The organism is Pseudomonas sp. UBA1879, from assembly GCF_002338065.1.
GTDB lineage: Bacteria > Pseudomonadota > Gammaproteobacteria > Pseudomonadales > Pseudomonadaceae > Aquipseudomonas.
In genome coordinates this window covers 107,903-211,086 of record NZ_DDHJ01000021.1, presented here as the reverse complement: position 1 = coordinate 211,086, position 103,184 = coordinate 107,903, and the positions used below count along the sequence as shown (strand labels likewise).

General features: G+C 58.2%; 117 protein-coding genes, 2 tRNA genes and 1 pseudogene (1 of these 120 cut by a window edge). 45 read left to right on the top strand and 75 right to left on the bottom strand.

What is annotated here, in order from left to right:
* Positions 1–167: 167 nt before the first annotated feature.
* Both B3N48_RS24480 and B3N48_RS24475 read right to left on the bottom strand, forming a co-directional pair.
* The gene (locus tag B3N48_RS24480) at positions 168–5,768 is read right to left on the bottom strand and encodes a dermonecrotic toxin domain-containing protein (protein WP_296188039.1); all 5,601 of its coding nucleotides are present in this window, start codon (positions 5,766–5,768) and stop codon (positions 168–170) included.
* 461 nt (positions 5,769–6,229) lie between these two features.
* The gene (locus B3N48_RS24475) at positions 6,230–6,670 is read right to left on the bottom strand and encodes a hypothetical protein (protein ID WP_296188037.1); all 441 of its coding nucleotides are present in this window, start codon (positions 6,668–6,670) and stop codon (positions 6,230–6,232) included.
* Between B3N48_RS24475 and trmL the strand changes: the two genes are divergently transcribed.
* Positions 6,669–7,124, top strand: a complete 456-nt coding sequence (gene trmL, locus B3N48_RS24470; protein ID WP_296188035.1) for a tRNA (uridine(34)/cytosine(34)/5-carboxymethylaminomethyluridine(34)-2'-O)-methyltransferase TrmL — start codon at positions 6,669–6,671, stop codon at positions 7,122–7,124. The genes B3N48_RS24475 and trmL overlap by 2 nt on opposite strands.
* A gap of 323 nt (positions 7,125–7,447) precedes the next feature.
* On the opposite strand, the gene secB is transcribed toward trmL, so the two are convergent.
* From secB to B3N48_RS24455, 3 genes are read right to left on the bottom strand one after another with little or no spacing between them, the layout of a single operon-like run.
* Positions 7,448–7,933, bottom strand: coding sequence for a protein-export chaperone SecB (secB, locus tag B3N48_RS24465; RefSeq protein ID WP_296188033.1), 486 nt, complete (start codon positions 7,931–7,933; stop codon positions 7,448–7,450).
* A gap of 37 nt (positions 7,934–7,970) precedes the next feature.
* Complete coding sequence (grxC, locus tag B3N48_RS24460; RefSeq protein ID WP_296188030.1) at positions 7,971–8,225, bottom strand: glutaredoxin 3; 255 nt, start codon at positions 8,223–8,225, stop codon at positions 7,971–7,973.
* A gap of 1 nt (position 8,226) precedes the next feature.
* Positions 8,227–8,640 (bottom strand): rhodanese-like domain-containing protein, encoded by a 414-nt coding sequence (locus B3N48_RS24455; RefSeq protein WP_296188062.1) that lies wholly within the window; start codon positions 8,638–8,640, stop codon positions 8,227–8,229.
* Between the two features lie 145 nt (positions 8,641–8,785).
* Here B3N48_RS24455 and gpmI point away from each other — a divergent pair, with 145 nt between their 5' ends.
* From gpmI to B3N48_RS24435, 4 genes are all read left to right on the top strand, one after another.
* On the top strand, positions 8,786–10,333 hold the full coding sequence (gpmI, locus tag B3N48_RS24450; RefSeq protein WP_296188027.1) for a 2,3-bisphosphoglycerate-independent phosphoglycerate mutase: 1,548 nt from the start codon (positions 8,786–8,788) through the stop codon (positions 10,331–10,333).
* Between the two features lie 137 nt (positions 10,334–10,470).
* Positions 10,471–11,784: a murein hydrolase activator EnvC family protein gene (locus B3N48_RS24445; RefSeq protein ID WP_296188026.1), complete on the top strand. Its 1,314-nt coding sequence runs from the start codon at positions 10,471–10,473 to the stop codon at positions 11,782–11,784.
* A 30-nt stretch (positions 11,785–11,814) separates the two neighbouring features.
* Complete coding sequence (locus B3N48_RS24440) at positions 11,815–13,146, top strand: S41 family peptidase (RefSeq protein ID WP_296188024.1); 1,332 nt, start codon at positions 11,815–11,817, stop codon at positions 13,144–13,146.
* A gap of 1 nt (position 13,147) precedes the next feature.
* Positions 13,148–13,948, top strand: coding sequence for a divergent polysaccharide deacetylase family protein (locus tag B3N48_RS24435; RefSeq protein WP_296188022.1), 801 nt, complete (start codon positions 13,148–13,150; stop codon positions 13,946–13,948).
* Between the two features lie 164 nt (positions 13,949–14,112).
* Here the strand turns inward: B3N48_RS24435 and B3N48_RS24430 are convergent, their stop codons facing one another.
* The 7 genes from B3N48_RS24430 to B3N48_RS24400 form a co-directional block, all read right to left on the bottom strand.
* On the bottom strand, positions 14,113–14,868 hold the full coding sequence (locus B3N48_RS24430) for a substrate-binding periplasmic protein (RefSeq protein ID WP_296188020.1): 756 nt from the start codon (positions 14,866–14,868) through the stop codon (positions 14,113–14,115).
* A 289-nt stretch (positions 14,869–15,157) separates the two neighbouring features.
* Positions 15,158–15,928, bottom strand: coding sequence for an imidazole glycerol phosphate synthase subunit HisF (gene hisF / locus B3N48_RS24425; protein WP_166594222.1), 771 nt, complete (start codon positions 15,926–15,928; stop codon positions 15,158–15,160).
* A gap of 87 nt (positions 15,929–16,015) precedes the next feature.
* Positions 16,016–16,765 (bottom strand): 1-(5-phosphoribosyl)-5-[(5-phosphoribosylamino)methylideneamino]imidazole-4-carboxamide isomerase, encoded by a 750-nt coding sequence (gene hisA / locus B3N48_RS24420; protein WP_296188018.1) that lies wholly within the window; start codon positions 16,763–16,765, stop codon positions 16,016–16,018.
* Between the two features lie 104 nt (positions 16,766–16,869).
* The gene (locus B3N48_RS24415; RefSeq protein WP_296188015.1) at positions 16,870–17,127 is read right to left on the bottom strand and encodes a DUF2164 domain-containing protein; all 258 of its coding nucleotides are present in this window, start codon (positions 17,125–17,127) and stop codon (positions 16,870–16,872) included.
* On the bottom strand, positions 17,127–17,765 hold the full coding sequence (gene hisH / locus B3N48_RS24410; RefSeq protein ID WP_296188013.1) for an imidazole glycerol phosphate synthase subunit HisH: 639 nt from the start codon (positions 17,763–17,765) through the stop codon (positions 17,127–17,129). Before hisH ends, B3N48_RS24415 begins: the two co-directional genes overlap by 1 nt.
* A complete protein-coding gene (hisB, locus tag B3N48_RS24405) occupies positions 17,765–18,358 on the bottom strand; it encodes an imidazoleglycerol-phosphate dehydratase HisB (RefSeq protein ID WP_062379429.1) in 594 nt (197 codons plus the stop codon). The genes hisH and hisB overlap by 1 nt, the downstream gene beginning before the upstream one ends.
* Positions 18,359–18,626: 268 nt before the next feature.
* Positions 18,627–20,288, bottom strand: coding sequence for an OFA family MFS transporter (locus B3N48_RS24400; RefSeq protein ID WP_296188010.1), 1,662 nt, complete (start codon positions 20,286–20,288; stop codon positions 18,627–18,629).
* 390 nt (positions 20,289–20,678) lie between these two features.
* Between B3N48_RS24400 and B3N48_RS24395 the strand changes: the two genes are divergently transcribed.
* From B3N48_RS24395 to B3N48_RS24355, 9 genes are all read left to right on the top strand, one after another.
* Positions 20,679–22,913, top strand: coding sequence for an AsmA family protein (locus B3N48_RS24395; RefSeq protein WP_296188007.1), 2,235 nt, complete (start codon positions 20,679–20,681; stop codon positions 22,911–22,913).
* 178 nt (positions 22,914–23,091) lie between these two features.
* Complete coding sequence (mutY, locus tag B3N48_RS24390) at positions 23,092–24,159, top strand: A/G-specific adenine glycosylase (protein ID WP_296188005.1); 1,068 nt, start codon at positions 23,092–23,094, stop codon at positions 24,157–24,159.
* A complete protein-coding gene (locus tag B3N48_RS24385; RefSeq protein ID WP_296188003.1) occupies positions 24,156–24,428 on the top strand; it encodes an oxidative damage protection protein in 273 nt (90 codons plus the stop codon). The genes mutY and B3N48_RS24385 overlap by 4 nt, the downstream gene beginning before the upstream one ends.
* Positions 24,429–24,530: 102 nt before the next feature.
* Positions 24,531–24,606: transfer RNA gene (locus tag B3N48_RS24380), tRNA-Phe, on the top strand.
* Positions 24,607–25,098: 492 nt separating this feature from the next.
* Entirely contained in the window at positions 25,099–26,490 is a 1,392-nt protein-coding gene (locus tag B3N48_RS24375; protein ID WP_296188002.1) for a DUF3696 domain-containing protein, read from the top strand.
* The gene (locus B3N48_RS24370) at positions 26,487–27,020 is read left to right on the top strand and encodes a hypothetical protein (RefSeq protein ID WP_296188000.1); all 534 of its coding nucleotides are present in this window, start codon (positions 26,487–26,489) and stop codon (positions 27,018–27,020) included. The genes B3N48_RS24375 and B3N48_RS24370 overlap by 4 nt, the downstream gene beginning before the upstream one ends.
* Positions 27,013–27,699 carry an RNA ligase family protein gene (locus B3N48_RS24365; RefSeq protein ID WP_296187997.1) on the top strand — a complete coding sequence of 229 codons (687 nt, stop codon included), beginning with the start codon at positions 27,013–27,015 and terminating at the stop codon, positions 27,697–27,699. Before B3N48_RS24370 ends, B3N48_RS24365 begins: the two co-directional genes overlap by 8 nt.
* A 237-nt stretch (positions 27,700–27,936) precedes the next feature.
* Positions 27,937–28,428, top strand: coding sequence for a hypothetical protein (locus B3N48_RS24360; RefSeq protein ID WP_296187996.1), 492 nt, complete (start codon positions 27,937–27,939; stop codon positions 28,426–28,428).
* A 58-nt stretch (positions 28,429–28,486) separates the two neighbouring features.
* Positions 28,487–29,104, top strand: a complete 618-nt coding sequence (locus B3N48_RS24355; RefSeq protein WP_296187993.1) for a cytochrome b — start codon at positions 28,487–28,489, stop codon at positions 29,102–29,104.
* A gap of 70 nt (positions 29,105–29,174) precedes the next feature.
* Here B3N48_RS24355 and gabP read toward each other — a convergent pair whose 3' ends face one another.
* Positions 29,175–30,566 (bottom strand): GABA permease, encoded by a 1,392-nt coding sequence (gene gabP, locus B3N48_RS24350; RefSeq protein ID WP_296187991.1) that lies wholly within the window; start codon positions 30,564–30,566, stop codon positions 29,175–29,177.
* 414 nt (positions 30,567–30,980) lie between these two features.
* Between gabP and B3N48_RS24345 the strand changes: the two genes are divergently transcribed.
* From B3N48_RS24345 to B3N48_RS24315, 7 genes are all read left to right on the top strand, one after another.
* On the top strand, positions 30,981–31,754 hold the full coding sequence (locus B3N48_RS24345) for an ABC transporter ATP-binding protein (RefSeq protein ID WP_296187989.1): 774 nt from the start codon (positions 30,981–30,983) through the stop codon (positions 31,752–31,754).
* A 13-nt stretch (positions 31,755–31,767) separates the two neighbouring features.
* The gene (locus tag B3N48_RS24340; RefSeq protein ID WP_296187987.1) at positions 31,768–32,526 is read left to right on the top strand and encodes an ABC transporter substrate-binding protein; all 759 of its coding nucleotides are present in this window, start codon (positions 31,768–31,770) and stop codon (positions 32,524–32,526) included.
* A 63-nt stretch (positions 32,527–32,589) separates the two neighbouring features.
* Positions 32,590–33,285, top strand: coding sequence for an ABC transporter permease (locus tag B3N48_RS24335; protein ID WP_296187986.1), 696 nt, complete (start codon positions 32,590–32,592; stop codon positions 33,283–33,285).
* A complete protein-coding gene (locus B3N48_RS24330; protein WP_296187984.1) occupies positions 33,282–33,971 on the top strand; it encodes an ABC transporter permease in 690 nt (229 codons plus the stop codon). Before B3N48_RS24335 ends, B3N48_RS24330 begins: the two co-directional genes overlap by 4 nt.
* A gap of 195 nt (positions 33,972–34,166) precedes the next feature.
* Positions 34,167–35,372 carry a methyltransferase gene (locus tag B3N48_RS24325; protein WP_296187983.1) on the top strand — a complete coding sequence of 402 codons (1,206 nt, stop codon included), beginning with the start codon at positions 34,167–34,169 and terminating at the stop codon, positions 35,370–35,372.
* Between the two features lie 296 nt (positions 35,373–35,668).
* Positions 35,669–35,744 (top strand) — tRNA-Thr (locus B3N48_RS24320).
* Positions 35,745–36,843: 1,099 nt separating this feature from the next.
* Positions 36,844–37,083: a hypothetical protein gene (locus tag B3N48_RS24315; protein ID WP_296187981.1), complete on the top strand. Its 240-nt coding sequence runs from the start codon at positions 36,844–36,846 to the stop codon at positions 37,081–37,083.
* 973 nt (positions 37,084–38,056) lie between these two features.
* Here B3N48_RS24315 and B3N48_RS24310 read toward each other — a convergent pair.
* The 24 genes from B3N48_RS24310 to B3N48_RS24200 form a co-directional block, all read right to left on the bottom strand.
* Positions 38,057–39,031: a hypothetical protein gene (locus B3N48_RS24310; RefSeq protein WP_296187980.1), complete on the bottom strand. Its 975-nt coding sequence runs from the start codon at positions 39,029–39,031 to the stop codon at positions 38,057–38,059.
* A complete protein-coding gene (locus B3N48_RS24305; protein ID WP_296187978.1) occupies positions 39,004–39,714 on the bottom strand; it encodes a hypothetical protein in 711 nt (236 codons plus the stop codon). Before B3N48_RS24305 ends, B3N48_RS24310 begins: the two co-directional genes overlap by 28 nt.
* Entirely contained in the window at positions 39,711–40,244 is a 534-nt protein-coding gene (locus B3N48_RS24300) for a DNA-binding protein (RefSeq protein ID WP_296187976.1), read from the bottom strand. Before B3N48_RS24300 ends, B3N48_RS24305 begins: the two co-directional genes overlap by 4 nt.
* Positions 40,241–41,167, bottom strand: a complete 927-nt coding sequence (locus B3N48_RS24295) for a hypothetical protein (RefSeq protein WP_296187974.1) — start codon at positions 41,165–41,167, stop codon at positions 40,241–40,243. Before B3N48_RS24295 ends, B3N48_RS24300 begins: the two co-directional genes overlap by 4 nt.
* Positions 41,164–41,682, bottom strand: coding sequence for a DUF4376 domain-containing protein (locus B3N48_RS24290; protein ID WP_296187971.1), 519 nt, complete (start codon positions 41,680–41,682; stop codon positions 41,164–41,166). Before B3N48_RS24290 ends, B3N48_RS24295 begins: the two co-directional genes overlap by 4 nt.
* Complete coding sequence (locus tag B3N48_RS24285) at positions 41,682–43,949, bottom strand: Kelch repeat-containing protein (protein ID WP_296187969.1); 2,268 nt, start codon at positions 43,947–43,949, stop codon at positions 41,682–41,684. The genes B3N48_RS24290 and B3N48_RS24285 overlap by 1 nt, the downstream gene beginning before the upstream one ends.
* A 14-nt stretch (positions 43,950–43,963) precedes the next feature.
* Positions 43,964–44,563 carry a phage tail protein gene (locus tag B3N48_RS24280; protein WP_296187967.1) on the bottom strand — a complete coding sequence of 200 codons (600 nt, stop codon included), beginning with the start codon at positions 44,561–44,563 and terminating at the stop codon, positions 43,964–43,966.
* Positions 44,560–45,732 carry a baseplate J/gp47 family protein gene (locus B3N48_RS24275; RefSeq protein WP_296187965.1) on the bottom strand — a complete coding sequence of 391 codons (1,173 nt, stop codon included), beginning with the start codon at positions 45,730–45,732 and terminating at the stop codon, positions 44,560–44,562. Before B3N48_RS24275 ends, B3N48_RS24280 begins: the two co-directional genes overlap by 4 nt.
* Positions 45,729–46,046: a DUF2590 family protein gene (locus tag B3N48_RS24270; RefSeq protein ID WP_296187964.1), complete on the bottom strand. Its 318-nt coding sequence runs from the start codon at positions 46,044–46,046 to the stop codon at positions 45,729–45,731. Before B3N48_RS24270 ends, B3N48_RS24275 begins: the two co-directional genes overlap by 4 nt.
* Entirely contained in the window at positions 46,043–48,139 is a 2,097-nt protein-coding gene (locus B3N48_RS24265; RefSeq protein ID WP_296187962.1) for a phage tail tape measure protein, read from the bottom strand. The genes B3N48_RS24270 and B3N48_RS24265 overlap by 4 nt, the downstream gene beginning before the upstream one ends.
* A gap of 7 nt (positions 48,140–48,146) precedes the next feature.
* Positions 48,147–48,287 (bottom strand): DUF6890 family protein, encoded by a 141-nt coding sequence (locus B3N48_RS27005; RefSeq protein WP_414704280.1) that lies wholly within the window; start codon positions 48,285–48,287, stop codon positions 48,147–48,149.
* A 23-nt stretch (positions 48,288–48,310) separates the two neighbouring features.
* Positions 48,311–48,601 (bottom strand): putative phage tail assembly chaperone, encoded by a 291-nt coding sequence (locus B3N48_RS24260; protein ID WP_296187961.1) that lies wholly within the window; start codon positions 48,599–48,601, stop codon positions 48,311–48,313.
* Positions 48,598–49,113 carry a lysis system i-spanin subunit Rz gene (locus B3N48_RS24255; protein WP_296187960.1) on the bottom strand — a complete coding sequence of 172 codons (516 nt, stop codon included), beginning with the start codon at positions 49,111–49,113 and terminating at the stop codon, positions 48,598–48,600. The genes B3N48_RS24260 and B3N48_RS24255 overlap by 4 nt, the downstream gene beginning before the upstream one ends.
* Positions 49,110–49,634 carry a lysozyme gene (locus tag B3N48_RS24250; protein ID WP_296187957.1) on the bottom strand — a complete coding sequence of 175 codons (525 nt, stop codon included), beginning with the start codon at positions 49,632–49,634 and terminating at the stop codon, positions 49,110–49,112. The genes B3N48_RS24255 and B3N48_RS24250 overlap by 4 nt, the downstream gene beginning before the upstream one ends.
* A complete protein-coding gene (locus B3N48_RS24245) occupies positions 49,631–49,837 on the bottom strand; it encodes a hypothetical protein (RefSeq protein WP_296187955.1) in 207 nt (68 codons plus the stop codon). The genes B3N48_RS24250 and B3N48_RS24245 overlap by 4 nt, the downstream gene beginning before the upstream one ends.
* The gene (locus B3N48_RS24240; RefSeq protein WP_296187953.1) at positions 49,834–50,046 is read right to left on the bottom strand and encodes a TraR/DksA family transcriptional regulator; all 213 of its coding nucleotides are present in this window, start codon (positions 50,044–50,046) and stop codon (positions 49,834–49,836) included. The genes B3N48_RS24245 and B3N48_RS24240 overlap by 4 nt, the downstream gene beginning before the upstream one ends.
* Positions 50,046–50,498: a phage protein gene (locus B3N48_RS24235; RefSeq protein WP_296187951.1), complete on the bottom strand. Its 453-nt coding sequence runs from the start codon at positions 50,496–50,498 to the stop codon at positions 50,046–50,048. The genes B3N48_RS24240 and B3N48_RS24235 overlap by 1 nt, the downstream gene beginning before the upstream one ends.
* 3 nt (positions 50,499–50,501) lie before the next feature.
* Positions 50,502–51,620 carry a DUF2586 domain-containing protein gene (locus B3N48_RS24230; RefSeq protein ID WP_296187949.1) on the bottom strand — a complete coding sequence of 373 codons (1,119 nt, stop codon included), beginning with the start codon at positions 51,618–51,620 and terminating at the stop codon, positions 50,502–50,504.
* An 11-nt stretch (positions 51,621–51,631) separates the two neighbouring features.
* Entirely contained in the window at positions 51,632–52,312 is a 681-nt protein-coding gene (locus tag B3N48_RS24225; RefSeq protein WP_296187947.1) for a phage virion morphogenesis protein, read from the bottom strand.
* Positions 52,302–52,745, bottom strand: coding sequence for a phage tail protein (locus B3N48_RS24220; RefSeq protein ID WP_296187946.1), 444 nt, complete (start codon positions 52,743–52,745; stop codon positions 52,302–52,304). The genes B3N48_RS24225 and B3N48_RS24220 overlap by 11 nt, the downstream gene beginning before the upstream one ends.
* Positions 52,742–53,203 (bottom strand): head completion/stabilization protein, encoded by a 462-nt coding sequence (locus tag B3N48_RS24215; protein ID WP_296187945.1) that lies wholly within the window; start codon positions 53,201–53,203, stop codon positions 52,742–52,744. Before B3N48_RS24215 ends, B3N48_RS24220 begins: the two co-directional genes overlap by 4 nt.
* A gap of 99 nt (positions 53,204–53,302) precedes the next feature.
* A complete protein-coding gene (gene gpM, locus B3N48_RS24210; RefSeq protein WP_296187944.1) occupies positions 53,303–54,016 on the bottom strand; it encodes a phage terminase small subunit in 714 nt (237 codons plus the stop codon).
* Positions 54,013–55,062, bottom strand: a complete 1,050-nt coding sequence (locus tag B3N48_RS24205) for a phage major capsid protein, P2 family (RefSeq protein ID WP_296187942.1) — start codon at positions 55,060–55,062, stop codon at positions 54,013–54,015. Before B3N48_RS24205 ends, gpM begins: the two co-directional genes overlap by 4 nt.
* A 1-nt stretch (position 55,063) precedes the next feature.
* Positions 55,064–55,987 carry a GPO family capsid scaffolding protein gene (locus B3N48_RS24200; RefSeq protein ID WP_296187940.1) on the bottom strand — a complete coding sequence of 308 codons (924 nt, stop codon included), beginning with the start codon at positions 55,985–55,987 and terminating at the stop codon, positions 55,064–55,066.
* 163 nt (positions 55,988–56,150) lie between these two features.
* Between B3N48_RS24200 and B3N48_RS24195 the strand changes: the two genes are divergently transcribed.
* The 3 genes from B3N48_RS24195 (at position 56,151) to B3N48_RS24185 (ending at position 59,337) form a co-directional block, all read left to right on the top strand.
* Positions 56,151–58,220, top strand: a complete 2,070-nt coding sequence (locus B3N48_RS24195) for a terminase large subunit domain-containing protein (RefSeq protein WP_296187939.1) — start codon at positions 56,151–56,153, stop codon at positions 58,218–58,220.
* Positions 58,117–59,010 carry a phage portal protein gene (locus B3N48_RS24190; RefSeq protein WP_296188060.1) on the top strand — a complete coding sequence of 298 codons (894 nt, stop codon included), beginning with the start codon at positions 58,117–58,119 and terminating at the stop codon, positions 59,008–59,010. Before B3N48_RS24195 ends, B3N48_RS24190 begins: the two co-directional genes overlap by 104 nt.
* A 66-nt stretch (positions 59,011–59,076) precedes the next feature.
* A complete protein-coding gene (locus tag B3N48_RS24185) occupies positions 59,077–59,337 on the top strand; it encodes an ogr/Delta-like zinc finger family protein (RefSeq protein WP_296187938.1) in 261 nt (86 codons plus the stop codon).
* Positions 59,338–59,402: 65 nt separating this feature from the next.
* Here B3N48_RS24185 and B3N48_RS24180 read toward each other — a convergent pair whose 3' ends face one another.
* Positions 59,403–59,588: a hypothetical protein gene (locus tag B3N48_RS24180; protein ID WP_296187935.1), complete on the bottom strand. Its 186-nt coding sequence runs from the start codon at positions 59,586–59,588 to the stop codon at positions 59,403–59,405.
* 101 nt (positions 59,589–59,689) lie between these two features.
* Positions 59,690–60,040 carry a helix-turn-helix domain-containing protein gene (locus B3N48_RS24175; RefSeq protein ID WP_296187933.1) on the bottom strand — a complete coding sequence of 117 codons (351 nt, stop codon included), beginning with the start codon at positions 60,038–60,040 and terminating at the stop codon, positions 59,690–59,692.
* An 84-nt stretch (positions 60,041–60,124) separates the two neighbouring features.
* Here B3N48_RS24175 and B3N48_RS24170 point away from each other — a divergent pair, with 84 nt between their 5' ends.
* The 13 genes from B3N48_RS24170 (at position 60,125) to B3N48_RS24110 (ending at position 70,708) form a co-directional block, all read left to right on the top strand.
* Positions 60,125–60,337, top strand: coding sequence for a DNA-binding protein (locus tag B3N48_RS24170; RefSeq protein ID WP_296187930.1), 213 nt, complete (start codon positions 60,125–60,127; stop codon positions 60,335–60,337).
* Between the two features lie 29 nt (positions 60,338–60,366).
* On the top strand, positions 60,367–60,846 hold the full coding sequence (locus tag B3N48_RS24165; protein ID WP_296187928.1) for a YmfL family putative regulatory protein: 480 nt from the start codon (positions 60,367–60,369) through the stop codon (positions 60,844–60,846).
* A complete protein-coding gene (locus tag B3N48_RS24160) occupies positions 60,843–61,205 on the top strand; it encodes a hypothetical protein (RefSeq protein WP_296187927.1) in 363 nt (120 codons plus the stop codon). Before B3N48_RS24165 ends, B3N48_RS24160 begins: the two co-directional genes overlap by 4 nt.
* A gap of 72 nt (positions 61,206–61,277) precedes the next feature.
* Complete coding sequence (locus B3N48_RS24155; RefSeq protein ID WP_296187925.1) at positions 61,278–61,517, top strand: hypothetical protein; 240 nt, start codon at positions 61,278–61,280, stop codon at positions 61,515–61,517.
* Entirely contained in the window at positions 61,514–64,207 is a 2,694-nt protein-coding gene (locus tag B3N48_RS24150; protein ID WP_296187923.1) for a toprim domain-containing protein, read from the top strand. Before B3N48_RS24155 ends, B3N48_RS24150 begins: the two co-directional genes overlap by 4 nt.
* 10 nt (positions 64,208–64,217) lie before the next feature.
* On the top strand, positions 64,218–64,508 hold the full coding sequence (locus B3N48_RS24145) for a hypothetical protein (protein WP_296187920.1): 291 nt from the start codon (positions 64,218–64,220) through the stop codon (positions 64,506–64,508).
* A 93-nt stretch (positions 64,509–64,601) separates the two neighbouring features.
* Positions 64,602–64,865: a hypothetical protein gene (locus tag B3N48_RS24140; RefSeq protein ID WP_296187918.1), complete on the top strand. Its 264-nt coding sequence runs from the start codon at positions 64,602–64,604 to the stop codon at positions 64,863–64,865.
* Positions 64,862–65,461: a hypothetical protein gene (locus B3N48_RS24135; RefSeq protein WP_296187915.1), complete on the top strand. Its 600-nt coding sequence runs from the start codon at positions 64,862–64,864 to the stop codon at positions 65,459–65,461. Before B3N48_RS24140 ends, B3N48_RS24135 begins: the two co-directional genes overlap by 4 nt.
* A complete protein-coding gene (locus tag B3N48_RS24130; protein WP_296187914.1) occupies positions 65,454–65,669 on the top strand; it encodes a hypothetical protein in 216 nt (71 codons plus the stop codon). The genes B3N48_RS24135 and B3N48_RS24130 overlap by 8 nt, the downstream gene beginning before the upstream one ends.
* Positions 65,670–65,694: 25 nt before the next feature.
* Positions 65,695–66,642 carry a hypothetical protein gene (locus tag B3N48_RS24125; protein ID WP_296187912.1) on the top strand — a complete coding sequence of 316 codons (948 nt, stop codon included), beginning with the start codon at positions 65,695–65,697 and terminating at the stop codon, positions 66,640–66,642.
* A 114-nt stretch (positions 66,643–66,756) separates the two neighbouring features.
* Positions 66,757–66,969 carry a hypothetical protein gene (locus B3N48_RS24120; RefSeq protein ID WP_296187911.1) on the top strand — a complete coding sequence of 71 codons (213 nt, stop codon included), beginning with the start codon at positions 66,757–66,759 and terminating at the stop codon, positions 66,967–66,969.
* Entirely contained in the window at positions 66,966–68,114 is a 1,149-nt protein-coding gene (locus tag B3N48_RS24115) for a site-specific integrase (protein ID WP_296187910.1), read from the top strand. The genes B3N48_RS24120 and B3N48_RS24115 overlap by 4 nt, the downstream gene beginning before the upstream one ends.
* A 785-nt stretch (positions 68,115–68,899) precedes the next feature.
* On the top strand, positions 68,900–70,708 hold the full coding sequence (locus B3N48_RS24110) for a DUF4214 domain-containing protein (protein WP_296187908.1): 1,809 nt from the start codon (positions 68,900–68,902) through the stop codon (positions 70,706–70,708).
* A gap of 357 nt (positions 70,709–71,065) precedes the next feature.
* Here the strand turns inward: B3N48_RS24110 and B3N48_RS24105 are convergent, their stop codons facing one another.
* Both B3N48_RS24105 and B3N48_RS24100 read right to left on the bottom strand, forming a co-directional pair.
* On the bottom strand, positions 71,066–72,355 hold the full coding sequence (locus tag B3N48_RS24105; RefSeq protein WP_296187907.1) for a Y-family DNA polymerase: 1,290 nt from the start codon (positions 72,353–72,355) through the stop codon (positions 71,066–71,068).
* Complete coding sequence (locus B3N48_RS24100) at positions 72,342–72,773, bottom strand: LexA family protein (RefSeq protein WP_296187906.1); 432 nt, start codon at positions 72,771–72,773, stop codon at positions 72,342–72,344. Before B3N48_RS24100 ends, B3N48_RS24105 begins: the two co-directional genes overlap by 14 nt.
* Positions 72,774–72,873: 100 nt before the next feature.
* Here B3N48_RS24100 and B3N48_RS24095 point away from each other — a divergent pair, with 100 nt between their 5' ends.
* The gene (locus tag B3N48_RS24095; RefSeq protein ID WP_296187905.1) at positions 72,874–73,575 is read left to right on the top strand and encodes an SOS response-associated peptidase family protein; all 702 of its coding nucleotides are present in this window, start codon (positions 72,874–72,876) and stop codon (positions 73,573–73,575) included.
* Between the two features lie 1,017 nt (positions 73,576–74,592).
* On the opposite strand, the pseudogene B3N48_RS24090 reads toward B3N48_RS24095, so the two are convergent.
* The 27 genes and pseudogenes from B3N48_RS24090 to B3N48_RS23960 all read right to left on the bottom strand — a co-directional run.
* Positions 74,593–74,781 (bottom strand): annotated as a pseudogene (locus B3N48_RS24090) (cell wall hydrolase); the annotation flags it as partial.
* A 247-nt stretch (positions 74,782–75,028) separates the two neighbouring features.
* On the bottom strand, positions 75,029–76,321 hold the full coding sequence (locus B3N48_RS24085; protein WP_296187904.1) for a DUF4214 domain-containing protein: 1,293 nt from the start codon (positions 76,319–76,321) through the stop codon (positions 75,029–75,031).
* 272 nt (positions 76,322–76,593) lie between these two features.
* Complete coding sequence (locus tag B3N48_RS24080) at positions 76,594–77,019, bottom strand: cell wall hydrolase (RefSeq protein ID WP_296187903.1); 426 nt, start codon at positions 77,017–77,019, stop codon at positions 76,594–76,596.
* Positions 77,020–77,076: 57 nt separating this feature from the next.
* Positions 77,077–77,451 carry a hypothetical protein gene (locus B3N48_RS24075; protein WP_296187902.1) on the bottom strand — a complete coding sequence of 125 codons (375 nt, stop codon included), beginning with the start codon at positions 77,449–77,451 and terminating at the stop codon, positions 77,077–77,079.
* A 51-nt stretch (positions 77,452–77,502) separates the two neighbouring features.
* Complete coding sequence (locus B3N48_RS24070; RefSeq protein ID WP_296187901.1) at positions 77,503–78,009, bottom strand: DUF1353 domain-containing protein; 507 nt, start codon at positions 78,007–78,009, stop codon at positions 77,503–77,505.
* Positions 78,010–78,223: 214 nt separating this feature from the next.
* Entirely contained in the window at positions 78,224–78,688 is a 465-nt protein-coding gene (locus B3N48_RS24065; protein WP_296187900.1) for a hypothetical protein, read from the bottom strand.
* Positions 78,689–78,759: 71 nt separating this feature from the next.
* Positions 78,760–79,299, bottom strand: coding sequence for a DUF4376 domain-containing protein (locus tag B3N48_RS24060; RefSeq protein WP_296187899.1), 540 nt, complete (start codon positions 79,297–79,299; stop codon positions 78,760–78,762).
* On the bottom strand, positions 79,296–81,044 hold the full coding sequence (locus tag B3N48_RS24055) for a hypothetical protein (RefSeq protein ID WP_296187898.1): 1,749 nt from the start codon (positions 81,042–81,044) through the stop codon (positions 79,296–79,298). The genes B3N48_RS24060 and B3N48_RS24055 overlap by 4 nt, the downstream gene beginning before the upstream one ends.
* Positions 81,044–81,943 (bottom strand): hypothetical protein, encoded by a 900-nt coding sequence (locus tag B3N48_RS24050; protein ID WP_296187897.1) that lies wholly within the window; start codon positions 81,941–81,943, stop codon positions 81,044–81,046. Before B3N48_RS24050 ends, B3N48_RS24055 begins: the two co-directional genes overlap by 1 nt.
* A gap of 1 nt (position 81,944) precedes the next feature.
* Positions 81,945–87,485, bottom strand: a complete 5,541-nt coding sequence (locus B3N48_RS24045; protein ID WP_296187896.1) for a hypothetical protein — start codon at positions 87,483–87,485, stop codon at positions 81,945–81,947.
* 274 nt (positions 87,486–87,759) lie between these two features.
* The gene (locus B3N48_RS24040; RefSeq protein ID WP_296187895.1) at positions 87,760–88,143 is read right to left on the bottom strand and encodes a hypothetical protein; all 384 of its coding nucleotides are present in this window, start codon (positions 88,141–88,143) and stop codon (positions 87,760–87,762) included.
* A gap of 69 nt (positions 88,144–88,212) precedes the next feature.
* On the bottom strand, positions 88,213–88,683 hold the full coding sequence (locus B3N48_RS24035) for a phage tail tube protein (protein WP_296187894.1): 471 nt from the start codon (positions 88,681–88,683) through the stop codon (positions 88,213–88,215).
* Positions 88,684–88,737: 54 nt separating this feature from the next.
* The gene (locus B3N48_RS24030; protein ID WP_296187892.1) at positions 88,738–89,121 is read right to left on the bottom strand and encodes a DUF3168 domain-containing protein; all 384 of its coding nucleotides are present in this window, start codon (positions 89,119–89,121) and stop codon (positions 88,738–88,740) included.
* Positions 89,114–89,632: an HK97 gp10 family phage protein gene (locus B3N48_RS24025; RefSeq protein WP_296187890.1), complete on the bottom strand. Its 519-nt coding sequence runs from the start codon at positions 89,630–89,632 to the stop codon at positions 89,114–89,116. The genes B3N48_RS24030 and B3N48_RS24025 overlap by 8 nt, the downstream gene beginning before the upstream one ends.
* Positions 89,633–89,634: 2 nt before the next feature.
* Entirely contained in the window at positions 89,635–89,805 is a 171-nt protein-coding gene (locus B3N48_RS24020) for a hypothetical protein (RefSeq protein ID WP_296187889.1), read from the bottom strand.
* Positions 89,806–89,820: 15 nt separating this feature from the next.
* A complete protein-coding gene (locus B3N48_RS24015; protein WP_296187887.1) occupies positions 89,821–90,141 on the bottom strand; it encodes a phage head closure protein in 321 nt (106 codons plus the stop codon).
* Positions 90,142–90,483, bottom strand: a complete 342-nt coding sequence (locus B3N48_RS24010; protein WP_296187886.1) for a head-tail connector protein — start codon at positions 90,481–90,483, stop codon at positions 90,142–90,144.
* 1 nt (position 90,484) lies between these two features.
* A complete protein-coding gene (locus B3N48_RS24005; protein WP_296187885.1) occupies positions 90,485–90,730 on the bottom strand; it encodes a hypothetical protein in 246 nt (81 codons plus the stop codon).
* Positions 90,731–90,780: 50 nt separating this feature from the next.
* Entirely contained in the window at positions 90,781–91,980 is a 1,200-nt protein-coding gene (locus B3N48_RS24000) for a phage major capsid protein (RefSeq protein WP_296187883.1), read from the bottom strand.
* A gap of 69 nt (positions 91,981–92,049) precedes the next feature.
* Positions 92,050–92,913 (bottom strand): head maturation protease, ClpP-related, encoded by an 864-nt coding sequence (locus B3N48_RS23995; protein ID WP_296187882.1) that lies wholly within the window; start codon positions 92,911–92,913, stop codon positions 92,050–92,052.
* 2 nt (positions 92,914–92,915) lie between these two features.
* The gene (locus B3N48_RS23990; protein ID WP_296187881.1) at positions 92,916–94,217 is read right to left on the bottom strand and encodes a phage portal protein; all 1,302 of its coding nucleotides are present in this window, start codon (positions 94,215–94,217) and stop codon (positions 92,916–92,918) included.
* Positions 94,210–94,374 (bottom strand): hypothetical protein, encoded by a 165-nt coding sequence (locus B3N48_RS23985; protein ID WP_296187879.1) that lies wholly within the window; start codon positions 94,372–94,374, stop codon positions 94,210–94,212. Before B3N48_RS23985 ends, B3N48_RS23990 begins: the two co-directional genes overlap by 8 nt.
* Positions 94,371–96,098, bottom strand: a complete 1,728-nt coding sequence (locus tag B3N48_RS23980) for a terminase large subunit (protein ID WP_296187877.1) — start codon at positions 96,096–96,098, stop codon at positions 94,371–94,373. The genes B3N48_RS23985 and B3N48_RS23980 overlap by 4 nt, the downstream gene beginning before the upstream one ends.
* Positions 96,099–96,587, bottom strand: a complete 489-nt coding sequence (locus tag B3N48_RS23975) for a phage terminase small subunit P27 family (protein ID WP_296187876.1) — start codon at positions 96,585–96,587, stop codon at positions 96,099–96,101.
* 131 nt (positions 96,588–96,718) lie between these two features.
* Entirely contained in the window at positions 96,719–97,093 is a 375-nt protein-coding gene (locus B3N48_RS23970) for an HNH endonuclease (protein ID WP_296187875.1), read from the bottom strand.
* The gene (locus B3N48_RS23965) at positions 97,093–97,251 is read right to left on the bottom strand and encodes a hypothetical protein (protein WP_296187874.1); all 159 of its coding nucleotides are present in this window, start codon (positions 97,249–97,251) and stop codon (positions 97,093–97,095) included. Before B3N48_RS23965 ends, B3N48_RS23970 begins: the two co-directional genes overlap by 1 nt.
* A gap of 5 nt (positions 97,252–97,256) precedes the next feature.
* Positions 97,257–97,385 (bottom strand): hypothetical protein, encoded by a 129-nt coding sequence (locus B3N48_RS23960; RefSeq protein WP_296187873.1) that lies wholly within the window; start codon positions 97,383–97,385, stop codon positions 97,257–97,259.
* Between the two features lie 66 nt (positions 97,386–97,451).
* On the opposite strand from B3N48_RS23960, the gene B3N48_RS23955 reads away from it, so the two are divergent.
* On the top strand, positions 97,452–97,841 hold the full coding sequence (locus B3N48_RS23955) for a hypothetical protein (protein ID WP_296187871.1): 390 nt from the start codon (positions 97,452–97,454) through the stop codon (positions 97,839–97,841).
* A gap of 162 nt (positions 97,842–98,003) precedes the next feature.
* A complete protein-coding gene (locus B3N48_RS23950; RefSeq protein ID WP_296187870.1) occupies positions 98,004–98,246 on the top strand; it encodes a hypothetical protein in 243 nt (80 codons plus the stop codon).
* 6 nt (positions 98,247–98,252) lie between these two features.
* Here the strand turns inward: B3N48_RS23950 and B3N48_RS23945 are convergent, their stop codons facing one another.
* Genes B3N48_RS23945 through B3N48_RS23935 form a run of 3 tightly spaced genes read right to left on the bottom strand, consistent with a single transcriptional unit; the run spans position 98,253 to position 99,101 of the window.
* Entirely contained in the window at positions 98,253–98,468 is a 216-nt protein-coding gene (locus B3N48_RS23945; RefSeq protein ID WP_296188059.1) for a hypothetical protein, read from the bottom strand.
* Complete coding sequence (locus tag B3N48_RS23940; RefSeq protein ID WP_296187869.1) at positions 98,368–98,787, bottom strand: hypothetical protein; 420 nt, start codon at positions 98,785–98,787, stop codon at positions 98,368–98,370. The genes B3N48_RS23945 and B3N48_RS23940 overlap by 101 nt, the downstream gene beginning before the upstream one ends.
* Positions 98,784–99,101, bottom strand: a complete 318-nt coding sequence (locus B3N48_RS23935) for a phage holin, lambda family (protein ID WP_296187868.1) — start codon at positions 99,099–99,101, stop codon at positions 98,784–98,786. Before B3N48_RS23935 ends, B3N48_RS23940 begins: the two co-directional genes overlap by 4 nt.
* 152 nt (positions 99,102–99,253) lie before the next feature.
* Here B3N48_RS23935 and B3N48_RS23930 point away from each other — a divergent pair, with 152 nt between their 5' ends.
* From B3N48_RS23930 to B3N48_RS23910, 5 genes are all read left to right on the top strand, one after another.
* Entirely contained in the window at positions 99,254–99,508 is a 255-nt protein-coding gene (locus tag B3N48_RS23930) for a type II toxin-antitoxin system RelE family toxin (RefSeq protein ID WP_296187866.1), read from the top strand.
* A complete protein-coding gene (locus B3N48_RS23925; protein WP_296187865.1) occupies positions 99,492–99,818 on the top strand; it encodes a helix-turn-helix domain-containing protein in 327 nt (108 codons plus the stop codon). The genes B3N48_RS23930 and B3N48_RS23925 overlap by 17 nt, the downstream gene beginning before the upstream one ends.
* A 293-nt stretch (positions 99,819–100,111) precedes the next feature.
* Complete coding sequence (locus tag B3N48_RS23920) at positions 100,112–100,330, top strand: hypothetical protein (protein WP_296187863.1); 219 nt, start codon at positions 100,112–100,114, stop codon at positions 100,328–100,330.
* Between the two features lie 41 nt (positions 100,331–100,371).
* Positions 100,372–100,653 carry an XRE family transcriptional regulator gene (locus tag B3N48_RS23915; RefSeq protein ID WP_296187861.1) on the top strand — a complete coding sequence of 94 codons (282 nt, stop codon included), beginning with the start codon at positions 100,372–100,374 and terminating at the stop codon, positions 100,651–100,653.
* 157 nt (positions 100,654–100,810) lie between these two features.
* Positions 100,811–101,035 (top strand): DUF6555 family protein, encoded by a 225-nt coding sequence (locus B3N48_RS23910; RefSeq protein WP_296187860.1) that lies wholly within the window; start codon positions 100,811–100,813, stop codon positions 101,033–101,035.
* A gap of 181 nt (positions 101,036–101,216) precedes the next feature.
* Here the strand turns inward: B3N48_RS23910 and B3N48_RS23905 are convergent, their stop codons facing one another.
* The 4 genes in view from B3N48_RS23905 to B3N48_RS23890 are tightly spaced (at most 13 nt apart) and all read right to left on the bottom strand, a layout consistent with a single transcriptional unit that may run on beyond the window.
* The gene (locus B3N48_RS23905) at positions 101,217–101,600 is read right to left on the bottom strand and encodes an antiterminator Q family protein (RefSeq protein ID WP_296187859.1); all 384 of its coding nucleotides are present in this window, start codon (positions 101,598–101,600) and stop codon (positions 101,217–101,219) included.
* Between the two features lie 2 nt (positions 101,601–101,602).
* A complete protein-coding gene (locus B3N48_RS23900) occupies positions 101,603–101,917 on the bottom strand; it encodes a hypothetical protein (RefSeq protein WP_296187857.1) in 315 nt (104 codons plus the stop codon).
* Positions 101,914–102,126, bottom strand: a complete 213-nt coding sequence (locus B3N48_RS23895; protein WP_296187856.1) for a hypothetical protein — start codon at positions 102,124–102,126, stop codon at positions 101,914–101,916. Before B3N48_RS23895 ends, B3N48_RS23900 begins: the two co-directional genes overlap by 4 nt.
* Before the next feature lie 13 nt (positions 102,127–102,139).
* Positions 102,140–103,184, bottom strand: the 3' portion of a protein-coding gene (locus B3N48_RS23890; RefSeq protein WP_296187855.1) for a tyrosine-type recombinase/integrase. It continues 236 nt past the right edge of the window; the window shows 1,045 of its 1,281 coding nt (coding positions 237–1,281); its start codon lies beyond the right edge, outside the window; it ends in the stop codon at positions 102,140–102,142.

The window sequence follows — 103,184 nt, the reverse complement described above, 5'->3', positions numbered from 1 at the left end:
CGGCGTTGAAACAATCCCTGTTCCGATCTGGAGCCACGCGGCATCCCAGAATCGAGGCAACTCCCTGATCCCGCCGCAGACTGTAGGAGCCGCCGGAGGTACGACGGCCGCGAATGCGGTGGGTCAGTCGTCGAAAGCTCGGCTGGCCCACCGCAGCCCTGTGTTGATCAATCCTGCTGGAACCCTTCCTGATACGTCAGCTCACGAATCAGCGCCAGTTCGCGAGCCTCGTAGGCTTGTTTCAATGCCGCGAATTCTTCGCTCAGCTCGTCAATGGTTTGTCCGGGAAAGCGGTCCGGCAGGGCGATGACCTGGGCAAGGTAATCGTTTTTCAACGCCTCGAAGCGTTCCGCGTACGCCTCCCGCAGGTACTGCACCCAGAAGTCGCGCTGGGCGGCGTAGGCCATGAACGGTTCGCCCTGCTCCCCGTGCTGAACCCGCGCCAACGCGGCATCCAACTCACCCGGGCGGATGCTGGCGTGCACTTGATAAAGCATGCTGCTCGGCGGCAACGGCAGGTCCAGCACGGACGCCCAACGCAAACGATAAGCCAGACGCACCTCGGCCTCATCACGTCCCTGTGCCTGCTCACGCGCGACAGCGTCCAGTTCATTCAGACGGTACAGGCGCTGGGTCAGGCGATACAAAGAGGGGCCGCGTCCTTCAGCCGGAACATTGGCCAGAGACGTCTCGATGAACATCTGAATCTCGATCTGGTTGAACACCAGCCACGCCCCGTCATGACAGGTTTGAAACCCGGTTTCAGGCTGCAGCAGCGCCTCTTCGGCGATGCCGTTATACAAAAGGCGCTGTTCCTGATTCAGATCGGCCGCAGCCAGCACTCGCCACACTCGCTCGGAAAAACCCACCCGGCTCTGCGCGTTTCGGTAAGGCGCGGACTGCGTGAGACGACCGATCAGCGCCATCAGATTTTGGGCATCGCCATGTGCTTCGATACGCTGCCATAACCCTCGGTGGACTTCGTTCTCATCCACCGTCCCCAGCAGCCAGCGCTCGACCTCAGGTGCGTCTTCCGCAGGCGGAGTACCGGGGCTGTACGAGCCTTCGGAAGCGTCTGAATCGGACCCGAAGTCATCGGAATCCGAATCGGATTCATGGCGCTCCGGCGACAGTTCGAGGATGTCATCGGGGAAGTCCATCACGAAGCTGTAGGCGCCGAGGTAGCGCTCTGAAAGGTATGCCCTGCGCATCGTTTCATGGGTCAGCGGATTGCCCCGTACCGAGATTTCGGTCTGTCCGGTTTCATTCCGCGGGTTTCGCAGAATGTGCTCCGGCAGCTCGGTCAGTTGATTGTTGTCCAGCGTCAGCCCTTCCAGGGGCATCAAACCGTCGATCCAATCCGGCCATTGTGTGAGGCCCATGTTTTCCATCGACAGCCAGGTCAGGTGCCTCCGCAGGCCGGACACGTCGGATATCACCCCCAGTCGGTTGCCGCTCAAGTCCAGCGCGCGGAGATTGGGCAGCTGAGCGAGAAAGCCGATGCTCTGCTGTTCGATAAGACGCCCTTGGTCGCGCAGGCTCAGGGTGTTCAGTTGCCTGAGTTGCGGCAAGACGGAGGGCAGTGGCGCAAGGGGCTCGACCGGGCCGGTCAATTCCAGGCTGGTCAGCTGAGGGAAGCGCGTCAGGAACTGGTTCATCTGGGCGGCATCGGCGCTGACCCGGATCAACTGCAGACTGCGGACACGCAGGCAGAAGAACGCCGGCAGTTGGCGCGGGAAATCCTCCAGCGAAATGCCCTGCAGGGTCAGCACTGTCTGCGTCAGGCCTTCGCCATAAAGACGTGAGAATTCAAGCAGGGTTTCGCGAACGGCATGCCGGACCGCACGGGTTTCTTCGCTCAGCGGCCGGGTCGAGGTGGAAGCGTCCGTCCAACTGTCGAGGGCTTCCTGCAACTGGAGCCGTTCCTGCCTCAGCAACGAAATCTGCGCAGCCAAATGAGGGGGGATATCTACCTGGAACCGGAATCGACTATTTGGCTCTTCATTGAGCCGGATCCGCGTCAACACCAGACGCGAGAGCGGGTTGCCTTGCAGCGATATCGACGTCGATTGCCCGGTCGCGGAATGAAAACTCAGGAGGTCCCATGGCAGCTCGATCATCTGGTTATTGCGTAACGACAGCTCGGTGATCGACGAAGACGCCAGCCCATCGAGCCAGCCGGGCCAACGACCAAGCCCCACGTTGTCCAGCCCCAGATAGCGCAAACGCAGGCTCGTCAGCATCGTCGGGGCGATGAAGTTGATGGAATTGCCGCTCAGGTCCAACGACGTCAAATGTTCGAGTTGGCTGAGCGATTGCACGTCCAGCTGACTGATCGAGAGGCTCTGGTTGATCAATCGCAAGCTGCGCAGCGAGGGAAATGATTGCGCCACCAGATACGGTAACTGAAAGACCAAGGGTTCATTCACGCCCGGCGACACGTTACTGCGCGTGATATCCAGCGACGTGAGCTGGGGAAACAGCTTGAAAAACGACTCCAGCGCAAGACGCTGGTCCACGGCCCGTGACACCGGCTGCGGCGCTGTAGGGGTGGGCCTGTCGATCGCGACATCGACCAGCGCCAATCGAGTGACCCGCTGAGTGAAAAAGTCCGGCAGGGCGCGCGGAAAATCGCTCAAGACCGCTTGCTGCAAGCGTAATACCGAGGTGTTCGGCGCCACCTCTGGCAGCGCTGTCTCGGCCCAGTGTCGCCAGATCACCTGATGAATATGGGTGCGGTTGGCCTGATGTTCCAGGGCATCGGGCACACGCGCGACGCCACCATCCCAGGCGTTCAAACTGACATCCAGCGCGATGCGCTCATCCAGTACCTGAACCAGCCGTTGATGGATCTGCTGGCGATTCAGGCCGATGCTCTCCAGGGCCGTCAACAGCTGTTCAGCGGACACGTCGTCGCTCGGCAAGCCAATGGATCGAATCAGGTCGAGCAAGGTGTCCCGCGCAATGAAACCTTGCAGCGAACCCCTGCCACTCAAGGGATAACCCCATCGCCCATCGGCCAGCCCCATGGGGGATCTTGCTCCCGGCGAGACGGGTTTCATCTTGAGCAGCCTGCGCAGCAGTGGCCGAGGGAGCAGCGGACCGTCTTGAAGGGCGAGCTTGAGTTTCGGGCCATCCCATGTGCTGGGGAACCCTAACGCGATACGCTGCGCGTCGGGCAATGCATGCAGCACCGACACGTAGAGGTTATCGCGGCCATGCAGCTCCAACCCGCGCTCGTCATAAGGCTGAAAACCATCGGCGTACCGCACCAGCACTTTGCGCAACGGCGCGTCCGCAGGCCCCACGGCGTCGATTATCGGCCCCGCGAAGCGACCTTCACGCAGTTCCAGTCGCAAGTCGGGTGACCAACCGGGCAAGACCTCCAAGGCATGAAGGATCAGCACGTCGCTGTCGGGATTGCTTACCGACTCCAGGTAAAGCCCCTCGTAGGCCCGCGCCAGTCTGACCTGCTGTTGATAGACGCGGATCTCTTCGGCGACCCGCAACGGTACCTGACCGTGGGCCAACGCTGTGCGCTCCGAAGCCGACGCCGTGCGCACGATTTCATCGGCGATGGTCGATGGCAGTTCGGGATAACGGCGGGTGATCAGCCATGCGTCGGATTCCTGGGCCGATGACATCGCACGATAGCGAGAGGTGAACGTCGCGGCCTTGTCGGCGCGGGACGCCATGCCTTGCGAATCATTCTGGACGTCTTGATCCAGCTGGAAGCGCCGCATCGTGTCCTCAAGCAACGCGGGCGGGCGCTGATGCTCAGCCAGTACCCTGCGCAACACGGCTTCCTGGGTGTCGCTCACACGCAGGATGCGTCGCGCCGTGACGTCGGAAAACGCCTCAGCGGTGTGCCCCAAACGTCTGAAGAGTTTCAGGCCTTCCCACTCCAGCGGCCGATCAGCCGCGTGCAGCCAGGCACCCGCGCCGTTGCCATGCACCAGGGGCTGGTAGCCATTGACCTTTGTGGGGTGTTCGATCTGCAGCTGCCCTGAAGGCACGCGATTGACCGAGTACGTTTTGCCCTCCACCGAAATCCAGTGTTTACCCTGATAGCGATAAATCCCGAACTCATCGGGCTTCAACCCGGCCGGCAACACCGTGTCGTGGGCGAAGGGCGCAATGTCAGGTTTCCAGAGGCGGGTTTCCCCGCTGGGCAATTCGACTTCCTTGAGCTCCTCGATGAAAGAAGGCGTTTCAACGGTCATCGTCTCGACCGCAGGCGTGCCGCTGCCGTGAAGCGCGCCGAGCGCAGCCATGAGCGCCACGTTTTCTGCGACGTCCATCAGGCAACGCCAGCCCTGTTCCCATTCGCCGCGCGTCCAGTGTTCAACGCCTTCGAACACCTCCGAGCCGAGCTGCGCGGCGGCCACGGCCATCATTACCGCCCCCAGCGGCGGCACGACGAAACCGACGACGTTCAGTGTTTGCAATGCCAGGCTTTCGAAGTAGTGCACGCGCTCACTGAGGGTCTTCTGATCTTCGTCCGCCGTCGGCACGGCGTGAAACAGCGCATCGTCTTTAAGGACGACTGCTTTCTGCTCGGTCAGGGCGGTCAACAAGCCGCTTTCTATCTTTTGTTCGCGCAGATGCAGCGTTGCGTGGGGATCGACTTGCTGCTCATACCAACCTTTTTGTGCGTTCCAGACGCTGGGCCGCAGGCAGCCCTCGACTTTCGCGAACAACTGCGCCCGTTGACGCGCCGGCACAAAGCGCTGGAAAAACGCCGAATAGCCCTCGGTCAGCAGCCGGTCCCGCAACGCAGCAGTGAACGCGGCGCTGGACGGGTATTCCTTGAGGGGGCAGACCGGGTCATCCGGGATGTACACGACGACGCTTTGCACGGTGTCTGCGTCGTCTCGGTTTTTGCCGATGGCCACGATGCCGGTCAGTTCAATGTCCCACAGACGAAGGAAGCTGCAGGTCACAGACTCGCCCTCCAGTGTGGTGCGGATGCCGTTTCCGGCGACGTCCAGTAAGGGTGCGTAAATGCTCGGGCTGATCTCGCCCTGCAGTCGGGCAAGGTGCACCTGAATCAGGAACGCCGAGGCTTCCACCCGCTTGAGCAAGCCGCGTCGGTTGTAAGTCGCAGCATCGGGTGCGTCGCCAGGCTTGGAAACGGGATTCAGAAATGCGCTGAGTTTTTGCTGGTATTGGCCCCCCAGGTCCAACTCGCGACTCAGGGCCGCAAACGCTTCGGGAGCGATGGTCAGCACGTTTCCAGTCAGCCCTAAACCCTCGACCGGGTGACGGTCATAGATCGCGGCTTTCTGCCGCGCATCCAGATCCATCCCGCCGGGTTCGGCCTCCCAGGCTTCAAAGTTCTGCAACGCGGCGTGAAGAAGCGTTTGTGTGGCGGCCTTGAGCGATTTCTGCCATTCGACCAGCGGGTCCCTCGACGCCGCAGCGAACGAGTCGTCAACGCTGACTCGCCGAGCGTGAAACAGCCATGTGTTGCGAACGTCCACCTCCAGACCGAATCGTGCTTTCAGCGCTGCGACCAACAGCGGTTCGGCAAAAGCCTCGAGCGCAGGAAAATCTTTCAGCACCTCGTTGAGCTCGCGCTCTCTCGCAAGGTGCAGCACATAGTCGTTCCGCAATGCGTTGACGACCTCGGGCATGCTCTGCCGAGCCTGTTCGAACCAGGAGAGCCGGGCTGCGCCGGCGCGGCGCAGACGGTGATGTAGCGCCGAGGGGGCGTTGGCCAGCCAGTCGGGGATTTTGCTTTTGAGGGTATTCAAATGCTGAGACATCGATAAAGCCCTGAAACTTATATGGAATTTCTGAGCGTATTCAGAAATGGGTCCATAAAAAGCGCAAAAAGCAGATAGCAATCAGGGGGCTTCACCGAACATTTGGAATAGATAACAGCTTTAAATATTACCTCTGGCGCCTTTTTACTCAGGCCTATGATTCAGAGCCCTCATACGGAAGACCCACCCGGGCGTGCATCACTTTGGCTCTTCAACGTTCAAAAATGCGCGAATAACGTGCAAAAACGATCAAGAAATAACCAAATTCGAACCCGTTTTTAATCAGCGCCGGGCTATGGCGCCCAAGCGTATCGACGGCCGAAAGGCTTAGAAACAGGGGGTTTCCTGCGACTTGGATATTTTCCTACAGACATTTCGCAAAACTGGCACGCGCGCTGCAATAGGTTAAGCATCACCAGTTTTGGGGACCTTGGTACAGGCAGGCCGGGGAATCCCCTCTTTTATTCCTCCCGGAGACTGACCTCCAGTCTCCAGCGCCCGTCCTGAGTTGCGCCGTGCCACTCACCGCGCAACGGACGGGCCGCCAGCAGGTTCAGCAACAATCCCTTGTCACTCTTCTGAATTCTCCAACGCACGTCTCGCCCGTTGAGCTTCAACGTGCCCCGCTGCGCATCGCCTTTTGCGTTGAACAGCAACGCCACGGCGCCGTCGACCATTTCGCCATGCAGCTGCGGCTCGCGGTTGAACCACACCGCCACGCCCTGAGGTAAAACCTCGACACGTTGCAGCTCGATGGGGTCGGGCGTCATCAAGCGACCGATCATCAAACCGACCATCACGCCAAATATCGCGATAGACCCCAAAAACCGCCGCCATAGCTTCGGTCTCGGGTCTTCTTCGGGGGTAGAATGCACCCCGTCCTTTTGTTCGGAGCCGTGCATGTTTCACGTGATCCTTTTTCAACCAGAAATTCCGCCGAATACCGGCAACGTCATCAGGCTCTGCGCCAACAGTGGCTGCCACCTGCATTTGATCGAGCCGCTGGGCTTCGAGCTGGACGACAAGCGCCTGCGTCGGGCGGGCCTCGACTATCACGAATACGCTACGCTCCATCGTCATGCAGATCTGGCCAGTTGCCTCGAAAGCATCGGTCATCCGCGCCTGTTCGCTTTTACCACAAAGGGCTCGCGGCCTTTCCACGATGTGGCGTTCCAGGAGGGCGACGCCTTTCTATTCGGCCCGGAAAGCCGTGGCCTACCGCCCGAGGTACTCGACCCGTTGTCCACCGAGCAACGCCTGCGCCTGCCCATGCGCCCGGACAGCCGAAGCCTGAACCTGTCCAATACCGTGGCCATTGCCGTTTATGAAGGCTGGCGGCAGTTGGGGTTCAAGTAATCCGCTTTTGGCTTGGAATCGCGACTTCGATTCGCTGCGGGCCTGATTCGCCAGCAAGCCGGCTCCCGCGTCGTTTGCAACGTGCCGCATCCTGTTGAATCGCCTTCAGCCTTTAAAGCAGACAGCGAAATGGCTTGCCGGACACCAAGGCTACCAACACGGTCTATCAGGTCATGGTACGTTGCAAAAAATGTGGGAGCCGGCTTGCTGGCGAATAGGCCCAAAGGGCATCAGAGTAAGAATCTCAAGCCAAAACCAAAAGCCACCCCCACAAAAAAGCGCCCATCACAGGCGCTTTCTTTCACTCATTCAAACCGCGAGGCTTACTGAACGGTCGGGGTTTCGCCCGACTCCTGCATGCGCTGCAGCTCTTGCGCGTACAGGGCATCGAAGTTCACCGGCGCCAGCATCAGTGCCGGGAACGAACCGCGAACCACCAGGCTGTCGATGGTTTCACGCGCATACGGGAACAGGATGTTCGGGCAGAAGGCGCCGAGGGTGTGGCTCATGGAGCCTGCGTCCAGGCCCTTGATCAGGAAGATACCGGCTTGCTGGACTTCAGCGATGAACGCGATTTCCTCGCCGTTCTTCACTTCGACCGAAAGGGTCAGCACGACTTCGTAGAAATCGTTTTCCAGCTGCTTCTGACGGGTGTTCAGGTCCAGGCTGACGCTTGGGGTCCACTCCTGACGGAAGATGGCCGGGCTTTTCGGCGCTTCGAACGACAGGTCACGCACGTAAATACGTTGCAGGGAAAACTGTGGAGCTTCTTCGTTGGAAGTGGCGCCGTTGTTCGTTTGATCGCTCATTTCAGATCCTTCTTACTTAGGTCTTGTAGGTTCAAATTCAGGCGCTCAACAGGGCGTCGAGCTTGCCAGCGCGTTCCAGCGCGAACAGATCGTCGCAGCCGCCGACGTGGACCGAGCCGATCCAGATCTGCGGAACCGACGTGCGTCCGGCTTTTTTGGTCATTTCGGCGCGAATCTGCGGCTTGCCGTCGACTTTGATTTCCTCGAAATCGACGTGCTTGCTCGCCAGCAGGTACTTGGCGCGCGAGCAGTAAGGGCAATAGTCGCTGGAGTAGACGACGACGTTGGCCATCTCACTTCACCAGTGGCAGGTTGTCGCCGCGCCACGACGAGACGCCACCGGACAGCTTGGCGGCGTTGAAGCCGGCCTTGAGCAGTTCGCGCGCGACGTGACCGGCGTGCTGGCCGGCGGCATCGACGATGATCAGGGTCTTGGGCTTGTACTTCTCAAGCTCCGCCGTACGGGACATGACTTTGTCCTGCGGGAAGTTGAGGGCGCCGACGATATGGCCAGCGGCGTATTCTTTCTTGGCGCGTACATCGATGACCACCGCTTCGTCGCGGTTGACCAGCGCAGTCAATTCACCGGTGCTCAGACTCTTGCCGCCCTTGTTCAGCTCTGTCGCAATCAGCAGCGCCAGCAGGATGACAAAAGCGCCAGTGATCAAATAGTGGTTAGTGGCAAATGCAATCAGGTGATCAACCATCATCGGGTTCCAGGGCGTTAAAATGTCGGCCAGTATACACAGCCCCCAAGGTCGGCCAAAGCCCGTACGGCAGTGACTCGATTTGAACTTCAACCTAAACTGTCGATCTTTTTTCTACTTCACCTATTAGCCAAGAGTGGGATTCATGACTACCACGCCTAAACCATTGGTTCTGATCATCCTGGACGGCTTCGGTCACAGCGACAGCCACGACGGCAATGCGGTCTACGAAGCGACCGCCAGCAAGAAAACGCCGACCTTCGATCGCTTGTACAAGACCATGCCGAATGGGCTGATTTCCGGTTCCGGGATGGATGTCGGTCTGCCAGACGGCCAGATGGGCAACTCCGAAGTCGGCCATATGAATCTGGGCGCCGGACGCGTGGTGTATCAGGATTTCACGCGCGTGACCAAAGCGATCAAAGACGGCGAGTTTTTCGAGAACCCGGCTATTTGCAAGGCGGTGGACAAGGCGGTAGGCGCTGGCAAGGCCGTGCATATTCTCGGCTTGCTCTCCGACGGCGGGGTGCACAGTCATGAAGATCACCTGGTAGCGATGGTCGAGCTGGCAGTCAAACGCGGCGCCGATAAAGTCTATGTGCATGCCTTCCTCGACGGTCGCGACACGCCGCCGCGCAGCGCGCACCAATACCTCGACACAATGGAAGCAGCCTACAGCCGCTTGGGCAAAGGTCGCACGGCTACGATCATCGGCCGTTACTTCGCCATGGACCGCGATAACCGCTGGGACCGCGTCGCGTCGGCTTATAACCTGATCGTCGACGGCACATCCGAATTTCAGGCCGACACCGCCAAAGCCGGCCTGGACGCCGCTTATGCCCGTGATGAAAACGACGAGTTCGTCAAAGCCACCCGCATTGGCGAGACGGCAAAGGTCGAAGACGGCGACGCCGTTGTGTTCATGAATTTCCGCGCCGACCGCGCCCGCGAGCTGACCCGCGTGTTCGTCGAAGACGATTTCAAAGACTTCGCCCGCGCCCGCCAGCCGAAACTCGCCGACTTCGTGATGCTGACCCAATACGCGGCCTCCATTCACGCGCCTGCGGCATTCACCAAAGGCAGCTTGGACAACGTGTTGGGCGAATACCTCGCCAAAAACGGCAAGACCCAACTGCGCATCGCAGAAACCGAGAAGTACGCTCATGTGACGTTCTTCTTCTCCGGGGGCCGCGAAGAGCCGTTCGAAGGCGAACAGCGCATCCTGATTCCGTCGCCAAAAGTCGCCACCTACGACCTGCAGCCCGAAATGAGCGCACCGGAAGTCACCGACAAAATCGTCGATGCCATCAAAAACCAGCGTTTCGACGTGATCATCGTCAATTACGCCAACGGCGACATGGTGGGCCACAGCGGCATCATGGAAGCGGCCGTCAAAGCGGTTGAGTGCCTGGACGTCTGCGTCGGTCGCATCACCGAAGCGCTGGAGAAAGTGGGCGGCGAAGCGTTGATCACTGCGGACCACGGCAACGTCGAACAAATGACCGACGAGAAAACGCACCAGCCACATACTGCCCACACCTCCGAGCCCGTGCCGTTCGTCTACGTCGGCAAGCGTGACTTGAAAGTGCGCGAAGGTGGCGTGCTGGCAGACGTTGCGCCCACCATGCTGACGCTGCTTGGCCTCGACATCCCGAAAGAGATGACCGGTACGTCGATTCTGGTCGCCAAGTAAGCCCTAAACCGGCGTGTGACTCTCAAACACGCCGGTTTTTGTATGAAATGTCTGAAAGCCGCCCCTGATGAGCGTTTTTTTTGCAGCCTTCGGCGGGCATACTAAGCCCGTCTTCACTCCTGGTATCGCCCTACTCCATGCTCCGCGCCCTGATCGCCCTTGCTTTGATTTGTCTGCTCAATCCGGCCTTCGCCGACGATGAGCGCGCACAAACCCAAAAACAGCTGGATGCCACGCGTCAGGACATTGCCGAGCTGAAGAAGAACCTGAGCCAGCTTCAGCAAGAAAAATCCGGCGTGCAGAAAGACTTGCGGACAACCGAAACCCAAATGGGTCAGCTGGAAAAGCAGGTGGAGGCCCTGCAAAAGGAACTAAAAAAGAGCGAAACCGAGCTCCAACGGCTCGATGAAGAGAAAAAAAAACTCCAAAGCGCACGCGTTGAACAGCAACGCCTGATTGCGATTCAGGCCCGAGCCGCCTATCAAAGTGGTCGGCAGGAATACCTCAAGCTGCTGCTCAACCAGCAGAACCCCGAGAAATTCGCCCGCACCCTCACCTATTACGACTACGTCAGCCAGGCCCGTCTGGAGCAGCTGCGTAATTTCAATGAAACCCTGCGCCAACTGGCTGAAGTCGAGAAAGACATCGACCTTCAGCAAGCGCAGCTGCTGGTGCAGAAAAGCTCGCTGGATGACCAGAAGTCCCAGCTCGACACCGTTCGCCAGGAGCGACAGGTCGCGCTGGCCAAGCTGAATCAGGATTACAAGGCCCGCGACCAGAAGCTACAGGCCCGCCAGCAGGATCAGGCAGACCTGACGAAAGTCCTCAAGACGATCGAAGAAACCCTGGCGCGCCAAGCCCGGGAGGCCGAAGAAGCGCGTCAGAAGGCGCTGTTGGCCCAGCAGGAAGCCGAGAAGCGACAGCGTGAGCAACAGGAAGCGCTGGCGAAAAATCGTGGCAAAGATGACAGCGATGAAGCGCCCCGCAAGCCCGTCAGAGCCCCCGGCGCGATGGTATCCAGCGCAGGGCAGTCCTATGGCGGTCCTTTTGAACAAGCAAAGGGAAAACTTCCTTGGCCTGTCGATGGTCGATTGTTGGCGCGTTTCGGTGAAAGCCGCGGCGATGACGAACGAACCAAATGGGATGGCGTGATGATCAGCGCTGCCGCAGGCAGTCAGGTACGCGCCGTGCATGGCGGTCGTGTGGTCTTCGCCGACTGGCTGCGCGGGGCTGGCCTTCTGGTCATTCTCGATCACGGAAACGGCTATTTGAGCCTGTACGGTCACAACCAGAGCCTGTTGAAGGAAGCTGGGGACGTTGTCAAAGCCGGGGAAGCGATTGCCACTGTGGGCAACAGCGGTGGTGGTCAGGACACTCCGGCGCTTTATTTCGCTATTCGTCAGCAGGGTCGCCCTAGTGATCCGGCCCAATGGTGTCGCACTCAAGGATAAGTCGACACCTCACTCAGGAGTTCGTAAGACATGCTGTTTTCGTCCCGCCTCACCTCGCTGGCCCTGACTATCGCCGTGGTCATCGGCACTCCGCACGCACTGGCCGCAGGTGCTGCACCGGCTGCTGCGCCTGCTGCTTCCGCGCCGGCCAACGCCGCGAACATCAAGGCGCCGCTGCCGCTCGACGAGCTGCGGACCTTCGCCGAGGTGATGGATCGGATCAAGGCCGCTTACGTCGAACCTGTGGATGACAAGACCCTGCTGGAAAACGCCATCAAGGGCATGCTCAGCAACCTCGACCCGCACTCTGCCTACCTCGGCCCGGAAGATTTTCAGGAGCTGCAGGAAAGCACCAGTGGCGAATTCGGCGGTCTGGGTATCGAAGTCGGCGTCGAAGACGGCTTTATCAAGGTGGTGTCGCCCATCGACGATACCCCGGCGTCCAAGGCGGGCATCGAAGCAGGCGACTTGATCGTCAAGATCAACGGCGCCCCGACTCAGGGCCAGACCATGCAGGAAGCCGTCGACAAGATGCGCGGCAAGCTCGGCGAGAAAATCACCCTCACGCTGGTGCGCGACGGCGGCAACCCGTTCGACGTGACGCTCGCTCGCGCGACGATTCAGGTCAAGAGCGTAAAGGCGCAGATGCTGGAGCCTGGCTATGGCTACATCCGCATCACCCAGTTCCAGGTCAAGACCGGCGAAGAAGTCGGCAAGGCGCTGGCCAAACTGCGCAAGGACAACGGCAAGAAGATGAACGGCCTGATCCTCGACCTGCGCAACAACCCTGGCGGCGTGTTGCAGGCAGCGGTCGAGGTGGCGGACCACTTCCTGACCAAAGGCCTGATCGTTTACACCAAAGGCCGCATCGCCAATTCAGAGCTGCGGTTCTCCGCAGACCCGGCCGACGCCAGCGAAGGCGCGCCACTGGTGGTGCTGATCAACGGCGGCAGCGCCTCGGCGTCGGAAATCGTCGCTGGCGCACTGCAGGATCAGAAACGCGGCATCTTGATGGGTACGGACACCTTCGGCAAAGGCTCGGTGCAAACCGTGTTACCGCTGGCGAACGACCGCGCGTTGAAACTGACCACTGCGCTGTATTTCACGCCGAATGGCCGCTCGATTCAGGCGCAGGGCATCAACCCGGACATCGAAGTCAAACGCGCCAAGGTCACGACCGAAGCCGACGGCGAAAACTACAAAGAGGCCGATCTGCTCGGCCACCTGGGCAATGGGAATGGCGGCGCGGACAAACCGACCACCAAGTCCAAGGCTGGCAAAGCGCGTCCGCAGGACGACGATTACCAGTTGAACCAGGCCCTCAGTCTGCTCAAGGGATTGAGTGTCACACGCGGCAATTGATATGCGCTTTCGGTTGACCGGGCTCCTTGGAGCCCTTTGCCTCTTGATGGGTGCTGCCCACGCGGCACCCGCCGACGCTCCTGACTCCGACGCCAGTCCGGCGAAGGTTGCGTACCTCAGCCTGATCATCGACGACCTTGGCCAAAGCCCCGAGAGGGACAACCGCGCGCTGGCCCTCCCCGGTCCGGTGACGCTGGCGATCATGCCTGACACCCCACACGCCACGGACTTCGCGCGTCAGGCTCACAAAGCGGGCAAAACGGTGATGCTGCACATGCCGATGGACCCTGCGACCGGGCCTTATGCGTGGCGCCCCGACTTGCCGCTGCCCGAACTGGAAGCGCGACTCAACGCAGCGCTGCTGAAAGTGCCGTATGCGGCGGGCATCAACAACCACGAAGGCAGTCGGATGACCGCCGAGCCGGTGGCGATGAGTTGGTTGGTGGGCGAGTTGCAGCGCCGTCACCTGTTCTTCGTAGACAGCCGCACCAGCGCAAAAACCGTCGCCGCTGCCGAAGCGCAGAAAATTGGCCTGGCGAGTGTGTCCCGCGACGTGTTTCTGGATGACACCCGCACCGCCGAAGCGATCAGCACTCAGCTACAGACCGCGATCAAACTGGCGCACAAGCAAGGCTCCGCCGTCATGATCGGCCACCCTTACCCTGTGACCCTGGAGGTGCTGGAGCGCGAATTGCCCAAGCTGAAAGCCCAGGGCATCGAATGGGTCGAACTGCGCCACATGATCAGCATTAGAGGCAACCAGGCCATGGGCGGGCATGGGAAGAATGGGGTCTATCGGTAGATCTACCACGGGTTCTGTAGGAGCTGGCTTGCCCTGCGAACTGGCGCGAAGCGGCAGCAAATCCGGCGAATGCGGTACATCTGATCTACCGTATTCATAGATTTTACGACGGGTCCCCCGCCGATCGCGGGACAAGCCACGCTCCTACAAGAGGTCGTGTCGGGTCAGAGGTATTTGCCGAGAATGCTGTCGACCGTGCCTTCCTTGCGCAGTTGGTCCAGCGCGGTTTGTAACTTCTGAACCACTTCGTCCGGTGTGTCCTTGTTCAGCGCCAGAAACAGCTCGGCGCTGTTGAAGCGCAGTACGGTCTTCAGGCCGGTCACGCCCTCCTGCCGCGCCAGGTACCGCCCCGCCGGATCACCTGTCGCCCAAAGATCGATCTGGCCTTCCACCAGCTTGCGAGCGTTGTCCTTATCGCTGAGGACCGTGATCGGGTTCATGCCCTGTCGCGCCAGTTCTTCAGCAATGGCATCGCCTTTGTAGGCACCGATCCGGTATTGCCTGGCCTCTTCAAGGGTATTGAGCTGAATCGGACTGTCACCTTTGGCCAACATGATCCAGTCATCCGGGCCAATGGGGCCGACCCACTTGAACAGCTTTTCGCGCTCAGGCAAACGCGCGGTCACGAACACACCGTAGCCGGGCTTTTCCAACGCGAGTTTATAAATGCGATCCCATGGAAAACGCAGGGTCATGCTATAGCCGATCCCCGCACGCTTGAAGGTTTCGCGCACGATTTCCACGGCAATGCCCTGAATGTTGGCTTCCTGGGCGAAGTTTTTGCCATCGATGGCCATGTTGTAAGGCGGGAAATTCTCGGTAAGCAACACCATCGAATAAGTCGGCGCATCGTCTGCCCGGGCGGCGCCTGAGAGCAACGTCGCTACGCTGATCAGCGCAAGAAAAACACCTTTGAACATATCCCTGGCACCCGATCCTGACGACGGCAAAAGAGTGCCGTTAACGCTGGGTATTGTCCAGTTCAGTGAGGGCCGTGGTCGCTTTCAGAACAGACGTTTAGCGCCTGTAAACAATCTGTTTTAGGTCAAGCGCCATCTTGTGCGAGCCGGCTTGTTGGCGAATTTAGAGGGTCAGGCAACTCATCCGTGACTGCTCCACCGCATTCGCCAGCAAGCCGGCTCCCACACTAACTATTCACAGCTACAGACCTTCGACGCATACCGTGCGCCCACAGGTGTCGAGAAGTCTTCAGCGAACGACGATGCCCTGCTTCGCCATAAACGCCTTGGCCTCCGGCACGGTGTATTCACCAAAGTGGAAGATACTCGCCGCCAGCACCGCGCTGGCATGGCCTTCCAGAACGCCATCGGCCAAGTGTTGGAGGTTACCGACGCCTCCCGACGCAATCACCGGAATGCCCAGCGCATCGCTGATTGCGCGGGTCACGCCCAGGTCGAAACCGTTTTTCATGCCGTCCTGATCCATGCTGGTCAGCAAAATTTCCCCGGCGCCCAGGCCTTCCATCTTTTTGGCCCACTCGACCGCGTCCAGACCGGTCGGCTTGCGACCGCCATGGGTGAAGATTTCCCAGCGCGGGGTCTCGCCTGGGCCGGACACCTTCTTGGCGTCGATCGCTACCACGATGCACTGCGAACCGAAACGCGCCGCCGCCTCGCCGACGAACTCGGGGTTGAACACTGCCGCCGTGTTGATCGAGACCTTGTCCGCCCCGGCATTGAGCAGGTTGCGGATATCCATCACGGTGCGCACGCCCCCGCCCACGGTCAGGGGGATGAACACCTGACTGGCCATGCGCTCGACGGTATGCAACGTGGTGTCGCGGCCATCGACGCTGGCGGTGATGTCGAGAAAGGTGATCTCATCAGCACCCTGCTCATCGTAACGACGGGCGATTTCCACCGGGTCACCGGCATCGCGGATGTTCTCGAACTTCACGCCCTTGACCACGCGACCGTTGTCGACGTCTAGGCAAGGGATGATGCGCTTGGCTAACGCCATAAGACTTAATCTCCGATTAAGAAGCTTCAAGCTTCAAGCTGCAGGAAAGAGCGGATCGCGTCACGCTGCTAACTTGCAGCTCGCCGCTTACAACTTGGAGCTGGCCGCGTAGCCATCACACAATGCCTGAGCCTCTGTGACATCCAGAGTCCCCTCATAAATCGCGCGGCCTGTGATGGCACCGATGATCCCCGGGGCCTTGGCATCCAGCAGCGCCTTGATGTCACCCAGGTTGTGAATGCCGCCGGACGCGATGACCGGGATTTTCGTGGCCGCTGCCAACGCGGCAGTGAACGGCACGTTGCAGCCTTGCATCATGCCGTCTTTGGCGATATCGGTATAAACGATGGCCGAAACGCCGTCCGCCTCAAACCGCTTCGCCAGGTCGATCACCTGCACCGAGCTGACTTCCGCCCAGCCATCGGTAGCGACGAAGCCGTCCTTGGCGTCCAAGCCGACGATAACCTTGCCCGGAAACGCGCGGCAGGCCTCAGCGACGAACTCAGGCTCTTTGACGGCCTTGGTGCCGATGATGACGTAGCTCACGCCCGCTTTGACGTAGTGCTCGATGGTTTCCAGCGAACGAATGCCGCCGCCGATCTGGATCGGCAGGTTCGGGTAACGCTTGGCGATGGCCGTCACGACTTCGCCGTTGACCGGCTGGCCTTCGAACGCACCGTTCAGGTCGACCAGATGCAGACGGCGGCAGCCACCGTCGACCCACTTGGCCGCCATGCTGACCGGGTCATCGGAGAATACCGTGGAATCTTCCATTCGGCCTTGGCGCAAGCGCACGCAGGCGCCGTCTTTCAGGTCGATAGCGGGGATGATCAGCATCAGTTTTTCCTTCGTCACAGTGGCTGCACGTTGCGAGCGTCAAGCTGCAAGCAGGCATGCGGAAATCAATCTTGCAGCGGTCAGCATTTAGCTTGTCGCTGCCCTTAATTTTTTTCGAGCGACCACATATCGCTTTCGAGGCCCTCAAAGCGCTCTTTCAATAGCGCCTGAGCGTCGAAGATCGCTCGGTTGTAGTAGTGCGGGGCAATTTCGCGCGTGAACAATTCAAGGATTTCGGCCGCTTCGAACGAACCGAGGCTCAGTTCGAAACGATCTTCCATGAACCGCTTGAGGGTCTGACAAGCCTCACGCTCCTGCTCAGGCGTGAGGGTCAGGATCGGCGGCTTGTTCTTCTTGCTCATTACCAGCGGCCGTCCCACGCAGCGAAGTTCTGCAGCAATTGCAGGCCATGGGTATGGCTCTTCTCGGGGTGGAACTGCACGGCAAAGCGCGAACCGTCAGCCAGCGCGGCAGCGAAGTCGAGGCCGTAGTGGCCGCGCCCGACAATCTGCCGAGGGTTCGGCGAGTCGATGTAATAGCTGTGTACGAAGTAGAACCGCGCCATGTCCGGAATGCTGTGCCACAGCGGGTGATCCACCGACTGCGTGACTTCGTTCCAGCCCATGTGCGGGACTTTCAGGTGTTGGCCGTCTTCGTGAAGGTCTTTGCCGAAGAAGCGCACTTGGCCTGGGAACACGCCAATGCAGTCCACGCCATCGTTCTCTTCACTACGGTCCAGCAACGCCTGCATGCCGACGCAGATGCCGAGAAACGGACGGTCCTGGCTGACTTCACGCACCAGCGCGTCGAAGCCCAAACGGCGGATCTCAGCCATGCAGTCGCGAATCGCGCCCACTCCGGGGAACACGATGCGGTCAGCTTCGCGAATCACGTCGGCGTCGCTGGTGACCAATACCCGGCCCGCGCCAACGTGTTCGAGGGCCTTGGCCACCGAGTGCAGGTTGCCCATGCCATAGTCGATAACGGCAACGGTCTGCATTACAACACGCCCTTGGTCGAGGGCATTTGGCCGGCCATGCGGTCGTCCAGCTCAACGGCCATGCGCAGCGCACGGCCGAACGCCTTGAACACGGTTTCGATCTGGTGGTGGGTGTTGTGGCCGCGCAGGTTGTCGATGTGCAGCGTCACGTTGGCGTGGTTGACGAAGCCCTGGAAGAATTCCTGGAACAGGTCCACGTCGAAGCCGCCGACCGTCGCGCGGGTGTAAGGCACGTGCATTTGCAGGCCGGGGCGACCCGAGAAGTCGATGACCACACGCGACAGTGCTTCATCCAGCGGGACATAGGCGTGGCCGTAACGACGGATGCCCTTTTTGTCGCCGATGGCTTTGCTGAAGGCCTGACCCAAGGTGATGCCGACGTCTTCCACCGTGTGGTGGTCGTCGATATGCAGGTCGCCTTTGCTTTCGATATCCAGATCGATCAACCCATGACGGGCGATCTGGTCGAGCATGTGTTCAAGAAAAGGAACGCCGATATCGAATCGGGCCTTTCCGGTGCCATCCAGGTTGATCGAGGCTTTGATCTGGGTTTCCAGGGTGTCGCGCTCGACGAACGCCTTACGTTCGGCCATCACCAGCTCCGCAAAATCATTGGGCGAAAAGGCGGCCATTATAGGCGTGTGGCGGGGAAACAGAAACACGAAGCGTGTTATGGGCGATGGAGAGATGCAGCGGGTTGGGAAGATAGACATGTCTGTACAAATGACATGTGGGAGCCGACTTGCTGGCGAAAACGGTGTGTCAGGCAACTCACCGGTTGCTGATTCACCGCTTTCGCCAGCAAGCCGGCTCCCACAGTTTTGATGTCGGCCTGATGATTCAGGCCGACTCAATCAACGCTTAGTGGAACAACACTGCTGTCTTCTGCAGGGTGATCCACACGCCCCACGCCAGCGGAATGCCCACCGCCAGCCAGGCCAGAATCGCCAGCGGCTTGGTGCCTGCGTCGGCTTTCCACTCCAGCGAAGTGGTGTGGTCCGCACCGGCATCGTGACCGATGGCCTGCTCGGCCTTCAATTGCTCGTCGGTCATGAAGTACTTGTCGGCCACCGGGCGCACCAGCATGTTGCAGATGAAGCCCAACACCAGCAGACCTGCAAGGATGTACAGCGTGATGTCGTAAGCATCGGCGCGCGCAACGCCGTGGCTCAGTTGATATTCACGCAGGTAGTTCACCAGCACCGGACCCAGCACCCCAGCCGCCGCCCAGGCGGTCAGCAGACGACCGTGGATCGCGCCGACCATTTGCGTACCGAACAGGTCAGCCAGGTAAGCCGGAACGGTGGCGAAACCGCCGCCGTACATCGACAGCACGACACAGAACGCCGCCACGAACAGCGCGACACTGCCCAGGTGACCCAGCGTCGGAACCGACGCGTACAGCAGGAAACCCAACGCGAAGAACACGAAGTAAGTGGCTTTACGGCCGATGTAGTCGGAGAAGGAGGCCCAGAAGAAGCGACCGCCAATGTTGAACAGACTCAGCAAACCGGTGAAGCCCGCTGCGATGGCCGCGATAGCCGCCAGTTGCGAAGCGTCCAGCTGCGAGAAGCCCTGATCGGTGCCCAGCAGCTTGCCGCCGAACACTTCCTGCAGCAGTGGCGATGCCATGCCGAGGATGCCGATACCGGCAGAAACGTTCAGGCACAGCACCAGCCACACCAGACGGAATTGCGGGGTTTTCCACGCAACGCTGACGTGTACGTGACGATTGGTGATCATCGCGCTGTTGGTTTTCTTCGCTGGCGCGGTCCAGCCTTCAGGCTTCCAGCCGGTTGGCGGAACGCGATAGGACAGTGCACCGCCGATCATGAAGATGAAGTAGATCACCGCCATGGCCACGAAGCTTTGCCATACCCCGACACTGTCAGGCGTCGCGAAATGGCTCATCAGCGCGGTCGCCAGTGGAGCACCCACCATTGCGCCGCCGCCGAAGCCCATGATCGCCATGCCGGTGGCCATGCCGCGCTTGTCCGGGAACCACTTGATCAGGGTCGACACCGGCGAAATGTAGCCCAAGCCCAGACCGATACCGCCGATCACGCCCGAGCCGATCCACGTCAGCCAGATCTGATGGGTGTAGACACCCAGCGCCGAGATCAGCAGACCGCCGCACCAGCACAGGGCCGAAACGACGCCCGCTTTGCGTGGACCTGCGTGTTCCAGCCAGCCACCCCAGATGGCAGCCGAGCAGCCCAGAAAGATGAAGAACAGGGTGTAGATCCAGCCGAGCATCGAGATCGGCCAGTCACAGGCGGAAGAGAAAATTTGCTGAAAGAAGCCCATGTCTGCCGGGCAGGCAACGGCGGTCTTGATACCGATAGCCTTTGACAGCGGCAACCAGAATACGGAGAAGCCGTACGCCATACCGATACACAGGTGAATAGCCAACGCTGCGGGTGGAACCAGCCAGCGGTTGAAACCGCGCTTGGCGATAATACGCTCTTTGGACAAGAACGCGGGCTGAGCGGCAGCGCCACCCAGAGCAGTACTCGTAGTCATTATTTTTTGCCCCTAGTTTTCAGTTGTGCCACGCAAGAACAGCGACATTGTTTCCGCTACCCCTCTTAATGCACGCAAGCATCGGGAGTTTCATCGGCAGAAAGTCTCATTACGTGACAATTCGACGCGGTAATGGGCCGCGGACGGCGGAAGATTAGCATTTGACGCGCGAGATAAAGCAATCTGCTATTACCTTTTTGACGCCACTCGTCACCGCGCACGCCGCAAATGAGACGAACGGCGATGCGGCATCGCACCCTCTTTCCGGCGCTCCGGTTTATTGCGTACAGTCGCTGGAGACCGTGCAAGGCCGATCAAAGCCCGGCACCTGCGTGAGAACGCTATACTCGCGGGCTAAATTTTGAACGACTCGATTACAAGGACTCGCCCATGAAAGCGTTCGGCAAAATCCTGGGACTATTCATTCTCGGGCTGTTGCTGATCATCGTGGCTCTCGGCTTCGCCTTGACCCATCTGTTTGATCCCAACGATTACAAAGACGAGATTCGTAAATTGGTTCGCGACCGGGCCCATGTCGAACTGACCCTCAATGGTGATATCGGCTGGAGCCTGTTCCCTTGGCTCGGCCTTGAACTGCACGACGCCAGTATCGCGACGCTGACCGAGCCGAGCCAACCGTTCGCCGACCTGCAAATGCTTGGCCTTTCAGTGCGCGTGCTTCCGCTGTTGCGCAAGGAAGTGCAGATGAGCGACGTGCGCGTCGAAGGCCTGAACCTGATGCTGACCCGCGACGAAAGCGGACACGGCAACTGGGAAGACATCGGCAAGACGCCTGCAAAAGCCGCGAACCCTGCGCAAACCCAGGCCCCCACACCGCCATCCGGCGAACCCGCGCCTGCGCCCGCACAACAGGAAAAAACCTGGCAGCCGCTGAAGCTGGACATCGACAGCCTGACTGTGAACAACGCCCGGGTCGATTTCAACGACATGCAAAAGGCCCGGCAATTCACCGCCGAGAGCATCCAGCTCAGCACTGGCCCGATTCACAACGCCACCGACATTCCGGTCAAGCTGACGGCGTTTCTCAGCACCAATCAACCGGTCGTGCGGACCAAGACCGAACTGACCGGCAAACTGCGCTTCGACCGCGCGCTCAAGCGTTATCAGCTCGACGACATGCGCTTCTCCGGCGAAGCCGCAGGCGATCCACTGCAAGGCAAGACGCTGACGTTTTCGGCACAGGGTCAATTGCTGGCAGACATGTCGGCGAACGTCGCCGAGTGGACCAACCTCAAACTCTCGGCTAACCAACTGCGCGCCTTGGGCGAACTGCATGTACGCGACCTGGACAAGGCCCCGCAACTGAGCGGCGGCATTTCCATCGCTCAATTCAACCTGCGCGAATTTCTCGACAGCATCGGCCAGACCGCGCCGACACTGGGCGACAACAGCCTGACGCGTCTGGAAATGGTCAGCCGCATCGCTGCAACGCAAAGCAGCTTTTCGCTGGATGACCTGACGCTGAAGGTCGATGACAGCACCTTCACCGGTCGCGTCGCGGTCGAAGATTTCGCCAGACAGTCGCTGCGCCTTCAGCTCAAGGCCGATACGTTCGACGCCGACCGTTATCGTCCGCCGCAAAGCGAACAGGCCAAGGCTGCAGGCGCTGCGCGCAAATCCGAAGTGCAGAGCAGCGAAGCCGACGCCATGATCCCTGCCGGTACGTCTCCCCTGCCGAACCAGCCGACCCAAGGCGCCTGGAGCGATGCGCGATTGCTGCCGCTGGAACGGATGCGCAAGCTGGACGTCGATGCCGACCTGAGTTTCGGCAAGCTGACGGTGGAAAAATTGGCGATCCAGAATGCGGCCCTGAAAACCTCCGCACTGGACGGCGTGGTCAAGCTGGACAGCCTGCGGGGCGATCTCTACAACGGCAATTTCGAGGTCAAAGGCAATCTCGACGTGCGGCCAGAAATCCCGCTCGCCGCCGTGCAGACACGCATTGCTCGCGTGCCCGTGGAACGGTTCATCCAGAGTCAGGGCACCACGCCTCCCCTGCGCGGCTTGCTGACGTTGAACAGTGATATCACGGCCAAGGGCAACAGCCAGAAAGCCTTGGTCGAAAGCCTCAACGGCACGGCCAACTTCGCGCTGAACGACGGCGTGTTGGTCAATGCCAACCTTGAGCAGCAGCTGTGTCGCGGGATTTCGGTCCTGAACCGCAAAACGTTGAGCGGCGATCCGCGCGGCAAGGACACGCCCTTCCAGCAACTCAACGGCAATCTGGTGTTCCGTAATGGCGTGGCCAGCAACCCCGACCTGAAAGTCCGCACGCCGGGCCTGAGCGTTAATGGTGATGGCGACATCGACCTGCGCGTGATGGGCATGAACTACCGCGTCGGCGTGATCATCGAAGGTGACAAGAGCGACATGCCGGACCCGGCCTGCGAGGTGAATCCACGCTTCGTCGGCATCGAATGGCCAATCCTCTGCCGCGGTCCGCTGGAGCTGGGCGCCAAGGCCTGCCGACTGGACAACGAAGGATTGGGCAAGGTCGCCGCCAAACTGGCGACTGACCGGATCGGCGACAAGATCGATGAAAAGCTGGGGGATAAGGTCAGTCCTGAGCTCAAGGATGCCATCAAGGGATTGTTCAAGCGGTAACCGTCAGTGGGCCGATCGCCCATCGGCCCAATGACACGATACCTGTGGGAGCCGGCTTGCTGGCGAATGCGGTATGTCAGCGACCTGATTCGGTACAGGCACACCGCTTTCGCCAGCGAGCCGGCTCCCACAATTTCGCGGCCCACAACCCTAATATCTTTCGAACCCCGGAACCACGATGCAACCCGAGCAGTTTTCCTCCGCCGTCCTCGACTGGTACGACCGTCACGGCCGTCACGATCTTCCCTGGCAACACGACATCACGCCCTACCGCGTCTGGGTGTCGGAAATCATGCTGCAACAAACCCAGGTCAGCACCGTACTGGGCTATTTCGACCGTTTCATGGAAGCGTTGCCCACGGTGCACGCATTGGCGGATGCGCCGGAAGACGAAGTGCTGCACCTGTGGACCGGGCTCGGTTACTACACCCGCGCCCGCAATCTGCAAAAGGCCGCGAAAATCGTCGTCGCCCAACACGGCGGTGAATTCCCCCGCGATGTTGAAAAGCTCACCGAATTACCCGGCATCGGCCAATCCACCGCTGGCGCGATTGCCAGCATCAGCATGGGCCTGCGAGCGCCGATCCTGGACGGCAACGTCAAACGCGTGCTGGCGCGTTTTACGGCCCAAGAGGGTTACCCAGGCGAGCCCAAGGTCGCTAAACAGATGTGGGCGACCGCCGAGCGCTTCACGCCCCACAACCGCGTCAACCACTACACTCAGGCGATGATGGACCTGGGCGCGACACTCTGCACCCGCAGCAAACCGAGCTGCCTGCTCTGCCCGCTGGAGCGCGGCTGCGAAGCGCACATGCTCGGCCAGGAGACGCGATACCCGATCCCGAAGCCGCGCAAGACCATTCCCCAGAAACGCACGCTGATGCCGATTTTCGCTAATCGTGAGGGCGAAATTCTTCTTTATCGCCGTCCCTCGACAGGCTTGTGGGGCGGTCTGTGGAGTCTGCCGGAACTGGACGCATTCGATGACATGCAGCATCTGGCCGACCAACATTCGCTGGAAATGGGCAAGCATCAGGCGCTGCCAGGCTTGATCCACACCTTCAGCCACTTTCAACTGAGCATCGAGCCCTGGCTGGTCCAGGTCGAGGAGTCCGCCCATCACGTGGCCGAGGACGACTGGCTCTGGTATAACCTCGCCACCCCGCCGCGCCTGGGCCTCGCTGCCCCGGTGAAAAAGCTGCTGAAACACGCAGCCGACGTCTTGAATGCAGGAGAATCGTCATGACCCGCACCGTAATGTGCCGCAAATACAAAGAAGAACTGCCCGGCCTGGAACGCCCACCGTACCCTGGGGCAAAAGGCGAAGACATTTATAACAACGTCTCGCAGAAAGCCTGGGCCGACTGGCAGAAACATCAGACCCTGCTGATCAACGAGCGGCGCCTGAACATGATGAACGCCGAAGACCGCAAATTCCTGCAGGCCGAGATGGACAAGTACCTCTCGGGCGAAGAGTACGCCAAGGCCGAAGGCTATGTTCCGCCGTCCGAATAACCCTTTGCGGACAGTGTCCGTCGTAAGCGGAGGAAATAATTCAAATTTTTTTCGACAACACGCTTGACGACCTCCTGAAAAACACGTCTAATGCGCCCCGTTGCCCAGATAGCTCAGTCGGTAGAGCAGGGGATTGAAAATCCCCGTGTCGGCGGTTCGATTCCGTCTCTGGGCACCACCTTTCGTTTTCAGGTGATGCCAAGCACACCCGAAAGCACACAAGAAGCCCGCTTAGTGCGGGCTTTTTGTTTTCTAAGATTCCTCACCATTCTCTAGTGTCCCCAGACGGATACGAGCTACGTCATGTCAATTGAAGCGCCTTCACATTCGCAAGTAGGCTTCGAACCATACGTCAACCGACACAGGTGCCATACAGATCATCATCAAGCATGCAACGTCAAGCAAGGGGATGTGCTGTTCTAACAGCTATCAACAGTGCATATTCTATGAAAATGGGCCTTGCGTGGCTTGGAGGGAACAAACCCGCCTTGCTATAGTTCTGGTGGGGGGCGTATGACATAGGTGATGAAATCTCCATCGCTCTAAGAACGCTGCCAGAGACATCATGATGTAAGCTACTCATAAATCGCCTACTAAATTTTTAGGCCTGTAGCAAATCTTCTGCCTTACACAACAGGCATGGCTGGCATCCGCGCTCAAGGAATGACCAATGTTGACATCTTTACGTATAAAAAACTTTAAAGCCTGGAGAGATACTGGAGAGATACGACTTGCTCCACTAACGGTGATTTTTGGCGCAAACAGTGCTGGCAAAAGTAGCTTAGGTCATTTACTGCTAGCTCTCAAACAAACAGCATTATCGGCAGATCGTAAAAGAGCATTGCACTTAGGCGATGACAACTCATTAATTGACTTAGGTACATTTAAAGAGTGCGTCTACCAGCACCAGCTAGACCGCCCGCTAGCCTTTGATCTTAGCTGGACGGTACCTTATCGATTAGAAGTGAAAGACCCGGTTTCCACAACCCGTTACTTTGGTAACGAGTTAACCCTTAGCACATCTATGCGCGCCCAAAAAAGAAGCGAGCAACCCCACATCGAAGAATTAACCTACAGACTTTATAATCAAGGAAATCTAAGTCTGTCTGCAGACTTCAAACGAGATGGAGAAAAATTAAACCTAACCACCTCTGAAAATTACAAGCTTCTAAGAAGTAGCGGCCGTGTATGGCCATTAGAAGACCCCGATAAATTCTATCGAATTTCCGATCAGAGTAGAGCGCGGTTTCAGAATTCTGATTTTTTAGCAGACTTCGCCCTTGAAACAGAAGCAGCTCTTGGTAGACTGTACTATTTAGGGCCATTAAGAGATCATCCCAAACGTATATATCAGTGGTCCGGAGACACTCCTGAAAGCGTAGGTCAAAAAGGCGAATTTACAATAGCGTCTGTATTGGCGGCAACAGCGCAGAGCAGAACACTGAACCGCGGCCCTAAAAAAAGACAATATCCATTTGAAACTTTTATAGCCCAATGGCTAAAGCAACTGGGCGTAATTGAAAGCTTTGAAGTAAAACCTGTTGCGGCCGGCCGCAAGGAATATGAAGTATTAGTTAAGACGCACACCACTTCAAGTGAAGTTAAGATCACTGACGTTGGCTTTGGGGTCTCCCAAATGTTACCAGCGTTAGTGCAGGCTTTCTATTGCCCTCCCAACTCCACAGTCTGGATGGAGCAACCAGAAATACATCTTCATCCTCAGGTACAGGCAGAACTTGCCGATGTATTTATCTCCTCCGTGCAATCAAAAGAAAATGGCAAGGATCGAAATATTCAACTGATCATAGAAAGTCATTCCGAACACTTTTTAAATCGACTACAACGCAGGATTGCCGAAGGCATAATTGACCCTAAGGAAGTAGCTATCTATTTTTGTAAACGGAAAGATACTGATGGCGAGGCAGAGCTGGAACCGCTTACCCTTAATATATATGGCGAAATTGAAAACTGGCCGGAAGACTTTTTTGGCGATGAAATGGCAGACATCACAGCTCGTACGTTGGCAGCGATTGAACGTAAGCGTTCGGAATCACGTAAATGAAGCTTCGAGTCGTTGATACCAACGTAATCCTGGCGGCCAACAGCGCTCACTCAGATATTTCCGATGAATGCATGGCGAGCTGTATTACTAAGTTATATGAGCTAAAAGCGAATGGAATAGTGGTGATCGATGATGGCTATCGGATACTTAGAGAATACCAACATAAAACCGATAGCAAAAAATGCAAAGGGCCAGGCGATGTGTTTTTAAAATGGCTCTTACAAAATAATGCGAATGCCAAACACTGCCACCAAGTCGCCATAAGCGAGTATGAAGAACACAAATTTCATGAGTTTCCAGTGCCCGAATTAGAAAAAAACTTTGATGCTCCCGACAGAAAATTTGCAGCGGTTGCCAATGCCCACCCACAAAAGCCTTCGATTCTGCAAGCTGCTGACTCCAAATGGTTAGATTGGCATGATGATCTAAAGCAGGCTGGAATAAACGTTGACTTTGTTTGCAGAGTAGATGTTTTACGTTTTTACGCAAAAAAATTCCCCAACAAACCGCAGCCTAATATCCATGAATGATTTTTTTCGATTCCCTCATACACCTCACCTTACGTGGTTAGCCAATGGCCGTCCTCGAGATGATAAAGTTCTTAGTCCAGCCGAGGTAGAAGAAATTCTTTCAGCACCAATAGTTATAGAAGAAAAACTAGATGGCGCTAACCTGGGACTCTCTATAGGTCCTGACGGAGCAATACGTGTTCAAAACCGAGGAAATTACTTATCTCCTCCATTTACAGGACAGTTTGAAAAACTGAAACCATGGCTTAAACTTCATGAAGACTCCATCTTTGACAGCTTAGATGAATCAGTAATTGTCTTTGGTGAATGGTGCGCGGCGCGGCACTCTCTTGACTATGTTGATCTACCGGACTTTTTCCTTGGATTTGATGTTTACGACAGAAATAATAATAGCTTCTGGTCCACTGACCGAAGAAACACTCTTCTTTCTGAAAGCGGACTAGCTTCGGTTTCCTTAATTGCACGCGGCCTGTATAAGATTGATGAGTTGAAGAAAATTGCTTCGGGAAAATCCAGCGTTTATCGGAATGGAAATATGGAGGGCATTGTTGTTCGAAAAGAAAATTCCGACTTCCTTATACAACGAGCAAAAATTGTTCGATCAGAATTTACTCAGGCTATTCAAGAACACTGGAGCAAAAGAGGCATAGAGTGGAACAAACTTGACAATGACCATTGACATTAATAAACCCAGAAACAGGAGCTTCCACTTTGGCTTTCTTGGAATCAAACAAAATCAGAGACAATACAGGGATCGAGATGCATAATTTCGCAATTATGCACGTACGAGTTAGCAAGCGTTCGAGATTGACAGATTGAATCCTTGTACTGGCGTACGGTAGGCAAGCTTCAAACTGAGATTCATTGCCGCATCACCTTGGCGATACCCGCCCCACCCGCAAAAGGACCGATCCGCATGGCCTCCCCAGACAAACAGCAAAAACGCGCCCAGCGGGCCAAGATCAAGGCCAAGCAGAACCGTTCGGGCAAGGGCAAGCCGAGTCCCGTGCATCCGGTGTTGAACCACGCGTTCGTCAACGAGCCATTCGACGACGTGACGATTGACCTCAGCACCTTCGATTTCAAAGACATCATGGAGAATGGCTTCGAGCCCGCGGACTACGATGACCTGTTCCAGGCCATGAAGGCCGCCGAGTCGATCAGTCTGCTGGCGATGTGTGTCGTGTTCCTGCAATACCCGGTGCTGGAACTGGTGATCGCGGAGGAAGAGGAAGACTCGGCCACTGACTTCCTGATGGCGTTGCTGATCGTCTATCGCGGCATCTTTCATGACGAAGAGGAAGAAGTGACCGTCGAGTGGCTGGGGAGCGATACCTTCCAGGATGCCTACAATCAGGCGTCAGACATCTTGACCATGAAGAACTCCCGCGACGCAGGTCGCCGGTAAGACGCTCGTTTTAATTGCATGACACCGATCAAGACGGTAGCTTTGCGCCACCACGAGAATGCAACTCCTTCTCAATAAGGCCAGCACCGTCTTGAAACATTGCCATGCTTCTGCACATACGCCGACTGCGGACGAATCAACCGCCTACTCCAAACCCCGAATTTTCCTGCACTGGTTGTCCGCTGCGATCATCCTCTGGGCAACGCTGAGCGGCTTCGGCGTCGTGCTTCTGGATGCGAATGACCCGTTTCGCCAATGGGTCGAGTCGTTCAACCCGCAAATCACTAGCCTGTTCATCCCGTTCTTCGCCTGGCGTCTATGGCTGGCCATCAAAGCCACGCCGTTGCGCAAACGCCGCTCAGCACAAGAACACCTCGCTTCAGCAACGCACACAGCCCTGTACGTGGCGGTTTCAGGCGTCTTGGTCACAGGCGTGCTGATGATGACCCACCCCGTCACGCTCATGGCCGTCATAACGCTGCCGCAGCTGATTCACTCACAATTGACACTGCTGAAGCTGCACGAACTGCATCACGTGCTGTGTGCGGTGTTAGCGGGATTGGTGGCGTTACATCTGGCAGCAGTGGTGTTGCATCAGCTGCGGGGGAAGTCGGTGTTGGGGAGGATGCGCACTCGCGGGCAAGCGCGCGCCTACACATCTGACCCCTCCCTTTAAACAAAAAAGGCCGCCCCCATCCCTGAGAGCAGCCGCTTTTCTTCGCCGGCAACGCCAGCTCATTCACTCATCAATTCAGTACAACTTTCCCGGCCTTGCTCGCCTTGCGGCGGCTTGACACGATCAGCCCGGCAGCGACGACCAGAATGCTGAGCAAGCCAGTCGCGATGATTTCCATGCGATGGCCTTCCTGGAACAGCATGATGGTCAGGACCGCGACGATGAACACGATCACCGCCCAGGTCAGGCCCGGGAACAGCCACATGCGGAAGTCGATGGCTTGGCCTTCGGCTTCGCGCTTACGGCGCATGCGCAGTTGCGAGACGGCGATGACCAGGTACACGAGCAGCGCGATGGCGCCGGAGCTGGCGAGCAGGAAGTCGAACACAGCCGCCGGGGCAACGTAGTTGGCGAACACGGCTGCGAACGCTGCGGCGGTCGACAGCAGCACGGCCCAGTACGGGGTGCCGGCTTTGCTGGTGCGTTGCGAAACGGCTGGAGCGTCGCCGCGTTTGCCCAGGGAAAACAGCATGCGCGACGCAGTGTACAGCGCCGAGTTGAGGCAGCTCGTTACAGCGACCAGCACCACCAGATCAACGATTAGCTTGGCGTTCGGGATGCCCATCAAATCGAGCACAGTCTGGTAGGAACCGACGTCAGCAAGGCGACTGTCATTCCACGGCACCAACGCGACAACCAGAAAGATCGAGACGAGGTAGAACAGGCAGATCCGCCAGATCACCGAATTGGTGGCCTTGGTGATCTGTTGACCAGGATTCTTCGACTCGGCCGCGGCAATGGTGACGATTTCGGTGCCCATGAACGAGAACATCGTGGTCAGCATCGCGGCCAACACCGCGCCCATGCCGTTCGGCAGGAAGCCATGGGTGTCCCAGAGATGGCTGACGCCACTGACTTGACTGGTCGGCAGCAGGCCGAACACCGCAGCGATGCCAAGAACGACGAACCCAATGATCGCCAGCACTTTGATCAGCGCGAACCAGAACTCGAACTCACCGTAGTTTTTCACGCTGAACAGGTTGGTCGCGGTCAGCACCAGCGTGATCACCAAGGTAAAGACCCAGATTGCGATGTTCGGGAACCAGGCGTGAAGGATGGTCGCTGCCGCGTTGGCTTCCAGCGGAATCACCAGGACCCAGAACCACCAATACAACCAGCCGATGGTGAAACCTGCCCAGTGGCCGATCGCGCGGTCGGCGTAGGTTGAGAACGAGCCGGTGTCCGGCGACGCGACGGCCATTTCGGCCAACATGCGCATCACCAGAACCACCAGCGTGCCGGCCGCTGCATAGGCCAGCAGCACCGCGGGACCCGCTTCGGCAATCGCGTGGCCTGAGCCAACGAAGAGCCCGGCGCCGATCACGCCTGCAATGGAAAGCATGGTGATGTGGCGCGGCTTGAGCCCCTGCTCGAGGTTTGAAGGATTTGGGGTACTGCTCATGTAAGCGACCTTTAAGAATTGTTATATGGATCGGACTGATGGGTGACGCTCGTAAAGAGATCACAACAGTCCTGTTATTTATTTTTTACGCAAGAAATACACCAAAATGTTTCAGAAACGACGTCGTGCGTGGATATGCCTATTGCAGAAGGGTTTGGTAAGTATCTGAGAGCAATAGCATTCTGCTATTTCTGTAGGAATTGTTACCAAGGGCTACAGGATAGAGACGTTTCGTCGCACCGAAAATACACATTTAGCGACAAACAGCACTGAATTGGCGCATACCGCTGGGCAGGGATCTCCAAGATGGCCGAAATACCCTTTCCCGCGGCGTTTAAAGCTGGCACCATCGCGCCTTTTTTGCGCAGGACCCCACCGAGTCATGCGCCCTCTGCACAATCCATGAGGTCCACTATGGCCGAGGCGCCCCCTGCCCTCGAAATCCGCAATCTGCACAAGCGCTACGGCGAGCTCGAGGTGCTCAATGGCATTTCACTCACCGCGCGCGATGGCGATGTGATTTCCATTCTGGGCTCATCAGGGTCTGGCAAATCCACGCTTCTGCGCTGCGTTAACCTGCTGGAAAACCCGCACAAGGGTGAAATCCTGGTGGCAGGCGAAGCCCTCAAACTCAAAGCCATGCGCAAAGGTGAACTGATCGCTGCCGACAATCGTCAGATCAATCGCCTGCGCAGCGAAATCGGCTTTGTGTTTCAGAACTTCAACCTGTGGCCGCACATGACCGTACTCGATAACATCATCGAGGCGCCGCGTCGGGTGCTGGGGCAGACGAAAGCTGAAGCAACTGAAGTGGCAGAGGCGTTGCTCGCCAAAGTCGGGATTGCCGATAAACGTCACGCCTATCCGGCGCAGCTGTCGGGTGGCCAGCAGCAGCGTGCGGCCATCGCCCGGACGCTGGCGATGCAACCCAAGGTCATCCTGTTCGACGAGCCGACTTCCGCGCTCGACCCCGAGATGGTGCAGGAAGTATTGACGGTGATTCGTGGCCTGGCCGAAGAAGGCCGGACCATGCTGATGGTGACTCACGAAATGAATTTTGCCCGGCAGGTGTCCAGTGAAGTGGTCTTCCTGCATCAAGGGCGTGTGGAAGAACAAGGATCGCCGCAACAGGTCTTCGACGACCCGCAATCGGCACGCTGCAAACAATTCATGTCCAGCAATCGCTAACGGAGCAACATCGATGCAGACTCTGAAAAACATTCTGGTGGCCACTCTTCTGGTCGTCGCCTCCAGTGCCGTTGCTGCCGACACCCTGAAAATGGGCATCGAGGGCGCTTACCCCCCATTCAACAATAAAGACGCAAGCGGCCAGGTCGTGGGCTTCGACGTCGAAATCGGCAACGCCCTGTGCGCCAAGATGAAAGTCACTTGTGAAGTGGTCACTTCCGATTGGGACGGCATCATCCCGGCGCTGAACGCACAAAAGTTCGATTTCATCATTTCATCGATGTCGATCACTGAAGAACGCAAGGAGGCCGTGGACTTCACCAACCCGTACTACTCGAACAAGCTGCAATTCATCGCGCCGAAGTCGACCAATCTGTCGGGCGACGCCGCCGCGATCAAGGAAGCGCTTAAAGGCAAAACCATTGGTGCTCAGCGCGCCACGTTGTCTGGCACCTGGCTGGAAGACAACTGGGGTGAGGACGTGACCGTCAAGCTCTACGACTCGCAGGAAAACGCCTTCCTGGACCTCACGTCCGGTCGCGTCGATGCCCTGCTCGGCGACAAATACGCCAGCTATGAATGGCTGAAAAGCGATGCGGGCAAGAACTTCGAATTCAAAGGCGAGCCAATGTTCGGCGAAGACAAGATCGGCATCGCCGTGCGCAAGGACGATCCTCTGCGCGAGAAACTGAACACTGCGTTGAAAGACATCATCGAAGACGGCACCTACAAAAAGATCAACGACAAATATTTCCCGTTCAGCATCCTCTGACCCGCCTGACCGGTCCCGCCGCGCGCACCCTGCGGCGGTGCCGCTCCGTTAGCAAGCAAAGCCATGAACTTCGATCTCCAAGGATTCGGCCCGGCCCTGGCGGCTGGCATGCTGATGACGATTCAACTCGCGCTGTCGGCCCTTTGCCTGGGGCTCATCCTAGGCCTGCTCGGAGCGCTCGCCAAAACCTCGCCCAACCGCGCCCTGCAATGGCTGGGCGGTACCTACTCGACACTGGTGCGCGGCATCCCCGAATTGCTGTGGGTGCTGCTGATCTACTTCGGCACCGTGAGTTCGATGCGGGCCATCGGGCATGTGTTTGGCATTCCGAATCTGTCACTTAGCGCCTTTGCAGCAGGCGTCATCGCCTTGGGGCTGTGCTTCGGCGCCTACGCCACTGAAGTGTTTCGCGGCGCCATGCTGGCGATCCCAAGAGGTCATCGCGAGGCAGGACTGGCATTGGGCCTGTCGCGGTCGCGCATCTTCATCAAACTGGTCATGCCGCAGATGTGGCGTATCGCGCTGCCGGGGCTGGGCAATCTGTTCATGATCCTGATGAAAGACACTGCGCTGGTCTCGGTGATCGGCCTCGAAGAAGTCATGCGTCATGCGCAGATTGCCGTGACGACCACCAAACAGCCCTTCACCTTTTATATGGTCGCCGCATTCATGTACCTGGCCATGACCGCCTTGTCGATGGTCGGCCTGGCGTGGCTGGAACGGCGCGCATCGGTTGGCTTCGTGAGGCGTGCATCATGAGTTGGGAATTCGTCATCAAATGGCTGCCGAAACTGCTGCAGGGCGCGACCCTGACGCTGGAATTGGTCGCCATCGCAGTCGTCGCGGGGCTGATCCTGGCGGTCCCGATGGGCATCGCGCGCGCATCCCGCAACGCTTACGTGCGCGCCCTGCCCTACGCCTACATCTTCTTCTTTCGCGGCACGCCGTTACTCGTTCAGCTGTTTCTGGTCTATTACGGGCTGGCTCAGTTCGAGGCCGTAACGCAAAGCGCGCTATGGCCGTACCTACGGGAACCGTTCTTTTGCGCCGCACTGACCATGACGCTCCACACCACGGCATATATCGCCGAAATCCTGCGCGGCGCCATTCAGGCTGTGCCGCCCGGTGAGGTAGAAGCGGCGCGTGCGCTGGGCATGTCCAGGAGCAAAGCGCTGGTCTACATCATCCTGCCCCGAGCAGCACGGATCGGCCTGCCGGCCTATAGCAACGAAGTGATCCTGATGCTCAAAGCAAGCGCTCTGGCCAGCACCGTCACGCTGCTCGACATCACCGGCATGGCCCGCACCATCAACGCGCGGACCTACATGCCGGAGCAGACCTTCCTCATCGCGGGCGTGATCTATCTGGTGATGTCATTCGTGCTGGTGCAAGGTTTCAAACTGCTGGAGCGGTATCTGCGGGTGGAGGCGAGCCAAGGGCGCTAGATGCCGACCTAGTGCCGGACTCCGTCCCACCTGTGTGAGCGATTTATTCCGAGCGGCTTCCGACGATGCGGTCGTACACCCGACACCCCTGTCGGATGTGCGGTCACTGTGTGAGTAAGCCTGCTCACAAAAGCTGCCCGTCAGACGATAAAGGCCCTAAGCTTTACTCCACATGTCCAAACCGCCGCCCAGTCCATGCCCCTGTCTGCCACCGACCTGAGATCCCGCTTCCAAGCGCTCGACGCCTTCCTGATCGAGCACCAACACCTGTGGCGTCCGAAGCCCTTCACTCATCGCCAATTGCCGTGGGAAGCCGAGCACCCGGAATTATCCACATGGCTGCGCCAGCGCTCACTGGAAGACGCCGAAGCGGCCCATAACCATCCCGAAGCCCTGAAAGCGCCGGCGCCGTTCGCGCAGATCGCCAGACAATCCAAGGCGCTAAGCGAAGTCGACGCTCTGCCCACTCACGAGCTCAACACCGTTTCCTCGCGAATGAGCGTCGACGTCCCCGGTCGAAAATGGCAACAGATCGAAGCCTTCGCCAGCAGCCTCAACTTTCGAGAAACGCCTACGCACTGGCTCGACTGGTGCGCCGGTAAAGGCCACTTGGGCAGACGACTCGCCCACGACGGCCAAGCCCTGACCTGCCTGGAATACGACGCCTCGCTCGTCGAAGCGGGTCGACGACTCAGCGACAAGCTTGGCGCGCGCGGAACTCATTTGCACCAAGACGTCATGGCCGAAGACGCAGCGGATCAACTCAAAGCCCACCACACGCCCGTCGCCCTGCATGCCTGCGGCGACCTGCACGTCCGCCTGATGCAACTGGCAGCCAACGCGCGGTGCAAACAAATGGCGATCGCTCCCTGCTGCTACAACCGAATCGCTAGCGATCGCTACCAGGCCCTCTCACTCGAAGGTCAAGCCTCTGCGCTCAGTCTGTCGCTCGATGACCTCGGCCTGCCCCTCAGCGAAACCGTCACCGCTGGCGCCCGCGTCCGGCGCCAGCGCGACAGTTCGATGGCCCGCAGACTGGCATTCGACCTGCTTCAACGCCAACTGCGCGGCCTCGACGACTACCTGCCCACACCCTCGCTGCCCAGCGCCTGGCTCGACAAACCGTTCGACGACTACTGCCGCGACCTCGCCGCGCTCAAACACCTGCCCGCCCCACACCATCAAGACTGGCACGCCCTCGAAGCCACAGGCTGGCAACGACTGGCCGAAGTCCGCAACCTCGAACTGGTGCGCAACCTGTTCCGCCGCCCCCTCGAACTCTGGCTCATCCTCGACCGCGCACTGTATCTGCAACAACGTAACTACCGCGTACAGATCGGCACGTTCTGCCCCACCCTCGTCACACCTCGAAACCTGCTCATCCTCGCCGAGCAAGAATGATCCGATAGAGGCACGACGCCCTGTGGATAACTCTGTTGACGAAAATCGCACGAACGCACGAAAAACCTGATTCCCCGGCCAGCTGAGCGTCTGGTTACTTTTTGACCATGCGCTAATGTTTCGAAAAAACAGTAGCTTGCGAACCAATGAGAATAGCTCCACAAAATAGCCATGTTGCGAGGCTTCAATTGGGCGCTTGTGAATAACGGTTATCGCCGCCAGTCATAAGCGTCATAAAAAAACTGAAATTAGGGCTTTACTCGACAGATCAAATCCCTATAATCAGCGCCCACAACGCCGGTATAGCTCAGTTGGTAGAGCAACTGACTTGTAATCAGTAGGTCCCGGGTTCGACTCCTGGTGCCGGCACCATACAAAACAAGGGCTTGCAGCGATGCAGGCCCTTTGTTTTTACGTCATACGTAACAAGCCACGTAACAAGCTTTGTACGCGCAGTGCAGGTGACGGGGCGTGGACATGAAAGCCCGACGCTCGATCACGCATCTCAGCACAGACGATCGCGAACCGTGGCAGCCCCCCTTATAGGTGCTATTTCCTAAAATTTGTGGGGGCATGGAAAAATAGCGATATTAGTAATATGCCGCTTCAAAACTGGCTACAGCCCTTTATCTGCGAGGCTTCCAGCGATTTCGGCAAAAGGCGATATCGAAGCGATAAGAAGGCGATAGTATTACCTTTTTAAAGAGCTATATTTCCATTCTCTAAAACCCAATGAATCCGGGGGTTTGGGGAAAATATTACTTTTCATATCGCTTGATATTACTTCGCCATGCTATATGCAGAGCCCTTGTATACCGGGGCTTCCAGGCCTGCTTTCACCCTCGTATCGCCAATATCGCTCTTTTTGAAAAATGCCCCCTCAACCTGAGAACAGTTCTCACTAAAAAGCACGTTTTTTGTGAGTTTGAGGAAAGTCGCATGAGGACGTCGCAGCGGTGCAACGCTGTGCAAAGCTGCTGCACTCGATAAACCGCGTCTAAGCCTCGTAGTACGCTGCTTTCCGCCGATCTGCAGCAGCCGGCTCCCGTGGGCATGACTGAGCTTTTCCCACCGTTCCCGATTTTGAAAACTCCACGATCTGCCCCTTTTCCTATTTTTCGCCCAGTGAAACCGGGGCACTCAGAATTCGGCCCCCGGCCACCACGTCTCAGGCAGTCGTGCAACCGCATTGCATTTCTCTTCAAAAGTTTGCAAACCGTGCAATGCTCGATCGCCTGCGAAGCCCCACAGCCCGCGTGGCTTGCGGGCTTGTTTGCACTCGCTGCGAATTTGCACAAAAAAAGGACACAAGGCCCGTCGGCGGGAGGGGGATAAGTGTTTTTTCCTGAGATTTTTTTTGCGCCGACCCGATTTTTTCCGTCGACCTAGCGCATTTCATCGTCCCTCGCGTGATCGCACGCGTGAAGCTCTTTATACTGTTCATTCATACAGTATTTGCGAGCACTGACCTATGACGGACGAGAAGGCGGCCGCGATCGAGGCCTGGAAGGTTTTGCTGAATGACAGCGTCACGCTGCTGGCGAACCCGGGTCGCCACCATAAAAACCTGGTGCAGCAAGCGAACGCCCTGTTCAACGCCCAGGTGACCGATCGAGATGACCTCAGCGACATGCTGGAGCTAGCCGACGGCGCCCTGGCTTACGCGATTGAGGATCTTTACGGCTGCGAGGCCTTACCGTGCATCTCTTGATCACTCCACGGCGCCTGCGCGGTGTGGCCTTGGCGATCATGCCCATCAAGCGGACGCACGCAGTGAAAGGAGATCTGGTGATCGCCAATCAGATATGCGAGGGATTGAACCGGCATTCGAACGTAGCAAGGGTTCAGCAGTTGTACGGATCAGGAAGACTGCTTCTGCCGGAACTGTATGACGCAACGGTCTCAGCGATGGCGACAGAGGGATTTACCCTCAGCGGGATCGAGCTGGTCGACGGATGCTGGTATGCCCAGTCCTGGTGGTGTCGGCCGTTCCACCAGTGATGGCGAATCAGGCGGTTAACTGGCCAACGAAAACGGGGCCTTATCGGCCCCGTTGTTAGTTAGGAACAAATGCGAACTGGAAACAAGAGATACGTTTTCAGCAACCAGTAAACGACTTGCAGAAAGCGGATAAGCTCCTCCGGAAACAGACGCGATTGATCTGACGTATAACGTGAAGCATATTGCATGGCGGTATCCTCTTGATTACTAGGGACGCCGCCGCCTGCTCACTCATCTACAACTAACAACAATCCGCTAATCCAATCTGACAACATTCTGCTAATCATTGCTGGTTGACGATGGGTGAGCATGAGCCGTATCTTGACTTTGCGAAGAGTAAGAACGGGTTTGGCAGCGGTGACGAGGTGAACATTACCCCAATGGCAACAGCGGGGAAAGCCCTTTGTACCGTGCCCCTCAGCATCCTTAGAGGTACTGCGGGGCGGCTAAACCCACTCCGCCCTTTCAAACCCCGCGAAATCATTGAGCCCGTGATCAAATATGTTTCACAGGCCACTTCATGACCTTTAGACGAACGGTCATACGTCAATTGACTACAAGTAAACACAAGTAACAGCTTTAGAAATCACCACCGTTTTTACCTTTTGTTAAGCAGTTAAGTTGTTAGGGCTTAGCCACGTGGAAAATTTAGATAAGTTAGGCCGGTTAAGACTTGATAATGATTATAGGGTTACAGACCCAAGCTCCGCTGAAAGCATTCCTGCTTTCGCAGCATCGGCAGTAAATGCTGCTGCGTTAGCTGGAGGCTGACCCGGACCAGGGTGAACGTGGCCAGCGATCTGCGTGTTCATGTCCTCCACCAGGTCGATCAAGTCACCGAGCACTCGCAGCACATTGACGTTGCCCGACCCCAGCCACGTCTTCGGCGCCTGCAGTCGCTGACTGATCTCGCTCACGCTCTCGCGCAATCCCTGAATCCGCTCCTGCATATCGCCACCTACGGCGGCGTTGTGCTTCTTGCCCACCACCAGGTTCAAGTCCCGCCCAGTCGCCTGGTGCATGTCGTCCAGCGCGGCGAGCGTAGCCGTGCCGGCGGAGTTCAGCTTGAGCGCGCCCAAGGCGTCGATGCGCTTGATTCCGCCGACCTGCTCAGTCGAATGGTTCGCCACGTCCTGGGCGTGACTCTGGTACTGCTCCTGGTTCGTGCCGCTTTCCACGCGGCGATCCAGTGACTGATCAGTGATCTTGCCGTCGGTGGTCCGCGTCCAGTTGCCGTCCGCGTCAACGCGCTGTTGCGCAACGTCACTGTGCTGCCACACGTGGTCCCCTTTCGGCACTTTCGGAAGACTCAGGCCGTGCGGCAGGATGGTCTGGATGTAAGGGCAATGCGGCTGGCCGTAGGCGAAGCACACCACCACCCGCGTGCCTTCGTGCGGGAATGCGTACATCCCCATTTCATCGCCACCCGTTGGCACCGGCAGCGGCACGCCGTGGAGGATCGGCAACGCCGGGTCAGGCAGGCCGTCCGGCGTCAGTACCTGGACGTCGACTGCGTATCGCGGGCGATAGTCATCGCACACCCCCGCTTCTGCCGGCGCGTCGGCGATCGACACAACCTGCGCGAATCGCGGCAGGTGATATTGGCCGGTCAGCTCAGGGAATTGGCGCTCTACGCTGCGTTTGATTGCTTCGTCCATCGGATGCTCATCTGCGTGCCGGCAAGGGCCACACTGGTGACCCGCTCGCCGTTGTTGATCGCTGCACCAGGGCGAAGGCCCGGCAGCGCGGCGATCACCGCGCTCTGGTTGCCCTGGTACTCGTTGAAAAGTTCGAGCGGCAGCTGCAGCGCGGGTCGGGCGCCAAAGAAGCTATCAGCCCAACTACCGGCGAACACTTCGCCATTGCCCTGCTGCTGCCAGATAAAGTCGGGGATGCTGTAGACCTTGGCCAGGCTGTCGAGCGCCTGGTAACCCGCCGCCAGGCTGTAGAAAAACGGTGCCTTGTTGCGGGTGTAGGCCTGATCCGGAACGCGGAACTGCAAACCGGTCTGCTTACTGACGTCGGCGAGCACGGCGCGCATGTCGACATGGCGCAGGTTCATCGGCAGCGGGTTTGCCAGGATCGCGGCCAGCTCGCGGCAGGCAACGACCTGTTCTGTTCGATTTGCCGTAGTGCAGCGCTCGACGTAGCCCAGGAAGTGACGCTGCAACGTGCTGTCGTTGTAGCCGATATCGAGTGTTACCAACCCTTTAACTGCCGCCTCGGCCTGAATGGTGAAAACGGCTCGCCCTGGACTTTTCAGGTCAAGCCGCACGTCATCTTTGATCAGCGGGTAGATGGTGCCGGCGATGGCCAGCACCTTGTGTAGCTTCATGCTCATTTGACGTCGCCCAGCCAGTTATCGACGTTCTTCAGCACCTTCTCAAAACCCGTCAGCTCAGGCGCGCCGGCGCCGGTACCAGCCCCCGACACACCATCACCAGGTGCGGCTTGGCTGTTAACGCCGTTAGCCGATCGCCGCGCCTCGACTTTCTCCGGGTTCGACAGCTTTTCAGCCAGCGTGAACTGGATAATCCATTGGTTAAGTGTGTCGTCTTCCCGAGCGCTGACGCTCTCGCTGAACTGCGCCTGGCGCACGCCGAAGGCTTCGGCGGTATCGTTGACCACCCGGTAAGTTTTGCGCTGGCCACCGCTTTCGGTCTTCTCGGCCAGGCTCATCAGCGTGGACAGATCCGCCGAGTCCTTGTATTTGATCATCAGGGCCACGGTCAGCGTTTTAGGCTTGAAACCCTTGTCAGCGGAGTCTGTGTTGCTGGTCTGCCCCGACATATCGTCGCTTTCGATGCGCAGGTTGCCGGTCACCTTGAGCCGGTGGCCACGGATCTGGATTCCGTCCAGGAGCAATGTCATAGGCCCAACATCTCCCGAACGAAACTCAGCCCCTTGAGCGAACCGACGAACATCACGCCGGACGACATGACCCATTCATGCCCTGGTGCGTTGTCGCTTTCCAGCAGCTGCTTGCGCAGCTCGGCGGTGTCGCCGGGGCCGATCATCCGCGCTTGCATCCCCGCATCGTCGGTGCCGCTGTTGAGCAGATCGCGCAACGCCGCCAGACGATCGCCCTGCTCCACCGCCTGTTCGGCTTTGCGCTGGGCAAGGTCGGCCAGGTCACTGAGCGGCGAGCTGTTCGCCGCGTAGGACTCAAGGCTGGCCAACTGGCCGTTGAATGCCTGGCTCGCCTCGCGCAGCACCGTGCAGCGCTCCATCGGTGCGCTGATCCATTGCGGCTGCTCGCCGGCAACCGGAATGTTCCACTTGTCGAGGTCGAGCTGGACGAGGTTCTTGGCCCGTCGCTCGGCGCGCTGCAGGTCACCGATCGGCATCAGGGCATTGAACTTGCCCAGGAGCGACGACATACCGTCGTAGCGCGTGCCCAGGAACAGAATCACGACAGCGTGCTGCTCGCCCTCCGGACGATTCGGATCAGTGACGTCTTGCAGCTTGTCAGCCAATCGCTGCACGACGCTCGGAGCCGATAAAGCGCGCTGGTAACCGGTGCCCTCGCCTACGCCCGGCTGGAACGGCGTGACCGTGATGCACCGCGGCGCCTCGCCAAACTGGCCGTTCAGCGCATCACGACCGATCGCCGCGGCGTTTTTGGCCAAGTCACCGATCTGGCTCAGGTCCGTGGTGGCAAGGTCTTTCAGGCTGTCCAGGCGCTGACCGGCGCCCTGCAGATCCGACGCGGCCATGTCCTTTGCCGCGTCCAGATCGCCCATCCATCGGGTGGCTTCCTCGGGCCACTGCATGCTGACGGGGAACCACGTCATGCGAGAGCCTGCGCTGCGGACATCACCTCATCAAAAGCGCCCTGATACGACGCCATGAACTGCGCACGAATGTCGATTGCCTCTATCTGCTCCATCGTGGTTGCCTCGGCGATGGCGGTTGTCACGGTTCTTTCGCCACGAAAGCAACCACGTACGTGCGCAGCCATGGCGCGGGCGATCGGCTCGATCTCTGTCAAAGAACCGAGTTGCCAGCCATTTGCAGCCTTCCAGTCGGTATCCGGGATTAAGCCGTTTTTCAGGGTTGTGTATGATCCGAACAGCTGTGACTGGCTTTCACGGTCAGTCAGAATTTTCATCCCGTCATTCAACGTGAGGCCGGCTACTTCGAAGCTGAATCGATAGTCGGCGAGTTCGCTAAGCATCACCTGTTGATTGAGTCCGACAACGATCAGCTCTGCCGCTGCAACATCGGCGGCACGAAAAATCGATTGGTAAGGGAAACTGTCGTTAATCACGGTGGCGCCTTCTGCGCCATAGCTTTCGAGCCGATACATTAGTTAATCCGCCACAGGTCGTTCATGTTCCATTGGCCAGCGTAGATATACAGCTTGTTATCAATCGCAGCACCGGCGTGGTAATAGCGAGGTGTTGCGCCTCCTGGCAGTTTCAACCAGGTATCGGTGGCAGGGTCGTAACACCACAGCTCATCGATCGCATTACTGCCCCCACGAACACCCCCGAAGATGTACATCTTGTTCGAGCAGTTCGCGGCAACGGGATAGATGATCGAGCCAGGTCCGACCTTCAACAGCGTCCATTTATCGGTCGCGAAGTCGTAGCACATGCCGCCAGGCCCGACGCTGTCGCTACTGGAGCCTCCGTAGATATAGAGCTTGCCGTTGATCAGGCAGCACGATGAACCTTGGCGGGCCGATGGCGCAGTAGACACAGTTGTCCATTCGTTCTTGACGGGGTCGTAGCAGCGCAATATCGCGTACAACGTACCGTATGCCCCGCCTCCATAAACATACATCTTCCCGTTGTAAGCCACGGCGCAGCAGTATCCGAGGCCATAGGTGTTGTTGGCGATGGCCGTCCACTTGTCGGTCGCAATGTCGTAGCACCATGAGTCGCCGTGGAAGGCGTTGCCGTCATAACCGCCAGTCACGTAAATCTTTCCGTTTATCTCAACGGCGACGTGGGTATACCGGCCTGTGCCGCCGCTGGCTTTCTGGCTCCATGAGTTAGCTGCAGAGTCATACACCCACAGATCATTCAGTGCGGCGGCACCTCCTGTGCTAACTCCTCCGCCATACACATACAACTTGTTGCCTACGCTAACCACAGCGGGCGAATAGCGCGGAGTGGCCCCACCATTGAGCTGGGTGTAAGTCCCGGTCAGCTGTTCATCGGTGGTGAAACTCACGATTACCGACCATTCGCTTTCGCCGATCGACAAGCCCCGATACTTGATCCGTGCGTAGTATTTGGTCGCGAAGGCCAGAGGGGTGGTGAGCTGGAACGCTGTAAGCTGGGTCGTGCTCCACCCACTGTCATACACCAACGAGGCAAAGTCCGTGGACGCTGAAATCTGCAGACGCCCAGCGTCTTGAGTATCGGCGCCGCCGAGCACGCTGAATGCATCACCCACCACCTTTGCCAGGGCGCTGACCTTGAGCGCTCCATCTGCCGGGGCAGTAATAGTCGGCTTGCGGATGTACACCGATGCAGTGGTGAAGCTGATCACGTCCGAATACACCGACTGCAGCGTGTTGCCCAGGTGCATGAGGCGCGCCCAGTACTTTGTCGACGGTGCGAGACGCTTGCCCAGGTCGGTGAGGCTCTCACTGAGTTTATTCGTGGCTTCCAGCTGATCAACGATCAGGTCCGTAAATCCGACGTTACGCGAGACCTGCCATCGGGTCTTTGCGTGGACGTCATAGCCCGCCGGGTAGACCACGAAGGCGCTCGATGTCAGCGTGGGTTCAAATCCGACCGACGTTGCGTTGGCTGCAGGGAATACGAACGACGGTTTGCCAATCGCCGCTGACCCCAGTGCGATTTTAAAGGTCACCTTCGTGCCGTCTCGGGTGACGTCAAGCGTGACGATGCCGGCAGCAGCGTTGGACGCGATCGTCAGCGTAATGGTGTCACCGCTCCTGGACACTGTGCCGGTGTCTGTGGCCACGGCAAAAATGCTGCCCGAGTTGTAATCAGTGATCTTGAACGTGTTGGTACTGCCTGGGTAAATCAGCACCGGGCCGTCCAGATTGACGCGCTGTGGGGGCGTCCAGTTTTCCAGATCCAGTTTTTTGGCCAGGGAAGCTTCGACTGCATCCAGCCGCGCATCAAGGCGCGCAAACTCAGTGGTGAAATCGAACTGCCACGTGCTCGCGGGCACCTGGATGCCGGTCAGACTTTGCGCACCGTTGTATTCCAGAACGATATTGCGGGTCAGATTGTTGCCGGACTGCAGCGGCGGAATCTCTTTGCGCTTCTGCTGACGCGGGATGTAGGCCGCGATCAGCAACACGCCTTCGCTGGTTTCCAGGCCCATCCAGTTAAAGTCGAAGTCGCCGACCGTACTGTTCATCATCAGGCTGTACACCACCTGATTCGGATTCAAATAGCCTTCGCGAGTGACGGCCACGGTGTTTACGATCTGCGCTGCCGGAGGTTTGCCCGCTGAACGGTCTACGGGCAGGGTCGTGTCGAGGCCTGGCACGTCAGCCAGGATGAAACGCGCCACCTGCAGCACTTCGCGGGACGCTTGTTTCTGTGCGATCAGGCTTTCACCTGCCAGGGTAATGCTTGCCCCCATCGGGAGATTTCCTTTCAGCGAGTGACCAGAGTCATCTGGTCGTTGTTGAATTCGGCGGCTTTGAGGGTCAATCCCGCCGTTCGGGTGTAATCAAAACGAGCCGTCAGACTCATATGGTCGCTACTGATCTCGCCGGTGCTGATGCTCAACTGCAGAACTGTCGTGCTGACCAGCTCGTAGCGGCGGCAGGTCCGCCCGTACTGATGCACCACCAGATCGAGCAGCTGTGGAAAGTCCGATAGCTGCTGGTCGTCCAGGTGCAACTGCACGATGTCCCAATCACGATCTGGTTGACGCTCGGCGATGCGAACCTCACCGATGCCCAGACGCTGGAAGATCCGCTGGAAACCTGCGACGGATCCCGCGTCCACGGCATTCACGAAAGCGAATTTCACGCGCAGCCGGTACAGGCTTTCAGGCTCGCCACGGAATCGGGTGATATCCCGCTGCCAGGCCAGCAGATCGAGCACGGCGACGTGGCAGGTTTCAGCATCCAGTTGACGCAGCGGCCAGCCCACCCAGTGCTCCACGGTTTCCCACCAGGCCTGCGCGCTGACCTGTAGCTTTGTCAGCTCGGCGCCACCGAGCCAGAACGGCAGTTCAAGCTTGATCATTGCAGCGTCACCTCGACGGCCTGCAGGCGCGGAATGGTCAGGTCGGACACGATGTCGTCATTCACGAACTTCAACGAATCAATGCCCGCGAACTGGGCGTGCAGTTCCTCTGTCAGGCGGCTGAATGAAAACCGCGACTGTGGCCAGGTCAGCGTCGGGCTGTAGTCCCTGCCGGTGCTCTCGCGGAACGCCGAGCGGATGAACATTTCGATATCGGCCTGTAGATCTGCGCGCTGTTTGGCGGTCAGGTTCGCCACCGGCCAGACGCTCAAGGCCACAGCGTGCTGGGTTTCCGGCATGACAAACACTTTCATGTCATCGCCGTGCCCATGGTTGCCCTCGTCCATGATCCGGGCGTTGATCTGCTCCAGGTACGTGTCAGCCGGCACACCGGCTTCGAACAGGACGTAGGCATTGGCGCTGCCTGGGCCACGCGGCGCGCCGTGCTGAAAGAACACGCCATCAGGCGATACGCCCTGAAACGCCGCGATCAATGCTCGATACACGGCGTCGGTATGCCACTGGTTCACAGCTGAAAACTGGTTGCGCACGCGCAGGCGCAGCTCGTCGTCGGGTTCGTCATCGGCACCGGGGGTGGCCAGCCAGTCTTCGGGGTTATGCACGGCGACCACGCCTGCGATCGGCGTAGGCAACACCGCAAAATAACCAGGAGCCAGGTTGTAGCCGCTGCCTGCCTCCAACGCGATCACCGGGGCGCGTACGGTCGTCTGCCCGTCTGCAAACGTGGCGTCGGCGGTGGTGGTCAGCTGGTAGACGTTGCCATTGATCGGTGTGGACTGCACAACGGTCCCGATCGGCACTTGCAGCGTTCCGGATGCACCCGTTCGAGTGAACTCGATCACTCCCACGGCTTGGCTCGCACCTTTCCGGGTGACGTTCACGGCCCAGGCCAAGGTGTCGAGCCACGTGCCGCCAGCGGTCTTAACGAAGAAATTCGGCAGCACCGTGTCGCTGACGAAGGTGAGCAGCCACAGCACCGGCTTGGTGACCAAGGCAGTCATCACCCGCCAGAACGGCGAATAGGCGCTGGTGTTGGCCACCTTTGCGCCCTGGGTAACCACTTCGGCCTCCCAGGCAGCGCGCAGCGCTGCATCGGTAGTCGGAATGCCCGAATCGGCCAGAATCTCTTTGAAATTCAGGTCAGTCATAGGGTGACCTCGACGTCGCCGAATTCCAGGGTTTTCGCGCTCACCAGGTACTGCCCATTGCCCTGGGATTTAACCCGCGCAGTCCCCGGCACCAGGCGCACGTCCGTTTCCACCAGCAGCTCCAACTGCTGGCGGTAGTCACGCTGGATCAGCGGGCTGCGCTCGGCCACCAGGGCGACCATCAGGCCGCTGTCGCGGATCATGTGTCCAATGTCCTGGGCGATGCAGGCCCGGTCGGTCACCGGTTCAGGCTGTCGGCCCGGATCCAGCACCAGGTCGTTGTCAGTGATCAGCAGATCGAGGTATTCGCTCATCCGCTCACCGCCATGCCGACCATGTTTTCAAGCTCCAGCGGGGTTAACGGCTTGCTGTTTTCAATGGTGAGGTGTTCCACATGCACGCCTTTTTGCGTCTGGTTATTGGTGGTGCTGTTCTGAATCGCACGCAGCAGACCGCCCTGCGGAACAGCATTCGGTCGTGTCGGGGAAACGCTGGCCACAGTGGCGCGCAAAGTCTGTTTGGCCTGGTCGGCCTGATCACCGATCGGTTCTGCCATGACCAGCGGGGGCACGGCACTGAGCGGGCTATTCGCCGCCGGCATGGACGCCAGTCGTGCGGCCTGTAGGGCGCGGTCCACCGCTGGGGTGCTAGGCAGTTGCGCTTCAACGCCAGGCACATCGGGCGCCTTGGGCATCTCGCCAAAGCTCGCATCGATTTTCACGCCGGGGATCTTGTTCAGCAGATCGATGAGGCCGGCGATCGCGTCTTTGAAGATCGCAACAATCCCGTCCCACGCCGCGCTGGCCATGCCGGACCAGCCACCCATTGAATCGAACCAGTCCGACAGCTTCTGCAACTGCGCCGAGACCCACTGGAACGCCGCCGTGTTCATCAATGCGCTGGTCCATTCATCCCAGTACACGACCGCCGCAACAACAGCAGCGACCAGGGCGGCGATCCCTACAACGATCCAGACCACAGGGTTGGCCAGCAGCGCGGCATTGACCAGCCAGATAGCCGCTTGCCACAGCAACATCCCGGTGCGGACCAGCGCCATCCAGGTGTACATGGCGACCATGCCCACCACAAACGCAGCAATCAGCACGGTGTGATAGACGAACATCGCGATGCTGCGAAAGCCTGTCCAGGTCAGAACTTTCCAGACCGTGACCAGGGACAGCCAAACCAGCTTGCTCAAGCCGACGACAGTGGTCAGCGCCGCCATTGCCCCGGCCAGGCCAAGGATCACCAGGACAACCAGGCCCACGGCGCGAGTAATGTTCGGAAATAGCTGGGTCCAACGGGTCAGCGTCGTCGCGATGCCCACCAGACGCTCCATCAGCGGAGTGAGCAGCGGGATCAGCGATTGGCCGAAGGCGATGCGCAGCGCCTGGACGGCGGCGCCGAACTGCTGCCAGGGGTCGACCATGGCTTTCGCCATCTTCTCGGCGCTTTCCAGGCCGCGCACCTGGCCCAGCTGATTCAAGCCGTCTTTCAAACGGTCGGTGTCCTTGGCCAGCGCCGCGATAACCTGGGCCCCTTCCCCGCCGAATGCAGCCAACAGCTTGGCGCTCGCTGCGGAGCTGTTGAGGTCGCCAACTTTGCCCTGCAACTTGTCCAGAATGTCGAGGATCGGCAGCAAGTTGCCCTTCTGGTCGGTCAGCGTCACGCCGAGGGTTTTGGCGCCGTTGGCTGCGTTTTCGAAGAACGCCTTGTAGCGCCCGCCGGCATCGCCGCCTTCCATGGTGCTGGACAGCGTGCCGATCACGGCGAACTGCTCAGCCAGGCTGACGCCGAAGCTGGTAGCGATCGATCCGGATTCCTTGAACGCGTCCTTGAGCTGGGCGCCGCTGGTGCGGAACAGCTTCACCGCCAGCGCCGTCTGGCCGCCCAGTTTTTCAACCCAAGTGTCCTTTCCGATCGCGTCGGCCTGGGTCTTGAACAGGTTGTACATCGTGCCCAGGTACTCGCCGAGGGTTTCCGCATCGGCCTTGGTGGCCTTGGCCAACAGGTTGCTGGTGTTGGTGAAGGTGGCCAGCTGCTCGCCGGTCAGCCCCTTGATCGCGCCGGAAATGCTGTAGGCCGACTCGACAAACTCATTGGCGTGCGTGCCGTAGGCCACCGAGAACTCCAGCGCCTTCCTGTTCAGCGATTCAAGGGCGTCTTCGGCAACGCCCAGGGATTTGACTTGGCCCAGCGCTCGGTTCATTTCCAGCGCTGGCTCCAGTGATTCGGTAATGGCCACGCCGGCGCCCACCATCCCAGCCAGGCCGATGCCCACCTGTTTGATGTTCTGCTGGCTCTGGTTGGCCAGGTCGGAAAAGCTGGTTTTCACCTTGCCCAGGGGCGCGCTGACCTTGTCGGTCAGACTCAGGATGAAAGCCAGGCGGGCAGCGCGGTCGGCCATGGGTATCCTATCCGTTCAGCGCGAAGGCGATGCCGTTTGCTACGGCAATCTCCATGCGGCGCCAGTGTTCGTCTTCCAGCCACTTGGCGACGCCCATGTTTTCAATGGACGGTTCGGCACCAGGTAGCCAGCGATTGGTCAGGGCCAGGAGCTGGCCCAGTCCGTCTTCGGTTAGGCCGTCAGCGTGGCCGAGGACTTTTTTACGATGACTTCAAGATCCGGCGAGTACTCCTCCATCAGCGCGCCGGCCAGCTCCATGACGCGGATCGGGTTGGCCAGGTGCGGTTTCAGCTCGGCGCGTTGTTCCTGCAGGACCGTGGTCACCAGCAGGTTGTTGGCCGGCGCGACCTTGTTGTTGTTCGTGGTGGCGTTGAAGTACTTCGTCACCTCAGCCGGGGTCAGGCGGAAGGTGAATTCGCTATCGCCAATTTCCAGGGTGATGTCGCGGTTTACGTCGGTCATTGCTTGGTTTCCGTTGGGTTAAGGGGTGCAGCTGTAGCCGGCGATCGCTGGATCACCTGGCGGATGTAGTCCTGCAGGCCGAGGATCATTTGCTTGCTTAGGGCGAGCTGACCTCGGAGGGTGAAATAATCCGATCGAGCGTCTGCTGCGAGTTCGGCGGGGCCTGCATCAGCCACGCTGGCGGTGCCGGTGGCAGTGGCGACGGCAGCGGGTCTGCAGGTGGCACGGATGAGCAGCCGCTGACGGCCATCGTCAACATCGCGGCGCAGAGCAAGAATTTGAGCGTTCGCAAGGTTCAGTTCCTTCGTGTGTTGTTGGTCGACCTGGTCACGGGCAGCGAGCATTTCGCCGCTGATGCGCGCCGCCTCACGCAGGCCGTCACGCTCGCTCATAGCCGAATCACGTTCACGCCTGGCGCTGTCGCGCTGATCGGTGACGTGATCGAAAATGACGTAGCCGATCAGGCTGGCCAGCAGTACCAACAAGGCAAGGCGTAGCGGTGCGATGGTCATTTCAGGCACAGCTCCATTTCGGCGATCCGGCGGTTGTGCAGCCCCTGGACGAATTGCTTGTGACCATTGGGCAGGGTCACGTAGGACCAGACCGGCGAGCCATCCGGCGCGTAAGCCAGCGCCCTGCAGCCTTCGGCAATGCGACCGGCGTTGATCAGGCCCACGGCCCGACTGGCGCAGGTATTCGGCGTGCCAACGTTGTGGCCATGACTGCTCAACGCGTCGAAGGTGTTCTGCCCGATCGCCTGATTCGTCAGGCAGTCGGCCAGCGCAAGCTGCCCTTTCGAAACCACCAGGCTTTCCACCTCGGCGCAGCGGGCGTCGGACCAGTAGTCGCCCACCACGACCGGCACCGGGCTGGTGTAACGGGTGATGCCCTTGCACACTGTTGGCAGGCCACGGGCTAGCGGATCGGCATAGACGACGTTCTGTCCGGTGCCTTCCCACTTGCCCAGGAATGAAGTGAACGTGCTGCTGGCCAGCACCAGGGCGCCGATGGCGATTTTGTGGCGCAGGTTCATGGCTTCAGCTTCCAATCGCGCAACATCTGCCGGTACTTGGGCACCAGGAGCAGGATCTGCAGCGCCATGTAGAAGGCTGTCAGCATGTAGGCCACTGCCGACCAGTCGACGGCGCCGGTCGCGCCGGTCGCGGCTACGCCGATCGCCGGTGACGCTTTTGCCAATGCAACGGCGGTGTCCTGGGCAGCTTGATTCGCGCTCATCGCCGAACCTCTCGTTCAAAAATGGACTGGCAAGGGACGCAACGGGTCATGCCGCCGAGCGCCTGGCGCGCTGCAGGAATCTCGTTGTCGCAGTCCTCGCAATGGGTGAGGCTCGGCCCGGTCGGCCGCTTGCGCGCCAGCGCGGCCGCAATGGCCTGCTCGCGTTGCCGAAGCTCAAGCGCCTGGGCACGGTCGAACGGGCAAACCATCAGGTCAGGCCCTCGATTTCAGCTGCAGCCAGGTACGGCACGCCGTTGATCTTGATGAAGTCGGGGCTGGTGACGTCGAAAGGGATCTTGTGCTTGTGCGTCTCGCCGCCCTTCTGCGCAATGCTCAGCAGGCTGGACAGACGCAACTTGCAGCCGAAGGCCTCCACTTTCAGTTCTTCCTCGCCGGCCTTGGCGTAGAACACCGAGTCAAACGGCTCCAGCTCGCGGAAACTGCCGGCGGTCTTCGCCGCTTCAATGATCAAATTGAAGTTGGTGGTATCCACCTCCAGTTCGCCCGCCGCCGCCACATCGCCGTCGACGTGGCCGTTGGGAACGCCCTTGGTCTGCGCGACAGCGGTGTTGTCGGTGATGTCGAGGGTGCAGTTCTCGACGTGAATGGCCAGATCGCCCATGGTCACGTCGAAGTTCTTGCCGCCAATCTTTGCCGCCATGGGTTACTCCGAAGCGTCAGGGGAAAGATCGAGCGCGATGTTCGCGGTCAGGTCTTTCGGAGAATTGAGAGGGCGCAGCTTGAGATAGGCCTCAACCGCGTATTTGCTTTTCCAGGTGATGACGATGTCGCCTTCCTGGGGCTGCTCGATCTCACCCGGAAATACCTGGCCAGCGAAGGTCGTGGACTTGGCCATTGCACGCAGCGGGTCCATCAATCGCGCTGTATTCACCGCGATGCTGTTGGGCGAGCTGTTCAAGCGGCGATCGGCAACGCGCTGGACCAGCAGCACACGCACGCGGCGAGCGGCCTTGTCAGCGACACGCAGGTTTTCGATCACTGCGAAGTCACTGCCGACGACGTCCAACAAGTTGCCGTCGCCCCAGTACACGCCCTGGTAATCCGGATACGTCTGGCTGACGGAGTAACGCGCCTTGTCCAGCTCGCTACGGGTGGCCGACTGCAGCGGGATACTGTCCTTGTCTTTCGGCACTGGTCCCAGGCCAACCACGGCGCCCGTGGCCACACGCATTGGGCTGTCCGCAACGCTGACCGCCGCGTTGGCAAGACGACCGGCCAGCACGCCCAGGTCGTTGCCGTGCAGTTGCGGCACTGCCAGCACACGGGGCGCAGCCAGGCCTTCCACAATCGCTTTGCTCGCGGTCAGGTAGTCCGACCAGGTCTGCGTGGCCGCATCGATCCCGGCAACAGCGGCCAGCACGAACACGCGTCGACCGTAGGTGTTGCCGATGGCGATGGCGGCCTCGTTCATTGCCTCCAGCTCGGCAGCGGTTGTCACCGGCGTGGTGATCACGACGGCTTCAACCGAATAGCCTTGCTGCTGGGCTTTGGTCAGCGCGTCCTGCCAGGTCATTTGCCCGCTCAGCGGTGCCGCCAGACACGCCCAGCGATCGCCGCCGTTCAGGCCAGCCGCTTTGACCTGCGTTTTCAGGTCGCTCGGCGGAATGCCCAGCTGAACATCCAGATCGCTTTCGGTGTTGAGCGGAACCAACTGGCCTTGGCTTTTGCTGCCAGGACCGATGAACAGGAAATAGCGCTCGACTTCGGTAACAGCGCCCTGCCCGAGGTTGAGATTGTTTACAGAGACTTTCCCGAGTGACATGTGATGCCTCGTTAGCGGGGAGAATGAAGGATTTGCTGCAGCACCTGGTTCACCAGTAGACCGGTGTCCTGTTGGGTGCTTGCGCCGAGGAACTGGCGTTTGGGCAGGGTGATGTCCCAGCTTTGCGCACCGGTGCTTTCGGTCTTTTCGTCGTCCAGGATGCGGATCAGCAGGCCCGCCTTGGCGTAGTTCACGTGCTCCTGAATCCACGCCACGGAGGGACGCGTAAGGCTTTTCTTGCCCTCCTGGCGGACCTTGAAACCGAGACGTCGCAGGCGCTTGGCCTGCTTTTCAGTCGCAGCCAGGCCGGGAGCTGTCTTGTTCCACTTGCGCATCTGGGCAGCAGTGCGGCGCTCGGAGACGCCGTTGTGTTGCTGGGATGCCACCCAGCGGGTCAGCGCGTTGCGCCATCCCAGCTCGGCTTCATCGGCGTTCAGACGGGTGACCATCAGCAATTTGCCCAGGCCGGCTTCCATCTTCTTTTTGCCCTTGGCCGATCCCTTCCGGGGCGCGAACGGGGTGCCGTCGACGTTTTGCTGGGCACGGATGCGCTGACGGCTCATGCTGCGCACGCGCTTGGTGACGTTGTTCAGCAGCCGGCGGCGCAGCTGCGGCGACAGGCTCAGCAGTGCAAGCTGCTCTTGCACGCCCAGGTAACCGCGCACGTCGAGTTCGAAGGTGCTACGCGCCATCGCCGGTCACCTCGCCTTTCTCGGCAACCCACAGCTCGAACGGCACGAACGACCAGGTCTTGCCCTGGGTAACGATCTCCCCGGCAGGATCCTCGGTCAGATACTGCGGTTCGCTGAACTGCAGCTTGATGTCGACGTCGGCCAGATCGTCGTCGAGCATGGTGATGTCGAACACGGTTTGCGGCAGGCCTTCGCGGTCCTCGTCGTGGTTGTCCAGCCAACTGCCCACCAACGCCATCAGGCGCGCAGGGTTGTCGGCGAAGCGCTCCAGGACGATGGTCGCGCCGTAGTTCATGTCACCCATGCGCATGCCCTTCTCGTCGGGCTTCCAGATCAGTTCCAGCTGCACCTGGTCGGTCCAACTGTCGAGCTGTTCAGGCGCGACCAGCTGGCGTTCGATGAGATAGGCGGTCAACGCCTGCAGCTTGATCACAGCAGCTTCGCCGTGATGCGCCCACGGCCCTGCAGCGAGCGCACGGCCTGCTGACTGAACGCGAGAAAGGTTTCCGATCGCTCAGGCAGTTCCTTACCGACGTTTTCCGCAACTTCACGGCGTTGAACGGTGGCGAACTGGGTCAGCAGCGTGGCTTTGGCGCGGGTGTAGACGGCGCGCTTGTACTGCGCGACTTGAAAGGTGCGCTCCGGCAGGACGGTGGTGTCTGCAGATTCAACGCTTGACACTCCAGCGCCCTGCCAGCGCGCTTTGCACTTGGCCAGGTCGAGGTTCACCTCGTGCATGGCGGTTGTGAGTTCAGCGGCCAGCAGCTCTACCAGGTACTCCGCCGGCAGGCGGTAACCCTTCTGGAACTCGGACACGGAGAGGTTCGGCCAAAAGCCGTCGTTCTCAATCGCCTGTTCCACAAAGGTGGTGGGTTTGCCTGAAAAGCTCATTGCTGGGCGCTCAAATAGGGCAGGTTGCTGCTACGGGGAAGGTCGGGGTCACGAATGACTCGGCCTTTCCGTAGCAACTCCCTGCGGGGGGAAGAACGGTTATTCGGTTGTTGCTTCGGCCTTCTGCTTGGCCAGCGCCTTGCGGGCTGCGTCCAGGCGGGTTGCTACCCGTATTTCCGGGTACAGGATCTCGGCGCGCTCCAGGTGCGTGATCGCTAAAGCCCACTCCTGGCGGTCGATGGCCATCAGGCCGAGCAATCGGTGGAACCGAGCCGGGATGCGCTCGAAGAGCTTCCATTCGCCATCCACACGCGGCAGCAAATTGGAAACGTAGGGTTCAGGGCTACGCCCAGCCTTGTATTCCGCGTCGGCCCAGTTGATGAGCTCATCCGCAACAAAGGTCGGTACGTTGCGCTTGAAACGCTCCGGCAGCTCCTGCCCCTGGGCAATGGCGAAGTCAGCCAGTTCGAGACCGGCAGTCAGCTCGGCGGTATCGAACAGCCACACCAAAACCTGCATCATCACGGGGTTCGGGTAATTCAACTCTGAGTCGCGGTACCGCTGCACATAGTCCAGGTACTTGGGCAACAGCTCGTCACGCTTGAGCTGCTGACGAAGCTCGCGGCTGTCGATCGCGCTGATCCGCTCCAGATCCACAGCCAAAGCGTCTTCCATCAGCTTCAGGTGTTTCTGCGCATTCGCACGGCTGGAGAGTGCAGCGGCGGGCGAATACGCCGCCGCTACGGCACCGACGACAGGCGCCGCTGGACCTTGGGCACGTACGCGCCGCTTGTGCGCCAGTGCCAGGCTCACTGTGGACCACCATTGCCCGACGTCGGGGCTGTCAGCACCTCGACGTTCTCGATCATCGCGAACTTCTCCAACTGCTCGATCACGTAGCCTTCGTTACGGCTGTTGTAATCTTCGACGCGGGAGCGCTTCGGGTTGTCGATGGTCTGTTTGCGCCAGCTGGAGTCCTGGAAGTAGATCGACAGGTTGTCGAAGCTGGTGACCACGACCGTGTCGACGGGGAAGTACGGCACGCTGAAGCTCGGCAGACCGCCATAGGTCGCGATGACCTGGGCTTCTTCGATGCGTTCTTTTTCGGTCGGCGTATCACCCTGTTTGGCGTACAACTTCGCCTTGTCAGCGGCCAGCAGGTCGCTGCCGATGATCGCGATCAGGTCGCCACCATCACGCAAGCGCTCGTCGACCAGTTGTTTGGCGTCGTGCACCAGGGCGTCGAGGTTGGCATAGTCGCCGCCTTCGCCCATGGTCACCTTGCCGGCGCTCGCGCCTTCGGACATGACCTGCTCAGGAATCTGCTCGCGCGCCTGTTGCAGCCAGCCCTTGTTCACATCCTGCAGCATCGGGTTTGCGGCCAGGTCGGTCTGAACAGCGGCATGGGTGCCGTGGAAACCGACAATGATGCGGTCCAAGGCAATCTGCCTTTGAACGGCTGCGGAATAGCGCTGATGGAAGTCCGGGAACTTCGCCCACGCATCGATCTTCGCGTAGGGCATGCCCACATCGGATTCGGTCGAGGACAGCTCGTAGGTGTTGGAGTCCAGCGCCGACACGTCCTTGGCTTCGCGGTCCTTGGTGCCGGTGTTGGTGCGACCGGTAACGGGACCGGAGACGCCCAGAAACACTTTCTGGCCCTTGATTTCGCTCACGCCGATGACGTTGATGCGCTGCAGGAAGTCCGACTTGGCCGTAATGGCGTCGTTCAGCTCCTGGGCGATGGTTGGGTCAACGTTGAACATGCGGCTCGACAGATCGACACCGTAGGTCTCGGCCATGGCCACTTGCATCGCGGCGTACATCTTCGCGCCGTGGTTACTCAGGTTGTACGCCATGTCAGAGCACCCGCTTTTTCTGAGGGTCAGCAGCGCCAGTGGTGCGCTGCAGGTCGCGGCCTTTCGGGGTATTCAGCAACTCGCTGAACTGTTGGTGGAGCTTGGCAACACTGGCGGCGAGCGCCTGGTTGCCCTGGCCGTTACGGCGGAACTCGCGTTCTTCCTCGGCGGTGGTGACGATGGCGTCGACGGCAGTTTGCACGTCATCGATCGGGGCAGCGTCAGGTTCTGGCGCGTCCTCAGCAGCAGGCTCAATCACTGCCTGAATGCCGGCAGCGACAACAAGCAGTTGAGCCAGCAGGGCTTTAAGGGCCGTAGCTGTAGCTTCATCCATTGGGGGTTTGCTCTCTGTGGGGGTGTCGGTCGACGGAGACGCTGGCTGTTCGTCAACAGCGAAGCGTTTGAAGAAACGGGAAAACATCGCCGCGAGCTTGGTCATCTCGGCTTCAGGTTCAGATTCGCGCAAACGGCCCAGCTCCATTGGGGCGGCGAAGAACGCTGCCTTGCTGGTTTTGGCGGAGAAGTAGAGTTCCTGAGTGCCCAGGCTCGCCGGTGAGTCGGTGACGGCCAAGCCGGTCAGGTAGGCCTTGCCGGTGTTCGCGAAGTTCGGAGTGATTTCGACGCTGGTGAACAACTTTTCACCCTGGTCGTTGAGCCAAAGCAGCTTGTCGTTCGGCTTCAACTGCGCTTCTAATGCCACTTGACCGGGCAGCAGATCGTCGGCGTCTTCGACCAGGCGCAGAGCGAACACAGTGCCGTGAGAGCCGTACCAACGCTCATGTTCTGCCCAGATCACGGCGGTGTACGTGGCCAGAGCGTAGGTCTCAGCCATGTCCCGCAGTTCCTGGGGAAGAATCTCGCGACCGTCGATGGTCGGGCCGCTGGTGGCGACACGTTTCCAATACGAAACAAGGGAACGGGGCATGGGTGATAACTGCGCTCAATCGGTGATTTGAGGCCCCACGATATGGAGCTGCAGCCCCTCTAACAAACGGTTCTCCTGCGCGTATCTCCTATAATCGAGTTGTAGGTTATTCGAGGAAATTAACCCCGCGTTTCCCGCGTTTTCGCCGCATAGACTGCGGCCCATGTATTACTCAACCGAAGTCAAAGAAGCCGCCAAACGCCTATTTCTGCGTCGCTATAAAGCGAAGGAAATTCAGGCGCAGCTCAACCTGCCCAGCATTCGGATCGTTTACTACTGGATGCGCCAGGGCAATTGGGAAGACATGCTCACGGATGAAGAGCCACTGACAGCAGTGAGCCGGCGTATCACGCTGCTCCTGGAGAAGCAGACTTCACTGAGCAAGGATGACCTGAACGAGCTGGACCGACTCACAACCCTGCGCGAACGCTTGGGTAAGCAGTGCACAAAACCTGCGCCAGCGCTCGTCGACCATCAGGACGACAGTGGCCAGCCCAATCAGGAGCAGCGCAGCCAGCGACGTGACCGAGGGGAGCGGAGCGGCAAAGGCGGGAAAAAGCGGGAGAAGGCACCAAAGAACGACGTCAGCGAACTGACCGAAGTCGACTTCCTGGACAAGTTCATCAGCAAAATGTACGGCTACCAGAAGGAGCTGTACCAGGCGAAGCTGAACCCGCTGACGTCGCGGATCCGCAACGTGCTGAAAAGTCGGCAGGTCGGTCTGACCTACTACTTCGCCGGCGAAGCGTTCATGGACGCGGTGCTAACTGGCGACAATCAGGTGTTTCTGTCGGCCAGCCGCGCACAGTCTGAAATCTTCCGTAGCTACATCATTTCGTTCGCCCAGGAGTGGTTCGGGCTGGAGCTGACCGGTAACCCGATCGTGCTCAGCAAAGACGGCAAGCCGTGGGCAGAGCTGCGCTTTCTCAGCACCAACAGCAGCACGGCGCAGGGTCACCATGGCCACGTTTACGTCGACGAATACTTCTGGATTCAGAATTTCGAGAAGCTGAACACCGTCGCGTCAGCCATGGCCACCCACAAGAAGTGGCGCAAAACCTACTTCTCGACGCCCAGCGCCGTATCGCACCAGGCGTACCCGTTCTGGACCGGTGAGAAATTCCGCAACAGCAAGCGCAAGAACGCGAAAGACCCATGGCCGACTGACCAGCACATCGCGTCCGGCGCGCTCTGTCCGGACGGGCAATGGCGCAAGATCATCACCATCCTCGACGCCATTGCCGGCGGCTGCGATCTGTTCGACCTGGAGCAGCTGCAGCTGGAGTACGACGAGGACAAGTTTGAACAGCTGTTCATGTGCAAATTCATCGACAGCACGCAAAGCGCCTTCGGCCTGGCCGATCTGGAGCGGTGCTATTCCGACCTGTCGTTGTGGACCGACTACGATCCCGACGACCCGCGCCCATTCGGCAACAGCCCGGTCTGGATCGGCTACGACCCGAGTCGGACCCGCGACGACGCGACGTGCGTGGTCATCGCGCCACCGCTGGAGACAGGCGGCAAATTCCGCATCCTGGAGAAACACAGCTGGCGTGGCCAGTCGTTCAAGTACCAGGCTGAACAGGTCAAGAAGCTGACAGAGCGCTTCAACGTCCAGCACATCGGTATCGACACCACGGGCATCGGCTACGGCGTGTTCGACCTGGTGCGCGACTTCTACCCGCGTGCGACCTCGATCCATTACAGCCTTGAGACCAAAAACACGTTGGTGCTCAAAGCACAGGACACGATTCAGGGGAGCCGTATCGAATGGGACGCCGGCTGGAGCGACATCGCCCAGGCGTTCCTGACCATCAAGCGCGGCACCACTGGCAGCGGCCAGGTGACGTACAGCGCTTCCCGCACCGATGCCACCGGCCACGCGGACATCGCATGGGCAATCATGCACGCCCTGGCCAACGAACCCCTAAACACCAACAAGTCGCGGCGCAGCCGCTACGTCACCAGCGGACCAGGGTCACATGTCTCGACGCCACAGCAAGCAGCAAGAACAACCGGTGCACGCGCCCAAAGGGCCGATGCGGTCATTCACATTCGGCGCACCGGAAGCGGTGTTGGCGGACAACATCGCGCAGTACCTGGGCGTGTTCGCCAGCGACGACGGCAAGGTGTTCACGCCGCCGGTGTCGCGCCTGGGGCTGGCCAAGCTACTCAAGGCCAACGCTCACCACGGCGCAATTCCAGGGTTCAAGCGCAACTTGCTGCTGCGTGAGTTCATCCCCTCGGATGGATTCTCCACAGCGACGATGAGCCGCGCCGCGCTCGACTTCATGGTGTTCGGTGAGACCTACCTGTATCGCAACCCGAATGCCTTGGGGCAGGTACTAGAGATGCAGCACCTGCCAGCCATCAACATGCGGGTGAAGATCGGCGGCGGGTTTGTCCAGTTACTGCCGGGCGGGAAAGAGGTCGAGTTTGAAGAGCATGAGATTGAACACATCTTCAACTACGACGTGGAACAAAACATTTACGGTGTGCCTGATTACCTGGGCGGCCTGCAGGCGCTGCTGCTCAACGAGGCCGCCACGCTGTTCCGCCGCCGCTACTACGCGAACGGCGCTCACGTGGGTTACATCTTCTACTCCAACGACCCGAACATGAGCCAGGAGGACGAAGACAGTCTTCAATCGCAGATCGCGAACGCCAAAGGCGTCGGCAACTTTCGGTCGATGTTCGTCAACATCCCCGGTGGCAGCGAGAAGGCCATTCAGATCATCCCGGTCGGCGACTTCCAGGCGAAGGATGAGCTGGAGAAGGTCAAGAACATCACCCGCAACGACGTGATCGCCGCTTGGCGAATGAACCCAGCCTTGGCCGGGATCATCCCGGAGAACAGCGCAGGTTTTGGCGATATCGAAAAGATTGATCGGGTGTACACAAGCAACGAGATTCGTCCGATCTGTCAACTTTTCGAGCAGGTGAACGATACCCTTCGCGCCGACAGGCAAATCCACTGGCGAGACCCCTCACAGACAGTTGATAACACTACATCTAGTGTTTAAAGAAGGGATCCAACCTATAAAACATGGCAATATAGTGGCCAGTCAGCTAGCCCTGGGGAGGGAATCATGCGGATCTATTGCACCAGTTGCGAACATAAAGGGCGCATCAGCTCACGGGAGGAAGTCTCCCGGATGTTCGTCAAACTCTACTGCCAGTGCCTGGACGCAAAGTGCGGGCACACGTGGGTTGCGAACCTCACGTACTCGCACACGCTCAGCCCTTCGGCTCAGACATTTGACCGAATGCTGTTTGATCGTTTGAAGGATTTGCCCAGGGCGAAACAGCGGGAGCTGTTCGATCAGTTGGGCACACAAGCGGTGGCGTAGCGCCCGGATCGCCGACCTCCGCATAGCCGGCGATGACCTACGTGTTGCTGCAGGTTGTAGCGGTGTTACGTGGCCAAACCTTCTTCCGGGTTTTCAGCCAGCAGCTCTGTGAGGCGTTTCAGTTGCTTTCGCTCTTGCTCGCTGAGACGGCGATAAACCTGAATCAGGCGCCGCTCGATCTTCGTCAGCGTGTGCCATTCAAACTCAATTGCTTCAGGGAAATGATTACCAACCTTGGTGTTATCCAACATGCGTGATTCTCCGATTGTGCATAGCTGAATCGAAGGTATCGGCGGGTTGCTGACTGCTATATGGCGGGGTGTAAGTAATGTTTCAAATATTTTGTTACAACTTAAGTCGACTGCTTTGCAGCGTCGTCTGCCATCGCCTTCAAGAAACGACGAACCGCGACCTGATCCTCGCTAGGAATGCTGCGGTATTGCTTGATTACCATGTCTTCTTCTTGACTCAATGTATCTGCAGCGAGCGTTTTTTTTACGCCACTCAGGATGTACGCCACGTCAAACCCAAGCTCTCGCTCCACGACGCACAAGTAAGAAGCCGTGGCATCGCTGGAACCCGCCTCGTAATTTCCTTGGGTCCGTTTAGACACTCCCAACTTTTCCGCCACCTGATCTTGTGTCAATCCAGCGGCGTAACGCTGCTCACGAAGGCGCGCCCCGATTTCTTCAGAAAGGGTCAATATTTTTCCATCCGCATATTTACATTGGCAGTTTTTTGCCACATCCTTTGCACGACATCACACGAAGTCGCAAGGAATTGCACTATGCCGAACAGCACCACCACCGAGCAAGCCCGTCAAATAGCGCGCGAAGCGCTGGAGCGCAGAGGGCAGACGGTGAAAGATTTTGCAACTCAGCATCAGCTCAACCCCAGCACCGTTTACGCGGTGCTGAGTGGCCAGAGCCATTGTCGCCGTGGGGAGGCACATCGCGCCGCCGTACTGCTCGGAATCAAAGACGGCGTGATTGCACAGTAATGGCCAGGCCATTGAGGGGACACCAGAACATGAAAGCTCAGGTTCTAAGTACATTGCGTGAAGTGGTCAGCACGATCATCTGCGCGTATCCCGGTGGTCGCGAATGCGCTGCTGCTCGCCTCGGCATGAACTTGAAGAAGTTCGATAACCACGCCTACGAGAACAACGGCATCCGGCCATTGACTGAAATCCAGATCCGTCAGTTGGAGCTAGAGACCGACACCACTCACATGGCCAACTACGTGGCAGCGCTTTATGGCGGCATCTTCGTTCCGGTCGCGGACCCGGAACAACTGGATGGCGTCGAGCTGTACACGATGTCGGTACAGGTCGCGGCAAAGCGTGGGACTGTGGACCAGGCCATTGCCAAAGCACTGGGCGACGGTGTGATCAACGAAGCCGAGGCCGACGCAATCATGTCTGCCCATAACCTGCACATGGCTGCGCGGCACGCCGAAGTTCTGGCAGCGATCGAGCTGCACCGCCAACGCCCGGAGTCAGCACAATGACGACGCCTGCAGCCCAGCAGTATCTGGACGTTCTGAAAGCCGCAGCCCTTGCGTTCCTGGAGCGTCATCACTCCGAGCATTTGAGCAACGACCAGATGCTGTTCGGCAGGGCGGTTCAGCACCTAGTGAATGACTTCGACATCCTCACCAGCAAAGCAGAGCAGATCGTCGGTCTGGCTCTGGCTGATTTGCACGCGATCCGCGATCGGCAGCGCCTCGATGTCCTGACCAGTACCGATACCCATTCGGTGATCGTCGACCCCTTCACCGGCATTGCCTGGGCTATCCCGGTCAGCCTGATCTATGAACGCATCATCAATACCCCGGATAACGGGCGATTCCGCCTGACCCACTCGTAACACCCCCTTTAACAACGCCCTATCCCGCTTCCCGTGGGTTTGGGTGAGCTGCGCCCGAATTCGAGGTTTTTGATGGGAAACGCACTGCAAATCACCGCCCAAATGCCAGCTGCAGAGGCCGAAGCGCTGCTAGCTGCCATGCGCCAAAGCTACAGCACAAGCCTCAACGAGCACTGGTACGCGGATGAGTTTCGCTACGTCCCGGACGGAGAACGGCACAGCTCAATCCTCAAGAAGAAACCAGCGATGGCAGCGCAAAAACGCCTGATGGCCGCGCTGTCCCTCAGCCTTAAAGCAGTGAAGCAATCATGAGAGACGATCTTCGTCACGACGTCCTGCAGCGCATCCAGTCCGATTACGGCCTGAAACACCGCGTGCCGACTAATTACATGCGCGGTGGCACCTGCCCAAAATGTAATAAGAAAGAGCTGTACACACGCTTCGACAGCCCGTGGCAGCTGATCTGTGGCCGGCAGGAAAAGTGTGGCCACACTCTGCATGTCAAAGAAATATACGACGACCTGTTTGAGGACTGGAGCAAGCGCGCCCCGGCTACGGACAATGCGCCAACGGCAACAGCACGGGCATACATGGAATTTGCTCGCAGCTTTGATATGTCGCTTATTGCAGGTTGGTTCACTCAGGAAACCTACTTTTCGGCTCAGCACGACGCCGGCAGCGCCACTGTCCGTTTCGCACTTGATAAAGGCGGTTACTGGGAACGCCTGATCGACCGCCCTGCGCGATTCGGAAAAATGAAGGCTCGGTTCAAGCCTGGTGAAAGCTACAAGGGCGTCTGGTGGTGCCCGCCGTGCGTCGAGCTGCTGGACGTCAAAGAACTGTGGATCGTTGAAGGAATCTTCGATGCGATCGCCCTGGTGCATAACGGCATCCCCGCTGTGTCGGCGATGTCCTCCAACGCCTTTCCCGACGAATCCCTCCGACAGTTGGCCATCGATCGCGCCGGCAATATGCCGAAGCTGATCTGGGCATTGGACAACGAGCCAGGTGCGCACGCCTACACCAAACGATGGGTACGCCAGGCGCGTGAGTTGGGTTTTGTCTGCGAAGCAGCACAGATCCCCCAGCGTGACGGCAGGAAGGTTGACTGGAATGACCTGCATCAGCGCTGGTGGGCTTTAGACACCGGTGAGAAGCGTGATGCACAGGTTACGAAAGACCTCGCGGTTGCGCGTCATCACGGTGCCCTGCTGATTGCTGATAACGCGACTGAAAAAGCACTGGTGCTCTTCGACTGGAATCGCCGTAGCGAATTTCACTTGGAGTTCGGAAACCGGCTGTATTGGTTCAAGCTCGATCTTGAAAAATATAACCGTGCGATCCAGGACCTGGAGGATAGCGAGCACCAGGACGATCAGCTGTTGAACGACAAACAGCGTCGGGCAAAAGCGATGCAGCAATGCGGCGCCATTCAACGTATCGCGACATGTAACCCGAAGGCCCTGTACTACCAGGAAAACAAGCTTACAGACGAGTCCTGGTACTACTTCCGAATCACGTTCGCTCACGACGCAGCGCCGATCAAGAACACCTTCACCAGTTCGCAAATCGCATCGTCCGCCGAATTCAAGAAACGCCTGCTCGGCATTGCACCTGGTGGGATGTTCACCGGCACCACGCAGCAGTTGGATGCGTTCATTGAAGAGCAAACCAACGCACTCAAGACCGTTCAGACCATCGACTTCACCGGGTACACCCGTGAGCACGGCGCGTACGTCTACGGCGACGTGGCAGTGCGTGACGGCAAGGTTTACGAGTTAAACGAAGAGGACTTTTTCGACATGGACAAACTGAGCATTAAGACGCTTAGCCAATCTGTTGCCCTAAATATCAATACCGACCTGAACAAGTTCACCACCCGATGGCTGGAAATCCTTTGGCAGTGCTTCGGTGCCAAAGGGATTGTCGTTCTGGCTTTTTGGCTGGGCTCCCTGTTCGCAGAGCAGATCCGGCAGCACCAGAAAAGCTACCTGTTCCTTGAGGTTGTCGGTGAGGCCGGCGCGGGTAAGTCGACGCTGATCGAATTCCTTTGGAAGCTGCTCGGACGCCTCGATTACGAAGGTTTCGACCCATCCAAAGGCACGCCGGTTGCCCGCGCACGTAACTTCGCCCAAGTCGGGAATCTGCCCGTCGTGCTGATCGAGTCCGAGCGCGAAAAAACCGATGGTAGCGCCACTAAACAATACGACTGGGACGAACTGAAGACCGCTTACAACGGGCGCAGCGTTCGGTCGACCGGCGTGAAGAACAACGGCAACGACACGCGGGAACCGCCGTTTCGTGGGGCTTTCGTTTTTGCCCAAAACCATGCCGTCAATGCCTCCGAACCCATCCTGCAGCGTATTGCTCACGTCGGCATGACCAAAGACGGTCAGACCGCGAAAACCAAACTGCTGGTGGAAGAGCTTGAGCAGATGCCAGTGGACAAGGTGAGCGGGTTCCTGGTGATGGCGACTACCAGGGAAGCCCAAGTAATGCAGACCGTGAAAGCGGGCGTGCCCAGCTACGAACAGAAGCTGCTGCAGTTACCTGAAATTCGCACCGTCCGTATCGCCAAAAACCACGCTCAACTGCATGCCTTGGTCGACGCCCTGGTGCATGTCGTGCCCTTGCAGCAGCACCAGGTTGACGCGGCACACGCCGAGATTCAGGACATGGCCAAGGAGCGCCAGTTGGCCATCAATGCTGATCACCCGATCGTGGTCGAGTTTTGGGAGCTGTACGAGTACCTCAACAGCGCCGCCGGCGGACTGAACCACTCGCGCAATGAAAGCCTGATCGCAGTCAACCTCAACGACTTCGCGAAAGAGGCGGCAGAGAAGCGGCAGAAGGTTCCGGATCTGACCGAACTCAAACGCCACCTGAAAACCAGCAAGTGCCCGAAATTCGTGGAGACGAACAGAAACGTGTGCTCGTCCTGGGACGTCGACGCCGCTAACAAGCCCAAAACCGTCCGGTGCTGGATTTTCCAGGCTGCGTGAGGAGGAAGCGATGCAGATTCAAGTGATTAGCAGTTCAGGAACTGACGATTCATCTGACGTGATCGGGACTGTCATCGCAGGGCTGAAACAAACGCCTGACGGCCTTCCGATCGTGCATGCCGAGGCTTACGCCGCCGACGGCCTGGTGGGGATTCTGGAAGTCCGCGCCGTTCGAGGCGAACGCGAAATTCTCGTGATGGATTGTTCGCGGGCACACGTCCAGGGCGTTCTGGAGTGGAACTCCTGCGATGACGAAGGGAAGTTTGAAGATTTGGTGATTCACCTGGTGCGAAAGGCCTAGCGAATCATCGATAGAACGCCGGCGAGCGCCGGTAATTGAAGGGCATCGAGGGGTGGCACCCCCTCGACACCGACCACCACTGAGGGCAACACCATGCAAGCACAGCACCAAAGCAGCGGCGATCCGAAGGCTATCACATCGCACGACCAGGGCGCGCAGTCAGCCCGCCACCTGATGGCTATACGGATCGTCGGTACCGCCTTGTTCGACTACCAGGTGAGCAAGTCACCCGATGCGCGAATTCGCCTCGAATGTCTGGCCACCATGGCCCATCACCTCGGAGCCCTCAGCGAGAACGAAACCGCTGTTGTGGCCCAGCTGCTGGCCAAACCAATTTCTGTTGGAGCATCTGTATGAGCTATTTCTACAAAAGCGAAGCACCGGCCACGGTCGCGATTGTCCGAGACTTCTACGATCGGAAAGACGCTCAAAGAGCAGCGATGAAACGGCTGGGCGAACTGTTCGGGGGCGTAATCGCACCGATGCAAGACATGACCTCCTGCTATGCCGGCGGCGTAAAGCTCAGTAGCAGCCGGGAACTGGACGTGCATTGGTGCCGCCCTGATGACCACGGCTACAGGTCGCTGCGCACCAACGCTATACCGCCCAAAGGCATCAGCAAACAAGAACGCGCCGCTATCCGTGACGAGCATAAGCGGCTCGTCGAGCAGTGGAATGAAAACTGCCCTCCGCGCTTAAGCATTCATGAAACGTGGAGCCAACTCAGGATCAACACCGGAAACCTTCTGCTGTCAGGCGGCATATTTTTCGAATTCAACTCCGTTGCCTATTTCAATCTCGGGTTTTCGATCAACGAGGCAGCGCACTTGGCCAACGTTGCGTACGGCAGACCATCCGCCGGCTGGATCAGTGGGGCAACTGAGATAACCACCAGCGAGTACGAAGCTGCCCGCCAGTCGAAGCTCCAAGTCAAGGCGGTGGCCGATGCCTAAAACCATGGCGATGCGCGAGCGGCCCACGATGGCCAGTAAGCGTCTGGACCTTCCCAGCATCTGCGACATCTGCGGGCGCGCCCGATCGGCCCGAAATCACCAGACCTGCAGCCGCGCGCGCCAGGAGCGTAAAGCCGAGGAATGGGCGGCGCTAATGGCCGAACGCTTGGCCGCTCGTCTCGCAAAAGAACAGCGCTACAGACGCTAACCTCTTGATCAGAAGGACAATGAAAATGACCGTTCAGTGGAAACTCGTTCCAACCGTTGCGCATCGTCAAATGCAGGACGCAGGCGCTGAAGCCGCCCGTAAATATATGGAGGAAACCGGAAGCAATAGCGAATACGTCATCTACAACGCAATGGTTGCTGCCGCGCCAGAACCGCCCAGCGAGTTTGTACGTGAAGTTCATACCGATGGGCTTCGGGCGTGTCCTTGCTGCGGTTGCCGGGCGAAGCTCACCGAGTGGCAACGTGGATTCATCGTTGAGTGCTTGGGTTGTTCGCTCACATCTCTGTGTTACGTCTCGATCAGCGAGGCGCTGGAGGCTTGGAATCAGCGCACACTGGAAACCCTATCCACCCAAATCCAACATCTGCTGGATGATGATTTGCTTCCGGCGCTCATTGACGACAGCGGCATGAAGATCGTCGGCGACAACATCTACAACGAATGGGACATGGCGCAGCAGTGGAACGGCGCTATCGAAGCATGTGCGCAACGATTCGATCGCCTGCAATCTGAACGGGACAGCCTTCGCGCATCCCTCGATCTGATCGGCGCCGGATTAATCGTTTCGAACGGCTCACAAAATACCGACGCTATCCGAATGGAAATTCACGCTCTGCAGGAACGAGACCTGGACCAGTTGGGGTTGCTGATTGAGTCCAAGGAAATGCTCGTCAAGATGGCCAGTACCGCGCTGTATCGCGGCGATGGCTCTCTCTCGGACGATCTGAAGGGGCTTGCCCAGCGGATACACGATGTAGCGATAGCGCCTATCACTGAAGGAAAATCAGCACGAGCAGTCGAGCGCGGCGACGATCTGGATGACGCTCTGCGCGAACTGGCGTCGTCAGCGTGCCAGGAAGCTCTCAGCTTCGGCGTGAATGAAGACGTGTTCCTGAGACTTGCTCGTTCAGTTCGGCAGCGTGTTTCCGCAAAACGGGACGCAGGGCAATAAGCGCATCGCGGGTAGCTACACTTCGAGCCATTAGAAAACCTGCCAACAACTTCTAATAACAAGCCCACCGGCATTGCGCCACAATGCCGGCGGGGCTTTTTCATGAGAAATACCATGGGAAATGGAACCGCATCGGTCCTCGACTTTGAGGACCTGCAGCGCATCACGGGCTACCAGCGCCGGTCGGACGTGGAACGCACACTGATCGAACAGGGCATTCGGATGTTCCGTGGTCGAACTGGGCCATGGACTACCATTGATTTGATCAACTTGGCGGGCGGCGTTGGGCCGGTCCTGTCGGAGCGGTACGACGCAGACATCTTATGAAGAAAGCTCGCAAGCGGAAGCACAATCCGCACATACCAGCTCACATCGACCAGGCCGCGCTCCCCGCGGCCATTTACTTTGATCATCGGGCCGGCGGTGTCTGGTACACCCTACACAGGGACGAAACCGGTAAACAGCGCCGGCGTAACGTGGCACCTGCCGACGTGTCGCTGGCTGAACTGCATCGGATCATGGACGACGCGTCGAACGTTGACAGGGGCACGCTTCGTTATGTCTGTGAGAAATTTCATGAAAGCGATCGATATAAAAAGCTCAAGCCAAAGACGCACGATGACTACTGCTACTCCCGCGACGTTCTGCTGACCATCCCAACCAAACTCGGCAAGCCGCTCGGCGATCTTGCGGTGAAGAAATTCACTGCCGCCCTGGTGCAGCGCATTGTCGATAGGTTGGCAGATGAGGGCACGCCTTCGAAAGCTGCGCACGCCCTGCGATACCTCCGACGAGTGCTGCAGTGGGGTCGGAACCGTGGCTTTCTGGAGGTCAACCCGGCGCTAGGGATCGAGGCGCCTGTTGAACGCAAGCAGCGCCGACTGCCGATCCAGAACGTTATGGACGAGTTGATTGACAGGGCGACAGCACGTGGCCGACTCGCACGCAACGAACCAGGTGGATGCCCGGAGTACCTTTCCATCGCGATGGAGCTGGCGTACCTGTGCAGACTTAGAGGCATTGAGGTGGTGACCCTTACCGATGCCAACGAGCTGGACGAAGGGATATTGACCAACAGACGGAAAGGAAGCCGGGACAACATTGTTCGGTGGACACCGCGTCTACGCGCCGTTTGGGACAGTGCGAAAGCCTACCGCTCCCGCACCTGGGAAAAACGCAAGACGCCGATCCCCATTGCTCCAGGCAAACGCCCGATCATCGTGGCCAGCCACGGCGGCGCCCTGCGAAAGTCGAGTCTCGATACAGCCTGGCAGCGCTTCATCACCCTTGCGCTCAAGGACGAAATCATTACGCCTGAGCAGCGCTTTGCATTGCACGACCTCAAGCGCCGAGGCATCACGGACACCACCGGCAATCGGGCTGACAAGCAAGAAGCCAGCGGTCATCGCGACCCCAAAATGATGGACGTCTACGACCTTAGCGTGCCCGTAGTTTCCCCCTCCGCTGACTGAGCAAATCCCACGTAACAAAGGTTATGGAGCCCGCTAACAATGCGGGCTTCAGCGCATCAGCACGTAACAAGGAATCGCGTAAGTCCTTGATTCATATGTTTGGACCACCTTCCTTGTAATCAGTAGGTCCCGGGTTCGACTCCTGGTGCCGGCACCATACAAAACAAGGGCTCGCAGAAATGCGGGCCCTTCGTTTTTCTGCCTCACGTACAAATCTACGTACAATTTCGCCCTATCCTTCCGGCACTGCCAAAATCTATCCACAGCCCGCTACCACTGGTCGGCCTTCATCCGTATGCCCTGATCGACGGCCGCGCTTCGCGACTTTTCTTCTTCTATATAGATAGCCCGCTTAATAATTTTCTTGGAGGCATACCGCTGAATCGCGACGGCTCTATGACGGGCTTTTTTTGACAGCCCGCGTCAAGGAGACGCCCACTGGTCGGCACTCTGGAACTACTCATAGAACGAATGAATCTTTCAAAATGCCATCACTTCAGTTTAGGTTGTGACGGACGACACATGTAGGCGGCGTACTTGGGGGGATTTCTCCTATTGTTTTGGAGCCATTTTGCCATGTATGATCCGCGAGCAACTGTCAGCTATGTCTTTGAAGCGGTTAAAAAATGACCTATCAGAGACGCTGATTGAGATGTCGGCGATTTTCGCTGTCTCATAAATCGCCACCACTCCTAGGGGTGGCAATCAGGCTGAAGGTCGGTTGACCTTCGCTCCGGGTGGAGGCCTGAGTTGGAATATCGACTCATATTGGAGATGAAAGCGTAATGGCTATTACCACTGCACAAATTCAACAACTCTACGTTGCCTACCTGGGCCGCGCTGCCGACAAAGCTGGTCTGGACTACTGGGCTGACCAGCTGAACACTGTTCCAGCCAAGCTGACTCTGGACGACCTGCGCGCTAACTTCGTTAACGAGCAACCAGAATACAAAGCTATCTACGGCGGTCTGACTCGCGAAGACACCGTTGTTAAGATTTACAACAACCTCTTCGGTCGCGCACCTGATGCAGATGGCCTGGCTTACTGGACCACCGGTGGCGGCGCTTCCGTCAATGCTGACCTGCTGCTGACTGCTTTCGTCAACGGTGCTGCTTCGGCAGACGCTCAAGTCGTTGCTAACAAGGTTTTGGTTTCTGAAGTTTACACTTCGACAGCTGCTGGCCAGTACACAGCCGCTGACGCCAAGGCAGTGATTGCTGACGTTAACGGCACAAACACCAGCGTGACCGACGCACTGGGCAAGCTGACTGACGGCTCGCTGAGTGGCATTGCTGTTCCTGCCGCTGTTGCCGCCCTCAAAGCTGACGCTGCCGCTGATGCTGCCGTGACCGCCTATCAAACCAACAAGTTGGCCGACATCAGCGCTCTGGCAAAAGAATTGACTGCTCTGACTGTTACCAATGACAAAGCTGGTCTGATCAACAACGTGAACATCACTGTCGACAACACCAGCACATACACTGGTTTGAAAGCAGCGATCGATAACGGCATTACTACTGCTCAGACAGGTCTGGATACTAAGGCGCTGACTAGCACTGTAGCTACCGATACTTCGGATCTGGCTACCGCCCGTACTAACTATCTGACTGATAGCACGCTGCCTAAAGATCAACAAACCGCTGCCCAAGCTAACATCACTGCATACGACACAGCCTCCAAAGCGCTGGCTGCTAACCAAGGTGCGACTGATGGGGATATCACCCAAGCTCAGGCTACCTTTGCTGCGTATGCAAATAACGATGCTAACAAAGCTACTTACGCTGCTGCTGTGAAGGCTGCTGGTCTGGCTGATGGTACGACTACCACCACCATCTTCACCACTCTGGTCGACGCTAACACTACTTCTGCCCAGATCGATACCATCACCAAGGCATTCGCTGGCATTTCGGCCTTTGATTCCGTTAAGACTGTTGCTGCTCTGGAGCATTCGCAAGCAGTTGCTCAAGCTGCGTATGACAAGGCAAGTGCCGCTTTGACGAACGCTGACGGTGATGACGATAACACTACGCTGAGCACTGGTGACGCTTACAAGGCTTCCTACGACAAATTGGCTGCCGACACTGCAAAACTGAATGCTTCGAAGTCGGTCGACGCCTTCGTTGCTAAATACGGTTCGCTGGACAATGCGTACACTGCGTTGACTAAAGCAGCTGCGAATTCTCAAGCAGCAGTAGACGGCAACAAGGCCTTGCTTGAAGCTACAGACGGTGCTGGCACTGCCGACAAAGGTGACGTTTTCTTCTTCCCAGCCAAAATCGCACAGAACAACGACCTCGGCCTTAAGTTCGGCGCTGGCGACTCCCTGTATCTCGGCGAAGGTTACACGCTGGGTACCGCTACCGTTGATGCTTCTGGTCACTTGGTTGGTGGTAACAATAACGCCTTGGAAGTGTTCTTCGTCAAAGATGGTACCGATGTTAAGGCAGTAGTTGAAACTACCGCCTTCGGTAGCTCGACTGCCGTACTGGCGACTGCTAACGCTACAGACAACGCTGCCGTCATCACCCTGACTGGCGTTACCGACGTTTCGCAAGTTACATTCGCGAACGGTGTTATCTCTCACGTAGCTTAATTGCCATGTGAGTGGCGACTGCGATGGGCTTCGGCACATCGCAGGCGACCCTAAAAACCCGCCCCTAAAAAGGCGGGTTTTTTATTGGGTCGATAATCATGGAATTCGACGAGGACGTCCCGCTTGTGGAGCATGGACGAAAAAAAACCCCGCACCTTCGTCAAGGTGCAGGGTTTTCCGGTATCGACTTCGACTATTGGAGACAGTCGAGAACACTCTACCTGCGCGGCCCTCAAATGGCAAGTAGACAGCATGTGACGCAGGTCTCTTTGTCCATTACACTCGAAGCAGGGGTAGTCTGTCTCAGCTTATGAGTCCGCCTAGATGCAGGATGAACGGATCATAAGGGCTATTTGATCAGATACTTTTCACTGTCCAAAGCTGATCAAGCTTGGTGGTAAAACTTTGGCTCATAAGATCTCGGCGCATTGCCCACGGCGGGTCAGCAGGTACACTCGCCGCACGCAACGTACCTCTCCCCCATCGTCCGTTGATTTCATCAAGCACGCTCATCACCTTTTCGGCCTCTGCTGGTTGCGACTGCGCGAACAGGTCACCTGTGAATTCGCCAGGCTGACGCAGATCCATCAACAGAACCTCGGCCTTGCTGTATTTGAAACCTGGACGAAATAAACGGTTCACTGCCTCCATTGCGGCCTTCGTCATCAGCCGCACATCGTTTGTAGCGTACGGCAGTTCGACTAGGGCGCCGTTCGCGTATTTGGCCTCTTCAGGGTTGAACATGCCCGTGCGAATGCTGACTCGGATCTTTTTGCACATAGAGCCTTGAGCTCGCAGCTTCTCCGCCGCGCGCTGTGTGTACGTGGCCACCGCTTCTTTGATCGGATCGATCTCGGTCAGCCGGGTGCCGAACATTCGGCTACAGCATATCTCCTGCTTCGGCGGGTCGGCCTCGCCCAGTTCCAAGCATGGCGTGCCAGCGAGTTCACGGGCGGTTTTCTCGATGACAACACTGAATTTCTTTCTCAGGGTCCATGCATCGGCGTTGGCCAGGTCCATCGCAGTTTTGATACCCATACATTCAAGATGTGCCTTCATGCGCTTGCCAACGCCCCAAACTTCGCCGACATCGGTGTTTCGCAGCGTCCAGTCGCGTTTGAAGGGATCGCAAATATCGACAACGCCACCAGTCTTCGCCAGCAACCGTTTTGCAGTGTGGTTCGCCAGCTTGGCGAGGGTCTTGGTTCGAGCGATGCCGACGCCAACTGGGATACCCGTCCGCTGATAGATGGCGGAACGGATCTTACGACCAAACGCTGTCAGGTCGCCGGTCATACCGGTCATACCGGTCAGATCGGCGAAAGCTTCGTCGATGCTGTACACCTCAAGCGCCGGAACCATCGACTCGATGATCATCATGACCCGCTCGCTCATGTCGCCATACAGTGCATAGTTGCTGCTGAACGCGACGACACCGTTCCGACGCAGGTGATCTTTGATCTGATAATAGGGCGCGCCCATCTTCACAAATGGCTTTGCGTCGTAGCTGCGGGCGATCACGCATCCATCATTGTTCGACAGGACAACGATTGGGGTTTTGGCCAGGTCCGGGCGGAAGACGCGCTCACAGCTGGCGTAGAAGCTGTTGCAGTCAATCAGCGCGAATACCGGCTCAGGCGTGGTCATGGTCGCGAACGCTGTATTTAACGACTCCCCAAATCACCAGCTCGTCCCCCTCTAGCACATAGCGGGATGGAAACTTGCTGTTCTCTGACATGAGGATCACCGCGTTTTCGCGCCTATGGAAGCGTTTGCAAACTGGCTCGGCGTTGATGGAGGCAATAACGATATCGCCGTGCACCGCGTCCACACTGCGATCCACTATGACCAAGTCACCGCAGAAGATCCCCGCCCCCTGCATGCTGTCGCCCTCGATTTTCACCAGGTACACGTGCGGCGCGCGGATGTCGAACAACTCATCAAGGGAGATGTGCTTTTCGATATGGTCTGCGGCCGGCGACGGGAACCCCGCGGGAACGCGGAATCCGTACAGTGGGATTTTTTGGCCAGAGCTAGATAACGGACCTAGGATAGTGACGCTCATGATTGCGAACCTGTTAATAGATAACTGTATGTACATACAGTTAACGTTCTGGTTCGCTTGCGGTCAACACTGTATAAGCCGAATTTCGACAGGTGACATCATGTGCGGACGCTACTCGATCTACGAGTCGATGGACCACTACCTAAAGGAGCTTGCGCCAGAGCAGTTGGTGATCAACGGCTACGACCTTTGGCCAATCGATCGCTACAACGTCGCGCCATCCACCCGGGTCGAAATCATCCGTCCGACGGAAGCCGGCTTGAGCGTGGACAAGGTGAAGTGGGGGTGGTCGCCGTTCTGGGCGAAAAAGGATGCGAAGCGCCCTGCACCCATAAACGCCAGAGTCGAGACGGTGATGACGGGGAAGTACTTCAAACAGCTGTGGCCGAATGGGCGCGCACTGGCCCCGGCAAACGGCTGGTTTGAGTGGGTCAAAGACCCGGACGACCCGAAAAAGAAGCAGCCATTTTTCATCAGGCTGAAGGAGGCAAGCCCGATGTTCTTCGCCGCGCTGGCGGAAGTGCATCAAGGGATAGAGCCTGACCCGCAGGATGGCTTTGTGATCATCACTGCAGATTCGGATCAGGGGATGGTGGACATTCACGACCGGCGACCGATCGTACTAAGCCCGGAGCATGCTCGTGAATGGGTTCATCTCGAGACAACCCCAGAGCGCGCAGCAGAAATCGCGCGCGAGTGCTGCCGCTCCACGGACCAATTTACCTGGTTTGAGGTAAGCAGGGACGTGGGGAATGTTCGAAATCAAGGGCCGCACCTGATCAAGAAACAAGATCAGGACTGACAATCCTGTTAGGGCGGTCGGTCCCAAAAAGCGACTTACACGGTCAACCCCTAGGGCTGATGTTTCCGGTCGAGATTCGGTTGAGATCCTGCCATGGGTAGGCGTCATAACGTTCATAACCGCACTTTCGAGAATGCTCGAAGGGTAGCGCCGCATCTAATTCCTCTTGCTCTGAGTGGCACATCCTGCAGCACACCCGACGGCCATCCAAACGCCAAAGTGAATTCCATCTCAGCAACTTATCAGAGCTATTCATGCGAGTGACCTACTTGATGAGGCAATCATTTACCTTATAGGTTTGGGCGGTGCGTGCAGTGGAACGTTCACAAGGAAGAAGGCCCGTCGGTCCGATGCTTTCCAGTCAGGTTCGCCTTCAATAAAACCGCTCAACGGTATGCGCCTCGTCTTGTAAACAGCGTATACATGACGGAAGGGTTCCTCCTGGCCGAGAGACAGCAATGATCCTTGATCAAGACGAGCTCCCAGCATCGATAGTATTCGAGTGTCATCGGATCCTCCGCCTCATTCGCAATAGCTTTGAGCCTAACGCGACTTTACATATTGGTTTATTTGCTGAGGGCGTAGTCCGCGGCTTTGAAGTTATGAATGCCCTACGAGGCTTCGAAATTGTCGCGCTCTACGCCCTATTCGAAAACGCCGTAGACATCCGTCTGGGGGAGCTAGTGTGCGTACGCGCCCCTGCGCCGGAGCTGTGAGCTACGAACAATCATTTACACTGCAATCGACCCGAGGACGCCAAATTGTCATTCGAAGCCGTGGCCATTATCAAAGAGGCTTACAATGTTGGCGAGGTTAACTCGCTCCTAGAGCAAGGATGGCGCCTGCTAGGATTTGTCGCGACCAGCAAAGACGGCGGTATGACCTATGTCATGGGCCGCCCCAAATCCCGGTCGGGCAGCGCAATAACCTCAAGCAATGATTTGGAAAGAGAGTAATTCAGAAATCCATTTTGGCTCGAGATGAACCAGTGCTTTCGAAAATCCTTCAGGATATCTGCTACGGAACATCCTTGAAAAAGATGTGACGCCCAAGCTCGAGCGTTCGAATCGCTCCCTTCCCCCAGTTAGGCGCAGCAGACATGCTTGTAGCGTAATAGTGGGTCGCCTCACCAGTAGGGTCTGGCACTTTCCCATCGATCACCAGATCAGCGGCCAGGCGACACTGCGCAAGCTCGCGAAAAACAATTAGCCGAGGACTGTTATGAGGCCTGCGGGGGGCTAGCGCTATGGCCCTTGCCGGGTATCTTTACGTGATCAGCAGGCGGGGCTAGGCTGGGATGGATCATCTTTAAAAGCAACGGGATCGTACAACCACTCCCTTGATATCGGTCTCGGGGGCATCCACTACGCCAACAGATGGCCCCCCCCTTTGGCATCACTCACTAGAAAAAAGTCTGAACTGATCGAGCTATAGTAAGGTGGATTCGTCAGCCTTAAAGGATCACTTCGAACTCGAGGACGCTGGTGGGAGTCGTTTTTACTCCGCTGAGATTAATGGTAATGACGTCGTCCGAAATGGAAATCCTGGACTTATCGAACACGGCGGGACTAGGAGACGACACAGATACCGTGTTGTTCGTGATAGAGATATCTTTGAAAGCCGCCAAGTCGTGATAAGGGTCGCTGACGACCAATAACACATTGTCGTTGTAGACCAAGGTTTTATTAAAAGCGAATTTTATCGAGGTGTCGGCGACGTCTAACCTGAAGCCACCAATTCCTTCGTAGCCTCTTTCGACCCCTGGGCCCGGTACGAAAGTTTTGCTAACCAACAGTTGCCCACTCGCGTTGAAATCCGCTTTCACAGACGAACCATAAAAATGATTGGCTGGAGCATTGACCACCAAGCTTGCTTCGATTGAGCCCGCTTCGCTAGTTACACCGCTACTGTCGACATACCGGGCAACGATACTGCCGGATGAGTAAATCGCATCAGGCGCTACAAATGATGAGCCGGAGCCTAGTTGCCAATTAGTACCGCCGTCGGTGCTGTACTGCCACGACTGTGCTCCAGGAGGCAGGCCGATATCGATAGTGCCATTCGATGTGACGCCATCCGAACTCAGAGCCCCTGTGTCTTCACGTAGAATGATAGTCGGCGCAGGACCTGGAATGACTACAGGAACCGGTACCGGAATGGGATTGGGGATAGGTGAAGGATCCGGTACCGGCAAATGATCTGGATCTGGAACAGGGACCGGATCTGGGGCGTGAATGACTTGCGGATTATGCAGATGATCATTTATGACCGGTGCAAGCGTTACTGATAATGGATCGCTGGTGATCGAATCGAGAATCGTATCGGCGTAGGAATGATTATCGCCGTAAAACGAATCAGCGAAGTTGAGGCCTGCGTCGATCTTGTTTTGAAAAATCTGATGGTCTGTGCCGGGGCTCTCTCGGAGGCATTGCAGGATTTCCTTGACTAGCCCGTTGCGATTTCCCACCTCGCCCAATCGAGATGTCCAGTAAGCAGCCCCGTCTTGATCAGGCTCACGGCTGAGCAGGTTATGGTAAAGGTTGCGGATGAAACTCTGATCACTAATGTTCAAACCATACCGACTTTCAGTTTCGGTGCTTGCTAGGAAACCAATTATCATCGAGTCGAAGGTAAACCCGTCATCCATCTGAGAGCACCAGTACACCAAACCAGCTTTATCCGGCGCGCGTCCGAAGGCTGCTATGTACAAGGACGCGACGAGCTGCTTTGTTGCAAGTGTGGCCATGGTATCACCCAGAATACTTTGCAATGGTAGTAGTGTCATAATGACACTATATGATTGGACTTGGGAAAGGGCCCGCCGAACGGTCCGCGCGCACGGTTTGAAACCTTGCACTGAGAATGGTGGCCGGCTGCCATCATCGCCAGGTTGCATGTTGAGCTAGCGGCACTCCGAAAAGTTGCACTACGGGATAAAATTTTTCATCGACAGTTATAAACTCGAGATCAGCGACCACTTTTGGGGCTTGACCATGTTGCTTGGGACCTAGGCCCCCTTCATGGCACGTCCTTGAAAAAGATGTGATGGCCAAGCTCGAGCGTTCGAGTCGCGCCCTTCGCCCAGTTAGGCGCAGGAGACATGCTGGTGGCGTGATAGTGGGTCGCCCCACTAGTAGGGTCAGGCACTTTCCCATCGATTACCAGATCAGCGGCCAGGCGACACTGTGCCAGCTCGCGAAACGGAATCTGTCGAGCGCCGGACAGAAACGGCTGGTTCGGGTCGCCCTTGTTCCAGCAGCTGAACTGGTACGGCTTCTGGCATACACCAGCGTAGCCTTCCCCCCACCAAGACTTCTCCCTGCCGTCATTCACTCGGTTGCGGATCGACCACGCCACCGCCACCATCCCGGCCAGCCCTTCCCCGCGAGATTCGCCCCACAGCGTCCGCGCCAGCACATCCCGATCTTGTTCACACACCGTCATCGTTTTCTCCAGGCAGAAAAAAACCCGCACTTGGCGGGTTTCAAATTCAAACTTGCGTCATGTCCAATCCGCTCGCTGAAACACCTCTGCTACCAAAAAGATGCGTTCAGGAATAGGCGGGACAGCCCGCTGGATTCCAGTCTTTGCGTAGCCGTTGGCCTCCATCACAGCGCATACGAGCGTGCCGATCGACCGCTTCAGCGTGAGACGTTTTTTGTTCGGCTCGGTGTTCAAGATCGCCTCACCACAGACCTTGACGATCCCTGCAATTGCCGGAAGCTCGAGCGCATCGGTCACCACTCTCATGTTTGTGAACGCTTCCTCTGAGTTAACGAACTCAATGAAATTGAATGGATGCGCTCGCAGCTCGTTGTACTGAGCAGGATGAGTCTTGGCGAATGTTTCCATGTCTGCAGGGTGGAAAGCTGGCATGCGTGGTACTTATCTGAATTGGTACATCAGGATATTGTCAGCATGGACAATTTACAAACGGTCTCCACACGAAGAAAACCCGGAACTGGCCGGGGTTTTGGTGTAAGAGGTCGATCCGCCGAGCCTGACGCCCAGCCAGAAAATCGAGGCCCGCCATCGCGCGGTGCCGTCGCCGGTTGTGAGTGCGCGGTAAAACACCCCGTCGCAGTCGGCTCGGGTCAGGGTGCCGACACCATAGAGCCAGTCGTGCAGCATGGCGGCGCGCATGCCGTACCCGGCGAGCATGCCGTAAAGGGCCAAGGTCACAATGGCGAGCTCCAGTAACGCAGCCGCGAGCCAGCCCCAAGCGAACACCCAGCCCGTCAACGCGCCGATAGCTGCCCAACGGCAGACCTCACGCAGAATGCGAATTGAGGCCAGGTCGCTGTAGAAGTCGGCCGGCACCGTCAGCAGCCCGTGAACCGGGTCGTTGAACGTCAGGGCTTCCTGTGTGGCCACATTCCAACGGCTGGTGAAGCGGACCGCAGGATGGACGTCGAATTTACCGACCGGGATCATGTTAGCAGCTCCAGCGAGGGCAGGTATTCGATGAAAGTTTCAATATCCCGCTGAAGTTTCTCGAACGCCAGCACTAGGTCGGCAAGCTGTACGTGCGTCCACTTGCCGATTTGCCCGGATTTAGCGCGGTGGTGAATTGACTCATGATTTCTCCAACCGAAAAAAAACCGGGTTTGGCGGGCTTGGATGCAGCAGGACAAAATTCTTGATTGATTTACCAGTTATGCGGCAGCAGTTCGTTTAGCCGGACTGAGACGTCGCGCTGATCCGCACGCAAAGTACTGGCTCCAATGAAATACTTCACGACGCCGTCGTCTATCTCGACGCCCTTCACAACGTGCGGGTAGTCCCAGCCTTGAAGAGTCACAACTTGCCCTATCACAGGTGGCCATGTTACTGCATGGTCGTCGGGCCGGTTCACTACCTGAACAATTTCGCTCAGTGTTTCAACAACTGAGTCCAGCGACGATTTAATAGAACTTAAGTCGTCAGGATCAGATTTTTCGAGTGGTTCAAGATCAGACAACGAACGCTGTACGTCATCAAAACCGGAGTCTGCCTTTGAGCCAAGGTCGCGAAGTTTGGAAGTGATGTCGGCTAACTTATCGCTTATCGCACTAATTTCCCATTCCAGATTGAGCTTTTTTAAGAGCCAATACACATCATCCGAATTGTACATAGCAGCACTCCTAATACGGCAGACGACTGTAACGCAGATAGGTCAGTTCACTCTATAGCGATCCCGGACATTCATTCATCCGGCCACCCTTCCTCGACCATCTCAGCGCTGACAGTGCCCCCGGCGGCGGCCTCAAGCAACGCACCCTCCCGGTCATAGCAGGCTTGCACGTAGCGGTAGGCCTGTTGGCCGATGTCGATCATCTCGGCGTTCGTGGTCGGGCGGCTGACAATCTGGCCGGTGGCGAGGTCAAGGCATTTCCAGACTGAGCCATCTTCCCGGAATCCGTCGCGAGCCGCTGACCAGCTGCTGCTGATCTTTGCCTGGCTGTCCCGCTCGGTGTCGATGCCGAAGCCGTTCCAAGGGAAACCCGCGATCTCGGCGCGGTAGCGCCGGTCGGCGATCAATGCCAGCCAGTCCGGAGCAGGTTCCGGATCTGGATCAGGGGCTTTCGCCAGCTTCTCCCAGCCCTCCCCGGTCCAGCGCGCGACCTGTGTGCCGGTCAGCTTTGGAGGCTGAGCCGTTGTACTGCGTAAAGGAAACTCACTTTCTACATCCACCTCCTGGCTGCGTTCATAAATCCCGTTCTCGTTCCAGACGTAGGCGATCATGCGGCCTCCTTAGCTTTGATGTAGCTCGTCAGCCCCTTGAAAACTGTGACGTTTGGCAGCCGGAAAAGCGTCGTGCTGTCATAGGGGGTTGCTGCGTAGGATCTGTTTTGGTTAGTTCCTGCAGTGATCACCAGATCTGCAACCAAGAGCAGAACAGCGACAACATCACCCGTCCCCACTTTAGTAGTTCCCGAGGGAACTACGGTCCAAGTCTGACCATTGTCGCGGGTGTAGAAGAATCGACCTGAAGTAGCCCCAAAGAACCAATTACCGTCCCCATCCGTAACGCCGCACCACACCGTGGAGGTTGTGAGTCCAGTGACGGTAACGAGTGACCAATCAACGCCGAGGTTATACGTTTTGATCAACCCCAGTCCGCTGCTGGTATTGAAGGTCACCATCCAAAGGCCTTTGCTATCTGTAACAACGTCATATGCCGTAGTGATCGTCAAGCCCACTGCATAACTCTTTGCAGCGAATGACGCCCCGTTATTAGTACTGATATAAGCTGCACCAGCTCCGGCTACAATCCAGTTTCCCAAACCATCTGTTGCTGCACCACCTGCCCCATTGCTACCTACACCGCTAACAATAACCGCCCAAGTTAGGCCATTATCGAGCGATCGAGCGATCGTTACGCTCGATGTTCCACCAGTAGCAATCCATGTACCGTTCTTGTCTGTCGCCAAGCGCGTTGGAAGGCCTGGTAAATTGGGAGTTGTAACTTTTGCCCAGGTGACACCGTTGTCGGGGCTTCTAAGCGTGAACCATCCCAAAGACGAGACATAACCGATAGCGATCCAAACTCCCTTGCCGTCAGTTGCGACGTCATATACCGAGGCAGTCGCAGTATTCAGCAGTGCTGTGAGCGAGATAGCGTTCCATGTCTGCCCGTCATTCGTACTTCTATAAATAGTCGAAACTTGGCCGAAGGCGGTAGCCATCTGAACGCCGCTTCCAGCAGCCACTCGCCTGAAGGTCTCGGGATTCACAGTTGGGGTCGACCATACATCACCGGCAACGCTTCCTAATATTCCAACTTTAGCGAATAGAGCAGGATACGCAGACTGAAGATATATGCCGCCAGTCAGCGGTAAGAAGGTGTTGTCGAGTGCGCCACTCACCTGAACAACTTCACCAACTCGATGCCGGGGGCGCCATTGAATCGATGCGCCGTCATCGCTGACGGTGAACACGTAGCCCTTCTTGTTGGTGTAGGACGGAATGCCGACCGCCGCCCGAGCCGCGTCTGCAATGATCTGCGCTTGATCCCTGATGGCAGCAGTTTGATCCTTTACTTGCCCCGCAGCTGCGACCTGCGCTTGCCCATTTGTGGTTGCAAGCTGCGCCTGCTGTGCGGCGAGCTGGACCTGAGCCTGACCGTTCGTTGTGGCCAGAGCTGCTTGCTCGGCCGCCAGCGTCACTTGAGCCTTCGTGAGATCCAGCTGTGCCTTGCCGTTATTCGTGGCATCTGTCGCGGATTGTGCAGCGGCGTTTTTGGAGGTGTTCGCGGCGCTCGCCGAATCCGCGGCGTTGCTTGCACTGGTTGCGGCTGCCTGGCGATAGCCGTCAACCGCCGTCACCTGCTGACCGATCCACGCCAGGGACGTGTTGATATTCACCACCATCGGCGGCATTGCGGCAATGAACGGGCCCGCAGTAAGGTTAAACGCCGCCTGCCCTTCAGATCGCGATGGAGCCGGTGGCAGTTCTGGAATCAGCGGCGGTGTGGTTTGCGCAGGCATCAGGTCATCCCCTCAAGCGTGATTTGCATGTTCGAATTGGTGTCGTCGGAATAAGTGATGTCGAACGTCTTGTAGAAGCCGTAAATGATCGTCGCCTCATAGGTCTCTTCAGCGATCCACACCACCGGCTTCGCGCGAATCTCCGTGAGAAGCCGTTTGATCTTGGTCACCCGACTGGTCTCGACAAGCACCGGGAAGTCGCCGTTGTCGGCGAATGCTCGCTCCAACACGGTAAAGTTGCCGAACTTGTCTCTTTCCTTGAGTGAGTAGTCGTCGATCCCGACCCGCGCGGTGTACAGCGTGATACCCAGCGTTGTGAGCTTGCCCAGTACAAGCGCGCCGATGGCGGCGGTGGCCACGTCGAAAACCGTGATGGTGATCTGCGCGGTTGCATACGCCGGAAGGTCCGTGAGAACTGTTGTGACTCGATCCTCAATCTCCTCGAAGAACCAGTCGTACCAGTTGTCTACCGCACCATCGACAAGGGAGTCGGTTCGGTCATAAACCACCCCTTCCGCCGGGTCAGTCATCGTCACCCGGTACGAATTGCCTACCAGATTTAGCAGCGCTACCGAGTTGACGACCACGCCTGGCTGAAGCGTGACCGTGACCGATCCTGCGTGTGTCGACTGAGTGCCGACCACGTCATCGAACATCGACATGCGATTGGTTGCGCCGAGGTCAAGCCACTTGGCGGGGTTGTCGGCGGTCACCACCTCGTTACCAGGCTCGACGCCGGCGGGCACCGCCGCCAGCGCCTGCCAGTTATGGTCTTTCCATGTCAGCTTCACGTCCTTGGCATAGCTGCTGTTGTTGACCCAAAGCGGGTTATCCGCCGGCGGTATGTTGGAGCTGAAGATCAGTCCCGACGTAACCGTGATCGGTTTGATGAACTTCATCTCAAGTGTTCCCCGTGGTCAGAAGGCCAACCCGATCCCACTGCTCCATCAGCTTTCTCCCCTTGCGCGAGTCTTCTTTGATGTTGTCCACCGGCTCGACAAAGCCCCCGAGCAGGCCGATCAGCCGATCAAGCCGAGCGCTTACGGCGTCATTACCCGATGCCTGGCCCGCCGCCGATCCACCACCCTGCGGCAGAGACGGAACGGACAGCACCGGGCCCCCGCTCGCAAAAGCCGGAATCTGCAAGGAGTTCATTTGATCCAGCGCATCGACGCCGAAGGCCTTCACAGCAGCGGCGCGCATCATGTATTCCCCGTTCGAAGCCCGGATCAACATGCTGTCGCTTGTGCCGCTGCCAGCTCCGGTAATAAGCCCGCCGGTGGCGTAGCCCGGAAGGCTATGATTTGCCTTTGCCGCATTGCGGACGGCCTCGATCAGCTGCTCGACCGTGAGCGCCCCCGTTGCAAGCTGGTTTTGCCAATAGGCTTTGCCAGCAGCATCCGCGACGTATCCGGCGCCGTAGACCGACTGATACGCGGTGTCGACCAGAGAGCTGGACTGTCCCGGTGTCAGGTTTTTACCGCCCGTTGCACCCAAAGCCGCGACAACAGCCGCGTTCATGGCGTTAACGGCATCGGTGACGCTTTTGATCGAGTTGTCGACGCCGTTGATCGCATCCAGCTGCGATTGAGCGAACGCGAGCTGATCGTCGAGCCGGTCGAGCTGATCCTGCAGAGTCTTGACCGTCTGCTGGGCGCTGGTCAGCTGTTTGCCGTTCAGCCGGTTCAGTTCCGCGACGACGTTAGCCGTCACACCCTGGTCTCGATTGAAGTCCTGAAGCGTCGCGTACAGGTCAGTGTTATTGCTGCCGACCGTATTGAGCGCATCGTTCAGTCCTGCAAACCCGGCAAGCGATCCGCCAGCCCTGGCGGCTGCGAGCGCGTTTTGAAGGGTGGCCTGCGCCTGCGCACGCATCGTTCTAACCGCCGCATCGGAATCACCGCGCAGCGACTTGAGCGCGGTGCTCAGGTCATTGCTGACGCCTGTGAGATCCGTGACCCGCGTATTGGCAGTGGCCAACATGTCATTGATCGATGCCTTCTGTGCATTGATGGCACGCTGCAAGGCACTGTTCGCCGTGTTGGCCGTGTTCATCAGCCCGTCAAAGATCTTCTGCGTCGCGTCGGCAGCCGCCTGCGCCGCATCTGCCGCCGTCTGCTTCGCCGCATCAGACTGTTGCTTGAGAATCTGATAGGCCGCAGCCGCATCGCCAGACAGTCCGGTCAACTGGACGAACAGCTTTCGTCCTGCATCTGTGGTGCTGTCGATCCCCTCGACCAATGCGCGGAAGCCTTCCTTACTGTCTGGGAAGGTCAGGTTCAGATCGGCGAACTCCTTGCGAACGGCGGCAAGGGTGTTCGCGGCCTTCTCCTCATCGGTAAAGAACGCGTTGTAGTAGGTCTGGGTCGCGGTGTTGAAAGCTTCCATGCCGCCCGCGAGTGCGACGTACTGTTCGGCCAACTTGCCGCCCCACACCGAGACGGGCAGCGCGTTCACGTTCAGCAGCTTGAACGTGTCGTTGATGCTGTACAGGTTGCCGACGAACTCGGTCAGCTGGTTGACGTTGTAGCCCTCGAGGCCCAAGCCCATCGATTTCGAGATCGCGCCCACGGCGTCATTGCCAAGGACTTCGAACCAGTCCGAGATCAGCTGCGTGACCTGGTCAGAGGTGAGGTCTTGCAGGCTGATCTGTTGCGCTGCGATGTTGAGCCCGTCCAGGGCGCCGTCCTTGACATCGACCTTCAGCATGTCGAACAGGCCGAAGACCGTATCGAGCCGATCATCAAACGCGTCTTGCAGCTGGCCCTGCAGTTGCGAATCCAGCGGGCTCAGTTTGGTGCGCTTTTTGTTGCTGCTGAACAACCCGCCTTTCTTTTTCTGGTACTTGAACGCGGAAGCGTCAAGGTCGCCATTCGTAACGCCGAGTTGAATACCGGAGTTTTTGGTTACCCAGTCACCGCCGAACAGGCTGCCCCCAACAAAGCCGCCGAGCAGGCCACCAATCGCAGCGCCAAGGACCGGGACGGGAATAAGAGCTTGGCCCAACAAAGCGCCACCCACCCCGCCGGCGGCCCCCGCAGCTGCGCCCTTCAGCCCTGATTTCCCGTATCCGTACAGGGCGCCGCCGATTCCTGCTGCCCAAGGCACGGCGCTGCCGATCTGACCAAGTGCACCCGGTTGGGCACTGAGCGGCGCGTATGTCAGTGCGTTGCTGCCGTTGCTGATTGTGCCGAACAGCTGGCCCGCAGCCTGGTCCCACCCGGCGAGAACACCGGAGGTATAGTTACTGAGTCCACCCCATGCGCCAGCCAGCCCGCCGCTCTGAAAACCGGTGTACAGAGCCTTGCCCCAGCCGGTTGCCGCGCTGAACAGTGACGAGGCACCGTTGAGCAACGAGCCCGCACCGAAGCCCCCAGCGCCTCCACCAGACGCAGCTTGGGCGGCAAGTCCACCGACACCCAGCGACGCCCCGATCTGCACGATGATGGGGCGAGTAATCGCCATGTGCAGCACTTCGGCTAGGAACTGACTGAAGCTGTCCTTGAACGACGCAAAAAAGTTTCCAGACTTGCCCAGAATGGACTTCCACATGTCAGCGAATGCGCCGTCTACGCGGTCAACCGCCCCCTCGGTGAATTTCCCCCAGTCCGACGAAGCGTTTTTGTTCGCATCGTACTCGAGGCCTAGTCGCTGAAGAGCGGCCCGGTAGTCGTCGGCTCGCTCTGGATACAGCTTCATCGCCGCATTGAGCGCGTTCTGATCGTTGGTGTAATCACGCAGCAGCTTACTTTCCGGATACAGACGATCGAGAATGCTACCGGCATCATTAGCTTGCTGAAGCGTTTTGACCGCATCCTGCTGCGCTTTGGTCGCAGCGAGCATCTGCTGATATTCCTTGCTGCCTACCTCGATATTTTTGTTCGCAAGAGAAGCCTGAAGCGCTTTTTGCACGTTGTACGCTTCAAGCGCATCGGCACCCTGAAGGGTTGCCTTTGCCTGCGCGAGCAAATCGGCCGTCTCTTTTTCCAAATCGAACGCTTGCTTGCTGACAGCCAATCGGTCTTCGGCATCCGCCTGGTCGTTGATTGCTTTCTCAACTTCCTTGCGCGCACCCGCTCCGGTTTTCAGCAGCTCCTGCTCAACCTTCTGCTGGATGGTGAACTCGCGGCTCTTGTCGACGCCAGCCAAGTAGGCATCAGCCAGACCGCCGGCGGAACGGATGGCAATATCGGCGCTGGCCTGAAGGTCCGTCAGCGCCTTTTTTTGTCCTTCCGTGAGGCTAATCGCTTTCTGCGCAGCGCTGTTCGCATCGGACTTGGCTTTCGCCGCGGCTTGGTCCGCGGCTTTCTGTTTGTCGATGGCGGCCGCAGTCGTGAGAAGGGCCTGTCCCTCTTTGCTCGTTGCCGCGATGTTGTTGTCGGTCAGAACGCGGTTGGCAGCGTCAACAGCAGTTTTGTCCTGCAGTGTGTTGAGCTGCTTCTCTAACGACTTTTGCAGCGTGTTGACTGCGAGAGTTTGGTCAGCAGTGAGACCGGTATTGACTTGGGTGACCTGCGAGCCCTTGTCCAGCTCAGTGCGATATAGGGCAGCGCGATCGGCAAGAAGATGGGTTCGTTGCTCGGCGGTCGAGAGCGCCCCGGCCGCATCTTGAAGGCTACGCATACCTTCTTCAGGGATGTGAAACCGTTTTTGCCAGTCGTCAATCGTATCTGACAAGCCTTTCCCTGCCTTCCGTGCTTCCTCGGCATCACCCGCAATCCGGGTGGCAACCGTGCTGCCGAGCACCTGCTTGGAGGTCTTCAAGAAGGCGGCGAAAGCCTCGTCAGCAGTTGCTGCTGCTGACTCTTGCTCGCGCATAACAGCTACCAGCGCGCTGCGTTGCTGATCCTTGGCCAGGTCCTGAAAAGATTTGCGGACGTCGTCGGTGGAACGCTTCAACTCGTCTAGGCCGGTGACGGCCGTTTTTGCGTTGCCGCCCATGGTGAGGAAGGCAACACCGGCACCGATAGCGAGGGCCGCAATACCCGCAGGACCGCCAAGCAACCCGAGCAGACCAGCGCCAGCGCGAGCCAGAACGCCTTTGGCAGCTGCCGCCTCGGCCTGGGCTACAGCGTTGGCTTGCGTTGCCAACGTATCGCGCGCCATTGCGCTGGACGCAGCAGCCGACGCCACGGCTTGCGCCTGGGTTGCTTTGGCCTCGGCCGTGCGCGCGGCGGTCAGTTCCACCTCCACGGCCGCCAATGAGTTCTTAAGCTGCGTCTCCTCTGCCGAGCCGGCAGCCAACGCCGCTTGATAGCCCAGGGATTGCCGCACCGCTTCGAGATTGGCTACCCGAGCGACAGCCTCCGCCTGCAACGCAGTGGTCGCACTGGCAGCCGCTACCGCCTCACGAAGCTTCGCCGTAGCACCCTCAGCGGATACAGCGGCCTCCTCAGCCTTGGCGATCGCGGAGGCTTTCGTCGCGGAAACATTTTGGAGAAATGCCGCCGTGGCCAATCCGGCGGACGTCACCGCATCAATCGCATATTTCGCAAACGCCGCAGCCAGCTTCCCGCCCAGTGCCGCCGCCAGCACGTCAATGTTCTCGGCGAGAAAGGCAATTGTCTCGCCTACCTTCTGCGCACCACCGTCGTCACGAAGATATGCCAGCCCTTTTGTGACGCTTTCAATGCCCGGGAGCAGGCCAACAACCAGTTGCTGACTCGCACCTGAAAAAGTGGCTTGCAGATCCTTTACGGCCTGACCGGCATCTACAAGTCGCTCGATGCTCAGTTTGGAGAGGACCAGACCGTATTTCTCTGCGCGGTCCCCTAGGTCTTTGAATCCTTTTCCGTTGCTCTGCAGCAATGGAATCAACGCGGTGGACTCGTCGCCCATTGCCTCCATATAGGTGGTCAGCTGCTGCTGGTTCAGCCCGGCTTTTTCCAGCGACGTGTAATAAAGCTGGAGAGCCTGAGGCCCGGAAAGATTCTTGAATTGCTCAGCGGTGACACCGACCTTCGGTGCGATTTCTTTGAAGAAATCCGCCATCTCGCCGCCGCCGCGCTGGATGAACTCCCCCACGCGATCGTTCACATCCTTGAGGATGTCGCCCAGCTTGTCCTGCTCGATCCCAACTGTTTTAGCGCCGTAGGCCATCCGCTGGAATTCTTCGACGGATGTGTTGGACACGGACGCCAGGTTTTTCACTTCGCGGGCGTGGTCGATGGTGCTGCTCGTCAGCGCGACAAGGCCCGCTATCGAACCAACGGCAGCGATATTGAAACCACCGAAAGACGATGCAGCAGAGGTAATTGCCTGGGATAGCGTTTTCGCGCTGTCGCCCGCACGATCAAACGCTTTGTCGACCTTGCCCAAGCTCGAGTCGATCTTGCCCGAGGTCTGCGCAACTGCCGCCTCCCCGCGCGCCATTTCCTGACGGAGTTGGGCCGTGGTGGCTTCGATGCGGACCAGCAGGCCTTGGATATCGCCGTCAGCCATTCATTTTCTCCAGGCATAAAAAAACCCGCAGAAGCGGGTATCTGTTTGCCGCCACTCGGCGCCAAAGCGTCTCAAGTTTTATTCCGGGTCATCGCAGCCACCCGAAACCCCATACGTACGTCCTTGGCCACTGCCTTCTTGTCTACCTTCTCCTCAGCCTGGCCCCACGGATTCGTCTTCTTCAGAAACTCGATTTTCGCTTCCCATGCGATCAGGATCTCAACGATCGGTGTTTCCCAAGCGTCGCGCGGAGACCAGCCGAGGTAACCGGTGGCTAGTCCGAAGAGCTCGTCGACGTATCCACGGTCTTCTCGTTTCCCTCGCCTGCGGCCTCTTCAAGCTCTTCGTCAGTCTTGCCGCCCGGATTCAACAGCGCGCGGACAAAGGGAATGACCTTATTGCCCACCGCGGAGACGCCACCTTCAAAAACCGCTTCCTCGACCTTCTCCAGTTCCTTGCGCTTCGAGGTATCAATCCCGGATGCGGCCGCGATGATGAACGCGATACCCGAGAGGTTTCCAGAGCCGATCGCGCTGTAGGCCGGCAGCAGGCCGCCGAACTGGTTCTGGATAGCGCGAACAGCGCGCAGATTGGGAATCAGGTTATAAGTGGTGCCGCCTGCGTCTACGACAACAGCGCCATGGTTCGTCTTGGACATAGAAATCTCTTCTCACAAAAGGGGGAGTGAAAAGCGCCCCAATCAACAGGGCGCTCTGCAACAGGGCGATTACTCGGCTTCTACTTCGTAGATTTCCGAGTTGATACCCAACGTGACGGTGCGCTTCAGCACGCCCTCAACGCTGATGCCGGTCTTCTTGTTGCTCATGACCTTGGCCGCGAAGTAGTCGGTTTCGCCGTCCACATACACCACCTTGAACGGGTAGTCATAACGGGAGCGGTCAATGAAGGCCTCGACGAGTTTCAGCTGCCCGGCATCGCCAGCATCGAAACCGATGGAAAGATCGGACGAGCCCGCATCCGCAAGGCCCTTCAAGTGCTTCGCCCGCCCCGCTGCAAGGCCTGCAAAGCTGACGTCGTTGATCGTGTCGCCGTAGTCGCCGATGCTCTCCACCTCGCCAACCTCGACGTAAGTGATCGCAGCCAGCAGCGCGATAGCAGCCGCATGGTCGGCGGGCAAATTGGCAGAGAGGCGTGGACCGATATAGATCCGCGTGCCAGCGCCGGTATTGATAGCCATAGGTAGTCCTCCTGAGGACAGGTGAAAGGCCGCAGCGCGGCGTGGGTAAGCGTTTTAGTGTTCGGTCAGGATGCGCAGCGTGATGCTGCCCTGATACGTGATTCCGTCCGGCTCACGGTTGGTCTGCTTGCGATCCACGCGAATGGAGATCACACGACCTGTTTCAAGCGCTAGAGCGCGCTCATGCAAGGCGGAGTCGATCTCGCCCATGAGCCGCTTTACCTCCTCCTGGCCCTTGAAATCGCTCCAGATCGACAGGTAAAACAGCCGCATGTCCCTGCGCTTGTTGAGGATGTCGACATTGCTCGATAGCTCGTAGTCGATGGAGACATAGGGCATGGCTGCATCCATCGGCACGCTGTCGTAAATCGGACATGACACCTCGGCCGTGAGCCGATCGAATATCGCCACCTGAAGTGCGAATCCTGGATCAGCCATTGCCCAGCTCCTGGCTCGCACGTTTCAGAGTGCTCGTAACGGCGGCTTTGATGTCGGCAAGAACAAACTCCCGATTCACGTCGAACGCGGGTCTTAGCCATGGGTGCGCAGGTCGGGCGGGAATGTCCGGATGCTTGCCAAAAAAGTGCGATCCGTCCGTTTTGTTAGTGTCACGCTGTCTTCGATTCCCAGCACGCTGCCCGCCGGTATAACCCTTCGTCCCGTACTCGAGGAATTTCAGGTAAAAATAGCGGCGGTTGTCCTTAAGACCGCGAAGACCTATCTGAGCATCGAGCCCGGACTTGCTCACGTACGCTTCCAATGCGTCGACAGCATGACCACCGGCGTCGGCACGATCAGAGCGCGGCACCCGTTCTTTCATGGACTCCAAGATCCGGTCAGCCGCTTTTTGCATAGCTGGCTTGAGCTCATTGTCGATTTGGCCGTGGATGTTCCGCAGCACCTTCCGGAGCTTGAATTCTCCCGCCAGGCGGGACCGGCGGGGAGCCATGATCAGGCCTCAGTCTTTGGCTCTTTCGTAGGTTTTACAGGAGCGTCCTCGACGGCCTCCACCAACTTCCGATCGACTAGCTCTTTGCCTTCGGTGGCGCCTACAACAAACTCTTCGCCCACAGATTTACGACCCATCGGGCCGGAGATATCGGCCAAGGCACGTACTTTCATAGTTCTAACCCTCAGTTATGGATTGACGACGTTCGAGCAGAGCAGCCGAAGCATCGTTTGGTCGTTGTCGGCCAGTGCGGCCTCCACCTTGTAGGTGTTGCTCTTGTGGATAATTCGCATGCCCGCCGAGATATCGGTTCGGTAGCGAATACGAATCTCTGCGGTTATTTCAGCCGTAAGCTGATCAGCCGCCACGGCAACCCGCCCGCTGGGCAATGTGATCTCGGCCCAAACTTTGACGAGCTCCGTCCATGACTCGACGCGGCCGCCGCCAGGCCGAGTGATCTGCTCAGCTTTGTGGATTGCGCAGTGATGACGCAGTGGACCGGCTCGCATTCACACCCCCAAACCGACGCGATACGGCGTTAGTAGTGAACGTGAACCCATTGGGATCTCGCCGGCGCCACCACCGACCACAACATCTTCGCGGTTGGCATAGAGGTGGCCTAGGATGAGCAGGCACGCCGCACGAACCGACGGGTTGATCACAATCGGATCAGCGCCGGCAGTGCCATCGAGGACGGCGCCAGCCAGTGCATCCGCGTCACCGTAAAACCGCCGATTCATGAACTGCGCAGCCGTGTCCTCTGCGGCCGCCAGCAGCAGATCGACATATTCACGGTCATCATCGTCGGCCCGCAGATGCTGCATTGCGACGTCGGTCGAGATGGCGTTCATTTCAGTCCTTCGGCTTTTGGTCAGTGGCCAGCTTTTTGGCTTTCAGGACGGCAGCCTCATGCTTCGCCACTTGGTAGGGTTCACCAACCCGCCGCATGTCTTTGCCATCCAGGTAGGTTCGCAGTGGGTACACCGTGACCTCGGAAGACTGAGTCTTCTCGGTGGATGCCTGGGCATCATTCCCGACAGCAGCGCAGCTATCGGATTCGCTGTTCGGTTGTTTGTCAGTGCTACTGGTACGAGCCATTTTTCCTCTCCTGCAGATGCGCCGCCCGGGGGCGGCGCAGTAATTGCGAGCTATGCCGTGATGAGATCGCCAGTGACGAACGCTTCTGGACGATATACGGCCAATGCCAGCCGTTGTTCTGCACGGACAGTGATCATGTTGTTCTCGAAATCCTTGTCGTTCTCTGTCGAGATCAGGATCTCCACGTCCATACGGTCAAAGATCTGAGCGCCCAGTGCGAATGCGCCGACCAAGAAATCGTTTTTCGGCATGGACTGCGTCGCGACCACCGGCCGGCGCCACAGTGTCGGCTGGGTGTTGCCCTGAGGTTGGCCGATCAGGTAATTGCCGTTGGCGTCTTTCAGAAGCTCGATCAGAGCCCAATCAATCGGGTTCAATACGATGCCATCGGACGGAAACTCAGCCAGCTCTGCCTGTAGCAACGCCAGGCGGAGACGGTCGATCTGCTGCTCGCCTACAACAGCTACGCCACCTGGTGCGGCATACGCCTGAGCCAGCGGCACGATGCCGCCGATATTCGCGCCCACGCCGCTACCAAAAAGAAGCTGGGCCTCTTCCGCCAGTTTCAGACCGTACCGACCACGAGCGTTGATGAAGCTTTGCAGCGCCGGTGCGTCGTCCAGAATCTGACGACTCGCTTTGAACAGGTGCGCCAAGGTACGGACCGGCGCGTTTTCCAGTTTGAACTTCAGATCCGAATAGGGCTTGGCGGTACCTTCCGCCACCGGTGCGGCGTTGTTGGTGAAGCCGTCTTCTTGGACATACTCAACGGCATTGCCAGCGGTCTGGCCTGGCGCGATCAGATCGCGGATTGTGAGCCGTCGCTCAGGAGCGGCCTGTACGCCGTAGAGTCGATCAGCTGGAACCAAGTCGGCACCCGAGCCAGGAGCAGACGTGATTGCTGCGCGGGGAACGGCAATGCGACGCGAGCCACGGAACGAGGAATCAACACCTTTCATCTCGTCGGAAGCGACGACAATCTCGCCGACGGACTGCTGATGATCTGGACGATGGCGCCCTTGGTTTGCATTCACTAGCTTCTGCTCGGCATCAAGCATCCGCGCCTGGAGTTCGCCCTGCTTGGTCAACAGTTCGTCAACCTTGGCACGGGTCTCAATCTGCATTTCACCGGAGGCTTTGATTTCCTTCTCGGTGCGCTCGGCATAGGTCTTGATCTGATCGCCGACGGCTTTCAGGTCGGCTTGGGTTTGCTTCTGAGAAGCTTCAATTGCGGAAAGATCTGGCGGCATGGTTTTGTCCTTTCAGAAATGAAAAAACCGCCTCTCGGGCGGTTGACGGTCAGTTTTTGGTTCAGCCAATCAGAAGCCGGGGATCAGGCCTCGAAGTGCTGACGCCTGGTTTGCGGTTTCTTCAAACGCGGATACATCAAGGGCAGCGCAAGGCGTGCCCGGCACGACAGCGCAAGGCGTGTCGCCGCCAGCAGTACTGGACGTGCTGGTCTTGATCTGGGAAATCAGTTTGCGCCGTTCGCTGCGCGGCATGCCGGACTTGGCCAGCGCCGCGTCCAGCTTGCGAGCCGAGTGGGCCTGGGTGCCATCTTCGCTCGGGGCCTGCTCGACTTCGGCAGCGGAAATCAGCCCCGTGGCAAAACCTTTGTCGACCGCGTTCGCCCCGTTCATGTAGGTCTCCGCGTCGAGCATCTTCTCCACGGTCGCTTCATCCTGGCCGCTCGTATCCGCGTAGAGGCTGATCATGGCTCGATCAAACTCTTCCATGGTGTCTGCCAACTCGCGGATGTCGTGCCGGTTGCCCGCGAAGTATGTCCAGCAGTTGTGAATCATCAGAAATGCGGTCTTCGCCACTTCGCGTTTCGCGCCGGCCATTGCGATGACAGAGGCGGCCGACGCCGCCAGGCCAAGAACCTTGATGGTCACTTCCTGTGAATGCTCGAGCAGGCGGTTGTAAATCGCGATGCCTTCGAACATGTCGCCGCCTGGCGAGTTGATGTAGACGGTGACGGGCTTGTCACCAATGGCCCGCAACGCGGCGTCCACACGTTTGAGGGTGACACCCTCGCCGAACCAGTCCTCGCCGATGATGCCGTACATGGTGATGGTGTCGGTACCGGACTCCAGCGCAGCACGCAGGTCGGGGTTCCACAAATCGAGCGCGCGAGGGCTCAGCTCGCAGTTGAAGCTGCGGGCTTTGATGTTCAGAGGCATGGTTACTCCTGCGTCTGGCCGAGCCAGTTTTTTAGGGCTGCTTGAGCGGCCTGCCCGTCTGTTGACTGGCCGAGTTGATCAATTGGAGCCAGGTTGGTTTGGACGGTGAGGACGCCAGCATTCCCCCCGTGCCGAGGCAGGTTCTCCTTCACCCGGCACTCATCGCGGGTCATGATCCCGTTCTGGGTCATCTGGCTGTACCAAGCGGCCCGGCCCGCGCTGTCTGCTTTCAAAAATGCTTCCAGCGAGAACTCGGCGTAGTAAGTACGCCGGTCAACCGGACTCAGCAGCCGCTTGTTGACGCACTGCTGAATCTGGCTAGTGACTGAGCTGATGCAGAAGGTCAGGAACGCGATCATCTGCTGTTCAAGCCCAGTGCCCCAGTTGCTGCCTGCGTCGGTTTTGCCGACCATCCACGGTGGCACGCCGAACCAACGGCAGATTTCCTCGATGCTGTGTCCCCTTGATTCCAGTAGCTGCGCATCGACGGGGTTGATCCCGATTGTCTCCGCCTTAACGCCCTGCTCAAGGACTGGAGATTTACCCGCGTTCATAGCGCCGGAAACGGTCTTCACATACTCCCGGAAATCCTCCCGCTGCTCGGGCTTGAGGATTCGATCCACGCTGAAAGCGACCGTGGGCAACAGTCCGTTCTTGAAGGTGCCATTTGCCGCATCGTCCGCTGACATCGCCGAACCAAACACATCAGCGCCGAACCTGATTGCCGACATGCCGACCCGGCCATCAATACTGAATGCGGGGATGTGAAGCATGTCGACCCGAGCGATCTGCCGCCGCGGTCCTTTCTTTGGGCGGTACCAGTATTCCAAGCGTCCATCATCATCGACTTCTAGATCGACCCGCGATGGCATCAGGAAGTCCAGGGCAATCACGCGACCGCCCGCACGGTGAATCTCGCAATAGGCATTTCCCCAAAGCAACATCGAGGCAACGACCGCCTGCCAGAACTGGAAGGCCGTCATGTCTTCGTTGGGGCTGTTGTGGATCACGTCATACAGTGAGAAGTCTCGCGCATCTTCTCGATCGCCATCGGCCTTGCGCCGGTATATCCCAAGGGGAAGCCCGGCAACCGAAGTGGAGATGATGCGAACACATGCCCAGACCGTGGAAAGCCTCATCACGTTGTCGACGTTCACTGTCTTGCCTGAGCTGGACTGTCCGCCAAGCCATGATCCCCAGAAACCTCCGTCGCTCAGGCGTATGGCCTTTCCGGTCCAGTCGCCGAGCGACTTCATCGGCTTGGCCGCAGCCCTGCCGAGAACCAGCGAAAGAGATTTATTCACCTGCTAATCCTTTCTTGATGAAGCCGGAAATCATGAACATCGACGCGGCAGCGGCGACCAGCGCCCAGCCAGTACCAAGCAGAGTAAACACCCCGCCGACGAGCAGGCCGAACCCGGCCAGCGCGGTGAATATGAAAAATGCCAGTGGCAAGCTCATGCGATGATTGGGTTCCGAATTGAGTCCATGAATGATTCAGTCGTGTTTTGCGCTGCATCTACGAGCACTCGACCGATCGCCATAATCAGCGCCACTGCGCCGTCAATCTTGTTGTCGTCTCCCTGCTTGATGGGCCGGACGACGTCGTTATTGCCTGGCAGGTTCTTGCCAATCACGTTTGCCACGCACCAGGTCATGATCGGGTTTCCATCATGGTGAAACCGTCCGGACTCAATAGCCGCTTCCAGCTCCTTCATCGGGTCCGACATGTTGGTGTAGTTCTGGGTGATGGTGATCGGGCTGAATCCCTCGTCGTCGAGCTCGTGGCTCAAGCCCGTCGCACCGAACGGGTCGATCGGTGACTCGCGAAGCGGCGCGTGGTGATTCGCCTCTTTGGTGTCTTCGAGGATTTCCCGGTAATCAACCTCCGCGCCATCGGTAATGTCTAGGTGCTGCGAGTTGATCCAGGCCTGAAACCGCTCGCTCATGCGCTTGTTATCGCTGTTGAATGCGGTGTCTTCGGGCACCCAGAACTTAGGGGCAACGCTGTAGTAATGGATGCGACCATCGATTACCCGCCAGAAGAGCCGCGCGCGGGAGTTCATGTCGAGTTTGCGCGCCAGGTCGAAACCGGCAATCCACTCTTGCCCCGCGAACTGGTCCAAAGTGAGCGTGGTGTCCTCGCACGCCTTCCAGCTTTCCATGTTGAAGAAACCGGATTTTGCGCTTACCCACAGGTTCAAATGCTTCGTTTTGAACGTGTTGGTGAACCGCGCCGACCGGATCGCCCGTGCCTGCATGCTCTCCAAGTAGTCCTGGAAAACCGACACGCCATGGTTCGGATTGGCCTTGGCCAGCATCTTCGGATCGGTCCAGTCGTCACCCTCATCCAAAGTCCAGATGAAGCCGAACAGCTCATCATCCGGAACTGTGCCTTCCAGCATTTCGATCACTTGACGGCGCTTGTCATAGCACGGGCCTTCGATATCGGCGCCGGCGGTCGTGATGATGAACATCAGCGGCTGCCGACGGGCGCCCATGCCGGTCAGCATGGTGTCGTACTGCGCCGAGGTACGGTGTTCGTGGTATTCGTCGACAATCGCGCAGCTTGGCGACGCGCCGTCACCCGGATCGCCAATCAGCGGCTCGAAGCGGCTGAAGTCTGAAGGGATGTTCATGTTCGAGGCGTTGACCTCGATACCCGCCGCCTGAATCAGCATAGGCGACTTGCTCACCATCAACTTTGCCGGGCGAAACACCTCCCATGCCTGCTTCTCAGTGGTCGCGCCGGAATAGACCTCTGCGCCGAATTCACCATCGGCCACGAACATGCTGATGCCAACGCCGGCGGCGATCAGACTTTTCCCATTTTTCCTCGGAATCTCCCAGTAGCTTTCGCGGAAGCGCCGGTACGCTCCCTTTTTCCTTACCCATCCAAAGGTGAGAGCAAGGCCGAAAAGTTGCCAAGGCTCGAGCGTGATCAGTTGACGTTTAAACGCCCACTCTCCCTTCGTATGAGGAAGCAGTTGGATCAGCTTGATCTTTTTTTCAGCTTTTACCGGATCAAACTTGTACTTGAAACTGCCCTTGCGGCTCGCGGCCACATCGTCGAAATGCCGCTGAATCGCCTGGTGAATATACCGGCACGCCGGAACCTTCCCGCGAAGAACGGACCGACCCCACGCCATCGCCTTGTCGACGTTGGGGTGTAGGGCTTTGGGCATTTACGAGCTCAGGAGTTGGGCAAATTCGTTGGTGACTTTTTCTTTGTTGCCGCCGATGAGCCGGGTTCGGCTAGCAGGGTCGAGTCCAAGCATTGAGCCGAAGGTCACCATCTGGCGCATTGATTCGTTCGCCGCGGTCAGCGCCGGATTTTTCATCGGGCTGCCCTGAGCTGACTCGACCACAATGCCGAACTGCTGCACCGACTCTTCAGCCATCCGCCATTTGTCGTAGGCAGTGCAGAACGCTTCGACGTTGTGCAGATCGGTCAGCGCGATCACGTGTTCTCGGAGCAACTCGGGAACCAGCATTTTCCACATCGTGGCCGCCCGCGGACTGAGCCACTCTGGCGGATCAATGTCTTTCGCGACCTCGGAAAACTTCGGTTCGGCCGTATTCAACGCCCGCTTGCCAGGGTTTCCGGCTAGTGCTTTCTTGGCCGTCGGCTTGGGTTTGCGACCACGGCCGGCGACCGTGGCGGTGCCTCCCATCGCGCAACTCCTAAACTTTTAATTTCGCGGGTGTAAAAATCCAGTTCGGGGGACGGTGTCCGTATGAAAAACCCCAGACTTTTGACCCACCCCGCCCCAATTTGGTGCATTGCCTAAAATTGCCGCCAATTTCATGCGTTTTGCACGGACCGGCGTGCAATTCCTGCCTTCGACTCATGCTGAGTCTTCATTTCGTGGCAGTCGTGGTTGATTGCTCTCAGATTCGACGGATCATCGGTGCCACCCTCCGCCACCGGCACAATATGGTCGACTTCGTGCGCCGGACGAATGCGGTCTTGTGCCCTGCATTCATCGCACTGGCAAATGAAGTGGTCGCGCCTCAACACTTGGTCACGTAAACGCCGCCAAGGCCGTCCACCTCGGCCAGATCCCTTTCGTCCGGACCATGGCTTATCCAGGTGAGCGTGATCGTCGCAGTACCGCGCATTGCGGGTCAGCGTATTGCAACTTTGAGCGTTGCATGGCTTCTGTGGACGTTTAGGCATCAGTCCACATCCACTTGAATGCCACGACGGACTGTACGTTCGATGGTCTTAGGCTCAGGTCTTTGGTCGAGAACGCGCCACAACCAAATGGCCAAAGTGATGTAGGGGATCACCCACCATGCCCGCTTGATCGTCGTGGTCGCGCTGATTTTTGCCATGGTGTTCACTCAACTGTACAGGTCGGCCATACCAACCGAGCAATGGCCAGCGCTGTCGCGTGGGCGGCATCTTCCTGCAGGATCATGGGGAATTGTGGGTAACCCTGCACGGTCACATACCAGGACTTTTTCATGCTATCGCCTTAATGGTATTACGTGCCTTTCGGGGTAGTCCCTTTTACTCAACGGATAATCAAACGATGGTTCAAACTGAAGACGCAGCTGTACCAATACGCTCCGGATCCGTGTTGTTGGTTGAGGATGAACCGATGCAATTGGATGCAATGGTCGAGCTTGTGATGGATCTAGGCTTCAGACCGCTGATATTCACCAAGGCGGATGAGGCGCTGAAGTTCTTGCAAGAAAGCCGCGATGAGATTCGACTGCTGTGGACTGATTACCGCACACCGGGGGAGATCACCGGCGGGGAACTGGCGATCAAGGCAATGTCGATCTTCCCGGGCCTTCCCATTGTCGTGACCTCGGGAGTAGCTGGTACCGCTTACAAGCTAGAGTCGGGCATAACATACGTCTCCAAGCCATGGTCTGTAGACGTTTTGAGCCGCTTGATCCTGCGCTTGGCTGCCTGATAAACAGCTCCTGATGGCTGCTTGAATACAAAGCTGGCCGCTCCTGCATGTTCACAATTCGATACCCTTACGCTCGTCGGATCGTTACCCTGCGAATTTAGCGTATGATAGAAGTGGCATTGTGACATAACGCATTACCGCTTCATTAGTGAGGAAGTGGACATGCTGGATCTGACTGAAGAAGAGCGCGCGTGGCTCACGCGGCGGCTCGCTTTAACTCACGATGACCAAGGATTGGAAATCTTTCTTGGACTCACTCATGAGGAGTCAGAGAGGTATCAGCTGTTAAGCGACTCCAAAAGAAATATCACATTGTCCGAGGCAATGGAGTTTCTGATCCTGGATACAAAGCACACGCGCGCGATATGCCAGGCGTCCACCTTGCGGCGTAAACGAATCCCATAAACGACCTTATTTTGTTTTGCTGCGCTGGATCTGCGCATCGACCTGATCGGCACAGGTGTCTAGCAGGTTGATTGCCCGATCCTTCAAGTCCCAAAGGTCGCCGTTTAGCGTGAGGTCGTAATCAGCATTGTTGACCCGCTCGCATGGGATCAGCACAGGGGGTTCGAGCCTTACCGTTGTCGTTTTTACCGGCGCTGGCTGGCTTGCCGCGCAGGCCGTCAGGCAGAGGCTGATCAGCCCACTTGCGAACAGCCGGGCTTTTACGCTTGAGGTCTTCAAAGTCTCTCCTCGCCTGCTGGGCTTTCTGCTCGCTGGCCTTCAGTCGTTTGTTGAGGTCGGCTTGATAGTTCGCGTTGCGTTGGGCCTCGGCGCGCAGCGTGGTTATCGTGGCCTGGCTCTCGGCGTTGGCATCAAGTGCATCCTGTTTGGCCTTCGTCTCGATGGCCACCTCCCCCCGCAGCGCAACGACGCGGTACTGCTGCAAGCCCGCGAGCAGCAGACCGACCAGCGCAATGATGAATGCCGCTGCAAATGCCTTCATAGCGTGTCCACCTTGCGGCCAAGGAACTTGACGATCAGCTCGCGGATCGCGGTGACGCCGATGAAACCAATTGCACCACCGGCGCCGACCGACAGGCTGGACGGCCATGCCATCCACTCGATGACACTACTGGCTGACAGGCTCAGCCCGCCGCACATTAGCGCTTCAAGAAGCACGCGCCATTTGTTCGCTTCTTTGCCCTCATAAAGGACACGCAGCGCAGAGATAGTCCCGGCCATGATCGCTCCTTGCCAGAGCGGATTCGAAAGTACGAGCCAGACATGCGCCCAGAAGTCAGGTGTTTTATCCGGCATGTCGACATCCGACTGTCCACCCTTTCGGGATCGGAGAATGAAAAAAGCCCCGGCCAATACCGAGGCTCATTGAGTAATAAGCATATCCACTATAAACACTTGTAGACACTTATTAAAATGCTTATAATTGCCTCACACACAGCGAGGCAGACATGAACAAGATCAACTGGACACGGAAAGCATCGAAGCAGCTCGGCAAGATCAACAAGGCCGATCAGGTCAAGGTCTACGACGCAGCTCAGGCACTGGCCTACATGCCGAACGTCCAGAACATCAAAAGCCTCACCAACCACCAATACGGCTACCGTCTCCGGGTAGGTAACTACCGAGTCATGTTCGACTGGGACGGCGGCGTAAAGATCGTGAATATCGAAGAGGTGAAAAAGCGCGATGAACACACCTACTAACGTGCAAATCATCAATGGGCCGGACGGAGCGCCGGCCTTTGTGGTCATCCCGTACGCCCAGTACATAAAGGACCATCCCCAAGAGGACTTGGTCCCGAACGAGGTAGTGGGCTACATGGTGAAGGAAGACCTCTCCGCTGCTGCGGCTTGGCGCAAGCACTTGGGATTATCCCAGGCGCAAGTGGCAGAACGCATCGGCATCACCCAATCCGCCTACGCCCAGCAGGAACAGGCAGCGAACCCCAGAAAAGCCACTCGCGACAAGATCGCAGCGGCGTTGGGCATTGCCGCTGACTTGCTGGACATCTGAGACCACAGGAAGCATCGGGTCTCAAGGAAATTCAAAAGCCGCTTGCGGCGGCGAGTCGGCTGATGCCGTCCCGAAAGTCTTGGAGCGGGGCGCATTAGCTGCCGGTGTTCTGGTCGTACGCGTGACTGACCGGCGATACCGCGTCCGGGCCTTCCCCGAAGGGCCACCCCAGCTATGGTCACCTCAGCAACAATGCTCTATTAAAAGCCTTGACCATTAGGCCCAATGGGCCTATTATTCAGCACATGGGAAGCGCATATCGCCCGGCCCGACAGCCCCAAGGGGAAGCACGAATGAGCATCGAAATGACAACCGCCGAACTCGAAAAGATTCACTCCGAGATCGCAAAGCTGATGGCAGAAACCAGCAAGCTGAACGCGGAGACCTCCAAGCTGCGCAACGAAGCGCACAAGCTGAGTCGCGAAGCGCTCTGGTATCCACTGGCGATGGCCTCGGGGCTAGTGGGCGCGGTAGCCGCGGCCACGGTAGCCCTCACCAAATACCTCTCCTGATTCTAGAACCCCGCGAAAGCGGGGTTTCTCATAAGGCCGACATGAAAATAATCAAGCACTACACCCCACCATCAACGTCCGACCTGGAAGCGCTTAAGGGAAAGCTGAACAAAACCGGTAATGAGATGGCTGCGATCGCTGGTTTGTCTGATGGTCGTCAATGGCGCAAGTACACCGGCGGGGCCAGCCCTCGTGAACTCAGCGCGCAGATGCTGTTCTTCATCGCCGCTCGACTCACGCTGGCCGACGATCAGCTCGATGCTTTGTACGAACAAATGCGTCAGATGGGTGCCGCAGTCGAGTTCGAAGCCGACAATTCATGACCTGCTTGTCGGCTGAAAGCATCCGTCTGTATCGAACCGTCAATAGACCGCCACGCGCTTGAATAGGCGCGCGCAGCCTCCTGTAATTCCGACGGAATTTTTTTCCTGAAGAATAATCCTTGATCTGGAGTGACCACCACGCCAAGGAGCTCTGCAAATGGCACAGGAACATCATTACCGAATCAACTACCTACTCGACGGTGCCTACAAAACTTTCTACATCCGAGCCGCGAAAATGGACAATGCCGAGGCCTGGCATTGGGCTTCAGTCGACGCCGGATTTGGCCAGTTGCCCAAATACCGCTCCGACCCCGCTACCAAATTGAGCAAGCCTCAAGCTGAGCGATTTGGGATTACAGACGTGGAATGGTTTCAAACATAAGCGCAGGTCGGCGCCCAGCAATGGAGTACGACACATCGGCTCGCTGTTAGATCATCAGAGCATTGACCTCGCCAGATACAAAAGCCCCGCACGGTAGCGGGGCTTTGAATAGGGGTGTCGCGCTGAATCAGCTGAACACCGTGGCATGAAAACAGAGCTATTCCATATGGACAACTGTTTTTTACGCTGCCGCCTTGAGTGTTTCCAAGGCGCAATCGATCCAAGCCACTCCGGCCTTGATCAGCTCCCGCGCCTTCATCTCGCTGACGCCATACTGGCGACCCACGCGCACCGCAGGCCACTTCGCGCCGTAGTACAGCCAGATCATATCGCCCATCTGGGCATCACGGCGGCAAAGTCTGGCAACGGCACCATCCACAACGCCGGCAAGCTCGTCAGTGATGACATACGACTTTGTCGCGGATGGGGTCACGTCCCTCATGATTGCGAGAGCGGGCGACAGATAGCCGGGAACGCCCATTCCATCCATGCGCCACCAGCCCCACTGCTCGAGCATGTACTCAGTGTCGCCCAGCGGGCGATGTAACGGTTTACGTGTGTTCATGCTCAGTCCCCTGTGTAATTGCTGCCGCCTGGGCCCAGACGATTGTTCTGTTCGTATTGTTCATGGGCGCCGCCGATGGATAGGCGCGACCGTGACAGCTCAGCAGTGACATTGCGCAGTCGCATGCTGAGTTGCTGAACCATGACCTCAACTGGGAGCGCTTCCCCTGTCTCGGCGCAGACCCAGCCGGAAGCGTTGCATTTAAAGCAATCGATCTGGTGGAAGACGCCAGGCGTGACCGTGGCGCCGCGACAGGTGCCGCACACCATCAGCGGCTTCAGCTCGCGCCGGAACGATGGGCCGTGGTTCTTTTTCACTTGCAGGCCTCCATCAGTCGCTCATGCACAGCGCGCAGGTCCAGCCGAGACTTGTTGTCGAAGTACTCCCAGACCTTGAGCTCGTGCCCGTTGGCAAGATGGATGACCAAGCACTCACCCTGGCTTCCCAACTCCCGAGCGATCCTCATCGCACTGATATCCCCCGGATGGACCGCGATGTGTCGGCGCGGATCGACCATGATCATCATTTTGAAACCTCGCCTATGGTTTGTCCGGGAAATGGCTGGAAGCCACGCCACTCGTGGTCTGTACTGGATTAAGCGAAACTTCGCGTAATGGCTCGGCAATGGTGTGGATGGCTGCGAAACCGCGCGCGTCAAGCCATGCGTGCCACTTCTCCAACGCGTCACGCTTGCCCGCCTCAACCCAAGAATGGATGTAGGTCTTAACGTTTTGGCCCATGGTGTGGTTGATCAGCAGTTCGCCGATCAGGAAGTCGACGCCCAGATCCACCCAGGCCGTACGGGCAACTTTGCGCAGGTCATGACTGGTCCACTCGCCGCGCCCCAGCCGGGTGAACACGGCGCAGGCCTGGCTCTCGCCGAGCGGCTTACCGGTCCGACCGGGGAATAGGTAGACACCCTCGTAGCCCAGGGCGCGCTGGATGGCGTGATAACGCTTGAGCAACGCACAGACCTGATCAGTCAGCGGCAGGGTCAGTTCGGCACGTGTCTTCGTGTGGCTGGCTGGGATGAACCACTGCCGGTCATCAAGACTGAGGTCGCGCCACGATGCCGGCCGGGTTTCGCCCACACGGGTGCCGTGGCAGAGCATCATCAGGGCCAGCATGGCGTCACCGGGCGCTGCGGCGAAGCGTTCGCCAAGGTTCGCCAGCACGCCCTCGACCTGCACATCACGCAACCGGGCCGCCTTGGGCTTGATCTTCGTCTTCGAGAAGTCACCGAAACGGATGGCGTTCATCGGGTTGGTGGTGATGTGCCCGAGCCGGGCAGCCTGTTTGAAGGCCAGCACCAACAGGCGGAAGATCAGCCGCAGGTACTCCAGCGAAAGCTCAGCCTGCAATGGCCACATCAGGCGCTGGTCGATCTCCGATTTCGTTACTGATGCCAGCGGCAGATCGCTCAAGCGCGGCCGTAGGTGCTTGCTCATCGCCGAACGCGCGGTCGACTTGCGCTTGGCCGACAAGTTGCGGTCGCGGCCCATGCGGTCATCGAACCACGCCAGCAGCTCGCCCACGGTCTGCCAGGTGCCTACCGCAGCAGAAGCGTCAGGCGTCCCCGCGAAG

What these genes read in the sequence shown, in the direction of transcription:
- B3N48_RS24305 (WP_296187978.1), bottom strand. Translation starts at nt 39,714, where the DNA reads ATGAGCATGAAGCTACACAAGGTGCTGGCCATCGCCGGCACCATCTAC.
- B3N48_RS24180 (WP_296187935.1), bottom strand. Translation starts at nt 59,588, where the DNA reads ATGTTGGATAACACCAAGGTTGGTAATCATTTCCCTGAAGCAATTGAG.
- B3N48_RS24130 (WP_296187914.1), top strand. Translation starts at nt 65,454, where the DNA reads ATGCCTAAAACCATGGCGATGCGCGAGCGGCCCACGATGGCCAGTAAG.
- B3N48_RS23995 (WP_296187882.1), bottom strand. Translation starts at nt 92,913, where the DNA reads ATGCCTCTGAACATCAAAGCCCGCAGCTTCAACTGCGAGCTGAGCCCT.
- B3N48_RS24100 (WP_296187906.1), bottom strand. Translation starts at nt 72,773, where the DNA reads ATGAGCGTCACTATCCTAGGTCCGTTATCTAGCTCTGGCCAAAAAATC.
- B3N48_RS24085 (WP_296187904.1), bottom strand. Translation starts at nt 76,321, where the DNA reads ATGGCCACACTTGCAACAAAGCAGCTCGTCGCGTCCTTGTACATAGCA.
- B3N48_RS24125 (WP_296187912.1), top strand. Translation starts at nt 65,695, where the DNA reads ATGACCGTTCAGTGGAAACTCGTTCCAACCGTTGCGCATCGTCAAATG.
- B3N48_RS24110 (WP_296187908.1), top strand. Translation starts at nt 68,900, where the DNA reads ATGGCTATTACCACTGCACAAATTCAACAACTCTACGTTGCCTACCTG.
- B3N48_RS24205 (WP_296187942.1), bottom strand. Translation starts at nt 55,062, where the DNA reads ATGGCGTACAACCTGAGTAACCACGGCGCGAAGATGTACGCCGCGATG.
- B3N48_RS24480 (WP_296188039.1), bottom strand. Translation starts at nt 5,768, where the DNA reads ATGTCTCAGCATTTGAATACCCTCAAAAGCAAAATCCCCGACTGGCTG.
- B3N48_RS24215 (WP_296187945.1), bottom strand. Translation starts at nt 53,203, where the DNA reads ATGAGCTTTTCAGGCAAACCCACCACCTTTGTGGAACAGGCGATTGAG.
- B3N48_RS24440 (WP_296188024.1), top strand. Translation starts at nt 11,815, where the DNA reads ATGCTGTTTTCGTCCCGCCTCACCTCGCTGGCCCTGACTATCGCCGTG.
- B3N48_RS24280 (WP_296187967.1), bottom strand. Translation starts at nt 44,563, where the DNA reads ATGATCAAGCTTGAACTGCCGTTCTGGCTCGGTGGCGCCGAGCTGACA.
- B3N48_RS24295 (WP_296187974.1), bottom strand. Translation starts at nt 41,167, where the DNA reads ATGACGTGGTTCCCCGTCAGCATGCAGTGGCCCGAGGAAGCCACCCGA.
- B3N48_RS23895 (WP_296187856.1), bottom strand. Translation starts at nt 102,126, where the DNA reads ATGATGATCATGGTCGATCCGCGCCGACACATCGCGGTCCATCCGGGG.
- B3N48_RS24310 (WP_296187980.1), bottom strand. Translation starts at nt 39,031, where the DNA reads ATGGACGAAGCAATCAAACGCAGCGTAGAGCGCCAATTCCCTGAGCTG.
- B3N48_RS24115 (WP_296187910.1), top strand. Translation starts at nt 66,966, where the DNA reads ATGAAGAAAGCTCGCAAGCGGAAGCACAATCCGCACATACCAGCTCAC.
- grxC (WP_296188030.1), bottom strand. Translation starts at nt 8,225, where the DNA reads ATGGCCAACGTCGTCGTCTACTCCAGCGACTATTGCCCTTACTGCTCG.
- B3N48_RS24060 (WP_296187899.1), bottom strand. Translation starts at nt 79,299, where the DNA reads ATGATCGCCTACGTCTGGAACGAGAACGGGATTTATGAACGCAGCCAG.
- B3N48_RS24005 (WP_296187885.1), bottom strand. Translation starts at nt 90,730, where the DNA reads ATGGCTCGTACCAGTAGCACTGACAAACAACCGAACAGCGAATCCGAT.
- B3N48_RS24385 (WP_296188003.1), top strand. Translation starts at nt 24,156, where the DNA reads ATGACCCGCACCGTAATGTGCCGCAAATACAAAGAAGAACTGCCCGGC.
- B3N48_RS24025 (WP_296187890.1), bottom strand. Translation starts at nt 89,632, where the DNA reads ATGGCTCCCCGCCGGTCCCGCCTGGCGGGAGAATTCAAGCTCCGGAAG.
- B3N48_RS24345 (WP_296187989.1), top strand. Translation starts at nt 30,981, where the DNA reads ATGGCCGAGGCGCCCCCTGCCCTCGAAATCCGCAATCTGCACAAGCGC.
- B3N48_RS23915 (WP_296187861.1), top strand. Translation starts at nt 100,372, where the DNA reads ATGAAAATAATCAAGCACTACACCCCACCATCAACGTCCGACCTGGAA.
- B3N48_RS23920 (WP_296187863.1), top strand. Translation starts at nt 100,112, where the DNA reads ATGAGCATCGAAATGACAACCGCCGAACTCGAAAAGATTCACTCCGAG.
- B3N48_RS23960 (WP_296187873.1), bottom strand. Translation starts at nt 97,385, where the DNA reads ATGAAAAAGTCCTGGTATGTGACCGTGCAGGGTTACCCACAATTCCCC.
- B3N48_RS24080 (WP_296187903.1), bottom strand. Translation starts at nt 77,019, where the DNA reads ATGACGGTGTGTGAACAAGATCGGGATGTGCTGGCGCGGACGCTGTGG.
- hisB (WP_062379429.1), bottom strand. Translation starts at nt 18,358, where the DNA reads ATGGCCGAACGTAAGGCGTTCGTCGAGCGCGACACCCTGGAAACCCAG.
- B3N48_RS24415 (WP_296188015.1), bottom strand. Translation starts at nt 17,127, where the DNA reads ATGAGCAAGAAGAACAAGCCGCCGATCCTGACCCTCACGCCTGAGCAG.
- B3N48_RS23980 (WP_296187877.1), bottom strand. Translation starts at nt 96,098, where the DNA reads ATGCCCAAAGCCCTACACCCCAACGTCGACAAGGCGATGGCGTGGGGT.
- B3N48_RS23905 (WP_296187859.1), bottom strand. Translation starts at nt 101,600, where the DNA reads ATGAACACACGTAAACCGTTACATCGCCCGCTGGGCGACACTGAGTAC.
- B3N48_RS24075 (WP_296187902.1), bottom strand. Translation starts at nt 77,451, where the DNA reads ATGCCAGCTTTCCACCCTGCAGACATGGAAACATTCGCCAAGACTCAT.
- hisA (WP_296188018.1), bottom strand. Translation starts at nt 16,765, where the DNA reads ATGCTGATCATCCCCGCTATCGACCTGAAAGACGGCGCCTGCGTGCGC.
- trmL (WP_296188035.1), top strand. Translation starts at nt 6,669, where the DNA reads ATGTTTCACGTGATCCTTTTTCAACCAGAAATTCCGCCGAATACCGGC.
- B3N48_RS24275 (WP_296187965.1), bottom strand. Translation starts at nt 45,732, where the DNA reads ATGACTGACCTGAATTTCAAAGAGATTCTGGCCGATTCGGGCATTCCG.
- B3N48_RS24475 (WP_296188037.1), bottom strand. Translation starts at nt 6,670, where the DNA reads ATGCACGGCTCCGAACAAAAGGACGGGGTGCATTCTACCCCCGAAGAA.
- B3N48_RS24070 (WP_296187901.1), bottom strand. Translation starts at nt 78,009, where the DNA reads ATGATCCCGGTCGGTAAATTCGACGTCCATCCTGCGGTCCGCTTCACC.
- B3N48_RS24290 (WP_296187971.1), bottom strand. Translation starts at nt 41,682, where the DNA reads ATGTATCGGCTCGAAAGCTATGGCGCAGAAGGCGCCACCGTGATTAAC.
- B3N48_RS24285 (WP_296187969.1), bottom strand. Translation starts at nt 43,949, where the DNA reads ATGGGGGCAAGCATTACCCTGGCAGGTGAAAGCCTGATCGCACAGAAA.
- B3N48_RS24095 (WP_296187905.1), top strand. Translation starts at nt 72,874, where the DNA reads ATGTGCGGACGCTACTCGATCTACGAGTCGATGGACCACTACCTAAAG.
- B3N48_RS23935 (WP_296187868.1), bottom strand. Translation starts at nt 99,101, where the DNA reads ATGCCGGATAAAACACCTGACTTCTGGGCGCATGTCTGGCTCGTACTT.
- B3N48_RS24065 (WP_296187900.1), bottom strand. Translation starts at nt 78,688, where the DNA reads ATGTACAATTCGGATGATGTGTATTGGCTCTTAAAAAAGCTCAATCTG.
- B3N48_RS24160 (WP_296187927.1), top strand. Translation starts at nt 60,843, where the DNA reads ATGACGACGCCTGCAGCCCAGCAGTATCTGGACGTTCTGAAAGCCGCA.
- B3N48_RS24135 (WP_296187915.1), top strand. Translation starts at nt 64,862, where the DNA reads ATGAGCTATTTCTACAAAAGCGAAGCACCGGCCACGGTCGCGATTGTC.
- B3N48_RS24365 (WP_296187997.1), top strand. Translation starts at nt 27,013, where the DNA reads ATGAATGATTTTTTTCGATTCCCTCATACACCTCACCTTACGTGGTTA.
- B3N48_RS24140 (WP_296187918.1), top strand. Translation starts at nt 64,602, where the DNA reads ATGCAAGCACAGCACCAAAGCAGCGGCGATCCGAAGGCTATCACATCG.
- B3N48_RS24045 (WP_296187896.1), bottom strand. Translation starts at nt 87,485, where the DNA reads ATGGCTGACGGCGATATCCAAGGCCTGCTGGTCCGCATCGAAGCCACC.
- B3N48_RS23975 (WP_296187876.1), bottom strand. Translation starts at nt 96,587, where the DNA reads ATGGGAGGCACCGCCACGGTCGCCGGCCGTGGTCGCAAACCCAAGCCG.
- B3N48_RS24315 (WP_296187981.1), top strand. Translation starts at nt 36,844, where the DNA reads ATGACGGACGAGAAGGCGGCCGCGATCGAGGCCTGGAAGGTTTTGCTG.
- B3N48_RS24435 (WP_296188022.1), top strand. Translation starts at nt 13,148, where the DNA reads ATGCGCTTTCGGTTGACCGGGCTCCTTGGAGCCCTTTGCCTCTTGATG.
- B3N48_RS24360 (WP_296187996.1), top strand. Translation starts at nt 27,937, where the DNA reads ATGGCCTCCCCAGACAAACAGCAAAAACGCGCCCAGCGGGCCAAGATC.
- hisF (WP_166594222.1), bottom strand. Translation starts at nt 15,928, where the DNA reads ATGGCGTTAGCCAAGCGCATCATCCCTTGCCTAGACGTCGACAACGGT.
- B3N48_RS24010 (WP_296187886.1), bottom strand. Translation starts at nt 90,483, where the DNA reads ATGAACGCCATCTCGACCGACGTCGCAATGCAGCATCTGCGGGCCGAC.
- B3N48_RS24015 (WP_296187887.1), bottom strand. Translation starts at nt 90,141, where the DNA reads ATGCGAGCCGGTCCACTGCGTCATCACTGCGCAATCCACAAAGCTGAG.
- hisH (WP_296188013.1), bottom strand. Translation starts at nt 17,765, where the DNA reads ATGCAGACCGTTGCCGTTATCGACTATGGCATGGGCAACCTGCACTCG.
- B3N48_RS24395 (WP_296188007.1), top strand. Translation starts at nt 20,679, where the DNA reads ATGAAAGCGTTCGGCAAAATCCTGGGACTATTCATTCTCGGGCTGTTG.
- B3N48_RS24195 (WP_296187939.1), top strand. Translation starts at nt 56,151, where the DNA reads ATGTATTACTCAACCGAAGTCAAAGAAGCCGCCAAACGCCTATTTCTG.
- B3N48_RS24340 (WP_296187987.1), top strand. Translation starts at nt 31,768, where the DNA reads ATGCAGACTCTGAAAAACATTCTGGTGGCCACTCTTCTGGTCGTCGCC.
- B3N48_RS24355 (WP_296187993.1), top strand. Translation starts at nt 28,487, where the DNA reads ATGCAACTCCTTCTCAATAAGGCCAGCACCGTCTTGAAACATTGCCAT.
- B3N48_RS24260 (WP_296187961.1), bottom strand. Translation starts at nt 48,601, where the DNA reads ATGACCGACGTAAACCGCGACATCACCCTGGAAATTGGCGATAGCGAA.
- B3N48_RS23965 (WP_296187874.1), bottom strand. Translation starts at nt 97,251, where the DNA reads ATGGCAAAAATCAGCGCGACCACGACGATCAAGCGGGCATGGTGGGTG.
- B3N48_RS24330 (WP_296187984.1), top strand. Translation starts at nt 33,282, where the DNA reads ATGAGTTGGGAATTCGTCATCAAATGGCTGCCGAAACTGCTGCAGGGC.
- B3N48_RS23970 (WP_296187875.1), bottom strand. Translation starts at nt 97,093, where the DNA reads ATGCCTAAACGTCCACAGAAGCCATGCAACGCTCAAAGTTGCAATACG.
- B3N48_RS24445 (WP_296188026.1), top strand. Translation starts at nt 10,471, where the DNA reads ATGCTCCGCGCCCTGATCGCCCTTGCTTTGATTTGTCTGCTCAATCCG.
- B3N48_RS24185 (WP_296187938.1), top strand. Translation starts at nt 59,077, where the DNA reads ATGCGGATCTATTGCACCAGTTGCGAACATAAAGGGCGCATCAGCTCA.
- B3N48_RS23925 (WP_296187865.1), top strand. Translation starts at nt 99,492, where the DNA reads ATGAACACACCTACTAACGTGCAAATCATCAATGGGCCGGACGGAGCG.
- B3N48_RS24155 (WP_296187925.1), top strand. Translation starts at nt 61,278, where the DNA reads ATGGGAAACGCACTGCAAATCACCGCCCAAATGCCAGCTGCAGAGGCC.
- B3N48_RS24250 (WP_296187957.1), bottom strand. Translation starts at nt 49,634, where the DNA reads ATGAACCTGCGCCACAAAATCGCCATCGGCGCCCTGGTGCTGGCCAGC.
- B3N48_RS24050 (WP_296187897.1), bottom strand. Translation starts at nt 81,943, where the DNA reads ATGAAGTTCATCAAACCGATCACGGTTACGTCGGGACTGATCTTCAGC.
- B3N48_RS24170 (WP_296187930.1), top strand. Translation starts at nt 60,125, where the DNA reads ATGCCGAACAGCACCACCACCGAGCAAGCCCGTCAAATAGCGCGCGAA.
- B3N48_RS24230 (WP_296187949.1), bottom strand. Translation starts at nt 51,620, where the DNA reads ATGTCACTCGGGAAAGTCTCTGTAAACAATCTCAACCTCGGGCAGGGC.
- B3N48_RS24400 (WP_296188010.1), bottom strand. Translation starts at nt 20,288, where the DNA reads ATGACTACGAGTACTGCTCTGGGTGGCGCTGCCGCTCAGCCCGCGTTC.
- B3N48_RS23930 (WP_296187866.1), top strand. Translation starts at nt 99,254, where the DNA reads ATGAACAAGATCAACTGGACACGGAAAGCATCGAAGCAGCTCGGCAAG.
- B3N48_RS23955 (WP_296187871.1), top strand. Translation starts at nt 97,452, where the DNA reads ATGGTTCAAACTGAAGACGCAGCTGTACCAATACGCTCCGGATCCGTG.
- gpmI (WP_296188027.1), top strand. Translation starts at nt 8,786, where the DNA reads ATGACTACCACGCCTAAACCATTGGTTCTGATCATCCTGGACGGCTTC.
- B3N48_RS24035 (WP_296187894.1), bottom strand. Translation starts at nt 88,683, where the DNA reads ATGGCTATCAATACCGGCGCTGGCACGCGGATCTATATCGGTCCACGC.
- B3N48_RS24150 (WP_296187923.1), top strand. Translation starts at nt 61,514, where the DNA reads ATGAGAGACGATCTTCGTCACGACGTCCTGCAGCGCATCCAGTCCGAT.
- B3N48_RS24325 (WP_296187983.1), top strand. Translation starts at nt 34,167, where the DNA reads ATGCCCCTGTCTGCCACCGACCTGAGATCCCGCTTCCAAGCGCTCGAC.
- B3N48_RS24375 (WP_296188002.1), top strand. Translation starts at nt 25,099, where the DNA reads ATGTTGACATCTTTACGTATAAAAAACTTTAAAGCCTGGAGAGATACT.
- B3N48_RS24300 (WP_296187976.1), bottom strand. Translation starts at nt 40,244, where the DNA reads ATGACATTGCTCCTGGACGGAATCCAGATCCGTGGCCACCGGCTCAAG.
- B3N48_RS24265 (WP_296187962.1), bottom strand. Translation starts at nt 48,139, where the DNA reads ATGGCCGACCGCGCTGCCCGCCTGGCTTTCATCCTGAGTCTGACCGAC.
- B3N48_RS24235 (WP_296187951.1), bottom strand. Translation starts at nt 50,498, where the DNA reads ATGGCGGCAAAGATTGGCGGCAAGAACTTCGACGTGACCATGGGCGAT.
- B3N48_RS23940 (WP_296187869.1), bottom strand. Translation starts at nt 98,787, where the DNA reads ATGAAGGCATTTGCAGCGGCATTCATCATTGCGCTGGTCGGTCTGCTG.
- B3N48_RS24040 (WP_296187895.1), bottom strand. Translation starts at nt 88,143, where the DNA reads ATGTCCAAGACGAACCATGGCGCTGTTGTCGTAGACGCAGGCGGCACC.
- B3N48_RS23985 (WP_296187879.1), bottom strand. Translation starts at nt 94,374, where the DNA reads ATGAGCTTGCCACTGGCATTTTTCATATTCACCGCGCTGGCCGGGTTC.
- B3N48_RS24245 (WP_296187955.1), bottom strand. Translation starts at nt 49,837, where the DNA reads ATGAGCGCGAATCAAGCTGCCCAGGACACCGCCGTTGCATTGGCAAAA.
- B3N48_RS24455 (WP_296188062.1), bottom strand. Translation starts at nt 8,640, where the DNA reads ATGGTTGATCACCTGATTGCATTTGCCACTAACCACTATTTGATCACT.
- secB (WP_296188033.1), bottom strand. Translation starts at nt 7,933, where the DNA reads ATGAGCGATCAAACGAACAACGGCGCCACTTCCAACGAAGAAGCTCCA.
- B3N48_RS23910 (WP_296187860.1), top strand. Translation starts at nt 100,811, where the DNA reads ATGGCACAGGAACATCATTACCGAATCAACTACCTACTCGACGGTGCC.
- B3N48_RS24200 (WP_296187940.1), bottom strand. Translation starts at nt 55,987, where the DNA reads ATGCCCCGTTCCCTTGTTTCGTATTGGAAACGTGTCGCCACCAGCGGC.
- B3N48_RS24430 (WP_296188020.1), bottom strand. Translation starts at nt 14,868, where the DNA reads ATGTTCAAAGGTGTTTTTCTTGCGCTGATCAGCGTAGCGACGTTGCTC.
- B3N48_RS24055 (WP_296187898.1), bottom strand. Translation starts at nt 81,044, where the DNA reads ATGCCTGCGCAAACCACACCGCCGCTGATTCCAGAACTGCCACCGGCT.
- mutY (WP_296188005.1), top strand. Translation starts at nt 23,092, where the DNA reads ATGCAACCCGAGCAGTTTTCCTCCGCCGTCCTCGACTGGTACGACCGT.
- B3N48_RS23950 (WP_296187870.1), top strand. Translation starts at nt 98,004, where the DNA reads ATGCTGGATCTGACTGAAGAAGAGCGCGCGTGGCTCACGCGGCGGCTC.
- B3N48_RS24145 (WP_296187920.1), top strand. Translation starts at nt 64,218, where the DNA reads ATGCAGATTCAAGTGATTAGCAGTTCAGGAACTGACGATTCATCTGAC.
- B3N48_RS24105 (WP_296187907.1), bottom strand. Translation starts at nt 72,355, where the DNA reads ATGACCACGCCTGAGCCGGTATTCGCGCTGATTGACTGCAACAGCTTC.
- B3N48_RS24165 (WP_296187928.1), top strand. Translation starts at nt 60,367, where the DNA reads ATGAAAGCTCAGGTTCTAAGTACATTGCGTGAAGTGGTCAGCACGATC.
- B3N48_RS24240 (WP_296187953.1), bottom strand. Translation starts at nt 50,046, where the DNA reads ATGGTTTGCCCGTTCGACCGTGCCCAGGCGCTTGAGCTTCGGCAACGC.
- B3N48_RS24030 (WP_296187892.1), bottom strand. Translation starts at nt 89,121, where the DNA reads ATGGCTGATCCAGGATTCGCACTTCAGGTGGCGATATTCGATCGGCTC.
- B3N48_RS24000 (WP_296187883.1), bottom strand. Translation starts at nt 91,980, where the DNA reads ATGCCGCCAGATCTTTCCGCAATTGAAGCTTCTCAGAAGCAAACCCAA.
- B3N48_RS24270 (WP_296187964.1), bottom strand. Translation starts at nt 46,046, where the DNA reads ATGAGCGAATACCTCGATCTGCTGATCACTGACAACGACCTGGTGCTG.
- B3N48_RS24225 (WP_296187947.1), bottom strand. Translation starts at nt 52,312, where the DNA reads ATGGCGCGTAGCACCTTCGAACTCGACGTGCGCGGTTACCTGGGCGTG.
- B3N48_RS24335 (WP_296187986.1), top strand. Translation starts at nt 32,590, where the DNA reads ATGAACTTCGATCTCCAAGGATTCGGCCCGGCCCTGGCGGCTGGCATG.
- gabP (WP_296187991.1), bottom strand. Translation starts at nt 30,566, where the DNA reads ATGAGCAGTACCCCAAATCCTTCAAACCTCGAGCAGGGGCTCAAGCCG.
- B3N48_RS24255 (WP_296187960.1), bottom strand. Translation starts at nt 49,113, where the DNA reads ATGACCATCGCACCGCTACGCCTTGCCTTGTTGGTACTGCTGGCCAGC.
- B3N48_RS24120 (WP_296187911.1), top strand. Translation starts at nt 66,757, where the DNA reads ATGGGAAATGGAACCGCATCGGTCCTCGACTTTGAGGACCTGCAGCGC.
- B3N48_RS24020 (WP_296187889.1), bottom strand. Translation starts at nt 89,805, where the DNA reads ATGAAAGTACGTGCCTTGGCCGATATCTCCGGCCCGATGGGTCGTAAA.
- B3N48_RS24370 (WP_296188000.1), top strand. Translation starts at nt 26,487, where the DNA reads ATGAAGCTTCGAGTCGTTGATACCAACGTAATCCTGGCGGCCAACAGC.